This window comes from Brevibacterium sanguinis, assembly GCF_039528855.1.
Lineage (GTDB): Bacteria > Actinomycetota > Actinomycetes > Actinomycetales > Brevibacteriaceae > Brevibacterium > Brevibacterium sanguinis.
Genome location: NZ_BAAAMB010000014.1, coordinates 1 through 115,343, shown reverse-complemented (window position 1 = coordinate 115,343; position 115,343 = coordinate 1). Strand labels below are relative to the sequence as shown.

Here is a 115,343-nt window from a genome sequence, read left to right as displayed (position 1 = left end):
GACAGCGCGCTCCCACAGCTGAATCCGCGTCGGATCGGCCGCCGGATCGTGGTCGATGCGCACGACGACCGGAACGAGACGGGCTCCCGCGGGCGGATCGAAGCCGAGCGACCGCGCACGGACCCGCACCTCGTCCTCGTCGACGTGGCGCGCGTCGAGGATCTCCCGGACGAAACCGCTCTGCGCCTGCAGCACGAGGTCACGCTCATCGCGTTCGGCCATCCTGGTGAGCGTGAGAGCCTGAGCCGCGCGCTCGACGATCTGTTCGACATCCGGCACAGCGGCGCGCGTGATACCCGGCACGACGAGTCGGCCCCAACGGCGGGCGCGCAGGCCCACGGGCAGCGAATGCCATCGTCTGTCGACACCGAGGTGACCGGCGAGCACCGACGATCCCGCACCGAGGCGGCCTCCGGACTCCGCGCGGTCACCGGGCTCCGCGCGTCCGGCGCCCGTCTCGACGACGAGATCCCTCCACTGGGCGGCGAGGGCCTCCGACCCGTCCCCGGCATGCGCGAGCACCCGGTGGCCGACGTCCTCGAGGATGACGGGAGCACCGAGGAGGGCGGCCGTGCGCGCGACGATCACCCCGACCTCAGCCCGCTCGAGACTGAGCTGGGTGTACGTCTCGTGGATCTCCCGGGCGCGTTCGAGACGACCGAGCTGCTGGCCGAGCAGCGCCCGATGCGCGAGCTCGGTGATGCGGACGAACTTGACCCGACGGCGCAGGCAGATGACGGGCAGGCTCCGGTCCGCAGCGGCGGCGCGGAGCACCGTGGCGGCGGCGTCATCGGGCGTCGAGTCGTCGTTGACGAGCTCGACGATGACTCCGGCGGCGCCGGCGTGCTCGAGCTGATCGAGGAACTGCGCCATCGCCGGTGCCGACCGGCGGAACGTCTGCGCCGTGGTGAGCACGAGCTCCCCGCCTTCGAGGAACCGTTCGACCTCGGGCGCATCGGCGATGTGGATCCACCGGACCGGGCGGTCGAGACGCTCGCCGCCGGAGAAGATCTCGGGACTGCCGGAACGGATCTCCCCGAAGCCGAGCACATCGGCGACGACGAGGCCACCGGCACGCTCGGACTCAGCCGTCTCCGCAGAGTCCCTCGGGACCCGCTCGCCGTCATTGATCGTCATTGACACAGTGTAAATCTCCGCGCACCGAAGCTGACACTCTGACACTGACGTCGCACCGCCTCGGCGACGATGATGAGAGGACGCACCTCTGCCGTCGACGTCGAAGGAACCCCCTCATGCCCGCCATCTCCCATTGGATCAACGGCCGCCCCGAGAACCTCGGGGCGGACACCCGCCTCGGCGAGGTGACGAACCCGGCGACCGGACAGGTCACCGGTGAGGTCGCACTCGCCGACAAGGCCACCGCGGACGCCGCGATCGCTGCAGCCGCGGCCGCCTTCCCCGGCTGGCGCGACACCTCGCTGGCCAAGCGCACCGCGATCCTCTTCGCCTTCCGGGAACTGCTCAACTCCCGCAAGGCCGAACTCGCCGAGATCATCACCGCCGAACACGGGAAGGTGCTCTCCGACGCCATGGGCGAGATCGCCCGCGGCCAGGAGGTCGTCGAATTCGCGTGCGGCATCGCAGGCCTCCTCAAGGGCGGCTTCTCGGAGAACGTCTCCTCGACCGTCGACGTCCACTCGCTGCGTCAGCCGCTCGGCGTCGCCGCGATCATCTCGCCATTCAACTTCCCGGCCATGGTGCCGATGTGGTTCTTCCCCATCGCCATCGCCGCCGGCAACACCGTCGTCCTCAAGCCCAGCGAAAAGGACCCGAGCGCGGCGAACTGGCTCGCCGAGCTCTGGCAGGAAGCCGGTCTGCCCGACGGTGTGTTCAACGTCCTCCACGGCGACAAGGAAGCCGTGGACACGCTCCTGACCAGCCCGGACGTCGCCTCGGTGTCCTTCGTCGGGTCGACCCCGATCGCGCGCTACGTCTACGAGACGGGCACCGCGTCCGGCAAGCGGGTGCAGGCGCTCGGCGGTGCGAAGAACCACATGCTCGTCCTCCCCGACGCCGACCTCGACCTCGCCGCCGACGCCGCCGTCAACGCCGGGTACGGCGCTGCCGGGGAGCGGTGCATGGCGATCTCCGTCGTCGTCGCCGTCGACTCGATCGCCGATGAGCTCGTGGCGAAGATCGCCGAACGCACGCGCACCCTGCGCATCGGCGACGGTCGGGACGAGCCGGACATGGGCCCGCTCATCACCGCCGCCCACCGCGACAAGGTGTCCGGGTACATCGATGCCGGCGCCGAGGCGGGAGCCACCGTCGTCCTCGACGGGCGTGATGACGTGCCCGCGGACGGGTTCTTCCTCAATCCGACTCTCTTCGACAACGTCACCCCCGACATGTCGATCTACACCGACGAGATCTTCGGGCCGGTGCTCTCCGTCGTCCGGGTCCCCGGCTACGACGAGGGCCTCGACCTCATCAACGCCAACCCCTACGGCAACGGCACCGCGATCTTCACCAACGACGGCGGTGCCGCCCGCCGCTATGAACGGGAGGTCGAGGTCGGGATGGTCGGCGTCAACGTTCCGATCCCCGTCCCCGTCGGCTACTACTCGTTCGGCGGCTGGAAGAACTCCCTCTTCGGCGACACCCACGCCTACGGCGACGAGGGCGTCCACTTCTTCACCCGCGGCAAGGTCGTCACCTCCCGCTGGCTCGATCCCAGCCACGGCGGACTCAACCTCGGCTTCCCGACCCACGACTGACAAGGACACGACGATGACGACGACCGTCGACAGCGCAGACACCCCGACCACCTCCGCCGAGGCGGCCCCCACCTCGGCGGTCACCGCCGATCAGCTCGCCGCCGGACGCCGCGCGTACGAACTCGATCGCCGGCACGTCTTCCACTCGTGGCAGGCGCAGGGCGCCTTCGACCCGATGACCGTCGTCGCGGCGCAGGGCTCGTACGTCTGGGACGGGGAGGGGCGGAAGCTCCTCGACTTCTCCTCGCAGCTGGTCAACACGAACATCGGACACCAGCATCCGAAGGTCGTCGCCGCCGTCCAGGAGCAGGCGGCGCGGCTGTGCACGATCGCCCCGCAGCACGTCAACGACGCCCGCTCCGAGGCGGCGCGACTCATCGCCGAGCTCACCCCCGGCGACCTCGACCACGTGTTCTTCACCAACGGCGGGGCCGACGCGAACGAGCATGCGATCCGCATGGCCCGCCTGCACACCGGTCGGACGAAGGTGCTCTCGGCCTACCGCAGCTACCACGGCGGCACGCAACTGGCCGTCAACGTCACCGGCGACCCGCGGCGGTTCCCCAACGACTACTCGGCCGAGGGCGTCGTCCACTTCATGCCCGCCTACCAGTACCGTTCGTACTTCGGGGCGACGACCGAGGCGGAGGAGACGGAGCGGGCGCTGCGCCACCTCGAGGACCTCATCGTCCTCGAGGGACCGGCGAACATCGCCGCCCTCGTCCTCGAGACCGTGCCCGGCACCGCCGGCATCTACGGGCCGCCCGCCGGGTACCTCGAGGGAGTCCGCGAGCTCACCGCGAAGCACGGCATCGTCTACATCGCCGACGAGGTGATGGCCGGATTCGGCCGCACGGGCCGCTGGTTCGCCGTCGACCGCTGGGGTGTCACCCCTGACCTCATCACCTTCGCGAAGGGGGTCAACTCCGGGTATGTGCCGCTCGGCGGGGTCGCGATCTCCGCCGCGATCGCCGAGACCTTCCGCGACCGCGCCTACCCCGGCGGGCTGACGTACTCGGGGCATCCGCTCGCGTGCGCGGCGGCCGTCGCGACCATCGGAGCGATGCGGGAGGAGGGGATGGTGGAGAATGCCGACCGCCTCGGCGCCGAGGTGATCGGACCGACCCTGCAGGAACTCGCGTCCCGGCATCCCTCGGTCGGCGATGTCCGCGGCATGGGCTGCTTCTGGGCGGTCGAGCTCGTCCGCAACCGGGAGACGAAGGAGCCGCTGGCCGCGTACGGCGGCAGCTCGCCGGAGATGAACGAGGTCATTGCCGCGCTCAAGGCCGGCGGGGTCCTCCCGTTCGCGAACTTCAATCGCATCCACATCGTCCCGCCGCTCAACACCCCGGACGCCGAGGTGCGCGCGGGCCTCGCGGTGCTCGACGAGGCGCTCAGCATCGCCGACCGCTACGTCGGCTGAGTCGCCGCTGGAAGGCGGCCGACCGGACCACCGGTCGGTCGCCTCGGCGAGGTCCGGGCGACGACAACCTCGGCGATGTCCTGGCGACAACCTCCCTGGATGTGAAAGCTGATACAGTCGGACCGTTTGCCCCGCTGTTTGTCCAGTTGGGAGATGAACGCAGGGTGAACAGGGTGACCGGGCGCTGAAAAGTGGATGAAGTTCAGACTTCGGACGCTGTAGACTCGCACCTGGTTGAGGTCGCAGTCTGTCGCTCGGCCGTTCCCCGTCCTCATTGTGTCTACGTCCAAGGTCGCTGAGTGGAAATCTTCTTCGTTGTCGTGCTCGTCGTGGCACTGGCGCTCTTCTTCGACTTCACCAATGGCTTCCACGACACGGCCAATGCGATGGCGACGCCGATCGCCACCGGTGCGATCAAGCCGAAGGCCGCTGTCACCCTCGCCGCGATCCTCAACCTCATCGGCGCCTTCCTCTCCACCGAGGTGGCGAAGACGATCTCCGGCGGGATCATCAAGGAGGGCGATGGGGGAGTCCAGATCACTCCCGAGTTCATCCTCGCCGGCCTCATCGGCGCGATCATCTGGAACATGGCGACCTGGCGCTTCGGTCTGCCGTCCTCGTCGTCGCATGCGCTCTTCGGAGGTCTCATCGGTGCGGCCATCGTCGGCGCGGGCGTCAACTCCGTGGACTTCGGCGTCTTCCTCTCCAAGGTCGTCATCCCCGCGATCGCCGCGCCGCTCATCGCAGGCACCAGCGCCTACATGTGCACGCGCCTGGCCTACTACATCACGCGGCGCAACGGTGACGGCCAGACCGCGCACCGGGCGCCGTTCAAGTACGGGCAGATCTTCAGCTCCTCGCTCGTCGCACTCGCTCACGGCACGAACGACGCGCAGAAGACGATGGGCGTCATCACACTCGTCCTCATCTCCGCGAACCTTCAGGAGGGCGGCACCGGCCCGCAGTTCTGGGTCATCGTCACGTGTGCGTTCGCGATCGCGTTCGGCACGTACGTCGGCGGTTGGCGCATCATCGACACGCTCGGCACGAAGCTCACCACCGTCAAGCCGGCGCAGGGTCTGTCCGCCGAGACCTCGACGGCTGCGGCGATCCTCGCCTCCTCGCACCTCGGCTTCGCCCTGTCGACGACCCAGGTCGCCTCTGGGTCGGTGCTCGGGTCCGGGCTCGGCCGCAAGGGCGCCGACGTCCGCTGGTCGACGGCCGGGCGGATCGCCTCGGGCTGGCTGCTGACGATCCCGGCCGCCGGCATCGTCGGTGCCGCCGCTGCGGGCGTCGCGTACTTCGGTCTCTTCGGCGTCCTCGTCGACACGGCCGTCGCCGTCGCCGTCGTGCTGTGGATCTACCTCAGCTCCCGGCGGGCGAAGGAGACCGAGATCTCGAACTTCGACACCGTCGGCGAGGCGGTCAATGTCCGCGGTCGCAAGCGCAAGCTCCGCCAGGACCGCAACCGCAAGCGCGCCGCGGCCAAGCGTGAGGCCCGCACCGAGGCGATGGAGCAGAAGACCGCCGCGAAGCAGGCGCGCAAGGCGCAGGCACGCCGCGGGTCCGCGGGCAACGGTGGTGGCGCCGGATCTGGTGCTGGTGTCGGTCCGGGCGCTGGTGCTGACGGTGCCGCTGCTGACCGGGCCGGTGTCGGCGTGGCTGATGCCGGTGCGCGCGGCTCAGATCGAACCGACGGCGCTGACGCCGCCGATCTGACCGGGGCTGATGCAGTCGGCCCGGACGCTCCGAAGGACAAGGGAGACGCGAAATGATCGAATGGAGCTCCTTCGCCGTTGTCGCCATCGCGACGTGGGTGTCCTCGCTCGTCGTCATCGGGCTGTTCTCGACTGCCGTGCGCATGCGCGCCGTGCACATCGACCAGATCGCGGAGGGCCATCCCAATCCGCTGCTCAAGCTCGGCTACTGCGCGGTCTTCGGGGTCTGCGGCCTCCTCGTCCTCTACGGCGTCTACCTCATCGTCCCGGCACTCAACGGAGGCTGAGCGCACCGCCGCCGAAGCGCAGCTGCCGGACCGCCAGCGCCAGCGCCGGACAGTAGGCGGGCAGCGGGCGCCCGGACGCCAGCTGCGCTCAGTTCGCCTTCGCACGCCTCGCAACAGCACAAACAACGCGCAGCCCCACGCACAACCCGCGGCCGCACGCACACCCCGCAGCCACGCGCACTACCCGTGGCTCGCTACGTCATCGGTGGAGTGCTGAAACCTCCCCGTGCACGCGGTGTTTGTCGAGCTCCGGGTGCGGGATAGTTTCGGGCTGGAGGCATCCCGCACCCTCAGCCGCAACTCCACCGCGCAGTCCCAAGCACTACCCTGAGCCGCACGCACTACCCGTGGCTCGCCACGTCATCGGTGGAGCGCTGAATCCTCCCCGTGCAGGCGGTGTTTGTCGAGCTCCGGGTGCGGGACAGCTTCGAGCCGCAGACACCCCGCCCGAACCGCTCTGAACGGCAATACTCTGATCCGGCCTGCACTGCGCCACTGTGCGCGCCCGCTCCGGTCGCCGTCCCGGCCATTCGCCGCCGCCGCAGCGCACTTCGGGGTGAATGCGACGATCCCCCGACCACCTCGGCGGTGATCGGGGGATCGGTCGTCTCAGACGACGAGCTCGAAGCCCTCAGCCGACGGTGCGGCCGAAGCGCTCGGCCGACGTCGTCAGGCGCTCAGCCTCAGGCGAGGCCCAGGTGCGTGCGGAGCTTGTCGACCTCGGCGCGGAGTTCGGCGGGAACCGAATCGCCGAGTTCGGCGTACCATTCCTCGATCGAGGCGAGCTCGGTCTCCCACTCCTCGGGCTTGATCGCGAGCGCCTTGCGCAGCTGCTCCTCGGTGAAGTCGAGGCCCTCGGTGTCGAGGCCGTCTTCGGTCGGGGTGAAGCCGAGCGGGGACTCAGCGGCGTCGACGGTGCCGTTGACGCGTTCGAAGACCCACTTGAGCACGCGCGAGTTCTCCGAGAATCCGGGCCACAGGAACGAGTTGTCGTCGTCGCGACGGAACCAGTTGACGTAGAAGATCTTCGGCAGCTTCGCACCGTCGGTCTGGCCGATGTTGAGCCAGTGCTGGAGGTAGTCGCCGACGTTGTAGCCGATGAACGGCCGCATCGCCATGGGATCGCGGCGGACGACGCCGACAGCGCCGGTGGCGGCGGCGGTGGTCTCCGAGGAGAGCACCGAGCCCATGAACACACCGTGGTTCCAGTCGCGCGTCTCGGTGACGAGCGGCATCGTCGTCTTGCGGCGTCCGCCGAAGAGGATCGCCGAGATCGGCACTCCGTTGGGGTTCTGCCACTCGGGAGCGAGCGTGGGCACATTCGAGATCGGGGTGCAGAAGCGCGAGTTCGGGTGGGCGGCCGGGGTCTCCGAGTCCGGAGTCCAGTCGTTGCCGCGCCAGTCGGTGAGGTGCGCGGGCTTCTCGTCGGTCTTGCCCTCCCACCACACGTCGCCGTCATCGGTGAGCGCCACGTTCGTGAAGATGTTGCCACCGGCCTCGATCGCGTGCATCGCGGTCGGGTTCGTCGAGTAGCCGGTGCCCGGCGCCACGCCGAAGAGGCCGAACTCGGGGTTGACGGCGTAGAGCTGGCCGTCGTCGCCGAAGCGCATCCAGGCGATGTCGTCGCCGAGGGTCTCGGCCTTCCAGCCGGGAATCGTCGGCTCGATCATCGCGAGGTTCGTCTTGCCGCAGGCCGACGGGAACGCCGCGGCGATGTACTTGACCTGCCCTTGCGGGTTCGTCAGCTTGAGGATGAGCATGTGCTCGGCCAGCCAGCCCTCGTCATGGGCGATCGCCGAGGCGATGCGCAGCGCGTAGCACTTCTTGCCGAGCAGCGCGTTGCCGCCGTAGCCGGAGCCGAACGACCAGATCGAGCGCTCCTCCGGGAAGTGGGTGATGTACTTCGTCGAGTTGTTCGGCCAGGCGACGTCCTCTTCGCCTTCGGCGAGCGGGGCGCCGACGGAGTGGACGCACTCGACGAAGTCCGCGTTCTGCGCGTCGATCGCATCGAGGGCGTACTTGCCCGAGCGAGCCATGATGAGCATGGAGAGCACGACGTAGGGCGAGTCGGTGACCTCGATGCCGAACATCGGCTGGTCCGCCTCGGCGAGGCCCATGACGAACGGGATGACGTACATCGTGCGTCCGCGCATCGAGCCCTCGAAGAGACCGTTGAGGGTCTGCTTCATCTCAGCGGGGGCGACCCAGTTGTTGAGTGCGCCGGCATCCTTCTCATCGACCGAGCAGATGTAGGTGCGGTCCTCGACGCGGGCGACGTCCTCGGGGTCCGACGCTGCGTAGTAGGAGTCCTTCGTGCCGGTGAGGGCCACGAGCGTCCCGGCGTCGACGAGCTGCTGCGTGATGAGGGCCTTCTGGCCTTCGGAGCCGTCGATCCAGACGATGTCGTCGGGGGTCGTGAGGTGGGCGATCCGGCTGACGAACGAGAGCACCTTCTCGTTCTTCGTCGGTGCGTTCTTCAGCTGGTCAGCGACGACGTCATGGTCGAGGACTGTCATGAGTGGTCTCCTGGTCGATCGGGGTTTGACGACATTGGGGAGGATGTCGAGCGGTGGTTACACAACCACGGTAGGGTGGCGGCAGAGGCGGAGTTCACCGGTTTTCGGCAACCGAAGATGTGCATTGGGCCACAAAGACGAGGTCGCTGACGCAAATGCGTCATTTGAGTGACGTATTTTTTCACAGCAATGACGGATAGTTGCAGATCCTGACTTTCGTTGAAAATTGCATCACCGTTCACCTCGCCGAGGTTGTTCGCCCACCCGTTTGTCCGGCGTTTCCCGCCGGCCGGGTCACCCGAGGGTCACGATTGTCCGCAGGGGTGGTTCGCGGAGAACGACTGATGATCACGGGGCGTTCGACGCAGGCGTCGCGGATTGAGGGTTGCCGCGGCTGCGCATCCCGAGCCTCGCGAAAACTGTGGCGAAGGGCACTGCCGGGGATTTGAGGTCGGGTGAACATCCTGTGTATAGTTGTTCGAGTTGCAGGGCGGACGCCCGGTCGACATGCGCCATTAGCTCAACGGATAGAGCATCTGACTACGGATCAGAAGGTTGGGGGTTCGAATCCCTCATGGCGCACCACAGAAGGCCTCTCACCAGGTGAAACATCCGGTGAGGGGCCTTCGTCGATTGCATCGGCCGAAGCCCGATCAGTGGTGGTTCCGAGTCCCGATCGGCGGAAGCGCCGAAGCCCGCTCGGCGGTCATGGCGAGTCCTGAGAGGCGAAGATGGGACCTGACAGGCACGGGTCGGGAGGCACGTTTGATGTGTTCACGGGAGCCGCATGGATGACGCCGACAACCGCGAACCCATGCGGGACGTGCCGGTGACGCTTGCCTCGACGGTCCCCGCCGACTTCGCGCTGCCGACCGATATCCTCGAGTTCACCGGCCCGGACCCCGAACCGATCTGGCTCAATGAGGCCGGAGGAGTGACGGTGCGCTTCGACGGTGACGCGGCGGGAGACGGCACCCGTCTCCGGTACCTCAAGCGCAACCCGCTGCCGAGCAGTGAGGATCTCGCACTCGAAAAGGAGAAGCTCGAGTGGCTGACCCTCCGGCATCCCGTCCCGCGCGTCATCGACTATGTCCGCCGAGGCGACGCCGAATTCCTCATCACCGAAGCGATCCCCGGCGCCAACGCGGTCGCCGCCGAGAACAGAGCGCGAGCGAACACCGCCATCGCCGCCATCGGCGAAGGGCTGCGCCGCCTTCACGATCTTCCCGTCGACGACTGCCCGTGGACGTGGTCCGTCGCGGACCGACTGCGGGCCGCGACGAGCGAACAGGCGAGCACTCTCAGCCCGACTCCGGAGATCGACCGCCTCGTCGTCTGCCACGGCGACCCGTGTGCCCCGAACACCCTGCTCGATGCGGCCGGCCGCTTCGTCGGGCACGTCGACATGCAGCGCCTCGGTGTCGCCGACCGCTGGGCCGACCTCGCGGTGGCGACGATGTCGTTCGGCTGGAACTACGACTCCTTCGACGAGGCGGTCTTCTGGGACGCCTACGGCATCGCCCCTGACGAGAAGAGGATCCGGTACTACCGCGAGCTGTGGGACGCGGAGTAGGGGTGTCGTATCCCCGTCAGTTCTCCTCCCCGATCTTCACGGCGAGCACCGGCACCGGGGAGTCGAGCAGCAGACGCTGACTCACCGACCCCATGAGGGCCTTGCCGACGCGGGACCGGCGCTTCATGCCGATGACGAGGCGCGAGACATCCGAGCGGGCATCGAGTTCGTCGAGGACCGCCTCGGCGGGATCGCGGTCACCGCGCCCACGTCGGTCGACGAGTTCATACGGCACCTCGGAGGCGTCGAGCGTCGTCGTGTCGAACGTCGACTGGATGCCGAGCGGGATGACGATGAGGCCGGTGTCGAAATGCCGGGCTTCGCTGATCGCTGCCGTCAGCGCCGCCTCGGCGGTCTGGTTGTCGGGAACTGCCACCATGATGGCCATGGCTTCTCCTTCTGATCGGAGTGGGTCTGATCGGGGTAGGTGCGCCGGGTGGGGAGTGCCGGCAACGGAGGTCACCGTTCATTCTCGCCGATGGGGTGTGGAACAGCACCTGGTCAACCGTCCGCGCGGAGGATGCGAATACCTCTGTGGGCTTCGGCGGTCCGGCTCACTGCCCGTACTTCGTGCGGAACTCCTCCTCGAGATCCTCGAGTGTCTTGTCCCGGGTCTCCGGCAGCATCGCGATGAGGAAGATGAGTGCGAGCACGCCGCAGCCGGCCAGCAGGAAGAACGTCGCAGAGATGCCCAGCGATGCGACGACCGGTGGGAAGAACTGTGCGACGGCCGCGTTGGCCATCCACAGTGCGAAGACGCAGATGCCCATTGCGAACGACCGGATCTTCAGCGGGAAGATCTCCGAGAGCATGAGCCAGGTCAGCGGACCGATCGTGCCCTGCATCGAGAAGACGAAGAGAATGACGAAGACGAGAATCGCGTAGGCCTTGAACTGGCCTTCCGGGAGGAAAGCGGCGGAGAGACCGATGAGGATGTGGAAGAACGTGGTGAGCATGAATCCGCCGATGAGCATTCTCCGCCGCGGCAGTCGGTTGATGAGCATGATGCCCACAGTGATGCCGAGAACCGACGCGAGCCCATTGAGCGTGTTCGCCACGATCGCCGCGTCGGCGGAGAAGCCGGCATCGGTGAGCAGCTGGGTGCCGTAGTACATGACCGCGTTGATGCCGGAGAGCTGTGAGGCGATGCCGATGCCGATGCCGATGACGACTAGTCGCAGCACCCACTTCGAGGCGAGATCGGAGAGGCCACCGGTCTTCGACTTCTCCTCCTGTTCGGCGAGGAGTTCGACCTCCTTCATCTCCGCCTCGGCGCGTTCGGTCGACCGCACCTGCTTGAGGACGTCGAAGGCCTGATCGTCGCGGTGCTTCGAGATCAGCCAGCGCGGGCTCTCCGGGAGGAAGAGGATGCCGATGAGCAGGGCGATCGCCGGCAGCACGGCGACAGCGAGCATGTAGCGCCAGACTCCGTCGTGTTCACCCCAGAGATTGAAGATGATCGCGTTGATGACGAAGGCCGCGAACTGACCCGACACGATCATCACCTCATTGCGGGTGACGAGCGAACCGCGCTTCTCGAACGGCGAGAGCTCGGCGAGGTAGACGGGCACCGTCGTCGAGGCCGCCCCGACCGCGAGACCGAGGACGAAGCGGGCACCGGCGAGGAACTGCCAGTTCGGTGCGAGCGCGCACGCCAGCGTCCCGACGATGAAGAACAGCGAGAGTCCGAGGATGTTCGAGCGGCGTCCGTAGGCGTCCGAGAGCCTGCCGCCGATGACCGCGCCGAAGGCCGCGCCGATCGTGAGGAAGCTGACGACGAGTCCCTCGGTGCGCGGGGTCAGTCCGAAATCCTGGGTGAGCGGCTCGAGGGCGCCGTTGACGACGCCCGTGTCGTAGCCGAAGAGCAGGCCGCCGAACGTCGCGACGACGGCGATGATGCCCAGTCGCGAGGTGTGCGGCCCCTTCGTGTCCGGGGGCAGGTCCACCAGGGATTTCTGTTGTCCGCTCATGGCGATCACTCTCCTTCGAATGACGTGCGTCCCGGCGCCGGTGCGGCGCCGTGCCTGGATTCGAGCAATGGTTGGGGACGGAACCGCGGAAGCGGTCCCGCAGGGAACTGGGCTGATGGGGTCAGGTGGTGCGCGGTCGGATGGTCAGCGCCGAGGCTGCGGTAGGCGGCCCGAAGCGATCAGGTCGTGCGTGCAGTCGTCAGTCGGCATCGCCTCCGTGCCGGGCGACGAGGTCGTCGATCGTCGTCTTCTGGTACCGGCTGACCGCGTCGTTGTTCTCGTTCTCCCCGAAGACGTTGGAGACGATGAGCGCATCGGGTCGGTCGAGGAACCCCGCCTCGCCGAGGCGGCCGAAGAGGGCATCGAAATCGACGTCCCCGTCACCGACCTTGAGGTGCTGGTGCACCCGCGCCGAGGTGGTCGGCGGGTTCGCGATGTACCGCAGCCCGTGCGAGGCCCGGTGGTCGAAGGCGTCGGAGATGTAGACGGCCCGCAGGCGATCGCCGAGTTCGGGCACGAGGGTGTCGAGGCAGTCGCCGTAGTGGAAGGTGTGCGGGGCGACGTAGACGAAGCCGATCGCCTCCGAGTCGAGGCCGCGCAGCACCCGCCACGCCTCATGCCCGTCCTCGACGAAGTCGTCGGGATGCGGGTCGAAGTTGAGCCTGAGCCTCTCCCGCTCGATGACGGGCAGGATCTCATCCATCGACCGGTAGAACGACTCCTCGGACTCCTCGAAGGACTCGGGGCGACCGCTGAACTCGGTGTTGATCGTCTCCACTCCGAGGTCGACGGCGATCTCGATGACCCGGAGGAAGTTCCTCACCGCCGCTTCCCTCTTCGCCTCATCCGGCCAGGCGATCCGCTGCACCGGCAGCAGGGCGGGCACGGTGATGCCGGCGGCGTCGACGCTGCGGGCGAACCGGGCGATGAGGTCGCGGTCCATCTTCGGGTAGCGGAAGTGCGTCGCGAAGTCCGGATGCGGGGTCAGCTGCATGTGCTCGAAGCCGAGGTCGGCAGTTGCGGCCGCGAAGTCGAGCAGCCGGTGCGTGTGGTGCAGCGGGGTGGGGTCGTAGGCGAGCTTCATGATCGGCTCCTCACGCGTAGAACGCGGGCGTTTCCGGGACGTCGACGGTGTGGAGCTGGCCGTCGCGCATTGCGGCGACTCCCGCGCCGCAGGCCACGGCGACACGGTAGCCGTCCCAGGCGGAAGGCCCGGCGATCTCCCCGTTGCGAGCTGCATCGACCCAGGCTTGGACCTGGGCGTCGTAGGCGGTCGCGAAGCGAGTGGTGAAGTCAGCGTGCTCGGTGATCGACGACCGGCCTCTGTGCCAGTTCTGCAGACCCGTGGGATCGCCGATGCGCGCGATGCCTTCGGAGAAGACGGCTTCTGTCGTCACTTGGTAGCCGAACTGGATGCTCACATTGATCTCGACATCGACGAGGACACCGTTCTCGAGTCCGATGAGCACGAGCAGCGGTTCGCTCAGCCGATCGGGGGTGAGCGGATTCCGCCTGGTCTCCTTGACTTCGATCGACGTGATCGGTGAGCCCGCAAGCCACGGCACGATGTCGAACTCGTGGACCACGGACCCGTCGATGAGCGTGTTCTGATCGTAGTCGTCGGGCACGCTCGCATTCCGGTGTGCGCAGTGGAGCATGAGCAGCTCTCCGTCGTCGCCGGACTCGATGAGTTCGCGCAGCTGCCGGTACTCGGGATCGAAGCGGCGCATGAAACCGACCTGGATGAGCTTCCTTCCGCCCGCCTGCTCGGCTTCGAGGACGCGCCACGAGGATTCCGGGTCCGGCGTCAGCGGCTTCTCGCACAGGGTGGGCAGCCCCGCCTCGATCGCGGGCAGGAGGACGGCCTCGTGGAGGAACCCGGGGGTGGCGACGAGGAGTCCGTCGACGGCACCGGCGGCGATCGCATCCTCGACGCGGGAGAAGGCCTGCGCCCCGGGGGCGTTGGCGAGTGCGGCCTGCGCTCGCCCCTCATCGGGTTCGATGACGGCCGAGACCGTCGCTCCGCTGATCGACGAGGCGATGCGCTTGATGTGGTCGGCGCCCATCATTCCGGCGCCGACGACTCCGACGCGGAAGTCGGCAGTGGGGTTCAGCTGTGCCATGGTGGGGTTCTCCTTGAGTTCGGTCGGGTCGTCTGCGGCGGTGCAGAGTCGCCGAGGCGGTCGGGTCGGCTCAGCGGTCGGTGACTGCGGCCGGGGTGGAGGTGAGGATCGTCGAGAGCGTGCGCTCGGCGATCGGGAAGGGCGCGTCGACGCTGCAGCCGAACATGTCCTGTTCGACGATGGCGAAGGTGTCCGGGGCCAGCGCGGCGATCGCCTCGATGATCGGATCGAGCGGTGGGATGCCCTGGTTCGGTTCGACCATGATCCCGTCGGCGACAGCCTCGGCGAAGGGGGTGTCGGACTTGAGGACATCGAAGATCTTCACCGGGTCGACCTGTTTGAGGTGGAGGTAGCCGATCCGCGAGGGATGGTCGGCGATGAGCTTGAGGTTGTCCCCGCCGTAGTAGGAGAAGTGCCCGGTGTCGAGGCAGAGGTTCGTGTACGCCTCATCGGTGAGCTCGAGGAACCGCTCGACCTCCGAATGGGTGCCGACGTGGGAGTCCGCGTGGGAGTGGAACTGCTGGTGGAGGCCGAACTCCTCCTCGAGGGCCCGACCGAGACGGTCGTGGCCGGCCGCCAGGCGCGTCCAGCCCTCGGCGTCGAGGGTGCGCGGTTCGAGGACCTCGCTCGTGGCGTCGGAGCGCCACAGGTCGGGGATGACGACGATGTGCTCGCCGCCGAGCTCCTGCGTCAGCGCCGCGATCTTCTCGACCTGCGCCCACGCGCGACCCCACTGGTCATCGGTCTTGTGGAAGCCGGTGAAGACGGTGCCGCCGGAGAGCTTGAGGCCGCGGGAGTCGAGTTCCTCGCGCAGCTGGGCGGGGTCGGTGGGCAGATAGCCGTAGGGTCCGAGCTCGATCCACGTGTAGCCGGCAGCGGCGACCTCGTCGAGGAAGCGCTGCCACGGCACCTGTCCGGGATGGTCGGGGAACCACACGCCCCACGAGTCCGGGGCCGTGCCGATGCGCAGGGTCTGGGGGCGGGGCGCGGTGTCGGCCGGTGTCGGCGTCGTCGTGGTCATGTCAGTGATCCTTCGGGTGCGGTTCGGGTCGGTGGTCGGCGTGCTCATCGCCGCAGCAGCGGTGGTCGCGGTCACAGCAGCGGGCGCGGTCACAGCAGCGGCCTCTGCTTCTTCACGGCGATCTCGTACTCCTCGCGGGCGGCCTGCGTGTCCGACATCGTTGAGGTCTCGGCGACGGGGACGTCCCACCAGCCCTCGCCGTCGGGGGCGTAGACGAGCGGGTCGGAGTCGATGTGGATGAGCGTCGAGGTCGGTGCCTCACGGGCGGCGGCGACCGCCTCGGCGAGTCGGGTGCTCGCGTCCGGGCCCGGCGCGATCTCGACGACGTCGATCCCGTAGGAACGGGCGTTGGCGGCGAGATCGACGGGGAGGACCTCGTCGGTGCGGAAATCGGTCGCCTCGGCGTCGTACTTCCGGTACCACGTCCCGAACCGGGGCGCGCCCACGGTCTCGGAGAGGTGCCCGATCGACGCGTACCCGTGGTTCTGGACGAGGACGACGATGAGCTTGAGGCCCTCGGCGACGGCGGTGACGAGCTCGGTGTGGAGCATGAGGTAGGAGCCGTCGCCGACCATGACGATCGCGTTCCGATCCGCGGCCTCGACGGCGCTGCCGTCGGGTGGCACGGTCGAACCGTCGTCACCCTCTGCGGCGACGAGCGCATCGGCGGCGTCGATCGCGCGTCGCACGCCGAGCCCTCCGGCGATCTCGTAGCCCATGCATGAGAAGGCGTACTCGACGTGGTAGCCGAGGGGATCGCGGGTGCGCCAGAGTTTCTGCAGGTCACCGGGCAGGGAACCGGCGGCCTGGATGACGACGTCGCGAGGGCCGGCGGCGCGATTCACCGCGCCGATGATCTCCGCCTGGCCCGGCAGCGCGGCCGGCGTCGGCGCCACCGCGGCATCGACCGTCGCCGTCCACGCATCGCGTTCGGTCTCGACCCGACGCCGCAGCTCGGTGCTCACCCGATGATCGCCGAGGTGCTCGCGGAGACCGCGGATGCCCTCCCTGGCATCGGCGACGATGGGGAAGCGGCTGCCGTGCTTGAACGCGTCGAAGCCGGCGACGTTGAGGTTGACGAAGCGGACGTCCGGGTGGCCGAACACCGTGCGGCTGGCCGTCGTGAAGTCGCTGTAGCGGGTGCCGATGCCGATGACGACATCGGCGTCGGCGGCGATCCGATTGGCGGCCGTCGACCCCGTCGCCCCGATCCCGCCGAGGTTGAGGGGATGATTCCAGTCGAGCACCCCGCCGCCGGCCTGGGTCGTGGCGACGGGGATGCCCGTCGCCTCGGCGAAGGTGCGCAGCTCGTCCTCGGCACCGGAGTAGAGGACGCCGCCACCGGCGATGATGAGCGGGGTCTGCGCCTCCTCGATCGCCGCGACCGCGCGGGTGAGCGGCCCCCACTCCGGCAGCGGCCGGCGCAGATGCCAGTCGCGTTCGGCGAGGAACTCCTCGGGGACCTCGAGGGTCTCGGCCTGGACGTCCTCGGGCAGGGCGATCGTCACCGCACCGGTCTCGGCCGGGTCGGTGAGCACACGCATCGCGGCCAGGGCGATCGAGAAGAGCTGCTCGGGCCGGTCGACCCGGTCGAAGAACCGCGACAACGGCCGGAACGCGTCGGTGACCTGCAGTGATGTGTCGTGGGGGTGTTCGAGCTGCTGGAGCACGGGATCGGCCACCCGAGTGGCGAACGTGTCGGAGGGCAGGAGGAGGGCGGGCATCCGGTTCGCGGTCGCCAGAGCCGCGCCCGTGAGCATGTTCGCCGCCCCCGGTCCGACCGAGGCCGCCGAGGCGAACGTCGACCGGCGCCGATTCATCCGCGCGAAGCCGACGGACTCGTGGACCATCGCCTGTTCGTTGCGGGCCTGGTGGTAGGGCATCGCCCCCGGGTCGTCGTGCGCGAGCTGGCGCAGCGCCTGCCCGATGCCGGCGACATTGCCGTGGCCGAAGATCCCGAAGGTGCCCGCGATCGTCCGCTGCCGGATGTCCCCGTCGACGGTGTACTGGCGGGAGAGGAAGGTCATCAGCGCTTGGGCGACCGTCATCGTCGTGGTCATCTCAGTTCTCCTCCGTCGCATCTGCAGTCTCACGCCCGTAGGGCAGCCGGTCGTCGAACTCCTGGCCCTCCCACTGCTCCCGCACCCAGCCGTGCGCCGGATCATCGGAGATGAGCCACACGCGCTCGGGGTCGGGGCCGGCCATGACGTTGAGGTAGTAGTTGTCATAGCCCGGGGCGGCCGCGAGCGGCCCGTGATAGCCGAAGGGGACGAGGGCGACGTCGCCGGTGCGCACGATCGCCGAGGTCTCGATCTCCCCGGCCGGGGACGAATACGTCGTGAAGAGGGCGAACGGGTCGGCGGACGCGGGGGCGTCGACACCGCGGGAGACGGCCGTCTCGAAGTAGTAGATCTCCTCGAGGCGGGACTCCTCTCCGGCGATCGCCTCGTCGTGCTTGTGGGGCGGGAAGGACGACCAGTTCTCCGCGGGCGTGATGACCTCGCACGCGATGATCTTCACGCAGTCGAGTCCCGCGGGGGTCGCGAAGTTGTGGACCTGGCGGCTCGAGCGGCCCGCACCGCGGAGTTCGACGGGGACTTCGGCGGCGGTGAGGAACTGGACCGGGCGGGTCTCCGTCGTCGGGGCCTCGCAGACCGCAAGGCGACCGACCCCGCGCAGGCTCGCCGAGGCGCCCGTGGGCAGGTAGAGGCAGTCCGCGGGACCGTGGAAGACCGAGGGCCGGCCGGTCAGCGCCTGCGTTCCGGTCGTGCCGTCGGCCAGGGCGTAGTCGACGGTGAACGCCTCCCCGCTCAGCGGAACGATGACCCGTTCGACCGCCTCGGCGGGCAGATCGATGCTGCCGTCGCGGTCCCCGCTGCCGTCAGTCTCCGTGGGGACCGGACCGCCGAGGTCGGCGATCTTCAGCCCCGTGTGCGCCCAGCCCTCGAACGTCGCGTCGACGTTCGATTCGAAGCCGTCACGGGCGAGCGTTCCGCGGGGGTGGAACCATTCGTTGGTCATGCTGTGGCCCTCTCGGATCCGTGGACGAGCGCGGCGGCGCGGTCGACGGCCCCGGCGACGTCGCCGTCGGCGGGGTAGACGATCGAGCGGCCGATGACGAGACCGCGCACTCCCGGCAGTGCCAGCGCTGCCTCCCAGCTGCGGAACGTCGCCTCCGGGTCGTTCGAGCGCTCGCCGCCGAGGAGGAGGGTCGGCAGGGTCGTCGCGGCGAGGACGCGCTCCATGTCGTCGACGACGGGGATCTTCAGCCACGTGTGCGCCGAGGTGGTGCCGAGTCCCTGGGCGATGCCGATCGAGGTGATGACGGCCTCGGGGGTGAGGAGGTTGCGGACCTTCCCGTCGACCCATTCGCTGAGGAAGGGCTCGAGCATGACGGGGATGTCGTGCTCGGCGCACGCGTTGATGGCGTGGGCGTTGGCCTCGAGCGCCGAGGCGGTCGCCGGGTCGCCGAGGCTGATGCGCAGGAGGGTCTTCGCGAGGTCGATGCCGTCGCGGGCCATGCCGGCGGCGGTGTGGCCGGTGAAGCGGTCGTCGATCTCGAAACCGGAGCCGGCGAGCCCGCCGCGGTTCATCGAGCCGACGGCGAGCCGGTTCTCGAGGCAGCCGAGGAACGCGAGGTCGTCGAGGATGTCGGGGGTGGCGAGGACTCCGTCGACGCCGGGGCGGGCCAGTGCGGTCGCGAGCCGCTCGAGGAGGTCTGCGCGGTCGGCCATCGCGAGCGGGTCGTCGCCGACCTTGTTCGCGCCGCGGGCGGGATGGTCGGCGGCGACGATGAAGAGGCGGGAGTCGCTGCCGCCGATCGAACGCCGCGTCCGGGCCGACCAGGCGGCGGAGATCGCGCCCGGGTCGTCGAAGCGGGCATCGCGGAGGCGGGCGAGCGCGGCGGGGGAGAGGGTGGAGGTCGGCATCAGCGGTCCTTCGATGTCGCGGCGGCGGGGGTCGTGGTGTCATTCGCCGAGGCGGTCGGGGTGGTTCCGACGACGTCGGTGACCTCGGCGGTCGTGGGCATGGCGGTCGAGCATTCGCGGCGGGTCGCGACGATGGCGCCGGCGACGTTGGCGAAGCGCAGGAGGTAGTCGAGGTCCCAGCCGGCGAGCAGCCCGAAACACAGCGCACCGCCGAAGCCGTCGCCGGCGCCGAGGCCGTTGACGACGTCGACGGGGTAGGGCGGGACTTCGACGCGCTCGGTCGCGGTCTTCGCGAGCACCCCCTTGGGTCCCTGCTTGACGATCGCGAGTTCGATGCCGCGTTCCAGCAGGGCGTCGGCGGCACGGTCGGGGTCGGTCTCGCCGACGGCGATCTCGCACTCCTCGCGGTTGCCCACGGCCACGGTGACATGCTCGAGGGCACGGCCCACCTCGGCGGTGGCGGTGGCCGGATCGGACCAGAACATCGGGCGGTAGTCGAGGTCGAGGATCGTGTGCTCGGCGCGGCCCCGCGCCCGCCACGCGGCGTGGTGGGCCGTCCGGCTCGGTTCGCGGCTCAGCCCGGTGACGGTGGCCCAGAAGATCCGCGCCTGCGCGATCGCCGCGAGGTCGAGGTCGGCCTCAGTGATCGTGAGGTCGGGGGCGATCGGATCGCGGTAGAAGTAGAGCGGGAAGTCATCGGGCGGAAAGATCTCGCAGAACGTCACCGGCGTGTTGTGCTCGGAATCGGTGCCGACGAAGCGGTTGTCGACGCCGAGGCGGGTGAGCTCTGCCTTGAGGTAGCGCCCGAAGGGATCGTCGCCGGTCGCGGTGATGACGGCCGAGTCGAGCCCGTACCGTGCCGCGGCGACGGCGACGTTCGAGGCCGAACCGCCGAGGTATTTGCCGAAGGTCGCAACCTCGGCGAGGCCGACACCGTCCTGGAGCGGGTAGATGTCGACGCCGATCCGACCCATGCTGACGAGGTCGAAGGGCGCAGTCGAGCCGGTGGTGGTCTGCGGCTCCGAGGAGGGTGCCTGGGGCATGGGCGTTTCCGTTCCTTCCGTGCGGCGGCGTTGCCGTGAGTCCGTGGTCTGACGCAGTCCGAGCGGATGCTCAATCTTTGTCAGGACAAACTATTTGTCATGACAATATCACTCTTGGAGGCCTGCGTCACCCCCTTTTTTCGTCTCGGGGATCGTCTCGGCGATGCTGAGGATGGGGGCGCGTATCTGGCCGGCGCGCCGAGGGCCCGGCGGGGCAGATCGCTGCATGCCAGAACCCGGCGTGGCAGATCGCTGGGGCGACGACGGAGTCGGCGATCCGGCGCAGCTGCCCGCGGGGTCACCCCGCCGATCGCTGCGCCCGCGCGTCACCGGGCGACGAGGGTCGTCTCGAACGAGTAGAGATCGGGCCGGTAGCAGTGGTCTCCCCATTCGACGATCGCGCCGGAGTTGTCGAGTGCGGTCCGCTGCATCGTCAGCAGCGGTGCCTCGGCGGGGGTGTCGAGGAGATCGGCTTCGTCGGAGGCGGCAGCGCGTGCGCCGATGCGCTGGTGGGCGACGGAGAAGACGACCCCGCGCGCCCGCAGCGTCTCGTAGAGCCCGGTAGTGACGAGTTCGCCCGCCGTGATGTCGGTGAACGGCTCCGGCAGGATGTTGTGAAGGAGGGCGAGCGGAGTCGCCCCGATGAGCCGCAGTCGGCGCAGATGCAGCGTCGGTGCTCCCTCGGCGACGCCGAGGTGGTCGGCGGTGTCGCGGTCAGCGGCCATGACCTGGTGGGAGAGCACCGTCGTCGCCGGCTTGTTGCCCGACTTCTCGAGGTCCTCGTTGAGGCTCGTGAGATCGACGGCCCGGGCGACGGGTCGCTGGAGCACCTGCGTGCCGACGCCGCGGCGGCGCACGAGCATCCCCTTGTCGACGAGGTCCTGGATCGCCTGGCGGATCGTCGGCCGGGACAGGCCGAGGCGCTTGGCCATCGACACCTCGTTCTCCAGCCTCGTGCCGGCGGCGAGATCGCCCGCGGCGATCGCGGCTTCGAGCCGGCGGGCGATCTGGACGTAGAGAGGCGTCGCACCGCTCGCGCGGTCGAGGGGACCGAAGAACTCCTCGGTGAGCTCGATCTCGGGTGCACGCGCCATGTTCTCTCCTTGTTCTCTCCCCGAGCTTACCGGGCGCGGACGCCCGCCCGACCGCCTCGGCGCACTGGACCTTCCGACGTTCTCACGCCACGTGACCACGGGCGGTGAGGAGCACCTCGGCGGCGGTTTCGAGTCCTTCGATCCGGCCGAGATCCTCGTCCTCGTGTTCGATGTGGACGGCCATGTCCGGGTCGACGGCGTGGAGGGCCGCGACGAACCGGTCCCAGAACGCCTGGTCGTGGCCGCGGCCGAGGGCGACGAAATCCCACGCCGACTCCGCAGGCCACCGGCTGATCGCCGCATCCCCGCGGATCCGCGTGATCCGGTCGCCGGTGAAGCGGGTGTGGCGGTCATCGAGGACGCCGTGGATCGCGGCGGCCGGATTGATCCGCACGTCCTTGGCGGCGGCATGATAGACCCGCTCGCCGAGGTGGTCGATCGCGGCGATCGGATCGATCCCCTGCCAGAAGAGGTGGGAGGGGTCCATCTCCGCGCCGATGCTCTCCGCGTCCGCGGCATCGATGAGGCGTTCGAGGGTCGCGGGATTGAAGACGAGGTTGTGCGGGTGCATCTCGATGGCGATCCTCACCCCGTGGTCGGCGGCGAGTCGGTCGAGGTCGCGCCACACGGGGACCGCGCGGGCCCACTGGTCGTCGAGGATGTCGAGGAGGGAGGACTCCCAGGGATTGACGATCCAGGTGGGAACGGCCGCCTCGGCGCCGGCCCCGGGAAGACCGGACATCGTCACGACCCGGGTCTGGCCGAGTCGGTGCGCGACGCGGATCGCGCGGTCGATGTCGGCGAGAGTGGGCGGGCCGATGCGCGGATCCGGGTGGAGGGGATTGCCGTTGGCGTTGAGGCCCGCGAGTTCGACGCCCGCCTCGGCGAAGAGGCCGAGGTAGTCGTCGCGGGCGGTGTCGGAGGTCAGGATCTCATCGATCGTCGGCATGTGGACGGGTGGGAGGAAGCCGCCGACGTTGATCTCCGCCGCGTCGAGGCCGAGGTCGCGGATCACGGCGAGCGCCTCGGGCAGCGGGCGATCGTGGAGGATCGCCGTGTAGACGCCGAACTTCACGCCGTCACCTCCTCGCGGGCACCGGCGTGTGCCGCCGAGGCGATGACGGCGTCGCGCACCGCCAGGGCGTGAAGGCCCTCGCCGAAGGACGCGCAGCGGGGGAGGGAGTCGGCGGCGGGGCGACCGCCGACCTCCTGGAGGAAGGAGCGGGCCTGGAAGACGAAGCCGTCGTTCTGGCCGATGCCGATGCCGGGGGCCGCCATCGGCAGGCCATCGGCGATGTAGGGGTGGGCGGGGCCGAGCTGGACCGTCGTCAGCCCGTCGCGCAGCGGGTCGCCGCTCGTCGTGCCGAGGTCGATCGAGCCGGGCGAGCGCATGTCGAAGCGGGCCGAGCCGTTCTCGCAGAAGACCTCGACGGCCAGCGTGTTCGGGTGGCCGGCCGAGATGCGCGAGACCTGGATCGTGCCCGATCCGGTGGGGAATTCGACGCCGAAGCCGGCGTAGTCGTCGTTGGTCACCGGCTCGTACTCATCGCTGACCTCGACGTGGTCGTGGCCGATGACGTGACCGAGCGGCAGCGGGCGTTCGGTGATCGCGGTGTGGAACCGGCCGCCGGAGACCGCGAGGATCGGGCCGGCGATGAATTCGACGGTGTCGGTGAGGTGGCTGCCGAGGTCGGCAAGGGCCCCGGTGCCCATGTCGCCGGTGTAGCGCCAGCTCATCGGGGCCAGCGGTGAGCACGCGTAGTCGGTCCAATAGTGGGCGTCGATGTGGTGGACGGGGCCCAGGGTGCCGTCGGCGACGAGTTCGGCGATCGCGGCGATCCCGGGTGCGCGGCGGAAGGTGAAGCCGAGTCGCGCAATCGTCGGTGCGGCCTCGGCCGCGGCGACCATCGCCTCGGCGTCGGGGATGGTGTCGGTCAGCGGCTTCTCGCACAGGACGTTCTTGCCGGCGGCGAGCAGGGCCTCGACGAGCTCGCGGTGGAGGGAGTTCGCGACGACGACGCTGACGATGTCGATGTCCTCGGCGTCGACGATGGTGCGCCAATCGGTGTCGTAGCGCTCGTAGCCGAAGTGGGCGGCGGCCGCCTCGGCGACCTCGGGGACCATGTCGCACACGGGGACGAGCCGGACCGGGGGAGTGGATTCGCTGGGGGCTGCGCGCCAGGCGGCGGCGTGTGCGCGACCGGCCATGCCTGCGCCGATGACGGCGACGCCGAGAGTGTTGACCATGACTTCTCCTTCGAAGATCGAGGTGGGCACCTCCACCATAGCGAGATATTTGTCCGGTCAAAAGAGTTTCGGACGGTTAATTTGTCCAGACATTTAATCGAGGGTCGATTGAGACGCGATCGGGCCTCGGGTTCCCAGGAGACTCCCCGGTAACAGCATCAAGTCCCGTTGTATTCTCACAGTGGGCCGTCGGCCCGGCACGTCCCGTCAATGGTGGGAAGACGCTGATCAGCAGCGCCTATCCCGAACCGAGGAGTACACATGTCAGAGAAGCCTGCTGTCGTCCTGGTCCACGGATTCTGGGGAGGTGCCGCCCACTGGGCCGATGTCATCGTCGAGCTGAGCAAGATGGGCTACACCGACCTCCACGCGGTCGAGAACCCCCTCACCTCGCTCGGCGACGATGCCGAGCGCACGCGCAAGATGGTCGCCCAGATCGACGGCCCGGTCATCCTCGTCGGCCACTCCTACGGCGGTGCCGTCATCACCGAGATGGGCGACCAGCCGAACGTCCTCGGCCTCGTCTACATCGCGGCGTTCGCCCCCGACGCCGGGGAGAGCCCCGGCGGGATCACCCAGGAGATGCCGCCCGAGGGTGCCGCGAGCATCGCGCCTGATTCCGACGGCTACCTCTGGATCGCCCAGGACAAGTACCACGAGAACTTCTGCCAGGACCTCGGCGACGAGCAGGCCCTCGTCATGGCGGTGACGCAGAAGGCGCCGCTGGGCTCGACGTTCGAGGACATGATCACGGCTCCGGCGTGGAAGGCGAAGCCGACGTGGTACCAGGTCTCGACGCAGGACCGGATGATCGCCCCGGACAACGAGCGCCGGATGGCCGAGCGGATGCAGCCGCAGAAGACGATCGACCTCGACGCCAGTCACGCCTCGCTCGCCTCGCAGCCGAAGGCCGTCGCCGACCTCATCGACGAGGCCGCGACGACGATGATGGCGTGAGGCCGCTCCAGACACCGCTGGCGCCGGGTGATCGGCTGAGGTCGGCGGCCTGCATGCGGGGATCTGCCGCCTGACACGACGCCCCCGAGGGGAATCGAGCTCGAGAATCGTCATGATGTCGAGTCGGATCCGACTCGGGGGCGTCGCTGTGTCAGTGTGGGCGCCCTCGCCCGGTGACCTCAGTCCGTGGTGACCTCAGTCCGTGCCGGCGTCGAACGCGGCGGAGAGACCTGAACGGTCGGTCGCGGCATCGACGTCGACCGGGGAGCTTGCGATCTCCTCGGCGCCTCCGGCTTCGAGCGAGCCGACGAGCTCCGAGGTCGGGCCGGAGACGATGCCCATCGCCGCGTACTGCTCGAGGCGGGCACGGGAGTCGGCGATGTCGAGGTTGCGCATCGTCATCTGCCCGATCCGGTCCTCGGGGCCGAACGCGGCGTCGCCGACGCGCTCCATCGACAGCTTCTCCGGGTGGTAGGACAGGTTGGGGCCCTCGGTGTTGACGATCGTGTAGTCGTCACCGCGGCGCAGGCGCAGGGTGACCTCACCGGTGATCGCCGAGGCGACCCACCGCTGCATGGACTCGCGGAGCATGAGCGACTGCGGGTCGAGCCACCGGCCCTCGTACATCCGGCGGCCGAGACGGCGTCCCTCTTCGTGGTAGAGGGCGATGGTGTCCTCGTTGTGGATCGCGTTGAGCAGGCGCTCGTACGTGATGTGGAGCAGCGCCATGCCCGGGGCTTCGTAGATGCCGCGTGACTTCGCCTCGATGATCCGGTTCTCGATCTGATCGGAGACGCCGAGGCCGTGCCGGCCGCCGATCTCGTTGGCCTTGTAGACCAGGGCGACCGGGTCGTCGAAGACTTCGCCGTTGATCGCCACGGGCCGTCCGGCTTCGAAGCGGACGGAGACCTCTTCGGTCTCGACCTCGACGTCGTCGCGCCAGGCGGCGACGCCCATGATCGGTTCGACGATGTCGAGTCCGTTGTCGAGGAACTCGAGGCTCTTCGCCTCATGCGTCGCGCCCCAGATGTTCGCGTCCGTCGAATATGCCTTCTCCGCGGAGTCGCGGTACGGGTAGCCGTGGGCGACGAGCCATTCGCTCATCTCCTGCCGCCCGCCGAGCTCCTCGACGAACGTCGAGTCGAGCCACGGCTTGTAGATGCGCAGCTTCGGGTTGGCCATGAGGCCGTAGCGGTAGAACCGCTCGATGTCGTTGCCCTTGTAGGTCGAGCCGTCGCCCCAGATGTCGACACCGTCCTCCTTCATGGCGCGCACGAGCATCGTGCCGGTCACGGCCCGCCCCAGCGGCGTCGTGTTGAAGTAGGTCTTCCCGCCCGAGCGGACGTTGAACGCACCGCACTGGAGGGCGACGAAGCCCTCTTCGACGAGGAGGCGCTTGGCGTCGACGAAGCGTGCGATCTCCGCCCCGTACTCCTTCGCCCGCGCGGTCACGCCGTCGAGGTCGGGCTCGTCGTACTGGCCGATGTCCGCGGTGTACGTGCACGGGATCGCGCCCTTGTCGCGCATCCAGGCGACCGCGCACGAGGTGTCCAGGCCACCGGAGAAGGCGATGCCGACGTATTCGCCGACGGGCAGAGTTGAGAGAACTTTCGACATGGTCATCACTGTATCTCTCCGACGCCGTCCGTGTCGAATTGTTATGCAGAGCTATGTATTTTTATGTGCCAGCGCCGAGGCGGCCCGCCGTTCCGCTGCCCGTGGCCTGCCGTTTCGCCCCACAGGGCGGTCGGGGCGGGGCGCCGTGCAACCCGACGCCGTGCCGTGCGACACCCGTCCGATCGGTGCTGGTGGGCGCGACACACCCCTCGTGTCGGCCAAAAGTACTCTCGCCGGCGTCTAGTTGTGGGGCAATTTCACTTTTGGCCCGCGATGTCGCTGGTTGTTCGTCTTCTTGCCCGCGGAAGTACGTTTCGCACACACCCGTACTTTTCGCCGCCGCGACGGCTTGCGATGCCCCTCCGACTGGTGCACCGCGGGGCGACACGCCCTACGTGTCGGCGAAAAGTAGTTTCGCCGGCGACTAGTTGTGGGGCAATTCGACTTTTGGCCCGCACTGTCGCTGGCGGCTCAACTTCTTGCCCGCGGAAGTTCGTGTCGCCGGCCGTTTGACTTCTTGCCCGCAGGAGTGCGTTTCGCACACACCCGCACTTTTCGCCGCCGAGGTTCCGCGCGGCGCCCTTCCGGCCGGTGCAGCGCGGGCGACACACTCCTCGTGTCGGCGAAAAGTACTTTCGCCGGCGTCTAGGTGTGGGGCAATTTCACTTTTGGCCCACATTGACGCCGCCCGTTCGACTTCTCGCCCGCGGAAGTGCGTTTCGCAGGCCGCTCCACTTCGCGCCTGCAGGAGTGCGTTTCGCGCACGCTCGCACTTCTCGCCGCCGAGGCTCCGCGCGGCCGGGTCAGGGACGCTGGTGGGAGCGGATCGCCTCGGCGACGGCGATGGCATCGTCCTGCGGCGCATCGGACTTCCGGTCCGGACGCGCGATGAACAGGTAGAGGAAACCGGCGGCGAGGACGACGACGAGCCCGATGAGGACGATGTAGTCGGAGAAGAACGCGCCCGTATCGCCAGGCATCGCGAGGAGGATCATCGCGAAGATGCCGTACGCGAGGGCGGCGACGTTGACGACGGCGCCCCACGCCCCCAGCGACCACGGTCCGGCCGGCTTCCACCCCTTGGCTCGCTGCCGCAGGGAGGCGAGGACGACCATCTGGAACGCGAGGTAGATGCCGAGGATCGCGAACGAGGTGACGGCGACGAGGATGCCGTCGTTGAACCAGATGAGCACGCAGATCAGCGCCGGCGCGGTGCACGCGACGATGAGGGCGTTGCGGGGGACCTTCGTGCCCTCGGTGACCTTCGAGAGCCACCGGTGGCCGGGCATCATCCCGTCACGGGCGAAGCTGAAGATGAGGCGCGAGGCTGCGGCCTGGAGGCTGAGCACGCAGGAGATGAACGCGAGGATCGCGATGAGGAGGAAGAGCTTCGCGCCGACCGGTCCGAGGCTGCCCTCGAGGATCGAGGGGATCGGGTCGGCGACCTCGCCGGCGACGATCGCGTCGAGGTTCGGGGCGGCGAGGACATAGCCGCCGAAGGAGAAGAGCGCCGAGACCGCGCCGACGATGATCGTCATGATCATCGCCTTGGGGATCCGGCGGGCGGGGTCCGAGACCTCCTCGGCGACGTCGGCGCACGCCTCGAAGCCGTAGAAGAGGAAGAGGCCGGCGACGGCCGCACCCATGAAGGCGGCGAGATAGCTGCCCTCACCGGCGACTCCCATCGCGTCGAAGAACACGGAGAACGGGTGCTTGCGCTCGAAGATGAGGAGGAAGAGGCCGAGCCCGATGACGCCGATGAGCTCGGCGAAGAGGCCGATGCGGGCGATCCGGGCGAGCCATTTCGTGCCGCTGAAGTTGATGGCCAGGGCGAGGACGAGGAGCACGAGAGCGAGGATGAGGGTGACGTTGCGGGTGAGTTCGAGGCCGAAGAGGCTCGCGACGAAGCCCGCCCCGAACTCCGCCACCGAGGTGATCGTCACGATCATCGCGCAGATGTAGACCCATGCGGCCATCCATGCGTACCGCTTGCCCCAGAGCCGGCGAGTCCACGGGTAGATGCCGCCGGCGATGGGGAACTGGGAGACGACCTCGCCGAAGACGAGGGCGACGAGGAGCTGACCGGCGGCGACGATGACGATCCACCAGATCGAGGGCGGACCGCCGGCGGCCAGGGCGACGGCGAGCAGCGAGTAGACGCCGACGAGCGGCGAGAGGTACGTGAATCCGAGGGCGAAGTTCGCCCACAGGCTCATCGACCGGTCGAAGGAATCGCTGTAGCCGAGGACGGAGAGATGGTCGCCATCGGAGAGGTGTCGGCCGGGGCTCGCCGAGGCAGGGGTGCCGGGGCCGTCGGCAGGGCCGGGTTGGGCGGATTGCTGGGGACTATCGGACATGGGGTGCACCTTTGCACGAATCGACGGTGATTCAACCAGCTCATCGTAGCTGACCAGGGACGAAGCCGAACCGGTAGGGCTGACGTGTCGGCCGCGGATTGGAGAGGCAGTCGCCCCCGGGGTGGGGAGGCGGGTCGGTCCCGGGATCGGGAGGCGCGTCGGCCCCACGGCGGGGAGGCGGCTCGGCCGCGTGACGGAGGAGGAGATCATCCGCGCGCGGGAGGCCCGGCGGTCCGGGCGGTCGTACATTGGAGGGACGAACACGCAGAGTGCCGGCACGGCACGGAGAGCACCGGAGAGAACCGGAGCGATGAGCGCCGGCACCCAGAGCACCGGAGCGGAGGAGATCATGGGTCGAGCGATCGAGCATCACGAGTCATCGACGTCCGAGGCCACGACACCGGGCGAAAACGGGCCCACGGACGAGAACGGGCCCGCACACGACGATGGACACCCGTACGACCATGCACACCCGCATGACGATGGGCGCCGGCTCGACGAGAAGGGGCGTCCGCTCGACATCGTGCCGCAACGCGTCCCGTGGCCGGCCGTCGGAGTCTTCATCCTCGTCGCGGGCAGTCTGGCCTGGGTGGTCTGCCTGCCGCTGTGGGTCTCCGGCAAGGGGCTGAGCGATCCCGTCCTTGTGCAGCTGTGTGGGATGGCGATGATGTTCACGCCGCTGCTCGCCACTATCGCCGCGCTGATCGTCCAACGCCGAGATCGCCCCAAGGCCCGGGTTCGCCCCAAGACCGAACTCAAACCCAAGTCCGAACTCAATCCCAACGCCGAACTCCATCCCGCGCCCGGCGCACACCCCGAGGCACCCGCCGGAACGTACCCCGCCGGAACGGACCCCGAAGCCGCGGACCCCGACACCCCCGCACCCGGAGCCGGCCGCCTCGCGAGCGTCCCGCGCTGCCTCGGTCTCTGGCCGCTCTACCCGGTCGGTCGGGTGCTCGGCATGAGCGGTCTCGCCGTGCTCGGCATCTACGCGATCGTCATGGCCGGCTACCTCATCGCCGCGGCGTTCGGCTGGATGGACATCGACCTGTTCGGGCTCTCGGGCTACCGGCTGGCACAGCAGGAGATCCCGGGGATCAGCACGCTGCCGATCGCCGTGTCCGTGGCCGTCTACCTCCTCATCATCGTCGTCAAGACCGGCGAGACCGCACTCTTCGCCTTCGGGGAGGAGGTCGGCTGGCGCGGCTGGCTCATCACCAGCCTCCGCCCGCTCGGCACCTGGCCGGCGCTGATCATCATCGGCGTCGTGTGGGGGCTGTGGCACGCCCCGCTCATCCTCCTCGGCTACAACTTCGCCCGCCCCGACCTCCTCGGCCTCGGACTCATGGTCGTCGGGTGCGTCATGGTCGGCATCCTGCTCGGCTGGCTGCGACTGCGCACCGGATCCGTGTGGCCCGCGGTCGCCGCCCACGCCGCCCTCAATGCCTCGGCGGGGATGCTGCTGGGTCTCGTCATCGACGCGAACTCACCGACCCCCGACCCGGCGCTCGTCACGACCCTCGGGGTCGCCGGGTGGATCGTCATCGCCGTCATCATCATCGTCCTCCTCGCCACCGGGCAGTTCCGTGAGTCGCGGTTCCCCGGCATCAAGTCGCCTCGCCGGAATGATCCCGTGAAGCCCCAGGTCGCCGAGGTGGTCGACCCCTGACGCTCCCAGGTGCGGTCACCGTTGAGCGGGGGCCGGGGTTCCTATAGGCTCGGAATCCGATCACCGCTGACGAGAGGGAGAAGCCCATGGCACTTGGATCATCGCTGCTGCGCACCGTGGGACGCATGGCGACCGCACCGATCTTCATCATCGGCGGATACTCCGCGCTGACGAACCCGGGAGGTCGGGTCGAGATGGCGGCGCCGACGCTCGATAGGATCCGCGAGTACGTCCCCGCCCTGCCCGACGACAACGAACTCCTCGTGCGGATCAACGGCGGCATCCAGCTCGCCGCCGGCACGACGCTGCTGCTCGGCATCAAGCCGCGCCTGTCCGCGCTCGCCCTCGCCGGCTCCCTCATCCCCACGACGATCGCCGGTCACGCCTTCTGGGATGAGGACGAGCCCCAGGCGACCGCCCAGAAGATGCAGTTCGCGAAGAACCTCGCCGCCCTCGGCGGGCTCATGCTCATCGCCGGCGCCGACGATCCGCACAAGGCGATCGAGAAGGCCGCCGACAAGGCCGGTCGCAAGGGCGAGAAGCGCGGCTACCGCGAGGCCAAAGAGGTACTGAAGCAGAAATGACCGCGGAGCCGACCAGCTCTGATCCCACCTTCGTCCCACCCGCTGCGGTCGTCACCTTCAAAGACATCGACGACCCGCAGCTGTGGATGAAGCCGAGTCAGCGGACCGACATCGCTGTCGTCGACCACGACGAGACCTGGGCGGACGACTTCGAGCGTCTGGCGGCGATGATCCGGGAGGCCCTCGGGGAGACGGTGCTCGCGCTCCAGCACGTCGGGTCGACCTCGGTGCCGGGGCTCGCCGCCAAACCGGTCATCGACATCGACATCCTCGTCGCCGACCCGAGCGACGAGGACGCCTACCGCCCGGCGCTTTCCGCCGTCGGCTACGACCTCGTCGTCCGCGAGCCCGGATGGTACGAGCACCGGGCCTTCCGTCACCAGGACGCTGATGGCACACCGCGTCTGCCGCACTCGAACCTCCACGTCTTCGGGCCGCACTGCCCCGAGTTCGCCCGGCACCGGATCTTCCGCGACCACCTCACCTGCGATGCCGCCGACCGCAGCGCTATGCCGAGGCCAAACGCGGTGCCGCCGAACAGGCGAACGCGGCAGGGGAGACGATGATGGACTACAACGCCCGCAAGCAGGCGGTCATCCGCGACATCTACGCCCGAGCGTTCGCCGCCGCCGGCCTCACCTGAGCCTCGCACTCGCGGCACACCCCTGGCATTCTCACGCAGAGCGCCTATGCTCGAAACATGGCGAAGGCACTTCTCATCGTCGACGTGCAGAACGACTTCACCGAGGGCGGAGCGCTCGCGGTGACCGGCGGGGATGCCGTCGCGTCCGGAATCTCCGACTACCTCGGCGAGCACGCCGGCGACTACGACGCCGTCGTCGCCTCCCGGGACTGGCATGACGGCGCCGGCGACAACGGCGGCCACTTCGCCGCCGCCCCCGACTTCGTCGACTCGTGGCCCGTCCACTGCGTGGCTGGCACCGAGGGTGCCGAGTTCGATCCCCTCCTCGACACGAGCGCGGTCACGCACTCCATTCGCAAAGGCCAGGGTGTGCCCGCCTATTCCGCGTTCGAGGGGACGACGGAGACCGGGGACAGCCTCGGCGAGCTTCTCACCCGCCTCGCTGTCGCCGAGGTCGACGTCGTCGGCATCGCCACCGATCACTGCGTGCGGGCCACGGTCCTCGACGGACTCGCCGCGGGACTGCGCGTCCGCGTGCTCGACGACCTCATCGCCGGCGTCGGCGCCGAGTCGAGTGCGGCGGCACTCGCGGAGATGAGGGCCGCCGGGGCGACCATCGACTGAACCGCCGGTCCACGCTCCCCTCCCCATCGAAAGTTGCAGACGAAGTCTCAACTCTCTTCCGATGTGCCCGGCCGGGGAAATTGATGTGCTGGATGCATGAAGAATTCCCTTGCGAACATCGGCACGTCGCTCGTGTCGAAACGCGGCGCGTGGATCGTCCTCGGTGCCGTCCTCGTCCTGGTCACCCTCCTCTTCGGGCTCCTCTCCGGGGCCGGGGAGGACCGCCCCATGGAGTCGGCCCCGCCGGATTCGGAGTCGAGTCAGGTCGCCGACACCCTCGCGAAGTTCCCCGACGCCGATGAGCAGACCGTCATGGTCGTCGCCTCCCGCGCCGACGGGCAGGCCCTGAGCCCAGCCGACGAGTCGGGCCTGACGGACCTGGGCGGCAGCCTCAGCCAACCGGATGCCGAGGTCAGCGGTCCGGTGACGAGCGACGACGGGGAGGCGGCACTGCTCATGGTGCCGATCACCGTGGGGCTGACGAATTCGGAGACCGCCGACACCGTCGACGCACTGCGAGAGACGATCGCCGGCGACGCCGGGGCCCAGCAGCTCGAGGACGCCGGTGTCTCCCTCCTCGTCACCGGCGGCCCGGCGATCGGGGCGGACATCGCCTCGGCGTTCAACGGGGCCGACTTCACGCTGCTCATCGTCACGGTCGTCATCGTCGCCCTCCTCCTCATCATCACCTACCGCTCACCGATCCTCTGGCTGCTTCCGCTCGTCGTCATCGGCACCGCCGACGGGCTCGCCTCGACGGTGACCGCGGCACTCGGCGATGCCTTCGACCTCCAGTTCGATGCCGGCATCATCAGCGTCCTCGTCTTCGGCGCCGGCGCCAACTACGCCCTCCTCCTCATCTCCCGGTACCGCGAGGAGCTCGCCCTCGTGGCCGATCACCGGGTCGCGCTCGCCGCGGCCTGGCGGCACACCGTCGGCACGATCCTCGCCTCGAACCTCACCGTCGTCCTCTCCCTGGCATGCCTCGTCTTCGCCGTCATCCCCGGCACCCGCGGGCTCGGCATCACCGCAGCCGCCGGTCTCCTCATCGCGGCAGCCGCGGTGCTCATCGCCCTGCCCCCGGTGCTCGCGATCTGCGGCACACGCGTGTTCTGGCCGTTCGTGCCCACGGTCGACGGCAGTTCCACCCACCCCGCACCCACCGAGGCGACCGCCGCCACCGTGACCGCCCCCACCGAGGCGGCCGCTGCGGATTCCGCACCCGCCGAGGCCTCCGGCACGGACCCCGCACCCCACTCCGCACGGTCGACCGCCACCGCCCGGTCGACCGCCTCGGCGCGCCCGTCGCTCTGGCGCCGCATCGCCACGTGGGTGGTGCGCCGGCCAGGCCTCTACCTCGGCGTCGGCATCGCGGTGCTCGCGATCATGGCGACCGGACTGCTCGGCACAACGGTTGGTCTCGACCAGGAGGAGAAGTTCCGGGTCCAGTCGGAGTCGGCGCAGGGCCTCTCGGTGCTGGGGGAGCACTTCCCGCCCGGGGAGTCCCAGCCGATCTGGGTCGTCGCCGACGCCGACCGAGCCGCGGACGTCGTCGACTCCGTCAGTGCGATCGACGGAGTCGTGCGCGCCGTGCCCGTCGCGGAGACGACGATCGACGGCGAGCCGACGGCGAAGATCATGGTCACCGGCGAATACGCCCCCGACAGCCCCGCCGGACTCTACCTCGTCGAAACGATCCGCACCGATGTCCACGCGATCGCCGGAGCCGACGCCGAGGTGGGCGGTGCCGCCGCCACGGAACTCGACGCCCGCGCCGGCAACGCCGAGGACTTCCGCACGATCGTCCCGCTCATTCTTCTCATCAGCGCCGTCATCCTCCTCGGGGTGCTCCGGGCACCGCTCGTCGCCCTCACCCTCCTCGTCGTCAACATCGCCTCGGCCGCCGCGGCGATCGGTCTCGGCGCGGCCCTGAGCCGGGTGATCTTCGGGCAGGCGGCGATCGACGCACAGGTGCCGATCCTCGCGTTCCTCTTCCTCGTCGCCCTCGGCATCGACTACTCGATCTTCCTCTCCCACCGGGCGAAGAAGGAATCCGAGGTCCACGGTGCGCGCCAGGGCATCATCGACGCCGTCGCCCACACCGGCGGGGTCATCACGAGTGCGGGCATCGTCCTGGCCGGGGTCTTCGCGGCCCTCGGCATGCTGCCGCTCATGGTGCTCGGGCAGCTCGGGCTCATCGTCGGCGTCGGGGTCCTCGTCGACACCGTGCTCGTGCGCACGATCATCGTGCCCGCGATCTTCGGGCTGGCCGGCAGTCGGATCTGGTGGCCGAATCGGAGGATCGCCCGCGCCGAGGCGGTCGCGGACTCCGCGGCCCCCGCGCGGTCAGGCGCGGGTTCGGTCGCGGTCGAGGAGCCGCGGGTCGAGGTCGTCCATGGCCGGTGACGGCTATCCTGACGGGGAGAGGGAAGGGGGCGGTGTGAGCTCACACGGATGGACCGTGCGGACGATGGAGATCGGTCAGCACGCGATCGCCCTCGTCCTCACCGTGATCTCGGCCGTCCGCGCCGCCGTCGTCGGGGCACCGGCGGCCGCGGTCATCGCCGTCAGCCTCGTCTTCCTCGCGTGGTACGTCCTCGGGGCGGTCCGGGCGGCGCGCGCCGAGACGGTCGTGCTCGCGCGCTGGTGGCTGCTCGTCCTCGCCGCGATCTGGCTCGTCGCGCTCATCGTCTCCGCCGAGTTCATCTGGGTCGCCTTCCTCCTCTGGCTGCTCGCCGGGCACCTCCTCTCGCTGCGCCTCGCGGTGGTCTTCACCGCACTGACCTACCTCGCGACGATCGCCGCACCCCTGCTCCATCACGGCACGGTGGGCACCGCGAGCGTCATCGGCTCCCTCATCGGCGCGGTGTTCGCCCTCGGCCTGTCACGCGGGTACATCGAACTGCTGCGGGAGGGGCGGCGCCGGGAGGAGCTCATCCGCTCACTCGAGGCCGCCCACCGCAGCCTCGTCGACCTCCAGGACGAGCTCGCCCTCACCCAGCGTCACGCCGGTGAGCTGCGGGAGCGCACCCGGATCTCGCGCGACGTCCACGACACCGTGGCGCAGGAGATCTCCTCGATCCGGCTCATCGCCCACGCCGAGGCGGAGCGGACGACCGATCCGCACGCGCGGCAGGTGCTGCGGCAGGTCGAGGACCTCGCGGCGGAGGGATCGCGGGACATCCGGCGGATCATCGCCGAGCTCACACCGGCCGAACTCGAGGACGGTGCCCTGCCGGCGGCGCTGCGTCGCCTGCTCACCCGGCTCGAGGAGGAGACCGCGATGACCACCGGACTCGACGTCGACGAGACGATCACCGCGCTGCCCGCCGAGGTGGAGGTGGCGCTGCTGCGCACCGCCCAGTCTGCTCTCGCCAACGTCCGTCAGCACGCGCAGGCGTCGCGGGTCAATGTCAGCCTCGCCGACTCCGAGGGCACGATCCGCATGGACATCGTCGACGACGGGGTCGGGGTCGACGCCGGTGATTCGCGCACCCGAGGCTCGGAATCGGGGTTCGGGCTCGACTTCATCGCCGCACGGATGCGCGAACTCGGCGGGGACCTCGTCATCGAGACGAGTCCCGGTGCCGGGTTCGCGATCTCGGCGACCGTGCCGCTCAAAGGGGTGAGCCGATGACGATCCGCGTGATCCTCGTCGACGACCATCCGGTCGTGCGCGCCGGCCTGCGCGCGGTCATCGACGCACCAGAGCACATCGAGGTCGTCGGGGAGGCCGGTGACGGCGCCGAGGCGCTCGCCCTCGCCGCGAACACCGCCCCGGATGTCGTCGTCTGCGACCTGCGGTTGGGAGACGGCATGGACGGGATCGCCGTGACGACGCAGCTGCGGGCCCTGCCGCACCCGCCGGCCGTGCTCATCCTCACGACGTTCGACCACGACGCGGAGATCGTCGCTGCGCTGGGCGCCGGTGCCGCCGGGTACCTCCTCAAGGACATCGAACCGGCGCAGATCACCGTCGCGATCGAGCAGGCGGCCCGAGGGCAGACGTACCTGCCGCCGGAGATCAGTGCGAAGGCGATCGCACAGATGCGCAATCCCGGACCGCAGCTGACCCGGCGCGAACGCGAGGTCGTCAAGCTCCTCGCGACGGGGGCGTCGAACGCGCAGATCGCGCAGGAGCTCTTCGTCACCGAGGCGACCGTGAAGAGCCACCTCGTCAACGTCTTCGCGAAGCTCGGCGTCGACTCGCGGGCGCGGGCGATCCGCGTCGCCGAGGACACGGGACTCGTCTAGTGCGCTGCGCAGCCGATCCAGCGCCCTCCGGTGCCGTGGGCTGCCGCCCAGCGCTGCCGTGAGCTAGCGCCCGAGACCGTAGTGCTCGGCGAAGGGATCCCAGTCCGGGTCGGAGTGGACCTCGAGCTCGACGTACCGGGCGGCTTCGGCAGCCGCCTCGGCGCCGGAGAGCTGCGCGATGAGGGCGGCGGTCATGTCCATCCCCGCCGCCACCCCCGACGACGTCCAGCGGTCACGGTCCTCGACCCAGCGCGCGTGCGGCACCCAGGTGACGTCGTCGCCCTGCGATGACGCCCACGCGAAGGCCAGCTTGTTCGACGTCGCCCGATACCCGTCGAGGAGACCGGCGGCAGCGAGCACAGCCGACCCAGTGCACACCGAGGTGACCAGCGGTGAGGCGCGCGCCCACGTGGACAGGAGGGCAAGGAACCCGGGGTCGGTGACGAGCCGCCGGGTGCCGTTCCCGCCGGGGACGAGGACGATGTCGGGTGAGGGGGCCGTGGACAGCGACTGAGTGGCGACCACCTCGGCGCCCTGACTGCTGCGCACCGGCCCGACCTCAGGGGCGATGTACGTGATCCGGTACTCCTCGGGCAGCACACTGAGCAGTTCGACGGGACCGAAGACGTCGAGGAGTTCGAAGCCGTCGAAGAGGAGGATGCCCACGCTGCGCGATGTCGGTGCCTCGGTGCTCATGGGGCCATCGTAGCGGCGAGGGGTGACACGAACCACGAGACTACAGGTGACCTATGATCTGTCCATGACCTCACCGATGCGCCGCCCTGTCCTCGCCCTCGTCGCCGCGGCGCTGCTGCTCGCCGGCTGCACCCCGGGCCGGCCGAGCGCCGATCCCTCGCCGACGCCGACGACCACCCCCGAGCTCGCCGAGCCGATCGAGCTCGACTACCCGGCCGCGCTCGTCGTCGATGACGGAGTCGGTCGGGCACTCATCACCGACTGGAGCGCGCAGAAGCTGCGGGCCATCGATGCGCAGGGCACCGAGCTGTGGAGCATGGACGCCGTCATCGACGACGAACGCGGCGGCGCCGAGGCGTACTCGGCCGGCGACTCCGTCATCGTCCACGACTACACGGGGACGACGACGGCCTACGCGTGGGCCGACGGCAGCGAGCAGTGGTCGTATGCGATCCCCGGGGACGCCCGGTCCTGCCACCGTCCCGAGTCGTTCGGCTCCCAGACCACGGGAGTCAGCCCCCGCCTCGGCGAGGGTGACCTCCTGCTCCTCACCTACCTCGGCGTCGCTGACGAACCCGGGTGCACACCGACGAGCGAGGACGGCAGCGTCGCGGTCATCGCACTCGACCCAGCCACGGGAAAGGAGGCGTGGCCGGCACTGTCGACGGGACCGCAGGCCAGGATGTTCGGAGGCACCGAGGTCAACATCTCACCCGATCGCTCCGTCGGGTACCTCTCGTTCGCCGACGGGCGGGCATCGGCCAGCGCCGACGGGGAGGACTCGGTGCTCTCACGGATCGACCTGAGCACCGGAGCCAACGCCACGGTGTCCCTGAACGAGGTGCGGAAAGCCGACGACTCCGGCGCGGACCACTACGACGTCTATCCGACGGCCGACCCGCAGGCGCTCATCTACGTCTACGGCGCCGAGGACCCCGACGATCCCTTCAGCTCCATGATCACGCGCGCCGCCGATCTCACGGTGTCCACGGGGCTCGAGCCCACCGACGGCACCGTGCTCGAGGTCGGTGACGGCGCCGCTGAGGCGGCGATGACCGACACGGTCGATCCCGTCTGCGCGGCCGACGTGAAGTTCACCGCCGTCGGTCAGCCGACGTGCGTGGAGACCGAGCTCTTCGCCTCGGCGATCAAGTACCAGGGTTCGGATGGGGGACCGCAGGGGTGGTTCGCCGATGCGCCGGAGACCGCACTCGACGTCATCGGACTGCCCGGCGCACCGCAGTCGGTGCCCGTCGACGCCGGTGAGCGGGCGCTCGTCGTCGTGCCGGGACTCGATACGAGCGTCATGGCCCTCGACGCGGCGACCGGAGAGACTGCGTGGACAGCGGGTGCCCCGGCGACCCGTGCCCCCGTGTCCTCGACTGCGGAGACCGTCGACTCCGGCCCCACGTGGGGTGGTCAGGGAGTGCTTCCCGAGCTCGGTCTCGCCGTCGTCACGGATGCGCAGACGACGAGCTTCTACGACGCTGCCACCGGGAGGATGGTGTCCGAGCACCCGGCGCCCGAATTCGCGATGCTGACTTCCGGCTCGCGGTTCGCCCTGGTCAGCGGTGAGCGGTCGACGACGATGTGGGCTGTCATCGACCGGTAGGAATGCCGCCGAGGCGGTCGACCCGCTGGCGCTCAGCCGTCCCCGCGTTCGAGGAGGCGATCGACGGTCGCGCAGAGCGGCCAGAACTGCGACGACGGCAGGGGAGTGCCGGCCAGGGACGCCTCGAAGAAGGAGAGGTGCGCGATCCACCCGGTGCGGTAGGAGTCGATGAGATCGCCGAGTCCGGCATGGCGCAGCACGAGCACCGATGGTGCGTCCGCGGCGGGAGGAGCCTCGGCGGTGCGGGCCGCGGCATTCTGGGCCTCGGCAGCCTGCGGAGCGGGGCCGCGGTCGGTCGGCGGCGCTGCGGCCGTCACGGAGACCGCGACGCGGCTCGTCGGTTCGTCGGGAAACGACCACGTCAGCTCGGCGCTGTGACCGTCGACGGTGAGGACCTCGGAGCGGCAGAGGTAGCTGTCGTCGTGGTCGATGATGATCTCACCGCCGACGCGGCTGTCAAAGGTCAGTGGACGGCCGAGCCATTCGCTCATCGTCTCGACGTTCTGCAGGTGCGCCCACACCGTCTCCGGTGACGCGGGCAGCTCCCAGGCGATGGTGAGGGTGTCGGCTGAGCTGTCGGCGCTGAGTTCTCTGAGCGGCATTGGCGGTGAGCTCCTCACGTCGTCGTCGACTTCCTTCTGCCCATGAGACTAGCCGATGCGTGCGCCCGGTGCGGAGCCTCAGCGCCTGCGCTCCCGCTGCGGTTCCGTTCGCCGACTGCGCTCCCGCTGCGGTTCGACTCGCCGGTGTGATCGGCCCAGCCGGTCGGGACGTGAATGCGGACGACCGTGACCTGAATGGCAGTGACCTGAACGACCATGACTTGAACACCGGATGGCCGATGGTTGTAAGTTGAATAACTGCAGAGTAACCACAGGCTGAGTCCCGCCTGGTGACAGGGGTGACGGGGCCGAGGCGGGGTGCGGATGAGCGCGTCTGGACACCGGAAAGACTGTTGTCGTCCATGTGCGACAGGTAGGCTCAACCGTGCACAAGACGACTGACGGAGGCAGAGATGGCGGATATGAAGAAGGTGCTCCACAGCCTGACTCATAATCCCGCAACCCGACGCATCGGGGCTCTGTCCGGCAACACCAAGGGGATCGACACGGACAGGGACAGCGCTGCCGAGCGCGCCGACGGAACCGACTCCCCGACAGACTCGCAGCGGTCCCCGCGCACGGGCGACGACCGCCTCGGCGAGGGTCCGGCGGCACCAGGCGAGGGTCCGGCGGCACCCAGCGACGGCACCGGTACCGCATCTTCGGGTCACGGCACCGGCAGCTCCGGGGAAGACCGCGCACCGGACGACACCGGGGATGGCAGCTCCGGGGACGGCCGCACACCGGACGACTCCGGCGCGGACCACGGGGATGCGGGCCCGAATCGGCCGGCGCTGCCGCACGTCGGGGAGCTCACCTCGGCGAGCGAGGACGCGATCGTCGACCCCTCCGAGGCGATCCTCGAGAGCATCGACCTCGACTCCTGGAAGTGGCCGGAGTACTTTGCGTTCGCGCTCACCCGGATGGAGGAGATCTTCCCCAGCGCAGGGATCCCCCGCGGCATCGGACCGGTGCGCGAATACGTCACCCAGGAGCACGACTTCCGGTCGCTGGGCATCGACGCGAAGAAGTGGACGGCGGCCGACGACGAGGGCTGGTCGACCGTCGGCGACGTCCTCGAGGGCACGTACACGGACGCCTGGCTCGTCACCCGCGGCGGTGTCGCCATCGCCGAGGAGTACGCGTGGCCGATGAAGCCGGCCCGCCGCCACATGCTCTTCTCCGTCTCCAAGTCGATCGTCTCGATCGTCGTCGGCGCGCTCGCCGACGCGGGCCTGCTCAGCGTCGACGACCTCGTCACCACCCACATCCCCGCCCTGTCCGAGAGCGGCTACGCCGGTGCCACGGTCCGCGATCTCCTCGACATGCGCTCGGGCGTGAAGTTCTCCGAGGAGTACCTGACGAAGGGCTCGGAGATCCGTGCGCTGTTCGAGGCCGTCGATTTCGCGCCGCGGACGCCCTCCTCGGCGAACGGCATCAAGGCCTTCCTCACCGGACTGACGAAGGAGCGCGAACACGGCTCGTCCTTCGTCTACCGCAGCTGTGAGACCGACGTGCTCGCCTGGGTCTGCGAGAACGTCGTCGGCCGCCCCTTCGCCGTCGTGGCCAGCGAATTCGTATGGTCCCGGGTCGGTGCGGCCCACGCCGCCCAGGTCTGCCAGGACCGCTGGGGCGGGTCGATCGCCGACGGCGCGATCAGCACGACCCTGCGCGACCTCGCACGCTTCGGCGAGATGATCGCCCGCGGCGGGGTCACCGTCGACGGCACGCGCGTGGTCTCGCAGGCCTGGATCGACGACATCTTCTCAGGCGGCCCTGACTCGACTCAGGTCTTCGCGGACTCCGCCTCCGCCCAGTCCTACCCCGGCGGGATGTATCGCAGCCAGTTCTGGGTGCCCTCGGCCAGCCGCGACGTCGTCATCGGCATCGGCATCCACGGCCAGATGCTCTATATTGACCGGGCCACGCAGACCGTGGGCGTCAAGCTCGCCCATGACCCCGAACCGGTCAGCCTCGCCGCCCAGCACGGGACCTTGGCGATGTTCGAGGCGATCACCGAGGCGGTGCCCCTCGACGTCGTCCCGCCGACGCCGACCACGGTGACCGGCCAACCCGTCCACACCCGACCGCTGACCGATGGATTCGGTGCGGCGGTCGGTGGGGCCGCGGTCGGCGCACCGGCCGCGGAGGCGGTTCCCGCAACGACTCCGGCTGGTCCCGCCGGTGCGCCGGGCAGCGCGCCGACCGGCACACCGGCGACCTCGGTTCCGGGTGCCGATCCCGATGCGCCGGGTGGTGGGGCGGCACCGGCCGCCGAGGTCCACGCCGCCGAGGTTCCGCGCCCGGCTGTGCCCGGGACTGCTGAGCAGACTCCGAATCCCGGAACCAGCGGGCCGGCAGGTCCGGCGGCCTCGGGTGCGGGATCGCCTGCCGGCAACGGCGCCGCGGGAACGGCTGCGGGACTGCTCGTCGGCAACGGCAATGCCGTCGGCGGAGGCGTCGGCGTCGCCGCCGTGCCGGGCATCATTCCCGGCGGGTACGCATACTGACAGCCCTCACGGCACAGCGCCGTCCGGTCCCGAGCGAGACCGAACGAAGCCTCCTGCGTGCCTAGACTGGGTGACACGATGACTGCCGACGCCCTCTCTTCTCCTCAGCGCCGCCCCAGTGCGGCCGCGCCTCACCGGATCGCGATCCTCGCCCTCGACGGGGTCTCCGCGATGGACCTCGGCGTGCCCGTGCAGGTCTTCGGCGCCGAGTCGAATACCCCGTCCACGGCGACCGGATCGGCGTCGACGACGACAGGGGAGTGGCCGTACTCGGTGACCGTGTGCGGTGTCGACGACGGCACGGTCACCGGCGCCGATGGGCTGGCCTACGCGATCGATCGGGGACTCGACGCACTCACCGAGGCGGACACGATCCTCATCCCGGGCGCCGCCTCGGTGGTCGACGGGGAACCGTCCGCAGCCGTCGTCGGTGCACTCCTGTCGGCATTCGAACGCGGGGCACGCATCGCGGCGCTCTCGACGGGCACCTTCGTCCTCGCCCGCACCGGACTGCTCTCCGGACGGCGCGCGACGACGCACTGGTCGACGGCGCTGGCGCTCGCCCGCCGGTACCCGACGATCGACGTCGACGAGAACGTCCTCTTCATCGACGAAGGGCAGCTGCTCACCTCGGCGGGGGCCGCCTCGGCGATCGACCTCTGCCTCCACCTCATCCGCCGCGATCACGGAGTCGGGCTGTCCAACCAGGTGGCGAGGCGGCTCGTCGCGGCCGCGTATCGGAGCGCCGGCCAGGCGCAGTACGTGCCGCGCAGCGTTCCGGAACCGCTCGGCGACGTCTTCGCCGACACCCGGCAGTGGGCGCTCCAGCACATCGGAGAGGAGCTCACGCTCGCCCAGCTCGCGGCGAACGCCGGAGTGTCGGTGCGCACGTTCTCCAGGCGGTTCGTCGAGGACACCGGGTACACGCCGATGCAGTGGGTGCTCCGAGCCCGGGTCGACCTCGCCCGCGAGCTGCTGGAGAACAGCGACCTCGGCATCGAGCAGATCGCCGACCAGGTGGGGCTGGGCACCGGGGCGAACCTCCGGATGCACTTCCAGCGGATCCTCTCGATCTCCCCGAACGAATACCGGCACACCTTCTCCGGGTGAGGCGCCGGGTGAGGTGAGTGCCCCCGCGCCGACCGCGCCCGTGCATCGCCCCACGCCGCCTCCCGCGCCCCCGACTTCAGGACGATCTGGACAGAGAATCGGCAGAAAAATCTGTCCATTTCGTCCTGGAGTCGCTCGCGCCGACAGTCGAGCAGCTCCCGCCGTCCGTCGCGCCGGGACAGTTGGCCGTCGCGCCGCGACCACTGGCTGGATTCTTTCAGTATCTGGCAATAAGTCTGGCAAGAACCTTTCGCAGACTGTCGCTCTGGCCACTGTTGGCGCGCGCGAGAAGTCGCCATCATGGTGATGTAACGGTTATCAGACCCTCCCAAGGAGTGACATTGACTCGCATCGCCATCAACGGATTCGGTCGCATCGGTCGCGCCACGCTGCGCGCCCTCAGCGAGCGCAACAGCGAGATCGACGTCGTCGCGATCAACGATCTCGGTGACCTCGAAGAGCTGGCTCGCCTGCTCAAGTTCGACACGACGCTCGGCCGCTTCCCCGGCACCGTCGAGGTCTCCGGCGACAGCATCGTCGTCAACGGGCATTCGATCCGCGTCTTCGCGGAGAAGGATCCGGCCAAGCTGCCGTGGGGCGACCTCGACATCGACATCGTCCTCGAAGCCACCGGCCGGTTCACGAAGGCGGACAAGGCCCGTGCGCACCTCGATGCCGGAGCGAAGAAGGTCCTCGTCAGCGCCCCGTCGAAGGGTGCCGATGTGACGCTGGCCTACGGTGTGAACTCGGAGGCCTACTCGCCCGAGCACACGATCATCTCGAACGCCTCGTGCACGACGAACGCCCTGGCGCCGCTCGCGAAGGTCCTCGACGACCTCGCCGGCATCGAGCACGGCTTCATGACGACGGTCCACGCCTACACCGGTGATCAGGTGCTCCAGGACGGCCCGCACAAGGATCCGCGCCGGGCGCGGGCAGCTGCGGCGAACATCATCCCGACCTCGACGGGTGCGGCGAAGGCGATCGGCCTCGTCCTCCCGCAGCTCGACGGCAAGCTCAGCGGTGACGCGATGCGCGTGCCGGTGCCCGTCGGCTCGATCGTCGAGCTCAACGCCACGGTCTCGAAGGACGTCACGCGCGACGAGGTGCTCGCCGCCTACCGTGCCGCCGCCGACGGTCCGCTCAACGGCATCCTCGACTACGAAGAGGAGCCCGTCGTCTCGAGCGACATCGTCGGTCAGCCGGCGTCGTCGATCTTCGACGCCGAGCTCACCCGCGTCGACAACGGCCGCCACGTCAAGGTCGTCGCGTGGTACGACAACGAGTGGGGCTTCTCCAACCGCGTCGTCGACAACCTCGAGTTCATCGGCCGCAGCTGACTGAGGTCACCAGAGCAGAGTGGGGCGCTCCTCGGAATCGAGGAGCGCCCCACTCTGTCTGTCACTGCCGGTCTTTGCCTGCGAGCCAGCGGCGACCGGACTCGTCTCCGGGCTCAGACGTCGTCGGCGCCCGGAGTTCCGCCTTCGTTCTCCCAGCGTTCGACGGCGCGGACCTTGAGGCGGTTGAACTTCAGGCGCACACCGTAGCCGCCGTCGCTGTCATCGGGGATGAAGCGCGCACCGTAGTGCTCGAGGGCGAGGATGAGTCGCCGCTCCTGTTCCGCGGTGAGATCGTCGCGGCACTTCTCGTAGTCCTTGAGGTCGGCCTTCTCGATCTCGGCCTGATCGGCCACATCCTTCGCCGAGACCTGGCACAGGATGCGGGCGGCTCGGGCGAGGGGGCCGTCGATGATGATCTCTTCGCTGCTCATGCCCTAACCCTGCCAGACGGACGAGGAGACTGCCAAGGCGGCTGTCACCCCTGGTGAGACCGTCCGCGAGGCCGCGAAGCCGCAGAATATTCATGTGTCAGTGAATCCGTCATTCATTGACGTTCGAATCACGCTGGATCATGTCGTGTCAGTGCCGTCGCTTACCGTCGACGTCACCTTCCTGGCCGCAGGGGTCAGGACCGACGCACCGCACCCGCGGTGCCTGACGGAAGGTCAGACCAATGGAGATCACGACCGACAGCGTCCGCCGACTGGTCGAGCACTGCCGAGGGCTCGTCGATGGCGTGCCGGGGGAGAGGCCGCCGATCGGCTATCCCGCCAGCCTCGCACTCTGCCTCATCGATGCGATCTATGCGACCGGGTCCCATCCCACGGCGGTTGCGCACATCATCGCCCGGTACGTCGCCCGGCACGGGTTCGTCGACGGCGCGAAGTCCCTGCGCTACTCGGTCGCTGCCGCAGGCGGACCGCGAGCGTGGGCGGAGACCGTTGCCCACAATCTCAAACCCGCGAACACGCACCCCGGGGCACCGCTCAAGGCGGAGGTCGTCAACCAGGCGACCCGGCTCATGGCCGACCTCGACATCGAGACGGTCCCCGATCTGCTCTCCGCGGTCGCTGCGGATCCGGCCGACAACGCCGTCATCAGCGCGTGGCGGACCCTGCCGAGCCAGAGCTCGGCCGTGACGTACTTCCATCTGCTCGCCCTGGCCGGGTCCGATCATCTCCAACCGGACCGCGCCGTCCTCCGGTACCTCACCGAGGTTGTCGCCGACGATGCTGAACGCGATGCCGGCCATGCGGTGTCCTCCGGTGCCGAGAGTGGCGCTGACCCCGACGTCGGCGATCCGGTGGGAACCGGTGACGGCGCTTCCCCGGCGGACGCGGAATCTCCGAACTGCGGGACCCTGCAGCCCGACGAGGCGCGAGAACTCATCGCCGAGGCGGCCGGGCTCCTCGGTCTCGGCGCCGGCGAGGTCGGACGGCTCGTCTGGCAGGCGGCGCACCGGAGGATCCTGGCGGTGACTGAGCCGCACGCGGTGCTCGCCGAGGCGAAGGTGTGAGGGTCAGAGGGGAGAGCTGAGGCGATGCTGGGCCGCCAGGCGCACCGGCGCGTTCGGAGCTCCGAACCCTGAGTAATCGTCCGTTCGCTGCACCATCTCGAAGAAGACGGCACCGGTCGTCGACGTGTAGAAGTGGAGAAACTCACCGTGCGCGTCTTGATCGTAGAGGACGTGATGATCGCGCAGGCGCGCGAGCAGGTCCGCGGGCAGAGCGAATCGTGCGTCCAGATCGTCGTAGTAGTTGTCGGGGATGACGAGGAAGTCCAGGCCGCGTGCTCTCGCGGTCGAGGCGGCGTCGAAGATGTCGTCGCAGGAGATCGCGATGTGTTCGGGGTGGTGGGCGGCCACGGTCGGCGAGAGACCGCCGAGCTTCGATCCGGTGGCTGCCTGGGGTGCGACATTGAGCGGCATGCGCACGGAGTCGTCCGCGTTCGACATGACCTGGGAGCGAACCAGGCCAGTGGGGCTCGGCACCTCCTGAGCGGTCTGGGCGCGGAGGTCGAGGAGCGAGGTGTAGAAGAGGACTGCCTCGTCGAAGTGCTGTGCGGGCTGCGAGAGGTTGATGTGATCGATCGCGGACCGGCGGTCGTCGATTACGGTGCCGAACTCTGCAGTCCACCCGGGGGTGTCTCCGCAGTCGGTGTGGAAGAAGACCTCAGACCCGTCGGGTGCGAACACCCCGCGCAGGACCGCGTCATCGTGCGTCTGCCTCCTCGGCACTTCGGCGGCGAGCAGGAGAGAAGCGCGGTCCATGGCGGCTTCCGCATCACTGACGGAGAAGCCGATGCCGCGAAGGAACGTCAGCGCGTGGACGGTCGAGGCGCTGTCGATCTCGGAGACGATGATGCGTGCACTCCCGCGCTGCCACAGCTGGACGTGCGGTTTGCTTCGGTGATACCCGGTGAAGCGGAAGTCGAGCTGATGAAGCTGACGGGTGACCGCCCCGAGATCGGTCGTGGAGATCTCGGCGAAGTCCACGCCGTGCGGCTCGGCGACCTCGGGCAGCTGACGCAGGTCGATCCGTCCCCGGTCACGGGAGCCGTCGGCGCCACTGGGACGGGATTGCTCCCCGTCGGTCTCGTCTCCATCCGCCGGAGCGACGGCGGCGACGCGGAGGCCTGCGGTCGTCGCTTCGAGCCATCGCAGCGAGCGCAGGCCGTCGACGGCCGTGCGGTCGGAATCGGATTGCCTGAACGAATCATTGAACACCTCGAGCGACACCGGGCCGCGGTAGCCGCTGTCCACCACCCGGGCGAGGAAGTCCGGCAGGTCCCAGGCTCCTTCGCCGGGGAACACCCGGTGATGCCGTGACCAGTTGAGGACGTCCATGGTGAGCGCGGGAGCGTCGGCAAGCTGCAGGAAGAAGATCTTCTCGCCGGGAATCTCTGAGATAAGGTCGAGGTCCGTGTCACGGGAGAGGATGTGGAAGCTGTCGAGGCAGGTGCCGATGCGGGGATGGTCCGTTCGCTCCACGATCCGCCACGCGTGGTCGTACTCGGAGACGAATCGCCCCCACGCAAGCGCTTCGTAGGCGACGTCGATGTCGAACTGCGCGGCGAGGTCCCCGAGGCGGTGCAGTTGCCCCGCTGCGACGGCGTCGTCGGAGATCGTCGCCGTGCCGACGTTCGAGCACAGCAGCATGGTGCCGATCCCCAGGCGTCGCATGAGCGTGAACTTCGCGTGTGCCCGGTCGAGATTGGCCGCGAACTGCTCCTCGTCGACGCCTTCGAAGTCTCGGAAGGGCTGGTAGAGATCGAGGGTGATGCCGAGATCGCCGGCGAGTTCCCGGACCGCTTCCGGTGACAGGGGACTGACGATGAGATCCTGTTCGAAGATCTCGACGCCGTCGAATCCTGCGCGACTCGCAGCCCGGAGCTTCTCCTCGAGGGTTCCGGACAGGCAGACGGTGGCGATCGATGTCCTCACTTCTCCTCCTTCGTCCGGGCCGACGGTTCTGCTGAGACCCCGGCCCGCGCTTCGTGCCGTTCATCGATGTCGGTGAGCGAGAGGTTCTTGGTCTCGCCGGCAGTCAACGCGACCAGGGCGACGAGGAGGCACACTCCGGCTGTGACTGCGGCGACGGACACCCAGTTCTCTCCCGACGCACCGGCGACAGCCGAGGCCAGCGCCGGAGCTAGGCCGCCCGAGACGGCGAATCCGATCTGAGTGCCGAGGGCGAGGCCGGTGACGCGGACGGATGTCGGGAACATCTCTGCGTAGAACGACGGCCAGATGCCGTTGGCCATCGAGTAGAAGCCTCCGGCCATGAGCGCGCCGGTGACGAAGATGAGCGTCCAGTTGCCAGCCGAGACGGCCCCGAGATAGGGGAACATCATCAGCCCGGAGCACAGCGCACCGATGATGAAGACCGGCTTGCGGCCGACGCGATCTGCGAGGGCTGACGCGACGGGAATCGCCAGGAGCGCGACCGCGTTGGCCGTCACCGACACGAGGAGCATCGTCGAGCGCTCAAGTCCCACGATCGAGGTGGCGAACGACAGCGACCAGACAGTGAAGACCATATTCACGGTGTTGACCATCGCGCACGCCGCGACGCGCAGGACTGCGGCTTTGTGCCACGTGAACACCGCCCGCAGCGGTGGGCTGCTGGGCCGTGCCGCCTTGAACGCCGGCGGTTCCTCGAGGCCCCGGCGGATCAGCCAGGCGGTGAGGACGACGACGGCTGACAACCAGAACGGCACCCTCCATCCCCAGCTGAAGAGCTGGTCGTCGGGAAGGAGAGCGGTGAAGGGGATGAAGACCGCGGTTGCGAGGAGAGTGCCGAACTGCGTCCCATGCAGGGTCCATGCCGTGGTCCACGACCGTTTGGTCTCCGCCGCGTGTTCGAGGGAGACGGAGATGGCGCTCGCCTGCTCGCCCGACGCGGAGAGTCCCTGAACGATGCGGCAGAGGACGAGCAGGATGGGAGCGAGAAGGCCGACCTGGTCGTAGGTCGGCAGACAGCCGACGATGAACGTCGAGATGCCCATCATGAACAGCGTGAGCATGAGAACGAACTTGCGCCCGTAGCGGTCGCCGAGCGGACCCATGATGAGGGCGCCGAGCGGACGGACGACGTAGGCGACGCCGACGGTGGCCATGGCCAGGAGGATTCTGATTCCCGGCTCGGTCGACTCGGGGAAGAACAGGACATTGAGGACGAGGGCCGCCGCGGTCCCGTAGACCGCGAAGTCGTAGTACTCGAGCGCTGAACCCGTCCAACTGGACAGCGCCGCTCGCAATGGAGTCTTAGTCGGGCGAGCTTCGTCGATCGCGTGTGCCATGCTTCCTCGCATTGTTGTATTGCCACAATATGGCAGTTGCTGTTACATTATGGATTACAGTGTGACCGAGGCGACACCGACTGTCAATGGCGCAGTCGTCAGCGCAGCAGACGAGGAAGGGCACGCAGATGCCGGCCAAAGGATCGAACTCCGTGACGAAGACGTTCGAGATGCTCGAACTCCTCGGCGAATTCTCCGACGGGATCAGTGCCGCGCGGGCCGCTGAGATCACGGGCTACCCGTTCAGCACCGCCTATCGACTGCTCGGCGGCCTCGTCGAATCCGGATACGCATCATTCGATGCGCACTCGAAGCTCTACACGCTCGGCATCGAGGTCTTCAGGCTCAGTCAGAAGGTTGCGCACCGTCGTGGACTCGACGGTGCCACGAAGGACCTCCTCCGCGAGCTCACCGACTCGACGGGCGAATCGAGCATTCTGTCCGTGCGCCGGGGTGATGCGGCACTGACGGTGGTGGCCGTTGACGGCCCCCAATTCCGCACGACAACCGATCCCGGCGACTATTCGCCGTTGCACACCTCGTCCCTGGGGCAGATCATGCTCGCCTACGATTCCGACCGTGATGCGTCCATCGAGCGACTCGACCTCAGTGCACGGACCCCGCGATCGATCACCGACCCCGGTCAGCTGCGTCAGCGGCTCGACGAAGTGCGCTCACGCGGTTGGGCCGGACAATCGGAGGAGAATGACATCGGCATGAATGCGGTCGCCGTCCCCGTCCTCGATCTCGACGGACGGCTGCTCGCGGCACTGGCGCTGGCCGCCCCGGTCTTCCGGCGCTCACTCGAGGACCTCGTCGCTCTCACACCAGAACTCACGACCACTGCGGCTGCCATCGCCGCCCGACTCCCGAGGTGATCATGTCCCTGCCTGCGACAACCCCGGTCCGCTCCCTGCTGCTCGGCCTCATCGGCGACGGCATCACAGCGTCGCGGACACCGCGCATGCACGAGCTCGAAGGGGCTCGTCTTGGCGTTCCGACGATCTACCGGGCTGTCGACACAGCCCACCCCGCCGTCGCCTCGGCGTCTCTCGAGGATCTCCTCACTGCGGCGATCCGCCTCGGGTTCGACGGGCTCAACATCACCCACCCGTTCAAACAGGAGGTGATCAGCCTTCTCGATGAGGTGTCAGAGGAGGCGCGGAGGATCGGGTCGGTCAACACCGTCGTCATCGACCGCGACCGTCGCACCCGCGGCCACAACACCGACGTGACCGGTTTCGCCCGCGGATTCGACGCGGGCCTCGCGGGAGCCGACCGGAAGCGCGTCCTGCAGATCGGGGCCGGCGGTGCCGGGCGGGCGGTCGCCTTCGCGCTGGCAGCGGCGGGAGTCGGCGAACTCGTCATCGCCGACGTCAGCGAGGAGCGGGCGCGGGCGCTGGCCGCGGACGTCGGCGACGCTGTGCGGGTCGTCGCCCTCGGCGAGATCGGACCCGCTCTGTCGGTCGCCGACGGGCTGGTCAACGCCACCCCGGTGGGAATGCGCGCCCACCCGGGCAGTCCCGTCGATGCCGCGCTGCTCCGGCCGCAGCTGTGGGTCGCCGATGTCGTCTACCTCCCATTGGAGACTCAGCTCCTGCGGGACGCCCGCGCGATCGGCTGCCGCACCCTCGACGGGTCGGGCATGGCGGTGAATCAGGCTGTCGACGCCTTCGCACTGTTCAGCGGCATGACCGCAGACCCGCAGCGGATGCGGGAGACGTTCCTCAGCTTCGGGTCGTGAGCGAGCTCAGTCCTGCGACTTCGCCTTGCGGTTCTCCTTGATGACGGCGAAGACGAAGATGCCGGCGATGAGCGTCAAGGTCACCCACAGGGAGTACTTGTCGATGACGGTGAGCACGGAGACGGCCGCCTCGCCGAGCTGATAGCCGAGGATCGTCCAGATGAGCGTGAAGATCAGGCACCCGAGGAAGTCGGCGATGAGGAACAGCGACAACCGCATCCTCGTCCATCCGGCAACGATGTAGACGAGAGTGCCCGGCACTCCCGGGCAGCGGGCGATCATCGTCATGAGGAAGAGCGCCCAACTGGGAATCGAGCGCAGGCGCTCGATGCGGGCCAGCTGGCGATCGTTCTGGGCGAAGAGACGGAGCACGCCGTCAGCCCACCGGCGACCGGCGAGCCAGAACGCCCAGTTGAACTTCACCATCCCGACGAACCCGGCGACGATGACGAGCCACAGCGGGATCTCCCCGACGGCGGCATAGGCCCCGGCGGCGACGATCGCGGTCTTCGCGCCGTTGATGAACTCCTGGAGGACCGGTGCGTTGACGAGCATCCACGGCCGCAGCGGCAGCAGGGCGAGGTAGATGACGGGCAAGCCGATGATGATGAAGAGGAGGAACTTGTCGAGCGGCTTGGCTCTGCCCTGCCAGGGCGTGATCGCCGCCCACGGGTTCTCCTTGCGGGTGCCCTCAGCGGCCGCGGCCTGCGCCTCAGACGCCTGCGTCTCAGACGCCTGCGTCTCCGAACCCCGCGCCTCCGACTCCTGCGTCTCGGATTCGGGAGTCGCCGCTGCCTCGGACCCCGCGGCGGGGTCGGCAACCGGTCGGGCGAGTTCGTCGTCGGGACGGCGGTCTTCGCTGATGGGGGCTCCTCGGTGAGGCTCGAATCGGGGCGTTCTCAGTATCGCACGCCCTGCATCTGCGCGCCTAAGAGCTGCGCGGCCCAGACGATGAACTCCGGCTGACTAAGAAGACTCTCATTGCCGATCGCTCGACAAAGCGCGTGCGCCTTGGGCAGGGTTGATGGTGTGGGGAAGCAATCGAGTGTGCTCAGCGCGGTCGTCGCCGGACTCGTCGTCGTCCTGGCCGGTCTCGCGTTCATCATCGTGCGCAGCACCTCGCAGTCCGAGACCCCCGACCTCACCCCGATCCAGGTCTCGCCGAACTCTGCGGAGTCCGCTGCTCCCGATGGTGCGGCAGCGGCCGAAGGCGACCCGGACACCTCCGTCGATGACGGCACCGAATCCGGCGGCGGCACGGGATCCGGCGGCGGCACGGGATCCGGCGGCGGCAGGTCCGGAGGCGACGATGCCGGCCGCGCCGACGGCGGAGGCAGCAGCGGCGGCTCCGGCGGCGGCTCCGGACAGATCGAGCACTCGTACGAACCTGCTCCCAACCCGCCGCGCGAAGTCCCCGCCGACGGCGACGACGGCGATGACGATGCCGACGACGACGACGATGATGACGACGGCGACGATGATGATGACGACGATGACGGCGGTGACGATGACGACGACTGATCGTCGCATCCGACTCACCGTCGAGAACCGACTGACGATCGCCGTCTCCGTCCTCTCCGTCCTCGCCCTGACGATCGTCGGCGTGGTGCTCTACTCCGTCGAGTCGAACAACGTCTCGAATCGGATCTCCGGGTCGATGAATCAGGAAGTCGCTGAGATGCGGTCGTTCGCGAAGACCGGAGTCGACCCCGAGACCGGTCAGCCGTTCACCTCGGTGGACCAGATGCTCAGCCAGTTCCTCGCCCAGAACCAGCCGGACTCCTACGAATCGCTTTTCGCCTACCTCAGCGACGGCCGCGTCCTCTACCAGGGCGAACCGGACACCCTCCTCGGCGGCTCCCGCGCCCTCGAGGACGCGGTGTCGCGGGTCGCGACCGACGGCGGGGAGATCGAACTGCGGCTTAAGGGCAACGACTACGAAGGCTACGTCCTCCCCGTCTCAGCGGTCGCCTCGGCGAACGACACAGCAGGGGGAGCACCTCCGCCGGCGAGCGAACACGGCTCCTTCGTCGTCGTCCACAACGTCACCGCCAGCCGCGCCGACCTCATCCAGTTCATGCAGATCTACGTCATCGTCGCGCTGCTGGCCGCCCTCATCATCTCCGGGATCTCCTCCGTGCTCGCCCGACGCCTCCTCTCACCGGTCACCCAGCTGCGTCAGACCGCGCAGTCGATCTCCGGCGGCGACCTGAGCAACCGGCTCGAGACGCGCGGCAGCGACGACATCGCCGAACTCGGACGCACCTTCAACGCGATGCTCGATCGGCTCGAAGCGGCCTTCGAGACCCAGCGCCGCTTCCTCGACGACGTCGGCCACGAGCTGCGCACCCCGCTGACGATCCTCAGCGGGCACCTCGAGACGATGAACTCCGAGGACGTCGCCGATGTCGACGAGACCCGTGCACTCCTGCTCGACGAGACCGACAGGATGACACGGCTCGTCGAGGAGCTCCTCGTCCTCGCCCGGTCCCGCCGTCCCGACTTCGTCCGCCCCGAATCCGTCGACGTCTCAGCGCTCCTCCACGGGGTGCTCGCGAAGGCGACCGGGCTCGGTCCGCGGAACTGGCAGGTCGAGATCACCGACCTGCCTGTCCTCACCGCCGACCGCCAGCGCCTGACCCAGGCGCTCCTCCAACTCGCCGCGAACGCCGTCGATCACACCGAGGCCGGCCAGACGATCACGTTCGGCGCCTCCGAGGACGCCACCGACGTCCACCTCTGGGTCCGCGACGACGGAGAGGGCGTGCCCGCCGAGATCGCCGACGAGATCTTCGACCGCTTCAACCGCGGAACCGCCGACGGCGACGGGTTCGGGCTCGGCCTCTCCATCGTCGACGCGATCGCCCGCGCCCACGGCGGGACCGTCACCCTCGACCCCACCGAGGTGGGAGCCCAGTTCCGTCTCACCCTGCCGAAAGGACGCCAGTGAAGAGAATCCTCGTCGTCGAGGACGAAGCGCGCATCTCCTCGTTCATCGCCAAGGGGCTCGGCGCCGCGGGCTTCAGCACGGAGATCGCCGCCGACGGCCTCACCGGACGCGACCTCGCGATCACCGGGGACTTCGATCTCCTCGTCCTCGACATCGGCCTGCCCCGACTCGACGGCTTCAGCGTCCTCGAGCAGCTGCGCGACCAGCGCCCCACACTGCCCGTCCTCGTCCTCACCGCCCGCGACAACGCCGAGGACACGATCTACGCCCTCGAATCCGGGGCCGTGGACTACATGATCAAGCCCTTCCGCTTCGGTGAGCTGCTCGCCCGGATCCGGCTGCGCCTCAAGGAGACCGTGCAGGAGGCGCCGACGACCGAGCTCGTGCGCGGGGACGTGCGCATCGACCTGCTCAGCCGGCAGGTCTGGGTGCGCGAGCGCGTCGTCGACCTCTCCGCCCGCGAACTCTCACTGGCCGAGATCCTGCTGAAGAACCGCGGCAACGTCCTCTCCCGCGAACAGCTGCTGTCCCATGTGTGGGGCTTCGACTTCGACCCCGGCTCCAACGTCGTCGACGTCTACGTCGGCTACCTGCGCAAGAAGCTCGGCTCTGACTTCGTCACCACCGTCCGAGGCTTCGGCTACCGCGTCGACTGAGCGGCACCGCGAAACCTGTGGGCACCCACTGGAAACAAGGAGCCTGATCCCATTGTTGGGCCCCTTCAGCCCTCCCACCTCGAACAACGTTCCTAAGACGGTTCTCATCTGCGTCTCATCTCGGCCTTAATCTCGGCGACGAAGCTGGGAACCATGACAGAGAACCTGAGAATCGCGCTCTTCTCCCATGACTCACTGGGACTCGGGCACCTCCGCCGCAATCGGGCGCTCGCCTTCGCGCTCGCCGCGCAGCTGCCCGAGCGCACCGGACGTCCCGTCAGCGGGCTCCTCATCGCCGGCAGTCCCGAGGCCGCCCGCTTCGACCTGCCCACCGGCTGGGACTGGGTCATCCTCCCCGGCGTCACGCCTGCCCCCGGCGGCTATGCGCCGCGGGCGCTCGCGGCGACGATGGACGGGCTGCGCAGTCTGCGGTCGGCGGCGATCACCGCCGTCCTCGACCAGCAGCAGCCCGACCTCTTCATCGTCGACCGGCATCCCTTCGGCGTCGCCGGGGAGCTCGCCGAGGTGATCGACCACGTCCGCGCCCGCGGCACCCGCACCGTGCTCGGCCTCCGCGAGGTCCTCGACGCCCCCTCCGTCATCGCCGCCGAGTGGGAGCGAGTCGGCGGACCCGGCAGCGTCGCCGCGGCCTTCGACGAGGTCTGGGTCTACGGCGACGCCGCCGTCTACGATCCCCGCGCGACCGGGGAGGTTCCCGCTGAACTCGCCGAGATCGCGACGCTGACCGGCTACCTCGCGCTCGCCCGGCAGGAGGCCGCGACCCTCACCGGGCTGCCGGACGCCGATGAGCCCTTCGTCCTCACCTGCCTCGGCGGGGGCTCCGACGGGGTGGGCCTCGCCGAACGCGCGATCGCCGCGACCCCGCCGCCCGGGCACACCCACCTCGTCGTCGTCGGTCCGCAGATGGACCTGCCCGAGGTCGAGCGCCTGCGCGACCTCGCCCGCCCGAACACGCAGATCCTCCGGCACACCGCCGACATGCCCGGACTCATCGCCCGCGCTGCGGCACTCGTGTGCATGGGCGGCTACAACACGCTCTCGGAGGTCATGGCCACCCGCACCCCCGCGCTCGTCGTCCCCCGGGTCGGCCACCGCGAGGAGCAGCCCCGGCGGGCCACGGCGCTCGCCGCCGCCGGAGCCCTCGACACCTGCGACCTGAACGAGGCGACGCCGGAGTTCCTCACCGCGTGGTTCGCCCGCCGCGCCGGGACGCAGTCGTCCCGGGACCACATCGACCGCGACGGCCTGCGCACCGTGGCCGCCCTCGCCGCCGACCTCATCGACGCCGCCGTCGTGCCCGCCGTCTCCGCGCTCGCCCACTCCCGTCCGACGCTGACCGAGGAGGTCCGCTGTGCCGTCTGAGACCGCCCTGACCGTGGCGAACCCCCGCACGCGCGTGGGCTACGTCCTCAAGATGTACCCCCGATTCTCCGAGACATTCATCGTCTCCGAGATCCTCGCCCGGGAAGCCGCCGGAGAGGACATCGTCATCTTCTCGCTGCGCCCCTGCACCGATGCGCGCTTCCACCCGGAGCTCGCCCGCGTCAAGGCCCCCGTCGTCCACATCGGACGGTCCTCGAGCGCCCGCGGCTTCTGGGAGGTCTGGCAGGAGGCGACGGCCGATCCCGGCATCGCCGCCGCTGCCGCCGACCACCTCGGCGAGCTCCTCGCCCTCGACCACGACGACGCCGGTCAGGCGCTCACCGTCGCCCGGCTCGCTCGCGAGCACGGGGTCACCCACCTGCACGCCCACTTCGCCTCGGTGTCGACGACGGTGGCCCGCGCCGCCTCCCAGCTCACCGGCATCCCGTACTCGTTCACGACGCACGCGAAGGACATCTTCCACAACAGCGTCGAGGCCTCCGACCTCGCCCGCAAGACCGCGACCGCCGACCATGTCATCGCGATCAGCGACTTCAACCGGGACTACCTCGCCCGGACCCTCGGGCCCGAGCTCGCCGAGCGGATCACCGTCGTGCGCAACGGCCTCGAACTCGACCGCTTCCCGTACCGGCCGCACCGGGACCGGGCGGAGGTCCCCGCGCTGCTCGCCGTCGGCCGCCTCGTCGAGAAGAAGGGCTTCGGCCATCTCCTCTCCGCACTCGCCGTCCTCCGCGACACGGGGCTGCCGGTCCGGCTCGACCTCGTCGGCACCGGCCCGCTCGAGGCCGACCTCGCCGCTCAGGTGCGCGGACTCGGACTCGACAACGCCGTGACCCTGCACGGCGCCCTGACCCAGCAGGAGGTGCGGGAGATGTTCGACACTCACGACGTCCTCGTCGCCCCCTTCGTCGACGGCTCCGACGGCAATGTCGACGGACTGCCGACCGTCCTCCTCGAGGGCATGGCCGCCGGCATCCCCTGCGTGGCCGGCAACGTCACCGCGGTGCCCGAGATCGTCAGCGACGGTCAGACCGGGTGGCTCGTCGACGGGACCGATCCGACAGCGATCGCCGCCGCCGTCGCCGAGGTGGTCCGGCGGGCCGTCGCCGACCCCGCCTCGCTGACCTCCGTCACCGATGCCGCACGGGCGCGGGTGTGCGCCCTCCACGACTCCCGAGTCCAGGCCGCCGAGCTGGCCGCCCTCATCGGCAGGGGCGATGCCCTCGACGCTTGGGAGCGTGCCTCATGAGAATCGCCTACATCCTCCTCGACCCCGGCATCGGGATCTTCGGCACGAAGGGCGCGAGCGTCCACGCCCAAGAGGTCATCCGCGCCTTCCGCCGCCTCGGCCACGAGGTCACGGTGTTCTGCACCCGCACCGACGACGCGATGCCCCGCGACCTCGCCGACCTCGAGGTCGTCCGTCTCGACCTGCCGCCGGGCCTCGACCGGGGCTGCCGGGAGATCGCGCTGCTGCGGGTCTCCGATCTGCTCGCCGATCTCGTCGCGACCCGCGGGGGCTTCGACCTCGTCTACGAGCGGTACTCGCTCTTCTCGACCGCGGGCGCGGCGCTCAGCGACCGCCTCGGCGTGCCTCTCATCCTCGAGGTCAACGCGCCGCTCATCGAAGAGCAGCGCACCCACCGCGGACTCGTCCACACCGAGCATGCGCAGCGCTCGACCGCCGCGAGCTTCGGGCGGGCCGCGCGGATCGTGTGCGTGAGCGAGGCCGTGGCCGGCTGGGTGCGGCGCGACTATCCCGGACTCGCCGAGGTGGTCGTCGTCCCCAACGGGGTCAACACCGACCGCATCGCGCCCGGGTCCACCGACCGCAACGCGCCCGAGACCCCCGACCCGACCGTCCGCGACGCTTCTCCGACCGTCCACGGTACTGTCCCGTCGGCTCCGGCGCCCGTGCGCATCGGCTTCGTCGGCACCCTCAAACCGTGGCACGGCACCGACCGCCTCCTCGCTGCGTGCGCGGACCTCGAGGGGCCGTTCCACCTCGACATCGTCGGGCACGGACCTGAGGCCGAGGCGCTCGCCGCCCAGGCCGAGCGCCTCCGCTTGGGAGCCCGCATCACCTTCCACGGTGCCGTCGCCCCGGCTGACGTGCCCGCCTACCTGCAGCGCTTCGACATCGCCGTCGCCCCGTACCCGGCCGGCCCGAACTACTTCTCGCCGCTGAAGATCTACGAATACCTCGCCGCCGGGGTGCCCACCGTCGCATCGAGGGTCGGATCGATCCCCGAGCTGCTCGCCGGCACGGACGCCGGAATCCTCGTCGCCCCCGACGACACCGCCGAACTCACCGCGGCGCTGCAGACCCTCCTGAACGATCCCGCCCGGCGGACGCGGATGGGTCAGGCCGCCCGCGCCGAGGCGATCGCCCGCCATTCCTGGGAGAGCCGGTGCCGTGACATCCTCGCCCCCGTCCTCGTGGAGACCGCATGACGTCCCGAACCATTCCGAGCGCCAGCGCCCTCAAGCGGACGCTGACGATCATCCGCCCCCACCTCGGCCGGCACAGGTGGCTCATCCTCGCCGGCCTCGCCGCGCTGCTCGCCGACGTCGTCTTCCGCATCCTCGAGCCATGGCCGATCAAGATCGCCGTCGACGCCGTCACCGCCGCCCTCGGCGCTGACATCGCCCCGAGCCTCGGCATCGGCTCCGGGGTGGCGACGACGCTCGTGGCCGCAGCGATCGGTCTCGCCGTCATCGTCGCCGGCCGCGCGGTGACGAACTACGCCTCGACGATCTGCTTCGCCCTCGTCGGGGCGCGGGTCGCGACCCAGCTGCGCTCCCGGGTCTTCGACCACGTCCAGGCGCTGTCGCTGAAATACCACTCGAAGGCGTCGATCGGGGACACCTCGCAGCGCCTCGTCGGCGACATCGGCCGCCTCCAGGAGGTCGCCGTGACCGCGGGGCTGCCGCTCGTCGGCAACGTCATCACCCTCGCCGTCCTCCTCGTCGTCATGGTCGTCCTCGACCCGGTGCTCTCGGCCATCGTGCTTGCCACCGCCGTCGTCTACGGGCTGCTCTCCCGGGTCGCGACCCCGAAGATCACCACCGCCTCCCGGTCGACGCGCAAGGGCGAGGGCCACCTCGTCGGATCCGCCGCCGAGGCGCTCGGCGCCATCCGCGTGGTCCAGGCCTACGGGCTCGAGGGGACGGTGGCCACCGAATTCGCCAACGGCAACGAACGCGCGCTCAAGGCCGGGGTGCGCGCCCGCCGGCTGGCCGCGGGTCTCGAACGCTCCACGGACGTCCTCGTCGGCGTCTCGCAGGCCCTCGTCCTCGCGTTCGGCAGCTACCAGGTGCTGCGCGGGGCGATGACCCCGGGCGACCTCGTCCTCTTCCTCCTCTACCTCAAGATCGCGATGAAGCCGCTGCGCGACATGGCGAAGTACACGGGCCGCATCGCCCGGGCCACCGCCTCGGGGGAGCGCATCGCCGACCTCCTCGACGAACCCATCGAGATCGACGACCGCCCCGATGCGGTGACGATGGGACCCGTCGCCGGCGATGTCGTCTTCGACGGCGTGACCTCCCGCGACGGACACGGCCGTCGCCTCTTCGACGACCTCAGCCTGCTCATCCCCGCCGGGGAGAGGATCGGCATCCTCGGTGCCTCGGGAGCCGGCAAGTCGACGCTGACGAGCTACCTGCTCCGCCTCAGTCAGCCGGACGCCGGGCACATCTACCTCGACGGCTACGACACGCGCAACGTCACGCGGGCGTCCCTGCGCGGCAATGTCTCCGTCCTCCTCCAGGAGTCGGTGCTCTTCGCGGTCAGCGTGCGGGAGAACATCCGCTACGGTCGCCTCGACGCCACCGACGCCGAGGTGGAGGCGGCGGCCCGTGCGGCCCGTGCCGACGAGTTCATCCGGGAGCTGCCCGAGGGCTATGACACGGTGCTCGGCAACCGCGGGGACACGCTCTCCGGTGGGCAGCGGCAGCGCCTGGCGATCGCGCGCGCCCTCGTCCGGTCGGCCCCGGTCGTCGTCTTCGACGAGGCGAGCACGGGACTCGACCCGGCGACCCGGGCGCAGGTGACGGAGGCGCTGTGGGACCTCACCGAGGGGCGCACCGGCATCGTCATCACCCACGACGCGGCGATGGTCCGCGGCCTCGACCGCGTGGTCTGGCTCGAGGACGGCCGCATCGTCGAGGACGGCTCACCCGCTGAGCTCGCGGCCGATCCGTCGACGCGGGTGGCGGCATGGCTGCGCGATCAGGCGGAGGAAGCGACCCCGGAACGGAGCGCCGAGGCGGACGCCCCCGTCGCGTCGGGCACCGTGACCGGACCCTTGCCGACCGCTCACCCCGCACCGCCGGAGCACCGTCCGGTCGTGGGAACCGGAGCCCGCCGATGACCGCGGTCGACGCAGCCCTCGCTGCTGCCGGTGCCGCGACACCGACGGCACGGGCCGTTTCGGCGGCCGCGTCCGTCGATGGGGCCACGTCTGGCGATGCGTCCTCAGCCATAGGGATCCCGTTCCTCGATGACCTGCGCGAGGCGACGGCGCTCAGTCGACTCCTCGGGTTCGCCGCCCGGCCCGTGCGGCTGCGCGTCAAACTCGGTCGCAGCGCCATCGTCGCGTGGCGGCGGGACGGCGTGCCCGGTCTGGCCGGATGGGGCTGGACGACGGTGGTGAGCGACGCCGACAAGCTGGCCAACCTGCGGCGGCGGGCGGACCGCCGCGGTCAGCCCCTGCACGTCCACGCCATCGTCACGGACCGTGGCGCGTCGGCAGGTCATGACACTGCGTCGGCGGCTCACGACGCCGCGTCGGCCCAGGAGCGGCCCGCGGAGGCACGCGAGTTCACCCTTGTCAGCGGGGGAGTGCTCGCGGATCCGAAGCTCGGGGCATCGCTCGCGCGGGTGCGCGGTGACCTCGACCTCGAGGCGTGCACCGTCGTCGGCTACAACCCGGCCAGGCGCCTCCTCCTCGAACACGCCGGCGAATTCGTGCGGATCGGCACGGATCCCTATGACCGGCTCCTCGCCGCAGCCGAGCACTGGCAGCGGAATGGGCTGCCCACTCTGCCGGTCACCCGCCTCGGCGCGGATGCCACGGCAGTGCGCTCGCCGTGGTGGGGCAATGGCGACCTCGCCGGGCACCCGGATGCGCAGATCGCCGAGGCGGTCGGCCGCACCATCGCTGTCCTGCACGGCCGCACTATCGCCGACTCGGACGACCGCACCGTGGCCATGGTCGACCGGCGCACTGTCGCCGATGTCGACCGTGCCGGGGCGCCGAATGCGGATGCTCTCACCGTCGGCGATGCCTGTGCGATGCTCGATGACACCGTGGGCACGCTGAGTCAGCTGCTTCCGTTCGCCGAGGTCGAACGTGCGGGACGTCTCGCACGCACGATCGCCGCAGAGCTGAGCTCGACCGACCGGAGTCGGGCTCTGACTGAACTCTCAGACATCCATGGTGACCTCAGTCCGGACCAGATCCTCGTCGACGGCGGGGAATTCCGGATGATCGACCTCGATCGAGCCGGCGTCGGACCGATCGGCATGGACCTGGGCCGGTGGATCGCGGCGTGCCGTCTGCGCGGTGACACCGCCGGGCAGGGGCTGGAGACCGGATTCCTCCGCGGATACGGCACAGTCACGTCGTACCCCACCACTGGCGCCGTGTCGCACGCCGCCCCCGGCACCGAGTCGGACGCGGCCCGCGGCACCGGGACGGCGGAGTCGGAGGATGCGGCCGCGGCCTCGAGCGCGGCAACTTCCTTGACGGCGAATCCGCCACGGATCGCCGGAGCCGGGGTGTGGGCGGCCTGGGCGCTGCTCCTCACTGCGGTCGAGCCCTGGCGCACCTGCCGTCCCGCCTGGCGCGAGCACACCGAACGGCACCTCGACCTCGCCGAGGAGGCTCTGGAGGACCGACCTCGGCCTGCCCACAGAGCGCGGCGCAGCTTGTCGGCAAGTCCGGTTGCCCCCGGATACTCTCGGTCCACTCGCAGCGCTCGGGCCGGCTCCGCACCGATCCCCGCGACCATCCGCATCGACGGGACCGAGGTCGACATCCGCCGGGCGTGGCCGGCGAAGAAGGGCCGCATCGCGTTCGAAGCGACGACAGCCGACGGCATCCGAGCTGGGTTCCTCGACCCGACTCCCAGGGACACCCCGCGCGGCGACCCCCGGGAGCCAGCACACGCCGGCGACACCCGCGAACTCTCTCCCGTCGGCACCCGAACGACCGTGCCGCCCACCCCGGCAGTGACGCTGCTGCCGGCCGGCACTGATCCGGACCTCCCCGGCCTCGCGCGGCTCCTCGACGGCCCGACCGCGAGCGGCAACCGGCTCGTCTCCCACCGGCCCGGACGTCGAGCCGTCGTCGCCCTCGCCGACGGCACTTTCGCCAAATGCGTGCGCCACGGAAAGGCCGCTGCGATCCTCGCCGGGCAGGACAGGGCGCTCGCCTTCACCGCCGGGTTCACCCTGCCGCGGGTGCTCGATGCCGACGACGCGACCGTCCACCTCTCTCGGGTCCCCGGGGTCGAACTCCACGACCCGAGGGCACTCGGCGTCAACTGGGAGCGGGCTTGGACGGACTGCCTCGGTGCATGGGACCGCGCGGACGCGCGGGCGCTTCCGGACTCGACGCCCACTCACACGGCCGGCGACGAAGCCGGTGTCCTCGACGAGTGGCGGGACCGGTCCGACGGTCTGCTCGGCGGCCTCGCCTCGCGCCTCGATCCGCTCCTCGACGAGGTGACCGCGCGCTTGCGCGACTCCGCTGGGACGCTGCGGTGGGGGCCAGTGCACCGGGATCTCCACGACAAGCAGCTCATGTGGGATGCGGTTGAAGGACCCGGTCTCCTCGACGTCGACACGGCCTGCCGGGGTGAGCGCGAACTCGACCTCGGCAACCTGTCCGCCCATGCGACGTGGCGGCGCGCGCAGGGGATCTGGTCGCCCGCCGAGGCGGAAGCCGTCACCCGTGCGATCGCCGGGGTCACCTCGGCGGGAGGATACGACCGGTCACGACTTCGGCTCTATGAACGCGCGAGCCTCCTCCGGCTGGTCTGCGTCTACGCGTTCCGCCCGCGATGGGCCGCACGGACCGGAGCGCTGCTCGACGCGGCCGCTGAGTGAGGCCGGCGACCCGGCGCAGCGGCCGGGCACGGGAACGTCAGTCCTGCGTGCTGCGGCGGGCATCGCCCCAGATGTCGACGCCCGAGTCGATGGCGAAGGAGTCGATCGCGGCGAGCTCGTCTTCGGTGAAGGGATCTGCGCTCAGGGCGGCGACGTTGTTCTCGAGCTGGTCGACGCGGCTCGCGCCGATGACGAGCGAGGAGACCCTGGGATCGCGCAGCGCCCAGGCGAGCGCCATCTGGGCGAGCGACTGACCGCGGGCGGCGGCGATCTCACCGAGTCCGCGGATCCGGGCGAGGTTGTCCTCGGAGAGGAACCCGTCCTTGAACGACGGAGTGTCCTTGCCGGCCCGTGAGTCCTCGGGCACTCCGCCGAGGTATCTGTCGGTGAGCAGGCCCTGGGCGAGGGGAGAGAACGCGATGACGCCGAGCCCGTGCTCGGTGGTGGTGTCGAGGAGACCGTCGTCCTCGATCCAGCGGTTGAGCATCGAGTACGAGGGCTGGTGGATGAGCAGCGGGGTGCCGAGGTCGTCGGCGATCTGGGCGGCGCGGGCGGTGTCGGCCGCCGAATACGAGGAGATGCCGGCGTAGAGGGCGCGGCCCGAGCGCACGGCCGTGTCGAGGGCCCCGATGGTCTCCTCGAGCGGAGTCGAGGCGTCCGGGCGGTGGGAGTAGAAGATGTCGACGTAGTCGAGGCCGAGGCGAGCGAGCGACGCGTCGAGGCTCGAGAGCAGGTACTTCCGGCTGCCGCCGGGTCCGCCGTAGGGGCCGGGGTGCATGGCCCAGCCGGCCTTCGTCGAGATGATGAGCTCATCGCGGTAGGGGCCGAGGTCCTCGCGCAGCTGCCGGCCGAAGTTGATCTCGGCCGATCCGGCAGGCGGGCCGTAGTTGTTCGCGAGGTCGAAGTGGGTGATGCCGAGGTCGAAGGCGCGGCGGACCAAGTCGCGCTGGGTCTGGAAGGCGACATCGTCGCCGAAGTTGTGCCACATGCCCAGCGACAGTGCCGGCAGGACGAGACCGGATCGGCCCACCCTGCGGTAGGTCATCGAGTCGTAGCGGTTCTCGGCGGCGGCGTACACGGATCGTCTCCCGGAAGTTGGTGACAGGCGGTCGCGTTCAGCTTAGGTCACGAGGATTGTCCGTTGCGATCGGCGGAGATGTCCGCACCTGCGGCGATGTCGCTGAACGTGGCCGCCAGCGTGAGATCCCGCTCCGTCACCGCACCGGTGTCGTGGCTGGTGAGCACCACCTCGACGACGGGGTAGGTGAGAGTGATGTCGGGATGGTGGTTGGCCTCCTCAGCAGCGGCGCCGAGGCGGTTGACGAGGTCGAGTCCGGTCGCGAAGTCCCCGGTGAGGTACTTCGCGGTGATGCTGTCCGAGCCGCCCTTCCAATCGCTCAGCCCCGCCTCGGCGAGCTTGTCCTGCAGTTCCTGTCCTCTGTATTCAGCCATGGCACCATGCTAGAAAGACATCGCCGGGACGGGAACCCCTCAGGCGGAATTCCCGGCGCCCTTCGCACGGTGGCGGCGGACGGCATCGCGGTTGGCGCAGCGGACCGAGCAGTAGCGCTGGCGGCCGTTGCGGGTGATGTCGACGACGACGTTGTCGCACGGGTCGCCAGGTGTCAGGCCGGCCGCGCAGCGACCGAGGCGGTGCATGCCGCGGGTCGTCAGGTGCAGGGCCGTGCCCACGCAGATGACGGCGCGCAGGACATGGGCCAGCGACTGGTTCGAATCCCGGTAGTGGAGGTGCCAGCCCTCATCGTCGTGGTCGACGAGGCGCGGGTAGGCTGCGGCATTCGCCATGATCGCGTTGAGGATCTCCGCCCGGCGCTGAGGGTCGGCGGCGTCGACGACCGTCAGCCACTCATCGATGACGGCGCGCGTGTCGCCGAGGTCGGTCGGCGTCGGGTCGAAGCCCATCGTCATCCCGAACTCCCGGGTGCGGGCCTCGATCCCGTCGCGATCGCTCGGCCAGTCGTCGGCGAGCGACGCCGCGAGCAGCACCGCATATTCGCCGTAAGGGTTGAGTTGCATAAGACCATTACATCAGGGTGGACGGTATGGACACCAGAGCAGGACGTGAGACCCGCGCGACTCGTGACAACGGCACCGCCGTCGGGGGTTATGCCTCCCCCGTTGGGGGACAGGCCTCCGCCGGCGACTGTGAGCACGGCTGGCAGACCGAGTCGCAGCACCGCGTCTCGACCGGACTGATCGTCTACGTCCGCTGCGCGCGTTGCGGGGCTCGCCGCGTCGACCACCTCGGGGCCGGTGCGCTGATGCCCAGCGGGCTGAGCCGGGTCGTCGCGCCGAGGTGAGACGACCTCGCGGGACCGCTGCTGGAGTGACACGCACCGGGCTGCCCGCAGACAGTCGATTCGGCCACGACTAGTCACCGTGCAGAATGACTTTTCGCCGCCATTCGGTCTGCGTGTCGAACTTTTCGCAAGCATTCGTGCCTTTCGCCGGCAGTGCGTCAGCGGCGTCGCGCCCCGCCGCGCCCCCAAAGTAGACCAGTGGTCTTGATTTCGTGTGTGAGCTGTGACTCAATGGGGGAGTGACGAAATTCCACTCGATTCGGGATCAGCTCCTCGATCGCCTCGACGGCATGGCCGCCGGAGAGCAGTTCCCGCCCGAGCGCCAGCTCGCGCAGCAGCTCGGCATCTCCCGGATGACGCTGCGCCGGGCCCTCGACGACCTCGTCGCGAAGGGCGTCGTCCGCCGTCGGCATGGGGCCGGGGTCTTCGCGCTCGGTCCGAAGTTCGACCAGCCGCTGGCCGCGAGCTCCTTCACCGAGGACATGCTGGCCCGCGGACTGCATCCTGGCTCCCGGGTGCTCTCCTTCGACCGCGGGGAGGCCGGGGCGCACATCGGACGCAAGCTCCACCTCGGCGAGAGGGATGAGGTGCTGACGATCCTCCGCCTGCGCCTCGCCGACGATGAGCCGATCGCCCTCGAGGAGCTCCACATCCCCGCCGCGCGCGTGCCCGGGCTCGTCGCCGCCGACCTCGTCGACGCCTCGTTCTACGAACTCCTCCACACCCGCTTCGGCATCGACCTCGCCCACAGCGTGCAGACGATCGAACCGACGCTCCTCGACGAGGAGGAGGCGGACCACCTCGGCGCCCCGATCCAGGCCCCGGCCCTGCTCTTCGAACGCACCTCGCGCAGCGCCGACGAGGTGCCCTTCGAATTCGTCCGCTCGGTCTACCGCGGCGACCGCTACAAGGTCCGGACCGAACTCACCGTGCCCGTCCGCCCGGAGAGCAGCGTCGCCGAAAGGCCGCGCCCATGATCATCGCCGGCCTGATGACGGGCACCTCGGCCGACGGACTCGACGTCGTCGTCGCCGACTTCGCCCACGACCCCGCGGCTCCCGACGACCTGTCGGTGCGCCTCCTCGCCGCTGTCGAGGTCCCCTTCGACGCGGACCTCCACGCCGACATCCTCCGTCTCCTCGAACCCGGCGACATTCCGCTCGCCCTCGTCAGCGGGGTCGACGGCCGGCTCGGCAGGATGGCCGCCGAGGCACTCGCCGAGGTCTGCGCGAGAACCGGCGTGGTCCCCGACCTCGTCGTCTCCCACGGTCAGACCGTGCGCCACGACGTCGCCGACGGCGAGGTCACCTCGACCCTGCAGCTCGGCCAGCCCGCCTGGCTCGCCGAGCGCCTCGGCGTCCCCGTGCTCTCCGACGTCCGCTCCGCCGACATCGCCGCCGGCGGGCAGGGCGCCCCGCTCGTCGGGATCCTCGACACGATGCTCCTCGGCGCGGTGACGAGTCCGACTGCGCTGCTCAACCTCGGCGGAATCGCGAACCTCACCGTCATCGCTCCCGACCGTACGCCGCTCGCCTTCGACACGGGCCCGGCGAATGCGCTCATCGACGTCCTCGCCCGCCGCATCACCGACGGTGCGCAGTCCTGCGACGTCGACGGCGCCCTCGCCGCAAACGGTCGGGTCGATGAGGTCCTGCTCGCCGACCTCCTCGGCGACCCCTACTACCGGCGCCCCGCCCCGAAGTCGACGGGCAAGGAGCTCTTCCACGCCGCCTACCTCGACCGGCATCTGAAAGCCCACCCCCACCTCGGCGCGGTCGATGCCATCGCCACGGTCACGGAGCTCACGGCCCGCACCATCGCCGAGGCGGCCGGCAGCCACGGGGTCACCGCGGTCATCGCGTCCGGGGGCGGGACCCGGAATCCGACGCTCTTGGCCGCCCTCGACACCGCGCTCGGCTCCGGCGTGGTACTCGAGACGACCGATGCGGCACTCGGCCTGCCCGAGGGTGCGAAGGAGGGATTGCTCATGGCGCTCATCGGGTGGCTGAGCTGGCACGGCCTGCCGGCCACCGAACCGAGCCTGACCGGGGCGAGCCGACCGAGCATCGCCGGCCGGCTCACCCCGGGATGGAGACCGCTCGCGCTGCCCGCACCGCTGCACCGAAGACCCCGCCGGATGCGCATCGACGACCGGACCTGAGGCCGGCCCCGGCAGGCCCGGAAACGCCAGCCGCCCCGCCAACCACCCCAACCGCCAACCACCCCAACCGCCAACACCCCACCGCAACCCCCGATGCGGCGCTCACCGGCAAGGACGCCGGCAGCCGAGACCGCCGCACTGAGAAGGAGTCACGACCATGCAGATCATCGACCTCCTGGTGATCGTCGTCTACCTCGTCGCCACCGCGTGGCTGGGCCTGAAGCTGAGCGGACGACAGACCGGGCTCAAGGACTACTTCCTCGGCGGGCGGGAGCTGCCCTGGTGGGCGGTGTGCCTGTCGGTCGTCGCGACCGAGACGAGCGCGCTCACCGTCATCGGCATCCCGGTGATGAGCTACCTCGGCGACATCTCCTACCTGCAGCTGGCGCTCGGCTACATCGTCGGCCGCGTCCTCGTCGCGTTCTTCATGCTGCCGCGCTACTACGACGGGGAGATGATCACGGCGTACGCGTACCTCGGCAAGCGCTTCGGCCAGTCGACGCAGACGACCGCGGGCATCACGTTCCTCTTCACCCGCCTGCTCGCCGACGGCATCCGCGTGCTCGCCGCCGCGATCCCGCTCAAGGTCATCCTCGACGGGCTCGGCATCCACACGAACTACTTCGTCATCATCGTCGTCCTCTCCCTCGTGACGATCGTCTACACGTTCATCGGCGGCATCAAGGCCGTCGTCTGGGTCGACGTCGCCCAGATGTTCCTCTACGTCTTCGGCGGGATCCTCGCGATCGTCGTCATCACCGCCGGTGTCGGCGGGGGATGGTTCGCCGAGGCGGCCGCCGCCGGGAAGCTGCAGATGTTCGTCTTCGAGGGCAACCCGATCAATGCCGCGGGATCGTTCATCCCCTCGTTCGTCGGCGGTGCGGTCTTCGCGATGGCCTCCCACGGGGCGGATCAGATCATCGTCCAGCGGCTGCTCGCCTGCCGGACGAAGGTCGATGCGCAGAAGGCGCTCATCTGGTCGGGCATCGTCGTCTTCGTCCAGTTCGCGATCTTCCTCGCCGTCGGCCTCGCCCTGTGGGCGTACTACGACCAGGCGCTGCCGGCCGATCTCGGGCTCACCCGCGACGACGAGATCTTCCCGCTCTTCATCATCGAGGGCCTGCCGCCGGGCATCTCCGGGCTGCTGCTCGCCGGCATCCTCGCCGCGGCGATGTCGACGCTGTCCTCCTCGCTCTCGGCACTGTCCTCCTCGACGGTCAACGATGTCGTCGCCCGCTTCCGCAGGACCCCGCTCACCGACGCCGAGGGACTCAGGGTCGGACGCTGGGCGACGATCGCGTGGGGTGTGGCGTTCATCCTCCCGGCCACGGTCTTCGAATCCGACACCGGCAACATCGTCATCCTCGCCCTCGGCATCGCCGGCATCACCTACGGCGGGCTGCTCGGCGCCTTCGTCTTCGGCATGGTCAACAAGCGGGCGACCGCTGTCGATGCGAACATCGCCTTCACCCTCGCGATCGCCGTCAACGCGTTCTTCTTCGTCATGGAGAAGTACGTCACCGGTGAGGTCTGGGTGGCGTGGCAGTGGTATCCCCTCCTCGGCGTCATCGTCATGGTCTCCATCGGCGGGCTGCTGTCCCTGCGGCATCCGGCCCCACCCGTGGCCGCCGTCGCCGAGGCGGAGGGCAGCCTGCGATGACCGCGGCACAGTCCCAGCCCCCGAAGTCGGATCCCGGCGAGCGCCCCGCGGGTGCTCACCCGCAGTCCCCGCTGAGCCTTTCGCCGACCGAGCGGCGCAATCCGCGCAGCGCGGGTCTCGACGACCTCGACAGCCTCGGCGTGCTCACCCTGCTCAACGCCGAGGACCAGGCAGTGCTCGACGCGGTCGCCGCGGCCCTGCCGGACCTCGCCGCACTCGTCGACCTCGCGGCGGAGCGGATGCGCGCCGGCGGCACCGTCCACTACTTCGGGGCCGGCACCTCCGGTCGCCTCGGGGTCCTCGACGCCAGTGAGCTCATGCCGACGTTCAATCTCGAGCCCGGCCGCGTCGTCGGACACATCGCCGGCGGGGAGCCGGCACTCGTCAACGCCGTCGAGAACGCCGAGGACTCGCTGGCCGACGGGCGCCGCGACGGTGCCGGGCTGGGGGAGCGGGACGTCGCGATCGGGATCGCCGCGAGCGGGTCGACCCCCTACGTCCGCGGGGCGCTCGAGGCCGCCGGGGAGGCCGGCGCGCACACCGTGCTCATCTCGAACAACCCGCAGGCGCCCGTCGCCGCGGCGGCCGCGGCCCACATCGTCCTCGACACCGGGCCCGAGGTCGTCACCGGGTCGACCCGGCTCAAGGCCGGCACCGCGCAGAAGCTCGCCCTCAACGGGTTCTCCACCGCGCTCATGGTCGCCCTCGGGCGGACGTGGCAGAACCTCATGGTCTCCGTCGTCGCGACGAACGCGAAGCTGCGCGAGCGCACCGTCCGCATCCTCCGGGAGGCCGCGGACCTCGACGACGACGCTGCCCGTGAGCTCCTCGTCCGGTGCGACGGTGACCTCAAGACCGCGCTCGTCGTCTCCTTCGCCGAGGTGGCCCCCGCCGCTGCCGCCGAGCTGCTCGCCGGGCACGACGGCTCGGTGAGAGCGGCGATCGCCGCCGCGGCAACCACCGCCGACGGCCCCGCGGAGAGCAGCCCCGGTCCCGGGGCCGGCGCATGATGCCCGGCTCGGCCACCGGTGACCTCGTCCTCGGCATCGACGTCGGCGGCACCGGCAGCCGCGTCGCGCTCGCCGCGCCCGCTGCCGACAGTTTCGGCGACCAGGTCATCCTCGGCACGCTCACCGGCCCCCGCGTCGAGATCGGGGCCGAGGGCACCAGCGCACCCGTCGTCATCCGACGGCTCGTCGCCGCGGCCCGACAGGTCTGGCCGGAGCCCTTCTCCCGGGTGACCGGCATCGGGATCGGGGCCACCGGGATCGCGTCCCTGAGCCCCGATCCCACCGGGCTCGCGCAGGTCATCGCCGCCGAGGCGGACGCGCGGACCGCGGTGACGATCGACGCTGTCACCGCTCACCTCGGTGCGCTCGGCGGCGCCGGCGGGGCGATCGCCGTGCTCGGCACCGGGGCGATCGCGATCGCGCACCCGGGGGCCGACGACGACGGGATCCTCGGTGCGCAGTGGACGCGCGTCGACGGCTGGGGCCACCTCTTCGGCGACCGCGGGGGCGGCGCGTGGATCGGGCGGCTCGCCCTCGAGGCCGCGCTGCGCGCGCACGACAGGGTCGATCGGCGCGGGGCCGCGCTCCTCGCCGCAGCGACCGGGCGCTTCGGGGACCCGAGCACGTGGCCGGCGACGTTCTACACCCGCAGCGACCGGGCGGGCCTCCTCGCGGAGTTCGCCGTTGACGTCGCAGCACTCGCCCGCGTCGAGGATCCGGTGGCTGTGGCCCTCCTCGCCGAGGCGGGGCAGGAGGCCGCGCGCAGCGCAGTCGCGGCAGCGGCGGCCTCGGGTGCCTCCCGCATCGCCCTGACCGGGGGTCTGACCAGGGCGGGAGAAGCCCTCCTTGCGGAGTTCGGTGCGGAGGCGGCGCGGATCGACCCCGACATCACCGTCGTCGAACCCGGCGGCGATCCGCTCGCCGGGGCGCTCGTGCTCGCGAGCCTCATCGCCGCCGAGCGGATCCGTGCCCAGGAGGCCGTTCTCTGGGTGTGACGGTCGTCTGCAAGTCAGCTTGCCGACGACAACTGTTCACCTGACCGGCATCTGCGGATCAGCCCGTGGTCAGATGTCTTGCGCAGGATCGGGACTGTGAGAACCAGTCGCGAACCGTCGTCCGGATTCGACCGCCGTCCGAGGTCGGAGCACGTGTCCGTCCACCGCGGCCTTCCCGCACCCCAGGGGGCCGGTCTGCCAGTCATCGACGTCGTCGCGCCTCGGCGCCCTTCGCGTCGTGAGGTGCAGGGACTCGAACTGCCGACGGGGCGACGCACCCCGGTCTACCGCGTCTTCGAAGCGCTGCCGGCGGTCATCAGCTATAGCGCGATCGCGCTCGTCTTCATCCTGCCGTTCATCGATCCGATGGTCGGCGCGGTCTACGTCCTCACGATCGTCGGGCTGACGTTCGTGCGGGCGCTGCGCGGGGCCGTCGACGTCGCCCGCGGCTTCAACCGGTACCGGCGCAGCGCCCGCGTCGATTGGAGCGCCCGCCTCGTCGATCTCGAACGGGCCATCGCCGGACTGCCCGCCCTGCCGTCCCCGCAGTGCGGTTTCCGGGCCGCCGACCATGCGGCGACCGTGGCACGGGTGCGGGAGGACCCGCAGTCGGTCCTGCGCCCCTCCCAGCTGCTCCACGCCGTCGTCGTCGCCGCGTACAACGAGCCGTTCGACGTCATCGCCGGCACCATCCGCACCCTGTTGCACACCTCGACCTCGCCGCGGCAGATCGTCGTCTTCTTCGCGTTCGAGGAGCGGGGCGGGCCGGTGATGGCGGAGACGGCGCGCCGCCTCTCCGCCGAGTACGGGGACGGCTTCTTCGCCTTCGTCCCGGTCCCGCACCCGGCAGGTGTGCCCGGTGAGATCGCCGGGAAGGGGGCGAACATCACCCATGCCGGGCGGAAGCTGGCGAGCTGGGTGCGCGAGCGCGGGATCGACCCGGAGCGGGTCATCGTCACGAGCCTCGACTGCGACAACACCCCGCACGAGTCGTACTTCGACTATGTGGCCTATGAGTACGCGAAGGCACCCGACCGGGCGCGGCTGTCATTCCAGCCGATCAGCCTCTACATGACGAACATCTGGGATGCTCCGGCACCGTCGCGGGTCGTCGCGAGTGCGAACTGCTTCTGGAATCTCACGACCACGGTGCGGCGCTTCGCGCTGCGGAACTTCGCGTCGCACTCCCAGCCGCTGCCGGCACTCATCGACATGGGGTTCTGGTCGACGCGGACGATCGTCGAGGACGGTCACCAGTACTGGCGCAGCTGGTTCCACTTCGACGGCGACTACCGGGTCGTGCCCATCCACGTGCCGATCTATCAGGATGCCGTGCTCGCCGGGAGCTTCACGGAGACGATGGTCGCCCAGTTCAAGCAGCTCAGCCGCTGGTCGTACGGGGCCAGCGATGTCCCGTACGTCGGGGTGCGGGTCTTCGCCGGTGATGCGAAGTCGCCGTTCTGGCCCGGGGTCCTGCGCTTCCTGTCCCTCCTCGAAGGGCACGTCAGCCTCGCGTCGATCTCCGTCATCATCGCCGTGGGCGGGTGGATCCCGTTCGTCGTCGCCTCGCACACGGGGCAGGCGAGCGAGTTCATCGAGGCGATGCCGATGACCGTGGGGCTCATCCAGCAGATCGGCATGATCGCGCTCCTCGTCTCCGTGCTCGTCTTCCGTGCCCTCCTCCCGCCGCGGCCGGTGCACGTGCCGGTCTCCCGGAGTGTGACGATGTGGCTGCAGTGGCTGCTCTATCCGCTCACGCTCCTGATCTTCAACGCCGGCACCGCGCTGTACTCGCAGTGGTGCCTGCTCACAGGCCGCTACCGCGAGCGCTTCGACGTCACGGAGAAGGTGTCGGGAGCGTCCCTGCGACGCGCCGCCTGAAGGGCCCGGGGCGACCGGTGGGCACCCGAAGCCGACCCGTGGGCGCCCGGGTCGACCGGCGCATCGCCGAGGTGGTGCGAAGAATTTCCGCGCAACCTGTCCGATCTCGGCTCGACCCTGCTAATCTAACTGCATGCGCACGCAAATAGATGAGCTCGCCGGCCTCGGCGAGGCGTGGTCTCACGTGGCCGTCTTCGCCGCCGCGGTCGATGCGAACCTCGACAAGTGGCTGACGGAGACCTACCGGCTCGGGCTCACGGAGTATCGGGCCCTCGGCTTCCTCCGGGTCGCGTCCGACCGGGAGCTGCGGGTCAGCGAGCTCGCGCGCAGGGTCGGGCTCAACCCGAGTTCGGTGACGAGGCTCGTCAGTCGGCTCGAATCGAAGGGGCTGGCGGTGCGCGATGTCTGCGCCGATGACGGCCGCGGGGTCTATGCGGTGCTCAGCGACCGGGGCGAGCAGCTCGTCAGGGAGATCGACGAGCCCTACGGCGACCGTCTCCGTGATGTGCTCAGCCGACCCGGGGTGCATTTTCCGGACTTCGACGCCGAGGCGGTCCGATCGTCACTGGGCGAGGTTCGTCGGCTCGTCGGCGAGTGACGGACGAGGCCGTCGCGCTGAGTTCTTTTCTGTCGAAATACCTGCATGTACACACAAATAAAGCGAAAGGATGCACATGATGAGTTGGATCTATCTCGCGATCGCGGTGATCTTCGAGATCGCCGTCGGGATCGCTGCAGGCAAGGCCGCGGGATTCACGCGGCTGTGGTGGACGATCGCGACGCTGGTCGCCGGCGGCATCGCGACGTTCTTCCTCAGCTTGGCGCTGCTGACGTTCGACGTCGGAGTCGGGTACGCGCTGTGGACGTCGCTGGCCGGGGTGGGGATCGTCATCCTCGGCGCGCTCTTCCTGTCCCAGCGCCTGACATGGAAGAAGCTGCTCGGAATCGCCGTCGTCATCACCGGAGTCGTCGGCCTCAACTTGGCGGGATCGGCGTGATGGCCGCCCGCGGAACAGATCGTCAGTCGCCGCTCACCTCGAACCGGAAGGGACACCCGCTCATGAGCGAACCGAACCGCATCACCGACCCTGCGACCACCTCGGCGAAGACGGGAGCGTGGCTCGCGCTCCTGCTGGCCGGCGGCTTCGAAGTCGGCTACGCGCTCAGCGTCAACGGCAGCGCCGGATTCACGCAGCTCGGCTGGTCTCTGGTCGCCATCGTCTTCTTCCTCCTCACGCTCTTCTTCCTCAGCGTCGCGCTCAAGCGCATCGACGTCGGCATCGGCTATGCGGTGTGGGCCGGCATCGGCGCGGTGGGTGCGGCGGTGCTCGGGCCGGTGTTCTTCGACGAGTCGCTCACCGTGGCGAAGGGGTTCTGGCTCGCCGTCATCATCGGCGGCGTCGTGTGGCTCAAGCTCGCCGACAGTCCGACCCTCGAGGGGACGCCTCGGGATTCGGCGCGCGGTCGGACGACACCAGCCGAATGACCCGCAGGGGGCCGCAGGATTATGGGTTTCCTCAGTCGAGTCTCAGGTCATCACCCTGTGGGGCCGCACGCCGGCGGCGTAGTGTCTAAGACATGAACTCACTCTTCGATTCCATTCGCAAGATCGGCTATCGCCGCGGCCCCGAGCGGATCGTCGGCGGCATCGCAGGAGGCCTCGCCAAGGTCACCGGACTCAATGTCTGGATCGTCCGTCTCCTCGTGCTCGCCTCGTTCCTCCTGCCGGTCCTCGGCGTCGGCGCCTACCTCGTCGTCTGGGCGATCACCCCGTGGCAGGACGGGAGCATCCCGCTCCAGCGCGCCTTCGGCGGTGGCGGCCGACTCGAGCGCTGACCTCGTAGTCGACATCCTCAGGCTCGCGCGAGCGGTCCAGGCAGGACCGTGCGCGTGAAGAGGCCCTGTGATCCCCTGTCAGGGAGGGATCACAGGGCCTCTGTGCGTCTGAGCCGACGTCCGCTGACTCGCTGACGCTCGGCTCATCGTCGTCGCACCCGCGGAATCCGGGCCATCGGCGTGCCCGGCTCGCTCACGGGTCCAAATAAATGTTGTTTTCGCTGTGTTTATGTCTGTATGTGTGGCATCATGAAACTGTGTACGCTGCTGAACGCCAGAAGACGATCCTCACGGCCGCTCGCTCACAGGGCCGGGTCGAAGTCAGTTCGCTCGCCGATGAGCTGAACGTCACGGCCGAGACGATCCGTCGCGACCTCACCGTCCTCGAACGCCGCGGACTGCTCACGCGCATGCACGGCGGTGCCATCCCCGCGGATGCGCTGACTCCGGAGCCCGCGCTCGATGAGCGCATCGGACACCGAGCGGCGGAGAAGCAGCGAGTGGCGCTGCGGGCCCTCGAGGAGATTCCCGACGGGGGGAGCATCCTGCTCGACGCGGGAACGAGCACCCTCGCCATCGCCCATGCGATTCCCGACGAGCTGCCGCTGACGGTCGTCGCCAACAGCCCGATGATCTGCGCCGTCCTCGCCTCGAAGCCCGGCATCACACTCCTGCAGCTCGGCGGACGGGTCCGTGCGCGGACCGGTGCGGCGGTCGGACACTGGACCACCGAGGCGCTCGCCGACCTCACCATCGACGTCGGCTTCATCGGCACCAACGGCTTCGACGCCGTTCGCGGACTGACGACTCCCGACGAATCGGAGGCTGCGACGAAGCGGGCGATGGTCGATGCGTGCCGCACCACTGTGCTCGTCGCCGACTCGAGCAAGGCCTCCCAGGTCCATCTCCATCGCTTCGCCGACCTCGCCGACGTCGACCTCGTCATCACCGACACCGACCTCGACGAGTCCACTGCGGAGTCCCTCCGCGACGCCGGCCCGGACATCGTGACCGTATGATCGTCACGCTCACTCCGAACCCGAGTGTCGACCGTGCCGTTACGGTGGGTGCACTGCACCGCGGACACGTTCTCCGTGCCGCCTCATCCCGAGTCGACCCCGGAGGAAAGGGCGTCAACGTCGGGCGCGCCCTGACCGCCATGGGAGTCCGGCCGCTCGTCGTGGTGCCCTCGGGAGGTCCCGAAGGCACTCTGTTCGACACGCTGCTGAGAGCGGATGGAATCCGCGCGGAGGTCGTGCCCATCGCCGAGAGCATGCGGATGAACGTCAGCGTGCTCGAACCCGACGGCACGACGACGAAGCTCAACGAGGCGGGACCCGAACTCGCCCCCGGCGAGGTCGCATCGCTGGTGGAGGCCACGCTCGAGGTTGCGGCGCCGGGGGTCTGGATCGCTGCCTGCGGAAGCCTTCCCCCGGGGGTGCCGACCGATCTCTACGCAACGCTTGTGCGCGAGGCGCAGGCCCGCGGCGCGCGGGTGGCGATCGACTCCTCCGGCGTCCCGTTCGACGCCGCCGTCGCGGCCGGCCCCACCCTCATCAAGCCCAATCGCGTCGAACTCTCCGAACTCACCGGTCGGCCCCTCGACACGCTCGGGGCCGTCGTCGACACCGCACGGGAACTCGTCAGCACGGGCATCGACTGCGTCGCGGTGAGTCTCGGCCGCGACGGGGCGGTGCTCGTCACCGCGGACTCCGCAGTGCACGCGACAGCCGTCATCTCCGATCCGGTCTCCACGGTCGGGGCCGGCGACTGCATGCTCGCCGGACTCCTCCACGGCCTCGACAGCGGCGCCGACCTCCCGAGCGCTCTCGGCCAGGGAGTGCGCTGGGGGGCCGCCGCCGTCAGGCTTCAGGGCACTGCGGTGCCGACACCCGATCACCTCATCGACATTGCGGTGACGATCTCGGAGGACCCCGAGCTCGCCCTGCCACTGGACGACTGATCCGACGCCACACCGACGGGCGCGGATCACGAAAGGAATCGACATGCCACTGATCAATGACGAACAGGTTGTGCTCGGCCTCACCGGAGGCGACAAGCGCGAAGCAACACGCAGGCTCGCCGAATGCCTGGTGGCGACCGGCCGCTGCACCGATCTCGACCTCTTCGCCGCCGCCGTCGACGAACGCGAGGCGAAGACCGCGACCGGGCTGCCCGACGGGATCGCGATCCCTCACGCGCGCAGCGCGGCGATCACCGAACCCTCCCTCGTCTTCGGACGGTCCGCAGCGGGCATCGACTGGGGTGCGCAGGACGGTCCCGCCCGCCTCGTCTTCCTCATCGCGGCACCGGCAGACGGCGGCGACGCCCACATGAAGGTTCTGCCGCAGCTGGCGCGCGCGCTCATGCGGGAGGACTTCAGAGACGCCCTGCTCACCGCTCAGACGCCGGACGACGTCGTCGAGATCGTCGGCGACCACGTCCATCTCGACGAGGACGCCGAGACCGAGGGTCCTGCACCCGCGGGACCACCCGCACCCGGGACGCCGGCATCGTCCGTCTCCGAACCCGCGGCCCCGCCCGCTCGCGACGAACAGGCCGACACGGCACCGGAAGCGACTCCCGATGGACAGCCGGACGACCAGTCCGCGCGCCGACTGAGGTTCGTCGGCGTGACCTCATGCCCCACCGGCATCGCGCACACGTACATGGCTGCGGAGTCGCTGGAGAATGCCGCTGCCGCCGCGGGCCATGAGATCGTCGTCGAGACTCAGGGGTCGGCTGGTTCGACGCCGCTGACGCCGGCGCAGATCGCCGCGGCGGACGCCGTCATCTTCGCCCACGACGTCGAAGTGAAGGAGCGCGCTCGCTTCGCGGGCAAGCCGACGATCGATGTCGGGGTGAAGAAGGCGATCTCCGATGCGCCGCAGCTCATCGGCAGGGCCGCAGAACTCGCGGCATCGGGTGGCCCCGGCGACGCCGACAGTCCGGCCGCGACCACCGCCGGCACCGAGGTCGAGGACGGAGACGCGCAGATCGGGTTCGGCACCCGGCTGCGACAGTGGCTGATGACAGGCGTGTCCTACATGATCCCGTTCGTCGCCGCCGGCGGCATCCTCATCGCCGTCTCGTTCATGCTCGCGCAGATCGCTCTCGGTGAGAACGGGGCCATCGAGATCGTCAAGTACAGTCTCATCGGCGACGACCAGTACAACATCGCACAGAATTTCGATCTCACGAGCCTCACCTCGTGGGCCGCTCTCGCCTATGTCATCGGTGCCGCGTCGTTCGGATTCCTCGTGCCGATCCTCTCCGGATACATCGCCTTCGCGATCGCCGACCGGCCGGGCCTCGTTCCCGGCGTCGTCGGGGGGGTCCGTGGCGGTGACCATGGACGCGGGATTCCTCGGCGGCATCGTCACCGGCCTGCTCGCCGGTGCCGTCGCCAAATGGATCGCCGGCTGGAAGGTGCACAAGGGCGTCCGTGGCGTCATGCCGGTCGTCGTCATTCCGCTGCTCTCAGCACTCATCACCGCAGGGCTGTTCATCACAGTGCTCGGGCGACCCATCGTCGCCCTGATGAACGGTCTCAACGAAGGGCTCAGCGGACTGACCGGCGGGGGAGTACTGGTCCTCGGACTGATCCTCGGCGCAATGATGGGCTTCGACCTCGGCGGCCCGGTCAACAAGGTCGCCTACGGATTCGCCACCGCCGGCCTCTCCGCGGCCGGCGCGGCGATGGACGCACCGCAGCTGAAGATCATGGCCGCAGTCATGGCGGCAGGAATGGTCGCCCCGCTCGCCCTGGCGCTGGCGACGGCGATCGCCCCGAAGCTCTTCTCGGCACCGGAGCGCGAGAACGGAAAGGCGGCGTGGCTGCTCGGCGCGTCCTTCATCTCCGAAGGCGCGATTCCGTTCGCCGCGGCCGATCCGATCCGGATCATCATCGCCTCGACGATCGGCTCGGCGGCGACCGGCGGCCTCGTCATGCTCTTCGGCTCGACACTCCTCGCACCGCACGGCGGCATCTGGGTGCTGCCCCTCATCGGGCAGCCGCTGCTCTTCGTCCTCGCGCTGGCCGTCGGCGTGGTCATCACCGCGGCACTCGTCGTGCTCTTCAAGGCGATGGCCGCTCGGCGGCGGACTGCGAAGGCCGCGAACCGGGACCTCGACACCACGATGGTCGCCGCATGACCCGACGATTCAACCGCCCGCCAGACGGGCCCGTGCTCGCGATCGGGCACACCTCACGATGAACACAACCCAAGGAGAGATCATGGCAACTCGCACCGTCACCATCGCATCGGCCGTCGGACTCCACGCCCGACCCGCGTCCCTCTTCGTCGAAGCCGTCACCGAATCCGGGATCGACGTCGAGATCAGCCGGCCCGGCGAAGACGCCGTCGACGCCGGCAGCATCCTCGGCGTGATGGCGCTCGGCGCCAAGCACGGGGAGGAGGTCGAACTCTCAGCCGATGCCGAGGGAGCCGACGCCGTTCTCGACCGCCTCGTCGCTCTGCTCGCCACGGACATGGACGCGCAATGAGCACCCGCGGCACGGCAGCGGTGACCGAAGGCGGCACCGCCGTCCTCCACGGAATCGGTGTGAGCCCCGGAACCGCGTACGGTCCCATCGCGCAGGCGGCCGCACCGGTGATGCCCGCCGCCGACGAGCCCGCCGCAGAGGATCCCGCAGCAGCGGCCGAGACGGCCATCGCCAGCTTCATGGACGTCGCGGACGACCTCGATGCGAAGGCGCTGAGGGCCGATCCGACGGCCCGCGACATCCTCAAGGCCACGGCGATGATCGCCCGTGATCGCTCGCTGCACCGTGAGGTCACCAAGCGCCTGCACGCGGGCAGCGGCCCGACCCGAGCCATCGCCGAGGCGATCGATGAGTTCGCCGCACGGTTCGAAGCGCTCGGAGGATACTTCGCCGAACGTGTCACCGACCTCCGTGATGTGGGGGCGCGCACCATCGCCGCGGTGCTCGGCGAACCGGCACCCGGACTCCCCGACCTCACCGAGCCGAGCATCGTCGCGGCCGACGACCTCGCTCCCGCGGAGACGGCCACGCTCGACCGGTCTCTGGTGCTGGGAATCATCACCCGGGCAGGGGGTCTGACGAGTCACACGGCGATTCTCGCGGCGCAGATGGGCATCCCCGCAGTGGTGCAGCTGCCCGACGCAACGACGATCCCCGACGGCACTCTCGTCTCGATCGACGGCGGCAGCGGTGACGTCGTCCTGCGACCGGACCCGGCAGCGGTCGACGCTCAGCGCCGACGTCGTCAGCAGCTCTCTGCCGCGCTCGCCGGCGTATCCGGTCCCGGAGAGACCTCCGACGGCCACCGTGTCGCCCTGCTCGCCAACATCGGAGGCGTAGAGGACGCTGAGCTCGCCGGTGCCGAGGATCTCGAAGGAGTCGGTCTCTTCCGCACCGAGTTCGTCTTCCTCTCCGCCGCTGTGGCCCCGACGGTCGAGGAGCAGACGGACATCTACCGCCGGGTGTTCGCCCCCTTCTCCGGCCGTCGGGTCGTCGTGCGCACCCTCGACGCCGGTGCGGACAAGCCGCTGGCATTCGCCGACCTCGGTCCGGAGGAGAACCCGGCTCTCGGCCGCAGGGGTCTGAGGCTGTCACAGGCTCGCCCGGAGGTGCTCGACGCGCAGCTCCGAGCACTCGCGGCAGCCGCAGCGGCCACAGGAGCCGACGTCAAGGTCATGGCGCCCATGGTCTCGACGGCTTCCGAGGCTCGCTGGTTCGCCCAACAGATGCGAGCCCACGGCCTGTCCTCACCCGGGGTGATGATCGAGGTCCCTGCCGCGGCCCTGCGCGCCAGAAGCGTGCTCGAGGCCGTCGACTTCGGCAGCCTCGGCACCAACGACCTGGCGCAGTACACGATGGCGGCCGATCGCATGGAGGGTGAGCTCTCCGAGCTGCTCGACCCGTGGCAGCCCGCTGTGCTCGCCATGATCGCGACGGCGGCCGCCGGGGCCGAGGAGGCCGGCAAGCCGCTCGGAGTCTGTGGTGAGTCGGCCGGCGATCCGCTCCTGGCACTGGTCCTCGCAGGCCTCGGCATCACGAGTCTGTCGATGGCACCGAGCAGGATCGGCGCAGTGCGACTGGCACTGCGACGTCATTCGCTGGAGGACTGCCGGGCTCTCGCCGCAGCAGCGCTCGCAGCGGAGACGCCGGCCTCGGCCCGGGAAGCGGTGCGCGCCTCCCTCGCTCCGGACCTCATCGAACTGCTCTGAGCGGCAGGGGCGGGCGAGCATCTCCCCGCTCACCACCGAGGCGACCGGCCGTCATTCGGCCTCGTCGCCGGCCCCCGCCTCGGCGAAGGCGGCCTCGACGACGTCGAGGAACACCTCGAGGGTGGGTCCCGGATCGAAGAGGGCCGAGCGCACCATGACGCCGTAGAGCGGGGGCAGCTCGCGCGGCACCGGGACCGTGTTGACCGCTCCCCACACGACCCCGACGCCGTCGAGGGGCATGAGCGCCACGGCCAGATCGGCGGCGACGAGCGGCAGGGCCGTCTGCAGCGTCGAGACCTGCTGCACGCTGCCTGGGGCGATGCCGAGCAGATCCCACAGCTGCTGGGAGATCTCCACGAGCCCGGGAAACCCGGGGATCTGCGACGGGATGACCCAGTGCGCCGCCTCCAGCTCCGCCCGGCCCATGTTCGCTCGGCCGGGCGGCACCGCGATCGCCAGCGGCATCGTCGCGACCCCGCGCATCGTCAGCGCCGGGAAGTTCGCGGCCAGCGCGTCGACATCGGAGGTGGCGACGAAGCCGATGTCGACCCGCCCCTCCGAGACGAGGTCGAGCACTCGGGCGGGGAACGGATCCGAGAGGTCGACGGCGACCCCGGGCGCGGTCTCCCGGAACGTCCGCAGCAGCGGCGGCAGCCGCGACCACGAGAACGTCGGCACCGACGCCACCCGCAGCACTCCGGCCGTCCCGGACCCGAGTGCCCGGGTGCGCTCGGCGATCTCATCGCACCACTGCACGAGCCGCGCCCCGTCCCTGGCGAGCTGACGGCCCGCCGGTGTCGGCGCCACCCCGCGGGGCAGCCGGTCGAGCAGCTTGACCCCGAGCTCCGCCTCGAACGCGAGGATCGCCTGGCTCAGCGGCGGCTGCGTCATGTGCAGCTTCTGTGCCGCGGCCGAGATCGATCCCTCGTCGACGACGGCGAGGAAGTACTTGAGGCGCGTGAGGTTCATAGTCGCTCATTGTATGGGGTTAGCAGAATAAAGATATTTGTCATCTACCAGTGCAGGGCTGAAGCTGGTGGGGAGCCGATCGACGTCGATCACGGCTCGACCCCGTCCAGGAGGATCGATGACGATCACCACCCGGCCCACTCCCACCCTGCTGACCACTGTCCAGCGCACCACCGCCCACCGCCTCGGCGCCGCAGTCCTCGCCGTGCTCCTCACCCTCGCCGTCTCCGGCTGCGGAGTCGGAATGGGCAGCGCCAAGACCATCGGCGACGGCGATACGATCACCGTCGGCGTCATCCCCGTCGCCGACTACGCCTCGATCTACATCGCTGTCGAAGAAGGCTACTTCGCCGAGGAGGGACTCAACGTCGAGACCAAGGTGATGCAGTCGGCCTCTGCCATCGCCCCGTCGGTCATCAACGGCCAACTCCAGTTCGGCACCACCGCGACTCCGCCCCTTACCATCGCCTACGAGAAGGGCCTGCCGCTGCAGATCGTCGCCAACGCCGCGTCGAATGCCCCGACGGCCGACACCGACCCGACGGCGATCGTCGTCGGATCCGACAGCGCGATCCAACGCCCCCGTGATCTCGAGGGGAAGACGGTGGCGATCAACGCGCTCGGCGCGATCACGCAGATCGGCACCGCCGCCGCGGTGAGCGCCGACGGCGGTGATCCGACCAAGGTCGAATACGTCGTCATGTCACTGCCCGACGGCATCGCCGCCGTCGAGAGCGGCCGGGTCGATGCCGCCTCGACCGCCGAACCGTTCCAGGGGCAGGTGGTGGCCGCCGGCGGCCGAATCATCTCCCATCCGCTCTTCGAGACCTTCCCGCCCGACGCCACGTTCGCCGTCGCCTTCACCGCGAAGCCCTTCGCCGAGGCCAATCCCGACGTCGTCGACGCCTTCGTCCGCGCCGTCGACAAGGCGAACGAGAAGGCCGCCGAGGACCCTGAAGCGGTGCGGAAGGTCCTCACAAAGTACGGCAAACTGGCCCCGTCCGTCGCTGAGAGCATGCTCCTGCCGCAGTATTCGACTCAGGTCGACCCCGAAGCGGTGCAGACGACCGCGAACCTCATGACCGACCTCGGCTTCCTCCCCGCGCCGGTCGACACGAAGGGGCTGATGCGGCCATGAGCGCGACCATCTCCCGCACCACGCCGACCGGCCGGCGGGCGACCGATCGGCTGACGCGCAGGATCAATCTCGCCGCCGAGACCCCGGCGGGCCGCTTCCTCTTCGGCCTCGGCGCAGTCCTCGCAGTGTTCGTCGTCTGGCAGCTCCTCTCCGTCACCGGCGTTCTGCCCGCGGCGTCCCTCCCCTCGGCGCTGGAGATGCTCGGAGCGTTCTTCACCCTGCTCGGCTCGGCGGTCTTCTGGTCGGCCCTGTGGTCGACGATCTCCGTGGTCCTCCTCGGCCTCGTCCTCATCATCGTCATCGCCACCCCGCTGGCGATCCTCCTGGGCCTCGTCCGCTTCGCCGAGGAATCGGCCTGGTTCGTCATCGAATTCCTCAAACCGATCCCACCGGTCGCCCTCATCCCGCTCGGTCTCCTCCTCTGGGGGCCGAGCCCGGGAATGAAGCTCTTCCTCATCATCCTCGGCGCGATCTGGCCCCTGCTCACCCAGCTCGTCTACGGCGTCCGCGAGGTGGGCGGCACGAGCGCGGACATGGCCCGCAGCTATCGGCTCGGCTGGTGGCTGACGACGAGCCGCCTCGTCGTGCCCTCGATGCTGCCGTTCGCGATGACCGGTCTGCGCATCTCGGCGGCGATCGCGGTGATCGTCGCCGTGGTCACGGAGATGATCGGCGGGGCCGCCGGCCTCGGCCAGGAGATCGTCGTCGCCCAGACCGCGGGAGCGCTGCCTCAGATGTATGCGCTCATCTTCGCCACCGGGCTGCTCGGACTGGCCATCAACGGCCTCTTCAGGATCGCTGAGGTGCCGCTGCTCTTCTGGCATCCCTCCCACCGAGAGGAGGCGGCATGAGCGCCCCGAACCACCTCACCCTGTTCCTCACCCGAGCCTGGCTGCCCGTCGGCATCGTGGCCGTCTGGTGGGTCGCCTCGGCGAACAGCACCTCGCTCTACTTCCCGCCGCTGCAGACGATCCTGTCCACACTGTGGTCGGGCCTCCTCGTCGACGGACTGGTCACCGATGTCCTGCCGAGTGTGGCGAAGTTCCTCCTCGGCTTCGCCATCGCCGCCGTCCTCGGCATCGTCCTCGGCATCTGCATCGGCATGTCCTCGGCGCTGCGGGCGGCCACGGAGCCGATCGTCCAGTTCCTCCGGTCCCTGCCGCCCCCGGTCCTCCTGCCGATCGGACTGCTCCTCTTCGGGATCGGGCCGTCGATGAGCGTGGCGATCATCGTCATCGGCGCGATCTGGCCGACCCTGCTCAACACCGTCGACGGGGTGCGCTCCCTCGACCCGCTCGTCAAGGACATGTCACGGTCCTACCGGCTGACGATGCCGCAGTACATCCGGTTCGTCCTGCTCCCGAACGCCGGACCGCAGATCTTCGCGGGCCTGCGCACGACCCTGCAGATCTCCATCATCCTCATCGTCGTCTCCGAGATGGTGGCGTCGACGAGCGGCATCGGCTTCTATCTCCTCAACTCGCAGCAGACCTTCGCGGTGGCCGAGACGTGGGCCGGCACCCTCCTGCTCGGCATCCTCGGCTACCTCGCCAATCTCGCCTTCCTCCGACTCGAACGCTTCGTCCTGCGCTGGCAGTACGGCATGCGTGCGCTGACCAGCAAAGGATGATCATGACACTTCAACCCGAACCGACCGCAGCCGCCATCGACGGCGAGGTCCTCCTCGAACTGCGGGGACTGCGCAAGTCCTACGGGGACGTCGAGATCCTCGCCGGCATCGACGTCGCCATCCGCCGCGGCGAGTTCGTCTGCATCGTCGGCCCCTCGGGGTCGGGGAAGACGACCCTGCTGCGCTGCATGGCCGGGCTGCTGGCACCCTCCGGCGGGCAGACCGTCTTCGAAGGGGAGCCGGTGACCGGGCCCCCGGCCGAACTCGCCGTCGTCTTCCAGGACTACTCGCGGTCGCTGCTGCCGTGGCTGAGCACCGCCGACAACGTCGCCCTTCCTCTGCTCAAGACGGTCCCCGCAGCACAACGGAAGGAACGGATCACCTCGGTGCTCGATGCCGTCGGGCTCACCGGCAAGGGCGACCTCTACCCCTGGCAGATGTCGGGCGGCATGCAGCAGCGAGCCGCGATCGCCCGCGGTCTCGCCTTCCAGCCCGATGTCCTCCTCATGGACGAGCCGTTCGCCGCCGTCGATGCGCAGACGCGCATCGAGCTCGAGGACCTCGTCCTCCAGGTGCGCACCGATTTCGACACGACGATCGTCTTCGTCACCCATGACATCGACGAGGCGGTCTACCTCGGCGACACCGTCACCGTCCTCTCCGGGGCCCCGACCACCGTGACCCGGACGATCGATGTCGCTCTGCCGCAGCCGCGGAACCAGGTCGAGACGAAGAGCCTGCCCACCTACGCGGAGTACCGCACCGAAGTCTTCGAACTCATCCAAGCCGCACAGTCACACGCGAGCATCGGGTGAGTCAGGAGCCCACGAATCCCCCGCGTCCGCCTCGGCGGGCCCGCACAGAAAGCAGGAACCATGCCCACTCATCGTCCACTCACCGCTGACGAAGCCTCCGCCTACCGCACCAAGGTCACTCTTCTCGGGACCGCGGGCGGCCCGCCGTGGTGGGATGACTCGGATCGGAACGGGATCTCGACGGCGATCACGGTCGGTGACGCCGTCTACCTCATCGACTGCGGTGAGGGGTGGGGGCCGCAGTTCCGGAAGGCGGGCCTGGGCCCGACGGGATTCCAGAAGGGCATCGACAATCTCCGCAGCGTCTTCATCACCCACCACCACTCCGACCACATGGTCGACTACCCGAACCTCCTCATCCTCGCGTGGCACAACGGATCCGACGGGCTCAAGCAGCCGGTGCAGATCTTCGGGCCCGGCGACCGCGGGACCCTGCCGCCGATCTTCGACGAGGACAACAGGGACCCCATCCCCGAGGTGTTCAACCCGGAATCGCCGACGCCGGGTCTCGTCGAGTCCTCCCAGCGGCTGCTGCAGGGGTACGCGCTCGACATCAACGACCGGATGCGCGACAACGCGAAGCAGGATCTGCGGGAGATCTTCGAGTTCCACGACATCGAGCTGCCGGGCACGACCGGCTCCGATCCCAACGGGGATCCGACGCCGGCGATGGAGCCGTTCGAGGTCTACGCGGACGAGAACGTGCGGGTCACCGCGATCCTCGTCGACCACCGGCCGATCTTCCCCGCCTTCGCCTTCCGGTTCGACACCCCGGACGGGTCGATCGTCATCTCCGGGGACACCGGAGTCTGCGACAACCTCGTGACGATCGCCAAGGGCGCCGACATCCTCATCCACGAGGTCATCGACATGGAGTGGATCGACGGACTCATCGGCGAGGCCTCGCCGCATCCCGACCACAACCTCATGCAGCACATGCTCGCCGCGCACACGTCGATCGAGCAGGTCGGGCCGCAGGCCGAAGCCGCCGGGGTCGACACCGTGGTGCTCACCCACATCGTCCCCGCCGACGGCCCGGTCGAGAAGTTCCAGCGGGCGCAGGAGGGATTCTCCGGCAACCTCGTCGTCGGCGAGGACCTCATGAACTTCGGGCTCGGCACCCCGCGCACCGACTGAGACCGCACGACACAGCGGGCCCCGAGACCAGCAAAGGTATCGGGGCCCGCGGTGTGAGGGCTGTCGCCTGGCCGGTCGTGACTGACTTGGCACGCTGCATCGGCCAGGCCGGCGGTGACCGCGCCCGGCCGGCCGCGACCGCCTAGTCGGCCACGACCGCCTCGGCGCGCTGTGTCGGCCTGCGGTTGGCTTCGATGTCGGCACCGCGCAGGCCCAGCTGCGCGACCACGGCGAGGAGCAGGATGACGCCGACGAGGATGTAGATCGCCTGCGGACTCCATCCGCCGTCGAGCAGCGCTCCGGTCACGGTGGGTGCGAGAATCGCGCCGAACCGTCCCATTCCGGTGCCCCACCCGGCGCCGGTCGAGCGCAGACTCGAGGCGTACGACTGCGGGGTGAGGACGTAGAGGCCGGCGATGCAGCCGTTGATCGCCATGCCGACGAGCAGACCGACGACGATGACGAGGGCGACCCACTGGGCGGTGAAGATGAAGACCGCCATGAGCACGGCGGCGATGACGATGAACGTCATGAGCACCTCGCGCGTCGACCACCGGGACGTGAAGAGACCGAAGGCCACCGACCCGATCGCCCCGCCCAGGGTGAGGGCCACGGTGACGATGAGTGACAGGGTGGGACTGAGGCCGGTCTCGTTCATCAGTCGCGGCGTCCACGAGTTCACGAAGTAGAAGCCGAACATGATGATGAAGAACGACGCCCACACGACGATGGTGACCCGGCGGTTGCGGGCGTTGAACAGTGCGGGAATGCCGCGATCGGTGCGTGCCAGGGCGGGCACCGGCATGAGCTCGACCGGGCCCGTCTGCCCGAGGCGGCGGGCGATCGTGTCGAGCCGGCGCTGCGCGTTCGCCGGCTGTCGGTTGTAGAGGAACGACGGGGATTCGGGAATGAGGACGATGACGAGGATGAGCGCGACGATCGTCAGCGCGCCGCCGAAGACGAACACCGAGCGCCAGCCGAAGCTGCTGATGAGCGAGACCATGATGGTCCCGCCCACGGCCGCGCCGACACCGTAGCCGGCGGTGTAGATGCTGATGGCGAGTCCGCGTCGCTTCCGCGAGGCGTACTCGGCGCAGATGACGTTGGTGCCGGTGAGGATGCCTCCGATGCCGAGCCCGGTGACGACCCGCCAGATGCCGAGCTCCGTCGCCGAGGTGGCTGTGGCCGAGAGGAACAGCCCGGCGCAGTTGACGATGAGGGCGATGATCGTCATCCGCCGGCGGCCGATGCGGTCGGCCACCGGGCCGAGGATGAGTGCGCCGACGGCCATGCCGAGCAGGGCCGCGCTCATCACCAGGCCCAGTGCTGTGCCCGAGAGGGAGAACTCCTCGGTCACCTGATTCGACGAGAAGGAGATCGCCAGGACGTCGTAGCCGTCGAGGGCATTGAGGAAGGTGCAGATGCCGACGATGAGCCATTGGTAGGGCGACATCCGTGAGGTGTCGATGCGTTCGCGTAGATCCACGTTGGTCTCCGATTCTGCAAGCAGTCCATCCCGCGACGGTGCGAGATGGCTATAAGCATAGGGAAAAACGACGTGATCCGCATTACCGTCTCAGAACTTATTCAGCAAAACAGAGGCGAAATGCAAATCTTCTGGATACCTATGGACATAGGTAAATGATTGTGCCTATAGTGCGAGGGAACCCACGGCAGTGTTCACGAAAGGAACTGACCCCATGATTGAGTCAACGGCGGTTCGACTTCTGGAGGACTTCTCACTCGAGATGACCGGCAAGGATGTCGACGCACTGCGGGAGGCCGCTGCGGTCATCCCCACCGGGACGAGGATCAACGTCACCTACCTCGGCAATGAGGATCTTCCGATGCGCGTGGCCGCCGCCGAGGCGGTGCGCGAGCTCGGGTTCGTCCCCGTTCCCCACATCTCGGCCCGCCGCATCGCCTCCGAGCCGAGCCTGCGGGAGTTCCTCGCCGCACTCCAGGACGTCGGAGCCAGCGAACACGTCTTCGTCGTCGGCGGAGACCCGGCCGTCCCCGAAGGCCCCTACCCCGATTCGCTGACGATCATCCGCTCGGGCATCCTCCAGGACTACGGGGTTCGCGAGGTGAGCATCGCCGGCTACCCCGAAGGGCATCCCGACATCGACTCGGCCACCCTCGCCGAGCACCTGGCGGCGAAATCCGCATCGCTGGCCGACCAGGGACTCGGGCAGGTCGTGCTCAGCCAGTTCGCCTTCGACGCCGACCGGGTGACGGCGTGGATCGAGGAGGTGCGGGCCGCCGGCATCGACGCCGAGATCCGCGTCGGCGTGCCCGGACCGGCCGGGGTCAAGCGGCTCATGGGCTACGCTCGGCGCTTCGGGGTCGGAGCGAGCGCGGGAATCGTGCGGAAGTACGGATTCTCCCTGACCAACCTCGTCGGCACGGCCGGACCCGATCGCTTCGTCAGCGAGCTCGCGACCGACCTCGCAGGCGCGGGGGACGCTGGGACGGTGAAGGCGCACTTCTACACCTTCGGCGGCCTCGCGGCGACGGCCGAATGGGTCCGCGACTTCGTCAGGGAGGCGTAGACCGTGAACCAGCTCGCTGCGAGCCGACGCGATTTCGCGACGCTCATCGTCACCTGCCCCGACCAGCCGGGACTCGTCTCCCTCATCACCGCCCTCATCGCGCGCAACAAGGGCAACATCATCTCCCTCGACCAGTACACGACCGATCCGCGCGGCGGCGACTTCTTCCAGCGCGTCGTCTTCCACCGCGAGGGTCTCAGTGCGGCGCTGCCGGAGATCGAAGCCGACCTCGCCGCGACCCTCGGGCCCCACGAGATCGACTACCGCCTCGTCGAGGGCAGCGCGCTCAAGCGCATGGCGGTGCTCGCGTCGAAGAGCGACCACTGCCTCCTCGACCTCCTCTGGCGGCACCAGCGCGGAGAGCTGCCGGTGACGATCCCCCTCGTCATCTCCAACCATTCCGACCTCGCCGAGGAGGTGCGCCGATTCGGGATTCCGTTCTTCCACGTCCCCTCCCAGGGGGAGGACAAGTCGGAGGCCGAAGCGCGGATCCTCGAACTCCTCGACGGCAACGTCGACTTCGTCGTCCTCGCCCGGTACATGCAGATCCTCTCGGAGTCGTTCATCGACGAGGCCGAGGTGCCGATCATCAACATCCACCACTCGTTCCTCCCCGCGTTCATCGGCGCAGCGCCCTACCGCAAGGCCAAGGAGAGAGGAGTCAAACTCATCGGCGCGACCGCCCACTACGTGACGAAGGACCTCGACGAGGGGCCGATCATCGAACAGGACGTCACCCGCGTCAACCACACGATGACGGCTGCCGACATGCAGACGCGCGGCGCCAACGTTGAACGCGCCGTGCTCTCCCGGGCCGTGCGCCTCCATGCCGAGGACCGCGTCATCCGCCACGGCAACCAGACGATCGTCTTCACCTGACCCGTCCTCCCGGCACCCCCTCCCCACTGACCCACCCCACCCCAGAGAACTCCCACGCAAGAGAGACAAGAACAGAGAGGTTTGACCACCATGTCCGACAACCTGCAGCAGATCCTCGATTCGACCAATCCCGTCGACCTTCTGCGCAACTCCCAGATCGGCTCCTACATCTACCCCGTGGTCCCCGCGGACTTCACGAACTGGATCAAGGAGCAGAAGGCATGGCGTGACACCGCTGTGCTCTACGACCAGTCCCACCACATGGACAACGTGTTCCTCAAGGGCTCCGACGCGATCAAGCTCATCTCCGACACCGCGATCAACTCGGTGGCGAACTTCGCGGTGAACAAGGCCAAGCAGTACGTGCCGACGACGGCATCCGGTCACGTCATCGGCGACGGCATCCTCTTCCGCGAAGCCGACGAGGAGTACGTCTACGTCGGCCGGGCACCCGCCTCGAACTGGCTGCTCTTCCACGCCGAGACCGGTGACTACCCCAACCTCGACATCGAGGTCGACCGCCGCTCGCCGTCGCGTCCCTACGGACACGCGGTCTCGCGGCAGTACTACCGGTTCCAGATCCAGGGACCCAACGCCTGGTCGGTCATCGAGAAGCTCAACGGCGGCCCGCTGGAGAAGCTCGGCTTCTTCAACATGTCGACGATGACGATCGCGGGCAAGGAGGTGCGCACACTGCGCCACGGCATGGCCGGCGCCCCCGGCCTCGAGATCTGGGGACCGTACGAGGACCACGACGTCATCCGCGACGCCATCGTCGAGGCGGGGGCCGAGTTCGGTCTGCTGCCCGTCGGATCGCGCGCCTACCCGTCGAACACCCTGGAATCCGGGTGGATCCCCTCGCCGCTGCCGGCGATCTACACCGGGGAGGCCGAGCGGCCGTTCCGCGAATGGCTCGGCGCCGACAGCTACGAGGCCACCGGCACCCTGGCCGGGTCGTTCGTCTCCGATAACATCGAGGACTACTACCTCACCCCGTGGGAACTCGGCTACGGCTCGTTCGTGAAGTTCGACCACGACTTCATCGGTCGCGACGCGCTCGAGAAGATGGACCCCGCCGCTCAGCGGCGGAAGGTCACGCTCGCATGGGACGCCGAGGACCTCGGCAAGGTGTGGACCTCGCTGCTCGATGTCGACGGACCGAACTACAAGTTCTTCGACCTGCCGCTGGCGAACTACGGGTCGGCGAACTACGACTCGGTCGTCGATGCCGACGGCAACGTCGTCGGGTTCTCGATGTTCACCGGCTACTCGGCGAACGAGCGTCGCGGTCTCTCCCTGGCCACCGTCAACCCCGATGTCCCTGAGGGCGCGGAGCTCTCGGTCGTCTGGGGCGAGCCGGACGGCGGCACGAACAAGGCCTCGGTCGAACCGCACGAGCAGACCCAGGTCAAGGCCGTCGTCAGCCCGGTGCCGTACTCGACCGTGGCCCGCCAGACCTACCGCGGGGGATGGCGCACGGGTCAGAACTCCTGACGGCTATAGTCTGGAAGGGCTCGGGCACACAGCCCGGGCCCTTTCGTCGTTGTCGAGTGGTCAGAGTCGAAACCAAGGAGCATGCCATGAGTCTGCGGAACGCGATCCTCGCGCTCCTCCGCATCGGACCGATGTCGGGCTACGACCTGCAGAAGCAGTTCTCCCAGTCCGTCGGGCACGTCTGGCATGCTCCGGATTCCCAGATCTACCCGGAGCTGCGCAAAATGGCCGACCAGGGTCTCCTCACCGCCGAAGAGCAGGCCCGGGGAGCGTCGGGGATGCGGAAGGTCTACCACGTCACCGAGGCGGGGGAGCGGGAGTTCCTCGAGTGGATGAATGCCCCGCTGAAGTACCAGCGCACGCGCGATGCCGCGCATCTGCGGGCCGCGTACCTCGAGGCCGCCGACCCCGAGGCGATCGAGGAGTTCCTCAACGGTCATATCCGCCATTGGCAGGTCGAGCTCGAGACCGTCGAGGAGGAGATCTGCAAGATCGACACCCTCACCTCGCCGATGCTCAACCGTCGTCTCGAGGTCACTGAGGACGAGGACCGGGAGGCGACCATCGCCTTCAAGCGCTACTCGTACGAGGGTCTGGCTGCGCGTGCTCGCGGCGAGATCCGGTGGGCCCGGGAAGGACTGGCGCTCATCCGCCAGCTCGGCATCGCCGACGGGGTCGAGGACGCCGACCCCCAATGAGCACCGCCGCTCAGTGAGCCCGGCCGTGAGCTTGCTCCCCGACGATCCCGACCCTCAGTGAGCCCGCGGGACGCTCAGAGTCCGAGCACGCGCACGGCATTGTCCTTCATGATGAGCGGCACGGCCTCGGGCCGGATGCCGAGGTCCTCGAAGTCCCTGATCCAGCGCTCAGGGGTGATGAGGGGAAAGTCGGACCCGAAGAGCGCCTTGTCCTTGAGGATCGAACCGATGGCCCGAACCAGCTGCGGTGGGAAGTACTTCGGGGACCAGCCGGAGAGGTCGAGGTAGACGTTCGCCTTGTGGGTGGCGATCGAGATCGACGAATCGGCCCACGGGACGGAAGGGTGGGCGAGGATCATCGTGAGGTCGGGGAAGTCGGCGGCGACATCGTCGAGGAGCATCGGATCCGAGTAGCGCAGCTTGATGCCGCGACCGCCGGGCAGTCCCGCCCCGATCCCCGTCTGCCCGGTGTGGAAGAGCGCGACCAACCCGAGCTCGGCGCACGCCTCGTAGAGCCCGTAGTACTCCCGCTCACTGGGGTCGAAGCCCTGCAGGCTGGGGTGGAACTTCATCCCGCGCACCCCGTAGTCCGTCGCGAGCTCCCGAATCCGGGCGACCGCCTCGGCGGGCCGGCGGGGATCGACGGAGCCGAACGGGATGAGGGTGTCGTTGTGCTCGGCGGCCTGCTCGGCGATCATCTCGCTCGACACCGGGGGGTGGCCGCCGAGGGCCGTCGTCGCATCGACGGTGAAGATCACCGCGGCCATGCTGCGCTCACGGTAGTAGGCGGCGAGGTCGGCGACCGTGGGTGTGCGCGGCACCGCGGCCCGGAAGTAGTCCGCCGAGGCGGCGAGGAGCTCGTCGTCGAGCGAGGTGTGGTCGTGGTCGTCGGATTCGACGTGGGTGTGCACGTCGAGCGCGGTGATCGTCGCGGTGTCGATCGCGGGTTCGTATCTCATCGGGAGCAGTCCTCCTGCGGGTCGGCGGGGGCGCGGCGGGCGCCGCGGCCTGACGGGTTCACGGCAGCGTCGGGTAGCGCTCTTTGAGGGCGATGAGCTCGGCGAGCATGGCATCGCGGTCACGGATCAGCGCTGCAGTGCTGCGCCCGTCGAGTTCCTCCTCGACGCCGGCGACGAGCTTCTCGGTGAGCTCCTCGCCGAGGTGGACCTGACGCAGATCGTGCATCCACACCTCCTGCGGCGGCCCGAGGTGCTCCAGGAGATGGCGCATCCCACCGGGGCCGCCGGAGAGGTGCTGGATGGCGAGGGGACCGAGCACCGCCCACCGCAGTCCCGGGCCGTAGGAGATCGCCGTGTCGATGTCCTCGACGGAGACGACTCCGCGATCGACCAGGGAGTACGCCTCCTGCCAGAGGGCGGCCTGGAGTCGGTTGACGACGTGGCCGGGGAGTTCGGCCCGCACACGGATCGGCTTCTTCCCGATCGCGCGGTAGACCTCGACGGCCCGCTCGCCGATCTCCTCCGGTGCTTCGGGTGCGGTGACGACCTCGACGAGCGGGATGAGATGGGCCGGATTGAACGGATGCCCGACGACGATCCGCTGCGGGGCGACCTCGGCGCTCGCCGCGATCGCCGAGGGACCGAAGCCCGAGGTCGACGAGGCGATGATCGCCGAGGTGGGCGCGGCCGCATCGATGTCGGCGAGGATGGCCTGTTTGACCTCGAGCCGTTCGGGACCGTTCTCCTGGACGAAGTCGGCCTCACCGACCGCCTCGGCGAGGGAGCCGGAGAAACGCAGCTGCGCGAGGCGGCCGAGCGCATCGGGATGGGAGGTCTCGAGTGCGGAGCGGACGTCGTCACGCAGGCGGTCCGCGGCCCCAGGGGCGGGGTCGAACGCCGTGACCTCGTGGCCGGCGGCGAGGAACCCCGCCGCCCACGCCGCGCCGATGACGCCCGTGCCGATGATCGCTGTCCTCATGCCGATGCCTCCTCGCGTGAGAACCGGGCCGCGTAGGCGATGTACTCCTCGAGGGAGCGCGGGTCCTGCAGGGACCCGGGGCTGACGACGGAGTCGGCCGCGGCACCCTGGATGATGCGCTTGACCGGGACTTCGAGCTTCTTGCCGGTGCGTCCGAGGGGGATCCGGGACACTCCGACGATGTCGTCGGGGATGTGCCGCGGGGACAGCCGGGTCTTCAGCGCCGCGCGGAGACTCGCCGCCGTCTCCGGCGACACGGGACCCCCGTCGTCGAACTGGACGAAGAGGACGAGTTCACCCATCCCGCCGGCGGGATCCTCGAGGTGGATGACGAGGGAGTCGCGGACCCCGGGCAGGGTGTCGAGGACGGAGTAGAAGTCGGCGGTCCCGAGTCGCACCCCGCCCCGGTTGAGGGTGGCATCGGAGCGGCCGGTGACGACGACGCCGCCGTCGCTGAAGAACTCCACCCAGTCGCCGTGCCGCCACACGCCCGGGTAGGTGTCGAAGTACGCGGCGCGGTAGCGGGCGTCGCCGTCCTCGCCCCAGAACGTCACGGGCATCGAGGGCACGGGGGCGGTGATGACGAGTTCTCCGAGCTCATCGCGGACCTCGTTGCCGTCCGCGTCGAAGGCGGTGGCCGCGAAGCCGAGGGAGGTGCCGGACATCCGCCCGGCATAGACGGGGGTGAGGGGTGAGGCCTGGAGGATTCCCGAGCAGACGTCGGTGCCCCCGGATCCGACGTTGAGGAGGACCCCGACGCCGAACTGATCCTGGATCCACTCGTAGCCCTCAGCGGGCAGCGGAGCCCCGGCGACGCCGAACTGCTCGACGGCGGAGAGGTCGAACTCCGTCGTCGGCGCCAGGCCCTCACGGCGGGCGGCCATGATCGCGCCCGGGGCCATGCCCATGAGCGTGGCCCGGGTGCGCGCCGCGAGGCGCCACAGCTCCTTGGTATCGGGATGGTTGGGGTTGCCGTCGATCATGACGATCGCGGACCCGACGACGAGCCCGCCCACGAGCGCATTCCACATCATCCACGCCGTCGTCGAGAACCAGCAGAACGTGCTGCCGGGACCGAGGTCGAAGTGGAGCCCGTGGTTCTTCAGCGTCTCGAGGAGGATCCCGCCGTGGGAGTGGACGATCGCCTTCGGCTTCCCCGTCGTCCCGGAGGAGAAGAGGATGACGAGCGGGTGGTCGAAGGGGACCGGAGTGAACTCGAGGTCCGCCGAGGCGGCGCCGAGGCTCTCGTAGTCCGTGACCTCGACAGCCGAGTCCGCTTCACGGGCGTCGGCGATGAGGGCGCGGGCGGCGTCGTCGACGGCGAAGTCGCCGTAGTCGACGGTGATGAGATGGGTGAGGCTCGGCAGGGCGGCGACGATCTCGGCCACCTCGGCGCTCCGGTCGATCGGCTTCTCACCGAACCGGTAGCCCGGGATCGCGACGAGCACGGTCGGTTCGATCTGGGCAAAGCGATCGATGACCGACTGGGTGCCGAACTCCGGGGCGCAGCTGGCCCAGATCGCCCCGATGCTCGCTGCGGCGAGGAAGACGACGAGCGCCTCGGGCTGATTCGGCAGGTACCCGGCGACCCGGTCGCCCGGACCGACCCCCATGGCGAGCAGGCCTGAGCGGACCCGGGCCACCTCGGCGCGCAGCTGGGCGAAGGTCAGGGTGCGCTCCTCCCGGGTCTGGGACACCGCGGTCACGGCGATGTCATCGGCCTGGTCGGGGAAGCCGAGAGAGTGCTCGGCGTAGTTGAGCCGCGCCCCGGGGAACCACTTGGCGTGCGGCATGATCCGCTGCTCGAGCACCGTCTCGTACGGGGCGTGGCTGATGACGCCGAAGTAGTCCCAGATCGCCTCCCAGAACTCCTCGATCTCGGTGGTCGACCAGCGGTGGAGATCGTCCCAGCCGGCGAAGGCGGTGCCGCGGCGCTCGCCTGCCCAGCGGAGGAAGTCACCGAGGCGGCTGGTGTCCCGGGCATCGGCGGGGACCTCGCGGATGATCGTCGTCATGGCTTCCTCACCTTCGGTCCGGTGCCGTCGAGGAAGTCGCGCATGAGGGCCTTCGCTTCGGTGCTCGACTGAGCGACGGCGGCCATGAGGGCCTCCATCATGTAGCCCTCGTCGCGGCCGGATTCGACGATCCGCGGCAGCGCCTGGGTGATCGCGTAGTTCGTCACCTCGGAGTTCGACGCGATCGCGCGCGCCAAGTCGATGGCCTTCTCAGTGCCCTGACCAGCGGGAACGCGGTAGTTGACGAGTCCGATGGTCTCCGCCTCGACGGCGTCGAACGAGCGGCCGGTGAGCATCATGTCCTGGACGCGGTTGAGGCCGATGAGCCGGGGCACCCGCACCGAGGCGCCGCCGCCGACGAAGAGCCCGCGCTTGCCCTCGGGGAGGGCGAAGTAGGCGGAGTCCTCGGCGACGCGGAGGTGGGCGGCGCTGGCGAGTTCGAGTCCGCCGCCGATGACGCCACCCTGGAGGACGGCGACGACGGGGATCGCCGACTCGGTGATCGCGTTCATCGTCGCATGCCACCGGCGGGAGTGGAGGAGACCGGAGACGGCGTCGCGCTCGGTCATCTCGGACAGGTCGAGTCCCGCACAGAAGTGGTCGCCGGCGGCGGTGAGCACGATCGCGCGGATGCCTGCGGGAGGTTCGGTGAAGAACGCGCCGAGGCGGCCGATCGTCGCATCGTCAAGGGCGTTGCGCTTGGCGCGGCGGTCGAGGGTGAGGACGCCGATGGACCCGTCGCGGACGAAGCTCAGTGTCGGGCCGAGGTCGGTCGGGCTGGAATCGACCGATTCGGATGTGGCAGGGGACGCCGGTCGCGAGGGCCCAGCGCTCGCCTCGGCGGATCGGGCTGCCTCGGTGGGTCGGGCTGCCTCGGTGGGGCCGGTCGCCTCGGTGGGAAGGGGGGTGTGGGAGGTCATGGTGCTTCCTTGGTCGGTGCGGTGCTGGTCGGTGCTGTGATCGTCGGTTCGGGGTTGGTCGAGTCGGCGGTGGTCGGTGCTGATGTGGTCGGGCCAGCGGTGGTCGGCTCATGGCCGGTCCCGTGGGCGCCGAGGGGTCCGGTGCGGCGCAGGGTTCCCTTGTGGACCTTGCCCGAGCCGGTACGCGGGAGGGAGTCGACGATGTCGAAGTGCTTCGGGACCTTGTACTTCGCAAGGCGGGTGAGGAGGAACTCGCGCAGCTCCTCGGGGGCCGGGGTGTGGGCGTCGGCGGCGACGACGAAGGCGTGGCCGACTTCGCCCCAGCGGTCGTCGGCGGCGGCGACGATCGCGGCCTCGGCGACGGCGGGATGTTCGAAGAGGACGGATTCCACCTCGGCGGGGTAGACGTTCTCACCTCCGGAGATGAACATGTCCTTGAGGCGGTCGACGATGAAGAGGAAGCCGTCCTCGTCGAGGTAGCCGATGTCCCCGGTGTGGAACCACCCGCCGGGGGAGAATGCGGACTCCGTGGCCGCGTCGTTCCTCCAGTACCCGTTCGTGACGTTGGGGCCGCGCACGACGACCTCGCCGGGCTGGCCGGCCGCGCAGGGGTTCCCCGAGGGGTCGCGGATGTCGATCTCGGAGAACGGCAGCGCTCGACCGGCCGATCCGGGTTTGTCCAGGGCATGCGACGCCGGCAGGATCGTCGCCCCGGGCGAGGTCTCCGTGAGCCCGTACCCCTGGCAGAAGGCGATGTCCCGGGCCTGGAAAGCGTTGATGAGGGAGACCGGGATCGGGGCGCCTCCGGAATTGATGAACCGCAGCGAGGTGAGATCGGCGGTGGACCACCTCGGCGACTGGAGCATATCGGCGAACATCGTCGTCACCCCGGCCATCCACGTCAGGCCCTCGTGTTCGATGGCGTCGAAGGCGCGGTCGACGTCCCAGGTCGCCTCCATGAGGATGCGGCCGCCGCGCAGGTAGCTCGTGAGCACCTGCTGGTTGAGACCGATGACGTGGAAGAGCGGTGCGGCGACGAGGGTCGTGTCCGCGGCGGTGAGGTCGGTGCTGAGGAGGAAGTTGAAGGCGTTCCACAGGACGTTGGCGTGGGAGAGCACGGCGCCCTTCGGCCGTCCGGTGGTGCCGGAGGTGAAGAGGAGGAGCGCGGGTTCGTCGCCGTCGAGGTCCGCGGCGGGGATCATCGGTCCCTGCGCCGAGGCGGGGGCGGGGTCCCAGCGGACCGGTTCGACCGGCACCGTCGAGCGAAGGCGATCGGCGGTGCTCGTGAACTCGGGAGCGACGAGGAGGCGGGAGACTCCGGCGTTGTCGAGCTGGAAGTCGAGCTCCGCGGGGGCCAGGCGCCAGTTGAGCGGGAGGAAGATCGCGCCGAGGCGCAGGCACGCGAGCACGGTGACGACCGCGGCCGGATGGTTGGGTCCGAGGTAGGCGACCCGGTCACCGCGGCGGATGCCCGCCGAGTGCAGGGCAGTGGCCGCGATGAGGGTGCGCTCATGGAGATCGGCGTACGAGTGATCGATGCCGGCGAAGCGGATCGCGGTCGACCCGCCGTGATCGGTGGCCTGGCGCTCGGAGAGTGTCGCGAGGCTGGGGTGGACGAAGGTCAACGGCTCTGTCCTTCCGGTGCGGGGTCGTCGGCGGTCAAGGGTCCGGACGCCGGGGACGCAGCAGAGCCATCGGCTGGGATAGCGGTGTCGGGGGCGACTCGATCGGAGAGGCTGCGCGTCTTCGTCTCGCCGAGGCGGAGGATGCAGAGGATGCTGACGATCGAGACGGCGACGATGACGAGGGAGAGCGGGATGGTCGAGGAGCCGCCGTTGGCCGTCATGATCGCGGCGAAGAGGACGGGGGAGATGCCGGCGCCGAGGCCCGCGAACTGATAGCCGAGCGAGGCGCCGGTGTAGCGGTGCTCGGTGTCGAAGAGTTCCGTGTAGAACCCGGCGAGCGGGCCGTAGATCATCGGATGGATGATGCCTTGGCCGATGATCATGCCGATGGTGATGAGGACGCCGTTCTTCGTCTCGATGAGGGGGAAGAGGGCGAAGCTCCACGCAGCGATGAGGATGGCGCCGGTGATGACGAGGGGTCGGCGCCCGATCGCATCGGAGAGGCGCGACCAGAGGATGATGCCGAAGATCGCGAAGAACGAGGAGAAGGTCAGGGCGTTGAGGATCGTCTGCTGGTCGACCCCGATCTGGACGCCGAAGGCCACCGAGTACGTGGTGAGCAGGCCCTGGAACATGAAGGCGGAGAGCCCGACGCCGATCGAGAGCAGGAGGGTGACCGGCTGCTTGCGCAGGGTCGCCAGGATGGGGATCGACTTCGCCCGCGGGCGCTCCTTCGCGCGGAGGAACTCGGGGGACTCGTCGACGGCGGCGCGGACGACGACGCCGACGACGAGGAGGATGATCGAGGCGAGGAACGGCAGCCGCCAGCCCCATGCGACGAACTCCTCGACGCCCATGACCGCCAGGGTGCCGGCGACAACGGCGGCGGAGACAACCTGGCCGCTGGGGGCGCCGGCACTCGTGAAGCTCGCCCAGAAACCGCGGTTCGTCGTCGAGTGCTCGGCCGACATCAGGGTCGCGCCTCCCCATTCGCCGCCGATCGCGATGCCCTGGATGACGCGGATGAGGACGAGGAGGAGCGGGGCGATGGCGCCGGCTTGGTCGTAGGTGGGGAGGACGCCGATGAGAGTCGAGGCGATGCCGATGGTGAACATGCTGATGACGAGCATGCGCTTGCGTCCGAGCTTGTCGCCGAAGTGACCGAAGATGATGCCGTCCAGCGGACGGGCCAGGTAGCCGGCGGCGAAGGTCGCGAGACTCGCGAGGGTGCCGACGAGCGGCGGAAGGTTGGAGAAGAACACCTGTTGGAAGACGAGGGCGGCGCAGACGGAGTAGAGGAAGAAGTCGTAGTACTCGATGACGCTGCCGAGGTAGGCGGACGCGGCGGCCCGTTTGAGCATGGTCGGAGATTTCGTGGAAGCCATGGGATCCTCGCTGACTCTGTGGCTTGAAAGGGCGGCGTCGAGCTGACGTGACCGAACCCATTTGAATACTATGCAAATAGATGACGGTACGACAAGAGTTCGCAGAATAAATTTGACAGGGAAAGTGACGCGCTAATGTGATGCCATGCCCGTTCATCCCCAATCGCTGTTCCTCGCGCTCGCCGGGCTGCACATGACGGGCGAGCCGACACCGCTGAGCGGTGCGTCGATCGTCGGCGTCATGGGGAAGCTCGGCGTCGGCGAGGCCGCCGCGCGCTCGGTGCTCCAGCGCAATGCCGCGAAGGGGTTCGTCATCCGGGCCAAGGACGGGCGCAAGACGTTCTACACCGTGAGCGACCGGGCCCGGGAGATCCTCCTCGAGGGAGGCCGGAAGATGTTCATCGGCGATCGGGCGCGGCCCTGGGATGGGAAGTGGACGGTCGTGCGCATCCAGGTTCCCGAGTCGAAGCGGGCGCTGCGGCACAAGGTGTCGTCGCGACTGTCGTGGGCGGGATTCGGCCGTCTCGATGGCGGTACGTGGGCGGCCCCGGCAGCCGTCGACGTCGAGCAGATCCTCGGTGAGGAGGCCTGCGATGTCGCTCCCGTCGTCGTGTACGGGGAGATCCAACCGCCGACGACCGACGCGATGCTCGTCGATGCCTTCGATCTCGCCGAGGTGGCGGCGCAGTACGAGGCGTTCGGGGACAAGTGGGGGCAGTGCGCAGTCTCCGAGCTGACGGCCGCCGAGGCGCTCGTGCGGCGCGTGGAGCTTCATTTCGATTGGCTGACGCTGACCCGCAGCGACCCGCAGCTGCCGGCGGAGCTGCTGCCCGGCGACTGGCCGGGATTCGTCCAGTGGCGCCTGTTCGCGGACCTCGATGAGCAGTTCAGAGCGGCCGAGGAGCCGGTCGTCGCCGACTTCTTCGCCGGCGAGCTGGAGTGAGGGCGACCCCGGTGGTCGGGGCTGCATCGACGGTCGGCTAACATTCCTGAGGCGGTGCTCGCTCTACATGTGAAGTGGATCCGCGCCCGCCACTCAATGAGTCGTCCACCAGCGTGAGGCGGCAGAGCACACCCGACCTCGATTGGACAACACACATGCCCGAAAAGCTGTCGACCGGAGCGAAGGTCGGTCTCGGATGCGGCGGAGGCGGATGCCTCACGGTCGTCGTCATCGTCATCGCGGCGATCATCTCGGTCGTCGTCGGCGGTGGACCGGCGGAGACGGCAGGCGAAGCCGCGGGTGAGACTGCGTCCGCATCTGCGACGGCCGAGCCGGTGCCGACGACTGAGACCCCGGTGCCGACGGACACGGCCGATCCGGGCACCGCGCTCGCGATGCTGGCCGACATCGACACCAAGGGCAGGGCCCCGAAGACCGGATACGATGCCGATCTCTTCCACTGGCGCTCGGATGTCGATCACAACGGCTGTGACACGAGGAACGATGTGCTTCGCCGCGATCTCAGCGACATCACCCTCAAGCGCGGCTCGAACGGCTGTGTCGTGGTCGGGGGAACACTCGATGACCCGTACCTCGGTGAGTCCTACGAGTTTGATCGCGACCCGAACAATATCGACATCGACCACGTCGTTGCACGGTCCAATGCGTGGCAGACGGGAGCGCAGGACTTCGACGAGGCTGAGCTCGAGGAGTTCGGCAACGACCCGCTCAACCTTCTCGCTGTCAGCTCGACGCTCAATCGCCAGAAGGGAGACGGTGACGCGGCGACGTGGCTGCCGCCGCAGAAGAGCTTCCGCTGCGAATACGTCTCGCGGCAGATCGCCGTCAAGCACAAGTACGGGCTGTGGGTGGTCAAGGCCGAACGGGATGCGATGACCCGGGTGCTCGAGTCGTGCGAGGATGAGCCGGCGTTTGCCGGCGACGTGTCGTGGCCTGCGGCAGGCGACGGCGACAACGTCACGGTCGAGCCGGAGCCGACGAAGACGAAGCGGCCCGTCGAGACGTCGGCTCCCGATCCTGAGCCGAAGCGGCGTGAATCCGAGCCGCAACCGAAGCGCGAATCGTCGGGCGGGTCGGTGTACTACAAGAACTGCACGGCCGCGCGAGCCGCCGGAGCGGCGCCCGTGCGCGTCGGCGATCCCGGCTATGGCCGCCATCTCGACCGTGACGGCGACGGCGTCGGCTGCGAGTAGCCAGTCGACGAAGCCCCGCACACATCCGGGTTCGGGAGAGCTGCGGGGCTTGGCGACACGGTGGACCTCCGTAGGGAGTTTGAGAACCCTTGCTCGGCCTTGAAAACGGTGGCTTCGCGCCGGTCGCGCGGGGTCTACAAGCGTGATCGGCGTCCGCTGGAGCCGACGGTAGTGGACTCGCGGGGTCGGATGGTGAGTGCAGTTGGGATGACTCAAACCTTTCTGAGCCCGGCACGAGTGGACGAGCTGGCGGCCTTGTACCAGGCGGGTGCGACCCTCGTGGAGCTGGGCGAGCGGTTCAGTGTTCACCGCCGCACCGTGGCGGCGCATCTTGTCCGCCGGTCAGTCCCTATCCGCAGGCGCGGCCTCGATGAGGCCCGTCTCGCTGAGGCGGTCGAGCTGTACGCAGGTGGGTTGACATTGATGGAGGTTGGTCTGCGGTTCGGGGTGAGCCAGCAGGCGGTCAGGCGGGCACTCGCCGCGGAAGGCGTCACGATCCGGCCGGGCGGACGGCGCGCGCGGGCCAGCGCCTGAGGCGAGAGGAGGCTCGAATCGCGACGGCCAGGGTGTCGGCAAACGTGGTGACACCGGCAAGTTGGCGCGTTTCGTGGTTCGCGGCGTAGACGTTCACGCCGGCGTCATGAAGTCCGCCATGATCTGCGGCGCGGCGGGGAGGGTGCGGCCGAGCCGGTCCAGGCTGGCGACGAACACGACGGAGACCCGACCTGCCGAGGCGTCGGATAGCAGCTGTGCCAGCTCCGGTCGAGCGCCGGCTTCGTCACTGTAGGTGCGGGCGATGTCGAGGTGGGGGTCGCCGTAGTACTCGGGAAAAATCAGGCGGATATCGCTGACCGGCGATGATCCGGTCGGCCAGCGGCACCGATCAGGTAGTCGCCTCATGCGCGGCGAAGTCGGTGTGGGCCTGTTCGATGGCTTCGGGGTGCGCCTGCCGCTTGGCGTGTTCGCCCAGTGCGCGGTAGATGCTGGCCGGGCTGGGGTTTTTCCCTTTGCGCTTGCCGGCGGGAATGATCAGGTCCGGACGGATGTCCTCGACGGATTCGCCGTTCGCGCGGCGGCGGAGCACGGTGTGCAGCATGTCGTTGGTGATCACCGGGGGGCGTCCGCCGTGGTGCCCCTGGCGGGCAGCGGCGTTGAGCCCTTCGAGGGTGGCTTCGCGGATGTTCTCGCGTTCGGTTTCGGCCATCGCAGCGAAGAACGCGAACAAGATGCGGCCGGTTCCGGTCGGGTCGTAGATGCCGGGCAGTGGCCCGGCTAGCATCTCCAGGGCGATGCCGTGCGCGGTGAGATGGTCGGCCAGTGCGGTCAGCTCGGCGGAGTCGCGGCCCAGGCGCTTCATCTCGTAGACGGTGAGGATGACCCGGCAGTGTGGGGCGTGGGCCTTGATCTGGCGGCAGGCTTCCAAGCGGCCTCGAATTTCGGCCGGACCCGTACGCGGGTGGAGACTTTCTCGGCGAAAATCTTCTCGCGACCGATGCCGTGCGCTTCCAGGGCGTCGAGCTGGGACTGGAGTTCCTGGGTGAGGTGCGAGCAGCGGGCGTAGCCCACCCTGATGTCGGTGGCCGGCGTGTCCGTGGGGATCGGCGCCGGCGGCGGGGTGCCCGGCCGCCATAGCCGGCCCGTCCCCCGGTCGGCCGGGGTCGGCACCCGCAGCCGCTTCGCCAGGCGGGGCACTTTGATGAACCGGCCGGTGTGGTAGGTGCCAGCGACCGTGCCGGAGCGCGACCGGCACGGCGAGCCCGCCTCGACCGCACCGGGGGCAGGGTTGCCGTTCGACCTCGTCGGCGTCGGTGGGGGTGGAGTCCGGTGCGCTGCTCACCTGGGCATCTTCTCACAAACCTCTCCCACAATTTGCCCGGGCCCAGTTCGTATGAGAACGGGTTTTGAGAGTGAATCCGGGTCTCGCGGCGGTCCTCCGGGCGGCGTGGCGGGTTTGCTCAGAATGGACCGTTTTCGAGATTTAGAAGGCTGCGAGAATTTCCCGTCACCCGCTCGTGCCTGCGGCGTCCAGACCGCAGGCAGGGAGGGGAAGTCAGAGGTCCAGTTTTTCCAGTGCCGCGTGGTAGGCCTCGTGATAGGTGGGGAATTGTGCGACCTGGTCCAGGAGGATGTCGACGGGTATCTGCGCCCGGATGGCCAGGGAGGCCTGATGGATCCATTCACCCGCCATCGGCCCGACTGCCCAGGCACCGATGAGGATTTTCCGGTCGGCGTCGGCCAGCAGACCCAGGTGGCCGCGCGGATCTTTCTCGTAAGTCCAGGGCCGGGCGATGGCCTTGGCAAGATCCAGTTCGGCCGAGGCAACCCGAAGTCCGCGCTGCTGTGCCTGGCGGGCGGTCAGCCCGGCGGCGGCGATTTCGGGGTCGGCGAACACCACGCGCGGGATGCCGTCATAGGTGGCCGTGCGGAGCCGGCCGAGAATGGCGTCGGCGGCGATCCTTCCCTGGTATTTGGCCACGTGGGTGAACGGCATGATGCCTGTGACGTCCCCGATGGCCCAAGTGTTCTCCGCGGCGCCGCAGTGCTCGTCGACCAGCACTTCACCGCGGTCGCCCAGCTTGACCCCGGATTGTTCAAAGCCCAGCCCTTTGGTGCGGGGCTTCCGGCCGGTGCCGAAAATTACGACGTCGGCCGCGACTTCCCCGCCGTCTTCGCCGCCTGCTTTCCGGAGTTCGATGATGCTGTCGGCGCCCTCGCGCCGGGCGCGGGCAGCGGTTGCGCCCAAGCGGACGTCGACGCCGGTTTCCTGAAGGTATGTGTGGGCCAGTTCCCCGACGCGGGGATCTTCCCGGTCCATCAGCCGCTGTCCGCGGTGGACCAGGGTGACTTTGACGCCGAAGCGTGCCAGGAACGTGGCGGTTTCAACCCCGACCGCGCTGCCGCCGACGATCACCGCCCGTCCGGGCAGGGTCGAGGCCGTGTAGGTCTCCCGGTTGGTCCATGCCGTGATCTGTTCAATGCCTTCCAGGGGCGGTATGACCGGGTCCGACCCGGTGGCGATGATGAGGTGTTCGGCCGTGATGTCGCGGCCTCCGGCGCGGATCTGGCCCGGCCCGGTGAGCCGGGCCTCCTCCTTGAACACCTCGGCCCCCTGCTTCGCGTAACCGTTCACCTGGGCTTTATCGTCCAGGTTCCGGATCATGTAGTCCCGGTATTTGGCCGTTTCTTCCCAGTCCAGTTCGGCGCCGCTGACACCCGCTGCTTTTTGTACCTCCATGCGGGCCTCCGGCGGCCGCAGGACCGATTTGGACGGGATGCAGGCCCAGTAGGCGCATTCCCCGCCGATCAGTTCCCGCTCGAAGATGACTACTTTCTTCCCTGCTTTCAGCAGGCGGTCCGCGGCGACCTCCCCGCCGGGCCCCATGCCAAGCACGGCCACATCGAAATGTTCGTTCACGTTGATCTCCTTCAGATTGGCTTGATCTTTCGGGTTCTTCTCGTCAAACGTCTTTCGGCACGCACTGTGGTGCCCGGGGGCGCCTTGTCAGCAACTGCAGCTGCGCACGTTGCTCCCCGGTTTTCCGCCGATCTGGGCTTCGCTCCCGGCGAGCATTTTTCCGGCCATGTCCGAAGCGAGCCGGTAGGCCTCCTCCACGGGGATCACGGTGCCCTCGGGGTGGTCCTTGAGCCAGGGTGCGGCTTCTTCCGGTGAGGCAAAGAAGTGGACCTGGTTGCAAAAGGATGAGCGGACCGAGCTCATGCCCTCCCGGTCAACAAGAGACACCACGGCGGTGGCCGGCTCGACGCTGGTGACGCCCGTTGCATCGACACCCACCCGAACCGGCGTCCCGGTGGCCTTGTAGGCGGAGTCGATCCGCGCGGAGCCACCCAGGAGGGTGGGGAAGATCAGGGTGTCCAGTGCGCACCAGGTGTAGAGCTGTTCCCCGTCGATCTCGAAGCGGTGCGGGGTCGCCCGCTGGGTCAGTCCCTGTCCGATGATCCGCCCCGATCCGTCGTACTCGGTGTCGCCCACAGCTGCGAGTGCCGCGCGGACTTCCTCGACTGGTCGGCCGGTCGTCGCGGCGAGGTCGTCGATGTCGACCGGATCGCCCTGCGCGAGCAGTCTCATCAGCGGCAGCCACAGCCAGGGCTGCATTCCGGTTTCGGATGAGGCCAGGCGCTCGGTGATCTGGGTGGCGTTGTCGGTCATGGTGGGTCCTTTCGTTGGGGTGAATCGTTTGGTGGATGAAGTGGTCACGCGGCGCAGCAGGAGAGTTTGGAGACGTCGGTGGTGAAGGACTGTGCGGCGATTTTGATCCCTTCGGCCATGGTCAGGTAGGGGGACCAGAGATTGGCGACCTGGTCAACGGTCATTCCTGCCTCGAGGATGTACACCCCGGCGGCGGCCAGGTCGCCGGCCTCCTTGCCCACCGCGGTGATCCCGACGATGCGGCCGGTGTTGTTGTCAGCCACGATTTTGATGAAACCGCGGGTGTCCCGGTTCACCAGTGCCCGGGGAACGTATTCCAGGGGCAGGACCCGGCATTCACACCGGATGCCCGCCTCGTTGGCTTCCTTATCGGTCATGCCGACCGCTGCCAGTGCCGGGCTGGTGAACGTCACCCGGGGCAGGTGCCGGTAGTCGACCTCGCGCCCGGCGTTGTTGAAGGCGTTCTCCACCATCAGGGTCCCGTGGGCGGACGCGACGTAGACGAATTCGCGGTGCCCGGTCACATCCCCTGCGGCCCAGATTCTGGGGTTGGAGCTGGCCAGGGTGTTCTCGACCAGGATCTGGCCGGTGTCGCCGGTTTTGACGCCGACGGCGTCCAGGTTCAGTCCGTCCGTGACGGCGCGTCGGCCGGTGGCCACCAGCAGCTTCGCGGCGCGGAATTCCTCCTGGCCCCCGGCCACCGTGGCGGTGACAACGACCTCTGCGCCGGCGGGATCCGTGCGGACCGATGTCACGGCTGCGCGGCAGACCACGCGGATGCCCTCGTCGGCGAAGACGCTCATCAGGGCACGGGAGGCTTCGGGTTCCTCCTGGGAGGCAAGCCGGGAGCGGACCAGCAGAGTCACTTTCGATCCGAGGCGGGCAAAGAGCTGCGCCTGTTCCAGGGCCACGTACCCGCCGCCGAAGACGATCAAGGACTCGGGCACCTCGTCCAGTTCCATCGCGGTGGTTGAAGTCAGGTAGTCAACCTCATCCAGTCCCGGCACCGGGGGTGCCCACGGGGTTGAACCGGTCGCGACCAGGTAATGGGAGGCGGTCAGGGAGTCGCGGGCGCCGTCGGGCCCGGTGATCTCCAGGGCCGGTTCCTCCGGGGTGCCGGCGAACACCGCGCTACCCTGACGCAGGTCCCACCCGTAGTCGGCGGCCAGATCCACGTATTTATCCGAGCGCATGCCCTCGACCAGGGACCGTTTCCCGTCAATGAGTGCCCCCATGTCCACCGGGGCGGCTGTGGTGCTGATGCCGGGGAACCTTCCGGTCCCGTCTAAAGCGACATGCCTCGCTTCGGCGGCGGCCAGCAGGGCCTTGGAGGGAATACACCCGGTGTTCACACAGGTCCCGCCCACCGTGGAGCGTTCGATCATCACCACCCGCTTGCCCAGGTTGGTGGCCCGGATGGCGGCGGCGAAGGCACCACCTCCGGAACCGATCACGGCCAAATCAAAATCCGGTGCTGCCTCAGGCATTAATCCTCCATGGAGTCTCTGATGAACACCCCGGGGGCATTCTTCTCGTGCGTGCTGTCCCCAGTCTTGACCTTCCCTTGGACGGGAAGGTCAAGAGCCGGAGCGAATAGATGGGTGGTTTCCGCTGCTACGGAAGTGCTGTGTCTAGAAATGCCTTCAATGCATCGGCCTTCATGGGGCGGGAGTCAGCCCGGCCCAGGACTTCACCGTCGGGTGCGACGACGACGGTGCTGTCCAGGGACGTGACCGCGTACTTTTGGGTGAGCTGGCCGGTCCGGTCGACAACAAAGGGGTATCCGGGATTGCCGGCCAGTTCACGGAACTGGTCCACCTCGGTTTTTGTGTTCTCCGGCGTCACGTCCACGGCGACGAAGTCTGCCTTATCGGCATATTCCTGTTCCATTTCCTCCATCGCTTCTGCCTGCGGAACGCAGGTATAGCACCAGCTCGCCATGAAATACAGCACTGTCGGGCGGGTGGAGGGAACGGTGAGGGCCTTACCCTCCACGGACGTGATCTCGATCCTGTCCACATTGTTTCCACCGGCGGACCCGGCGGCTGGATTAGTTTCGCTCCCGCGGTTCAGCGCCGTGAGGGCCAGGATCAGGACGAGCGCCGCGGCGGCTATGACGGCAGTGATGGTGAAGATCCGCCGGTGGTTTCTGGTCGTTGTCATGGGTTTCCTTGCTGGCTGGTGCGCCCAGGCGCGGTCTCGGGGTGGTGGGGTGCGGGGCTGCAGCACGATTCGGTGCTCTCGCTGCTCTCAGCCCCCTCCGCGGGCCTGCCGTTGTCCCCTGCCTTGCTTTTGGTGCGGCGCCGCAGGGACAGGGCCACGGCGGCGAGGACGGCGGCCACCGCGGTGAAGGTGATGATCGGCCAGTTGCCCGAGATAAAACCGGACAGCGCTGCGCTGGCTTCGGTGACTGCCCCGCTCATGATCCCCCCGGCCTGCCCGCCGGACAGGGCCGGCACCCAGTAGAGCAGCAGGTAGATGCCCGCAAGGATGAGCGCGGCTCCACCGAGGCGGTTAATGAAGGGCAGCAGCTTTCGGACGTAGCGCGCCACGGCGTCCCGCGCCACCGCTGCGCCCAGGGACAGAAGGACCAGCATCACCGAGGAGCCCAGGGCGTAGGCGGCGAAGACCGCCAGCAGCCCGGCCAGGCTTCCGGTGGACACGGCCTGGGCGACGACAGCCAACAGCAGGGCCAGGCTGCAGGAGAGCGCAGCGACCGCATACGCCACCCCGTAACCAAAGACCGCCCTTAACCCCGAACCGGTCCCGTCCGTCTTCAGAATCCGGGGCAGGTTCAACCTTGTCCCGGGCAGCTGCCATCCGAACACCATGCCAAGGCCGGCGGCCACAATGACGGCTCCGATCAGCGCCGCGGCCCAGGGCAGCGCCGACGCCACCGAACGCAGACCCACAGCGGCGAGCAGGCCGGCCGTAACAAAGACGGCGGCGAAGCCGGCGCTGAGGGCAACCCCGGCCCGAAGACCTGCAAGCAGCGGCCGCTTCCGTCCCGCGCCGGGTCCGGAACCGATAAAGTACGCCAGATAGGCTGGCAGCATCGCAAAACCGCACGGATTCACCGTGGCAAGCATCCCGGTCAGAAAGGCCAGACTCAAAACACCCGTCATGCCGGTGACCCCGCATCCCTAACGGCAGGAGCACCGGGCCGGGACTGCCGGGACCGGGCGCAACAACCCGTCCCTTTCTCCGCGCTGCTCCGGCACTGCGCCTGCATAAGCAGGACCGCCGCGGCAAGGGCGCCGGCGACAATGATCCAGAGGTTGCCGGCCATCGGCGCGGCTGCAGCGAAAACACCGGCTGCACCTGCAAGAACCGGCAGCCCGCAGCACACCAGCGCAACCATCACAACACCAAGGGAGGACAGCAGGGCCCCCGCCGCAAGCACCAGGCCCGGGCGCTCCCGGCCCTTCGCCTTTATTGACATGATCATCCTTCCTCTGTCCGGCTTCCTGCCCGGCCCTCGCGGGATAGCTGACAAGAACCCGGACGGCCGGTACTCCGTCTCAACCCATCATCGACCTTCCACCATGGGGGAAGGTCAAGCTGGCGACGGGTGTTGGTTAGCGGGTGCCGATGCGGAACCTTCCAGTACAATGGAAGGGTTATATGCGTTTTCGGAACGAGATGAGGACCCGACATGCGAATCGGTGAAGCTGCTGTCGCTGTGGGCATGACAACGAAGACGATCAGGTTCTACGAGGACCGGGGCCTGCTCCCGCCGGCTGAACGCTCCGCCAACGGCTATCGTGACTACGCCCACGACACACTCAGCCGCCTCGAATTCATCCGCCGCAGCCAGGTCGCCGGGCTGACCCTGGCGCAGATCCAGGACATTCTGCGGATCCACGATAGCGGATTGACGCCGTGCACCCACGTACGGGACGTTCTGGGGAAACAACTGAAGGACCTGGACCGGAAAATCGCAGAGCTCACCGCTCTGCGGGCAACCGTGGCCGAACAATATGTAACCGCTGAGGCGGCCGACCCGGAGTGCTGCGACTCGGAACAGATCTGCAGTTACATCTGAGCCGATCTCCAGGTAAACGGTTCGCTTAGTCGGCTCCCGCGGCAGCCAGTGCCGCCTACAGTTCCGCCGCGCCTGGCTTCACGCCGCGGAAGACCTCGATGCCGGCAGCGTCCAGGACCACAGCGGTGCTTACCTGGTTGATCTGGTAGGCGGTGACGAGCCGTATATCGGAGTCAGAGGCAAAGGCCAGGGATGAGGCGTTGTTCCCGGCCAGGAATTCTTTGATTTCCTCGGCCGTTTCGTACGGTGCAATGTCCACGGCGACATAGTTCGCGGCAGCAGGTGAGATGTTCTGGACCTCGGCGAGTACCCGGATTCCCGGGCCGCAGGCGCCGCACCCGATGGAGAAGAAAAAGAGCACGCTCGGTTTCGATCCGCCCGGCACCGGCACCTTTTCCCCCTGGCTTGTCACGGCGGTAAACCTGGCTGCTGCCGCCGGCGCCGGGCCCTCCCCGGCCTGGTCCGCCCGCGGCGCGGAGGAGAACATGAACGATACGAACAGGGTTCCTGCTGCAGCACTGGCAAGCAGCAGCGCCAGAACCGTCTGCCATGAAGGCCACCCCCCCGCGGCGCCTGATCCCCGGCCCTCCGGCCAGGGTGACCGTCGATCACCGGCTGCCGGTGGGCTGCGAGGTCCTGTCTGCGTTGCGATCCTCGCCGGAGGCGGCAGCGGAAGCACAGCAGTCCTCCATCTCACCCGATACGCCCGGCCGGCGGCGCCGGAGCGCCATGAGCAGTCCAGCCCCAGCCAGGGCCACAGCGGCAAGGATGACCCACGGATTACCCAGGAATGAGCCGGCCGCACCCAGCGCTCCGGCCGCGATCAGCAGCGGCAGTCCGCAGCACAGCACATGCAGCAGGACAAAACCGCCGACGGCCAGCCCTGTCCGGCTGCTCTGGGCCTTGGAAGAAGTTGACAAGGTCGTTCCTTTCAACGCTCCGCCGCAAGGGGGCCGGAGCAGGCGATAGGTGGTCAGGCTCGTACACCCAGTATTGACCTTCCCCCATAGTGGAAGGTCAATACTGGTCAGGAAATACCCTCAAATGGTGCTTCCCGCGCGCCGCGCCGAACTCTGCCAGCTGGCCGGTCCATTCAAGATCACCGGGCAGAGGTGGGGAACCCATCAGCGACGGCCCTCCGGCCGTCTGTTACCGGTCGCGCTATTTGACGGTGGGGCCGTCACGGTCCGTGACGACGGGCGGGCATGAAACGCCCCGCCGGTTGGTGACCGGCGGGGGGCTGATCGCCGCGCTGACGCGGCGGTGGTCATCGGTGACGGGGTGTTTTACTCGCTGTTCTCCGTGATCGCGGACTGGGCCGCGGAGAGGTCCACGATGGCCTTGCCCGCCGCGTAGGTCGCGGTCAGTGCGGACACGGCGAGGTTGTTCACCGCCCGGGGGCCAGCACCGCGCTGGTCTGATCCTGCTCCTCGCCTGCGCGCTCTCAGCAATCCTCATCACCGTCGCCGGCAAGCGCCAGCAGCAGTCCACGTCGGACGCCTGACCGGCGACCGAAGGGGAGCCCGAGCGTGTGACGGCTCCTGTAGCAAGACTTCAGAGCTGGTGCAGACGGGTTCGGACATACCGTGCAGACGACTTCGGAAAACGACACTTCGGCACTCGCCAGATGCTCCTGATGGAAGCGGAGCATCGTCAGGGCCCGTCGGCGGAGGGGGCGAGGGCGACCTGGCCGTGGGTGACGCGGATGTGGTCTGCCGGGCGGTAGCCGCGCACCTCGCCGCCGCTCAACACCGCTGTCCGGGGTCAGAACAGGGTGTCCTGCACCCGCAGGGGCCGGTATCCGGTGGGGCCGAGCTGGGCCAACTCGCCTTCGATGTCGACGTCGATGGAGCCGAAGTTGATCTTCTCGCTGTGGGCCGGGGAGATGTGGGCCAAGACCTCGTCGTCGATGCGCCGCCCGGACCAGCGCATCGACTCCACCGCCAGGCCGTAGTACTCCGTCGTCCGGGTCACCACGGCGTTCGTCACGAGCGTCAGGCACCAGGCCTGCTCGGCCTGTTGTTCGAGGTGGCGGGCCCGGATGGTGCCCGCGTGGGCGTAGAGCAGGTCCCGTTTCAGGGCATGGAGCGACTCGCCCTTGTTTAGTTGCCGCGAGATCTTGAGGCGATATGCCGGGTCCGCCAAGTACCGGGCGGCGTAGATCGTCCTCCGCAGCGCCCCGTACTCCTTGAGCGCCGCGGCCAGCGCGTTCTGCCGACCGGATGTGGAGAGCTTGCCGACCAGCAGCGACGCGGTGGCATGCCCGAACTTCAGCGGCCCGGCCAGCCGGAGCAGATCTTCCCAGTGCCCGGCGATCAGATCCAGGTTGCACCGCCGGGTCAACAACGGCCCGGCCAGCGGGAACGCCGACTCGATCTCGGACTTCTGCGCGGTCCGGTAGAGGGTGAGCTTGCCCAGGTCCCGGATGCGCGGGGACAGTTGCAACCCCAGCAGGTCGAACAGGCCGAAGTTGACCAGCGTCACCCCGTGCGTATCGGTCGCGTGTTCGGTGACGGGAATGTCGGTCGCGTTGCCCAGGATTTCATCGAGGACGTAGTGCGCCTCGCGTTTCGTGGCGACGATGATCTTCGTGCCGTAGGTGGTGTGCTGGTCGGTCACGTGCGTGTAGGTGCTCAGCCCTTCATGGGCGAAATACCTACTCAAAGCCCTGGCCGTGACGGACTTTCCGCGGGTGGGGAACCGCTGACCGTCCGATGAGGACAAGGTACCGGAGCCGAAAACCGGGGTCAGCGGCAGCTTCTGGTGGTAGCCGATGAGCGCCAGGTTCGCCGCCCTCAGCGTCTCCTCCCGCACGTACCACTCGGCGGTCCAGGCCAGGATGTCGTAGGAGATGCCGCAGGCGTCGGCCATCCGTGTCAGGCCGAGGTTGGTGGAGTGGCTGATCAGGACCGCGATCAGGTTCCGCTTCAGCTCCGGGCTGCGCGCCTGCTTGCCGCCGGCGTGGGTGAAGCAGTCCAGGTAGCCGGTGCGTTGGTCCAGCTCGATCAGCAACGACACGATCGGCGCGAACGGCAGCATCTCGGTCAGCTCCGCCTTCAACGCCGTCGCCTCGGCCGGGACGTCCTCGGCGGTCAACGGCGAGATCACCAGGTCATCGGCCTCATCCAGGCGGACCCGCCCGTCGCCCTCGCCGAGGGTCTGTTCCAGCTCACCCAGCGCCGTGTGCAGCTCCTGCTCGACCTCGGCCAGCCCCGTGGCGGCGTCAGCGGGCTTGCCGACCAGCCGGCAGAACTCCACCCGCTGATCGGCCCACTTGTCCGGGGTGAGGACGTAGGCGGCCGGGTCGGAGTAGCGGCGCGAGCCGGGCACGAACACATCCCCGGTGCGCAGCCCGTCCCGCAACGCCAGCAGCGTACACAACTCCCAGTAATGCCGGTACGCGGTGACGCTGCCCGTCTTCGCCGCGGTCTCCAGGTAGCCGTACCAGCGGTCCGGGACGAACCCCGTCGGCGCGTCCTCAGGGACCTTGCGGGCACCGGTCACGTTGAATTCCCGCAGGATCTCCACCGCCTTCACCAGCTCGGCCGCGGCGGTACCGCCGGAGAACCGCACCGCTTCCAGCACCTGCGGGGTGAACTGCCGCAGATACCCATACGAGCCCTCCAGCACGGCCAGATGCCCATGATCGCGCGGCAACGGGGGCAGAGCGGCCGACTGCGCCGAACGCAGCCGTTCCCACCCGATCCGCTCCCCGCGGATCAGGCCGCCGACCTCCTCGTCCGGCACCGCCGGGCCGGCGACGATGGCCAGGATCGCGTCCAGCAGCGCCTGCCGGCCCTGCCCCGCTCAGCCAGCACGTCCCGCATCCTGTGCGCAGCCTTGCTCTCCCGGGCGGAAACCGCCTGGTCGAACAACTGCACCACCTCGTCCAACACCTCGGTCGCCGACTGCGCCAACAGCGTCAGCAGGATCGGGTACCGGCGCTCCGGCTCACGCCGGGTCAACGCCTGCGCCGTCAGCCGGCGGCCCACCGTGGCCAGGAACCGGCGCCGTTCCGCCGGCAACACCGACAAATCCAAGGTGTGCGCGTCCATCCCGCGCAGGAACTCCAACTTCGCGATCTCTGCCTTCACCGCCGCGGGTGAGGCATCCACCGGACCCGTGCCCAGCCACCGCAGCCGGGTCATCCCGATCCCCGCGTCCACCACCAACAACCCGTCCAGGCCGACGCGACGCTCGCCGGTGAACTCGTGCGCCAGCCGGTCGAACGTCTCCCGCCGCGCGACCTCCCGGGCGTGGGCGACCCGCTTCACCACCATCACCGGCCCCGGCCGGATCACCCGCGCCGAGATCAAATACTCGCACGCCAGCCGGACCAGCAACGTCGGCGAGTCATGCTCCATCGCCCGCGCCAGCAGGAACTCGTCCAGTTCCTTCAACTCCAGGACCGTCGGCGCGCGCCACCCCAGATACCGCGCCGCCAGCCGAAAATGATCGGTCCGGGTCTTCGCCCGACGCCCGTACGACCGGATCGCATCCGGATCCACCCCAAGCTGCCCGGCCAGCCGCACCACCGCCGCCCACGGCGCCGACGCCACCTCGTCCGGCACAAACCCCAACCACGGCAACGTGCACACGGCGACAGCAAGCCCCAACCGGTCCGATTGGCCCCGACCCCGGCAAGGATCGATGAACGCGACATCAGCCGGAGTCAAGGTGAAGAACCGGAACAGCTCCTCCCGACCGATGGGTCCGCTGAAGGTTTGGTTGACCTCCGGGTTTATGCCGCCAGTGTAGCGGCTGGGTTCA

At 69.0% G+C, this 115,343-nt stretch carries 101 protein-coding genes, 1 tRNA gene and 3 pseudogenes (1 of these 105 running past the window's edge); 59 read left to right on the top strand and 46 right to left on the bottom strand.

Annotated features, from left to right (window positions below):
* A protein-coding gene (locus tag ABD154_RS15315) for a PucR family transcriptional regulator (RefSeq protein WP_344251593.1) crosses the window boundary here: on the bottom strand, positions 1-1,137 show its 5' portion. It extends 591 nt beyond the left edge of the window; the window shows 1,137 of its 1,728 coding nt (coding positions 1-1,137); it begins with the start codon at positions 1,135-1,137; its stop codon lies beyond the left edge, outside the window.
* A gap of 116 nt (positions 1,138-1,253) precedes the next feature.
* On the opposite strand from ABD154_RS15315, the gene ABD154_RS15310 reads away from it, so the two are divergent.
* From ABD154_RS15310 to ABD154_RS15295, 4 genes are all read left to right on the top strand, one after another.
* Positions 1,254-2,738: a CoA-acylating methylmalonate-semialdehyde dehydrogenase gene (locus tag ABD154_RS15310; RefSeq protein ID WP_344251592.1), complete on the top strand. Its 1,485-nt coding sequence runs from the start codon at positions 1,254-1,256 to the stop codon at positions 2,736-2,738.
* Between the two features lie 13 nt (positions 2,739-2,751).
* Entirely contained in the window at positions 2,752-4,161 is a 1,410-nt protein-coding gene (locus ABD154_RS15305; protein WP_344251591.1) for an aspartate aminotransferase family protein, read from the top strand.
* A 299-nt stretch (positions 4,162-4,460) separates the two neighbouring features.
* Positions 4,461-5,936 (top strand): inorganic phosphate transporter, encoded by a 1,476-nt coding sequence (locus ABD154_RS15300; RefSeq protein ID WP_198499731.1) that lies wholly within the window; start codon positions 4,461-4,463, stop codon positions 5,934-5,936.
* Positions 5,933-6,166, top strand: coding sequence for a hypothetical protein (locus ABD154_RS15295; protein WP_198499730.1), 234 nt, complete (start codon positions 5,933-5,935; stop codon positions 6,164-6,166). The genes ABD154_RS15300 and ABD154_RS15295 overlap by 4 nt, the downstream gene beginning before the upstream one ends.
* A gap of 683 nt (positions 6,167-6,849) precedes the next feature.
* Here ABD154_RS15295 and ABD154_RS15290 read toward each other — a convergent pair.
* A complete protein-coding gene (locus ABD154_RS15290) occupies positions 6,850-8,682 on the bottom strand; it encodes a phosphoenolpyruvate carboxykinase (GTP) (protein ID WP_198499729.1) in 1,833 nt (610 codons plus the stop codon).
* Positions 8,683-9,191: 509 nt separating this feature from the next.
* Between ABD154_RS15290 and ABD154_RS15285 the strand changes: the two genes are divergently transcribed.
* Positions 9,192-9,267 (top strand) — tRNA-Arg (locus tag ABD154_RS15285).
* A gap of 202 nt (positions 9,268-9,469) precedes the next feature.
* The gene (locus ABD154_RS15280; protein ID WP_198499728.1) at positions 9,470-10,255 is read left to right on the top strand and encodes an aminoglycoside 3'-phosphotransferase; all 786 of its coding nucleotides are present in this window, start codon (positions 9,470-9,472) and stop codon (positions 10,253-10,255) included.
* A 16-nt stretch (positions 10,256-10,271) separates the two neighbouring features.
* Here ABD154_RS15280 and ABD154_RS15275 read toward each other — a convergent pair whose 3' ends face one another.
* The 12 genes from ABD154_RS15275 to ABD154_RS15220 form a co-directional block, all read right to left on the bottom strand.
* Positions 10,272-10,643: a universal stress protein gene (locus tag ABD154_RS15275; protein WP_198499727.1), complete on the bottom strand. Its 372-nt coding sequence runs from the start codon at positions 10,641-10,643 to the stop codon at positions 10,272-10,274.
* Between the two features lie 166 nt (positions 10,644-10,809).
* Positions 10,810-12,225, bottom strand: a complete 1,416-nt coding sequence (locus tag ABD154_RS15270; RefSeq protein WP_198499726.1) for a sugar porter family MFS transporter — start codon at positions 12,223-12,225, stop codon at positions 10,810-10,812.
* Between the two features lie 199 nt (positions 12,226-12,424).
* Positions 12,425-13,309, bottom strand: a complete 885-nt coding sequence (locus ABD154_RS15265; RefSeq protein ID WP_198499725.1) for a sugar phosphate isomerase/epimerase family protein — start codon at positions 13,307-13,309, stop codon at positions 12,425-12,427.
* Between the two features lie 10 nt (positions 13,310-13,319).
* A complete protein-coding gene (locus ABD154_RS15260) occupies positions 13,320-14,348 on the bottom strand; it encodes a Gfo/Idh/MocA family protein (RefSeq protein ID WP_198499724.1) in 1,029 nt (342 codons plus the stop codon).
* 70 nt (positions 14,349-14,418) lie between these two features.
* Positions 14,419-15,369 carry a sugar phosphate isomerase/epimerase family protein gene (locus tag ABD154_RS15255; protein WP_211978717.1) on the bottom strand — a complete coding sequence of 317 codons (951 nt, stop codon included), beginning with the start codon at positions 15,367-15,369 and terminating at the stop codon, positions 14,419-14,421.
* An 89-nt stretch (positions 15,370-15,458) separates the two neighbouring features.
* On the bottom strand, positions 15,459-17,429 hold the full coding sequence (locus tag ABD154_RS15250; RefSeq protein ID WP_249120998.1) for a 3D-(3,5/4)-trihydroxycyclohexane-1,2-dione acylhydrolase (decyclizing): 1,971 nt from the start codon (positions 17,427-17,429) through the stop codon (positions 15,459-15,461).
* Position 17,430: 1 nt separating this feature from the next.
* The gene (iolB, locus tag ABD154_RS15245; protein WP_211978718.1) at positions 17,431-18,390 is read right to left on the bottom strand and encodes a 5-deoxy-glucuronate isomerase; all 960 of its coding nucleotides are present in this window, start codon (positions 18,388-18,390) and stop codon (positions 17,431-17,433) included.
* Positions 18,387-19,298, bottom strand: a complete 912-nt coding sequence (locus ABD154_RS15240; protein WP_211978719.1) for a class I fructose-bisphosphate aldolase — start codon at positions 19,296-19,298, stop codon at positions 18,387-18,389. The genes iolB and ABD154_RS15240 overlap by 4 nt, the downstream gene beginning before the upstream one ends.
* Complete coding sequence (iolC, locus tag ABD154_RS15235) at positions 19,298-20,341, bottom strand: 5-dehydro-2-deoxygluconokinase (protein WP_249120999.1); 1,044 nt, start codon at positions 20,339-20,341, stop codon at positions 19,298-19,300. The genes ABD154_RS15240 and iolC overlap by 1 nt, the downstream gene beginning before the upstream one ends.
* A 326-nt stretch (positions 20,342-20,667) precedes the next feature.
* On the bottom strand, positions 20,668-21,435 hold the full coding sequence (locus ABD154_RS15230; protein ID WP_198499720.1) for a GntR family transcriptional regulator: 768 nt from the start codon (positions 21,433-21,435) through the stop codon (positions 20,668-20,670).
* 82 nt (positions 21,436-21,517) lie between these two features.
* Positions 21,518-22,510, bottom strand: coding sequence for a sugar phosphate isomerase/epimerase family protein (locus tag ABD154_RS15225; RefSeq protein ID WP_211978720.1), 993 nt, complete (start codon positions 22,508-22,510; stop codon positions 21,518-21,520).
* Complete coding sequence (locus tag ABD154_RS15220; RefSeq protein ID WP_344251590.1) at positions 22,507-23,682, bottom strand: Gfo/Idh/MocA family protein; 1,176 nt, start codon at positions 23,680-23,682, stop codon at positions 22,507-22,509. The genes ABD154_RS15225 and ABD154_RS15220 overlap by 4 nt, the downstream gene beginning before the upstream one ends.
* A gap of 261 nt (positions 23,683-23,943) precedes the next feature.
* Between ABD154_RS15220 and ABD154_RS15215 the strand changes: the two genes are divergently transcribed.
* Positions 23,944-24,639 (top strand): alpha/beta hydrolase, encoded by a 696-nt coding sequence (locus ABD154_RS15215; protein ID WP_198499717.1) that lies wholly within the window; start codon positions 23,944-23,946, stop codon positions 24,637-24,639.
* Positions 24,640-24,834: 195 nt separating this feature from the next.
* Here the strand turns inward: ABD154_RS15215 and argG are convergent, their stop codons facing one another.
* Positions 24,835-26,256: an argininosuccinate synthase gene (gene argG / locus ABD154_RS15210; RefSeq protein WP_198499716.1), complete on the bottom strand. Its 1,422-nt coding sequence runs from the start codon at positions 26,254-26,256 to the stop codon at positions 24,835-24,837.
* A gap of 803 nt (positions 26,257-27,059) precedes the next feature.
* The gene (locus ABD154_RS15205; RefSeq protein WP_344251589.1) at positions 27,060-28,613 is read right to left on the bottom strand and encodes an APC family permease; all 1,554 of its coding nucleotides are present in this window, start codon (positions 28,611-28,613) and stop codon (positions 27,060-27,062) included.
* A 310-nt stretch (positions 28,614-28,923) separates the two neighbouring features.
* Here ABD154_RS15205 and ABD154_RS15200 point away from each other — a divergent pair, with 310 nt between their 5' ends.
* The 7 genes from ABD154_RS15200 (at position 28,924) to ABD154_RS15170 (ending at position 36,387) form a co-directional block, all read left to right on the top strand.
* The gene (locus tag ABD154_RS15200) at positions 28,924-30,282 is read left to right on the top strand and encodes a CPBP family intramembrane glutamic endopeptidase (RefSeq protein WP_344251588.1); all 1,359 of its coding nucleotides are present in this window, start codon (positions 28,924-28,926) and stop codon (positions 30,280-30,282) included.
* Between the two features lie 86 nt (positions 30,283-30,368).
* The gene (locus ABD154_RS15195) at positions 30,369-30,866 is read left to right on the top strand and encodes a DoxX family protein (RefSeq protein WP_344251587.1); all 498 of its coding nucleotides are present in this window, start codon (positions 30,369-30,371) and stop codon (positions 30,864-30,866) included.
* Positions 30,863-31,432: a GrpB family protein gene (locus tag ABD154_RS15190; protein ID WP_344251586.1), complete on the top strand. Its 570-nt coding sequence runs from the start codon at positions 30,863-30,865 to the stop codon at positions 31,430-31,432. The genes ABD154_RS15195 and ABD154_RS15190 overlap by 4 nt, the downstream gene beginning before the upstream one ends.
* 134 nt (positions 31,433-31,566) lie before the next feature.
* Positions 31,567-32,133, top strand: coding sequence for an isochorismatase family protein (locus tag ABD154_RS15185; RefSeq protein ID WP_344251585.1), 567 nt, complete (start codon positions 31,567-31,569; stop codon positions 32,131-32,133).
* A 96-nt stretch (positions 32,134-32,229) separates the two neighbouring features.
* Entirely contained in the window at positions 32,230-34,539 is a 2,310-nt protein-coding gene (locus tag ABD154_RS15180; protein WP_344251584.1) for an MMPL family transporter, read from the top strand.
* A gap of 34 nt (positions 34,540-34,573) precedes the next feature.
* Entirely contained in the window at positions 34,574-35,770 is a 1,197-nt protein-coding gene (locus ABD154_RS15175; RefSeq protein WP_344251583.1) for a sensor histidine kinase, read from the top strand.
* On the top strand, positions 35,767-36,387 hold the full coding sequence (locus ABD154_RS15170; RefSeq protein WP_344251582.1) for a response regulator: 621 nt from the start codon (positions 35,767-35,769) through the stop codon (positions 36,385-36,387). The genes ABD154_RS15175 and ABD154_RS15170 overlap by 4 nt, the downstream gene beginning before the upstream one ends.
* Before the next feature lie 63 nt (positions 36,388-36,450).
* Here the strand turns inward: ABD154_RS15170 and ABD154_RS15165 are convergent, their stop codons facing one another.
* On the bottom strand, positions 36,451-37,083 hold the full coding sequence (locus ABD154_RS15165; RefSeq protein WP_344251581.1) for a DJ-1/PfpI family protein: 633 nt from the start codon (positions 37,081-37,083) through the stop codon (positions 36,451-36,453).
* Between the two features lie 64 nt (positions 37,084-37,147).
* Between ABD154_RS15165 and ABD154_RS15160 the strand changes: the two genes are divergently transcribed.
* On the top strand, positions 37,148-38,695 hold the full coding sequence (locus ABD154_RS15160; RefSeq protein ID WP_344251580.1) for an outer membrane protein assembly factor BamB family protein: 1,548 nt from the start codon (positions 37,148-37,150) through the stop codon (positions 38,693-38,695).
* A gap of 32 nt (positions 38,696-38,727) precedes the next feature.
* Here ABD154_RS15160 and ABD154_RS15155 read toward each other — a convergent pair whose 3' ends face one another.
* Entirely contained in the window at positions 38,728-39,297 is a 570-nt protein-coding gene (locus ABD154_RS15155; RefSeq protein WP_344251579.1) for an SRPBCC family protein, read from the bottom strand.
* Positions 39,298-39,710: 413 nt separating this feature from the next.
* Here ABD154_RS15155 and ABD154_RS15150 point away from each other — a divergent pair, with 413 nt between their 5' ends.
* The 3 genes from ABD154_RS15150 to gap all read left to right on the top strand — a co-directional run bounded on the left by ABD154_RS15150 (position 39,711) and on the right by gap (position 44,257).
* Positions 39,711-41,807: a serine hydrolase domain-containing protein gene (locus tag ABD154_RS15150; RefSeq protein WP_198499709.1), complete on the top strand. Its 2,097-nt coding sequence runs from the start codon at positions 39,711-39,713 to the stop codon at positions 41,805-41,807.
* A gap of 78 nt (positions 41,808-41,885) precedes the next feature.
* Entirely contained in the window at positions 41,886-42,917 is a 1,032-nt protein-coding gene (locus ABD154_RS15145) for a GlxA family transcriptional regulator (protein WP_198499708.1), read from the top strand.
* A gap of 341 nt (positions 42,918-43,258) precedes the next feature.
* Positions 43,259-44,257, top strand: a complete 999-nt coding sequence (gap, locus tag ABD154_RS15140; protein ID WP_198499707.1) for a type I glyceraldehyde-3-phosphate dehydrogenase — start codon at positions 43,259-43,261, stop codon at positions 44,255-44,257.
* A gap of 113 nt (positions 44,258-44,370) precedes the next feature.
* On the opposite strand, the gene ABD154_RS15135 is transcribed toward gap, so the two are convergent.
* The gene (locus ABD154_RS15135) at positions 44,371-44,688 is read right to left on the bottom strand and encodes an XRE family transcriptional regulator (protein ID WP_198499706.1); all 318 of its coding nucleotides are present in this window, start codon (positions 44,686-44,688) and stop codon (positions 44,371-44,373) included.
* Between the two features lie 242 nt (positions 44,689-44,930).
* On the opposite strand from ABD154_RS15135, the gene ABD154_RS15130 reads away from it, so the two are divergent.
* A complete protein-coding gene (locus ABD154_RS15130; RefSeq protein WP_344251578.1) occupies positions 44,931-45,773 on the top strand; it encodes a hypothetical protein in 843 nt (280 codons plus the stop codon).
* A gap of 3 nt (positions 45,774-45,776) precedes the next feature.
* Here ABD154_RS15130 and ABD154_RS15125 read toward each other — a convergent pair whose 3' ends face one another.
* Both ABD154_RS15125 and ABD154_RS15120 read right to left on the bottom strand, forming a co-directional pair.
* Positions 45,777-47,699 carry a bifunctional sugar phosphate isomerase/epimerase/4-hydroxyphenylpyruvate dioxygenase family protein gene (locus ABD154_RS15125; protein WP_344251577.1) on the bottom strand — a complete coding sequence of 641 codons (1,923 nt, stop codon included), beginning with the start codon at positions 47,697-47,699 and terminating at the stop codon, positions 45,777-45,779.
* On the bottom strand, positions 47,696-49,057 hold the full coding sequence (locus ABD154_RS15120; RefSeq protein ID WP_344251576.1) for an MFS transporter: 1,362 nt from the start codon (positions 49,055-49,057) through the stop codon (positions 47,696-47,698). Before ABD154_RS15120 ends, ABD154_RS15125 begins: the two co-directional genes overlap by 4 nt.
* Positions 49,058-49,143: 86 nt before the next feature.
* Here ABD154_RS15120 and ABD154_RS15115 point away from each other — a divergent pair, with 86 nt between their 5' ends.
* The gene (locus ABD154_RS15115) at positions 49,144-49,935 is read left to right on the top strand and encodes an IclR family transcriptional regulator (protein ID WP_344251575.1); all 792 of its coding nucleotides are present in this window, start codon (positions 49,144-49,146) and stop codon (positions 49,933-49,935) included.
* A 2-nt stretch (positions 49,936-49,937) separates the two neighbouring features.
* On the top strand, positions 49,938-50,801 hold the full coding sequence (locus ABD154_RS15110) for a shikimate dehydrogenase (protein WP_344251574.1): 864 nt from the start codon (positions 49,938-49,940) through the stop codon (positions 50,799-50,801).
* Between the two features lie 6 nt (positions 50,802-50,807).
* On the opposite strand, the gene ABD154_RS15105 is transcribed toward ABD154_RS15110, so the two are convergent.
* Positions 50,808-51,398: a DedA family protein gene (locus ABD154_RS15105; protein ID WP_344251573.1), complete on the bottom strand. Its 591-nt coding sequence runs from the start codon at positions 51,396-51,398 to the stop codon at positions 50,808-50,810.
* 432 nt (positions 51,399-51,830) lie between these two features.
* Between ABD154_RS15105 and ABD154_RS15100 the strand changes: the two genes are divergently transcribed.
* From ABD154_RS15100 to ABD154_RS15065, 9 genes and pseudogenes are all read left to right on the top strand, one after another.
* Positions 51,831-52,322 (top strand): hypothetical protein, encoded by a 492-nt coding sequence (locus ABD154_RS15100; RefSeq protein ID WP_344251572.1) that lies wholly within the window; start codon positions 51,831-51,833, stop codon positions 52,320-52,322.
* Positions 52,237-53,751, top strand: a complete 1,515-nt coding sequence (locus ABD154_RS15095; protein ID WP_344251571.1) for a sensor histidine kinase — start codon at positions 52,237-52,239, stop codon at positions 53,749-53,751. The genes ABD154_RS15100 and ABD154_RS15095 overlap by 86 nt, the downstream gene beginning before the upstream one ends.
* Positions 53,748-54,407 (top strand): response regulator transcription factor, encoded by a 660-nt coding sequence (locus ABD154_RS15090; protein WP_137825808.1) that lies wholly within the window; start codon positions 53,748-53,750, stop codon positions 54,405-54,407. Before ABD154_RS15095 ends, ABD154_RS15090 begins: the two co-directional genes overlap by 4 nt.
* Before the next feature lie 153 nt (positions 54,408-54,560).
* Entirely contained in the window at positions 54,561-55,790 is a 1,230-nt protein-coding gene (locus ABD154_RS15085; RefSeq protein ID WP_344251570.1) for a glycosyltransferase family protein, read from the top strand.
* Between the two features lie 52 nt (positions 55,791-55,842).
* Positions 55,843-57,060 (top strand): glycosyltransferase family 4 protein, encoded by a 1,218-nt coding sequence (locus tag ABD154_RS15080; RefSeq protein WP_425546737.1) that lies wholly within the window; start codon positions 55,843-55,845, stop codon positions 57,058-57,060.
* Positions 57,057-58,265 carry a glycosyltransferase family 4 protein gene (locus tag ABD154_RS15075; RefSeq protein WP_344251568.1) on the top strand — a complete coding sequence of 403 codons (1,209 nt, stop codon included), beginning with the start codon at positions 57,057-57,059 and terminating at the stop codon, positions 58,263-58,265. The genes ABD154_RS15080 and ABD154_RS15075 overlap by 4 nt, the downstream gene beginning before the upstream one ends.
* Positions 58,262-59,188: pseudogene (locus ABD154_RS17995) on the top strand (ABC transporter transmembrane domain-containing protein); the annotation flags it as partial. The gene ABD154_RS15075 and the pseudogene ABD154_RS17995, both read left to right, overlap by 4 nt.
* 213 nt (positions 59,189-59,401) lie before the next feature.
* On the top strand, positions 59,402-60,187 hold the full coding sequence (locus ABD154_RS17990; protein WP_420093929.1) for an ATP-binding cassette domain-containing protein: 786 nt from the start codon (positions 59,402-59,404) through the stop codon (positions 60,185-60,187).
* The gene (locus tag ABD154_RS15065) at positions 60,184-62,928 is read left to right on the top strand and encodes an aminoglycoside phosphotransferase family protein (protein ID WP_198499696.1); all 2,745 of its coding nucleotides are present in this window, start codon (positions 60,184-60,186) and stop codon (positions 62,926-62,928) included. The genes ABD154_RS17990 and ABD154_RS15065 overlap by 4 nt, the downstream gene beginning before the upstream one ends.
* Before the next feature lie 37 nt (positions 62,929-62,965).
* Here the strand turns inward: ABD154_RS15065 and mgrA are convergent, their stop codons facing one another.
* Genes mgrA through ABD154_RS15050 form a run of 3 tightly spaced genes read right to left on the bottom strand, consistent with a single transcriptional unit; the run spans position 62,966 to position 64,965 of the window.
* Positions 62,966-64,006 (bottom strand): L-glyceraldehyde 3-phosphate reductase, encoded by a 1,041-nt coding sequence (gene mgrA / locus ABD154_RS15060; protein WP_344251566.1) that lies wholly within the window; start codon positions 64,004-64,006, stop codon positions 62,966-62,968.
* Positions 64,007-64,053: 47 nt separating this feature from the next.
* Positions 64,054-64,380 carry a 4a-hydroxytetrahydrobiopterin dehydratase gene (locus ABD154_RS15055; RefSeq protein WP_198499694.1) on the bottom strand — a complete coding sequence of 109 codons (327 nt, stop codon included), beginning with the start codon at positions 64,378-64,380 and terminating at the stop codon, positions 64,054-64,056.
* Between the two features lie 39 nt (positions 64,381-64,419).
* Positions 64,420-64,965 (bottom strand): CGNR zinc finger domain-containing protein, encoded by a 546-nt coding sequence (locus ABD154_RS15050; protein WP_198499693.1) that lies wholly within the window; start codon positions 64,963-64,965, stop codon positions 64,420-64,422.
* Between the two features lie 26 nt (positions 64,966-64,991).
* Here ABD154_RS15050 and ABD154_RS15045 point away from each other — a divergent pair, with 26 nt between their 5' ends.
* The 16 genes and pseudogenes from ABD154_RS15045 to ptsP all read left to right on the top strand — a co-directional run bounded on the left by ABD154_RS15045 (position 64,992) and on the right by ptsP (position 81,008).
* Positions 64,992-65,249, top strand: a complete 258-nt coding sequence (locus tag ABD154_RS15045; RefSeq protein WP_344251565.1) for a hypothetical protein — start codon at positions 64,992-64,994, stop codon at positions 65,247-65,249.
* Positions 65,250-65,488: 239 nt separating this feature from the next.
* Positions 65,489-66,226, top strand: coding sequence for a GntR family transcriptional regulator (locus tag ABD154_RS15040; protein ID WP_344251564.1), 738 nt, complete (start codon positions 65,489-65,491; stop codon positions 66,224-66,226).
* Positions 66,223-67,410 carry an anhydro-N-acetylmuramic acid kinase gene (locus tag ABD154_RS15035; protein ID WP_344251563.1) on the top strand — a complete coding sequence of 396 codons (1,188 nt, stop codon included), beginning with the start codon at positions 66,223-66,225 and terminating at the stop codon, positions 67,408-67,410. Before ABD154_RS15040 ends, ABD154_RS15035 begins: the two co-directional genes overlap by 4 nt.
* A 157-nt stretch (positions 67,411-67,567) precedes the next feature.
* Entirely contained in the window at positions 67,568-69,070 is a 1,503-nt protein-coding gene (locus ABD154_RS15030) for a sodium:solute symporter (protein ID WP_344251562.1), read from the top strand.
* On the top strand, positions 69,067-70,080 hold the full coding sequence (gene murQ / locus ABD154_RS15025) for an N-acetylmuramic acid 6-phosphate etherase (protein WP_344251561.1): 1,014 nt from the start codon (positions 69,067-69,069) through the stop codon (positions 70,078-70,080). Before ABD154_RS15030 ends, murQ begins: the two co-directional genes overlap by 4 nt.
* Positions 70,077-71,075: a BadF/BadG/BcrA/BcrD ATPase family protein gene (locus ABD154_RS15020; RefSeq protein ID WP_344251560.1), complete on the top strand. Its 999-nt coding sequence runs from the start codon at positions 70,077-70,079 to the stop codon at positions 71,073-71,075. Before murQ ends, ABD154_RS15020 begins: the two co-directional genes overlap by 4 nt.
* A gap of 153 nt (positions 71,076-71,228) precedes the next feature.
* On the top strand, positions 71,229-72,956 hold the full coding sequence (locus tag ABD154_RS15015; RefSeq protein WP_344251559.1) for a glycosyltransferase family protein: 1,728 nt from the start codon (positions 71,229-71,231) through the stop codon (positions 72,954-72,956).
* Between the two features lie 133 nt (positions 72,957-73,089).
* Positions 73,090-73,554, top strand: coding sequence for a MarR family winged helix-turn-helix transcriptional regulator (locus ABD154_RS15010; protein WP_344251558.1), 465 nt, complete (start codon positions 73,090-73,092; stop codon positions 73,552-73,554).
* Between the two features lie 79 nt (positions 73,555-73,633).
* Complete coding sequence (locus ABD154_RS15005) at positions 73,634-73,954, top strand: DMT family transporter (protein ID WP_137825794.1); 321 nt, start codon at positions 73,634-73,636, stop codon at positions 73,952-73,954.
* Between the two features lie 62 nt (positions 73,955-74,016).
* The gene (locus tag ABD154_RS15000; RefSeq protein WP_344251557.1) at positions 74,017-74,442 is read left to right on the top strand and encodes a DMT family transporter; all 426 of its coding nucleotides are present in this window, start codon (positions 74,017-74,019) and stop codon (positions 74,440-74,442) included.
* Between the two features lie 92 nt (positions 74,443-74,534).
* Positions 74,535-74,792, top strand: coding sequence for a PspC domain-containing protein (locus ABD154_RS14995; protein WP_137825792.1), 258 nt, complete (start codon positions 74,535-74,537; stop codon positions 74,790-74,792).
* A 257-nt stretch (positions 74,793-75,049) separates the two neighbouring features.
* Entirely contained in the window at positions 75,050-75,811 is a 762-nt protein-coding gene (locus ABD154_RS14990; protein WP_344251556.1) for a DeoR/GlpR family DNA-binding transcription regulator, read from the top strand.
* Positions 75,808-76,755: a 1-phosphofructokinase gene (gene pfkB, locus ABD154_RS14985; RefSeq protein ID WP_344251555.1), complete on the top strand. Its 948-nt coding sequence runs from the start codon at positions 75,808-75,810 to the stop codon at positions 76,753-76,755. Before ABD154_RS14990 ends, pfkB begins: the two co-directional genes overlap by 4 nt.
* A gap of 43 nt (positions 76,756-76,798) precedes the next feature.
* Positions 76,799-78,947, top strand: a pseudogene (locus ABD154_RS17985) (PTS fructose transporter subunit IIABC).
* Between the two features lie 82 nt (positions 78,948-79,029).
* Positions 79,030-79,299, top strand: coding sequence for an HPr family phosphocarrier protein (locus ABD154_RS14970; RefSeq protein ID WP_198499683.1), 270 nt, complete (start codon positions 79,030-79,032; stop codon positions 79,297-79,299).
* Positions 79,296-81,008, top strand: a complete 1,713-nt coding sequence (gene ptsP / locus ABD154_RS14965; RefSeq protein WP_344251553.1) for a phosphoenolpyruvate--protein phosphotransferase — start codon at positions 79,296-79,298, stop codon at positions 81,006-81,008. The genes ABD154_RS14970 and ptsP overlap by 4 nt, the downstream gene beginning before the upstream one ends.
* Positions 81,009-81,059: 51 nt before the next feature.
* Here ptsP and ABD154_RS14960 read toward each other — a convergent pair whose 3' ends face one another.
* On the bottom strand, positions 81,060-81,977 hold the full coding sequence (locus tag ABD154_RS14960) for a LysR family transcriptional regulator (protein WP_344251552.1): 918 nt from the start codon (positions 81,975-81,977) through the stop codon (positions 81,060-81,062).
* A 118-nt stretch (positions 81,978-82,095) separates the two neighbouring features.
* Here ABD154_RS14960 and ABD154_RS14955 point away from each other — a divergent pair, with 118 nt between their 5' ends.
* The 5 genes from ABD154_RS14955 to ABD154_RS14935 are packed head-to-tail and all read left to right on the top strand — an operon-like array spanning position 82,096 to position 86,697.
* Complete coding sequence (locus tag ABD154_RS14955; RefSeq protein ID WP_344251551.1) at positions 82,096-83,115, top strand: ABC transporter substrate-binding protein; 1,020 nt, start codon at positions 82,096-82,098, stop codon at positions 83,113-83,115.
* Positions 83,112-83,966 carry an ABC transporter permease gene (locus ABD154_RS14950; RefSeq protein WP_344251550.1) on the top strand — a complete coding sequence of 285 codons (855 nt, stop codon included), beginning with the start codon at positions 83,112-83,114 and terminating at the stop codon, positions 83,964-83,966. The genes ABD154_RS14955 and ABD154_RS14950 overlap by 4 nt, the downstream gene beginning before the upstream one ends.
* Positions 83,963-84,745 (top strand): ABC transporter permease, encoded by a 783-nt coding sequence (locus ABD154_RS14945; protein ID WP_344251549.1) that lies wholly within the window; start codon positions 83,963-83,965, stop codon positions 84,743-84,745. Before ABD154_RS14950 ends, ABD154_RS14945 begins: the two co-directional genes overlap by 4 nt.
* 2 nt (positions 84,746-84,747) lie before the next feature.
* Positions 84,748-85,560 carry an ABC transporter ATP-binding protein gene (locus ABD154_RS14940; RefSeq protein ID WP_344251548.1) on the top strand — a complete coding sequence of 271 codons (813 nt, stop codon included), beginning with the start codon at positions 84,748-84,750 and terminating at the stop codon, positions 85,558-85,560.
* A gap of 60 nt (positions 85,561-85,620) precedes the next feature.
* A complete protein-coding gene (locus ABD154_RS14935; protein WP_344251547.1) occupies positions 85,621-86,697 on the top strand; it encodes an MBL fold metallo-hydrolase in 1,077 nt (358 codons plus the stop codon).
* A gap of 142 nt (positions 86,698-86,839) precedes the next feature.
* Here the strand turns inward: ABD154_RS14935 and ABD154_RS14930 are convergent, their stop codons facing one another.
* The gene (locus ABD154_RS14930; protein ID WP_211978731.1) at positions 86,840-88,183 is read right to left on the bottom strand and encodes an MFS transporter; all 1,344 of its coding nucleotides are present in this window, start codon (positions 88,181-88,183) and stop codon (positions 86,840-86,842) included.
* Between the two features lie 214 nt (positions 88,184-88,397).
* On the opposite strand from ABD154_RS14930, the gene ABD154_RS14925 reads away from it, so the two are divergent.
* The 4 genes from ABD154_RS14925 to ABD154_RS14910 all read left to right on the top strand — a co-directional run bounded on the left by ABD154_RS14925 (position 88,398) and on the right by ABD154_RS14910 (position 92,320).
* Positions 88,398-89,249, top strand: coding sequence for a methylenetetrahydrofolate reductase (locus tag ABD154_RS14925; RefSeq protein WP_344251546.1), 852 nt, complete (start codon positions 88,398-88,400; stop codon positions 89,247-89,249).
* A 3-nt stretch (positions 89,250-89,252) separates the two neighbouring features.
* On the top strand, positions 89,253-90,128 hold the full coding sequence (gene purU, locus ABD154_RS14920) for a formyltetrahydrofolate deformylase (RefSeq protein WP_198499673.1): 876 nt from the start codon (positions 89,253-89,255) through the stop codon (positions 90,126-90,128).
* A gap of 90 nt (positions 90,129-90,218) precedes the next feature.
* The gene (ligM, locus tag ABD154_RS14915; protein ID WP_344251545.1) at positions 90,219-91,622 is read left to right on the top strand and encodes a vanillate/3-O-methylgallate O-demethylase; all 1,404 of its coding nucleotides are present in this window, start codon (positions 90,219-90,221) and stop codon (positions 91,620-91,622) included.
* A gap of 86 nt (positions 91,623-91,708) precedes the next feature.
* The gene (locus ABD154_RS14910; protein ID WP_198499671.1) at positions 91,709-92,320 is read left to right on the top strand and encodes a PadR family transcriptional regulator; all 612 of its coding nucleotides are present in this window, start codon (positions 91,709-91,711) and stop codon (positions 92,318-92,320) included.
* A 74-nt stretch (positions 92,321-92,394) separates the two neighbouring features.
* On the opposite strand, the gene ABD154_RS14905 is transcribed toward ABD154_RS14910, so the two are convergent.
* From ABD154_RS14905 to ABD154_RS14880, 6 genes are read right to left on the bottom strand one after another with little or no spacing between them, the layout of a single operon-like run.
* Positions 92,395-93,279, bottom strand: coding sequence for an amidohydrolase family protein (locus tag ABD154_RS14905; RefSeq protein WP_344251544.1), 885 nt, complete (start codon positions 93,277-93,279; stop codon positions 92,395-92,397).
* Between the two features lie 58 nt (positions 93,280-93,337).
* Positions 93,338-94,258 carry a 3-hydroxyacyl-CoA dehydrogenase NAD-binding domain-containing protein gene (locus tag ABD154_RS14900; protein WP_344251543.1) on the bottom strand — a complete coding sequence of 307 codons (921 nt, stop codon included), beginning with the start codon at positions 94,256-94,258 and terminating at the stop codon, positions 93,338-93,340.
* Positions 94,255-96,273 (bottom strand): acetoacetate--CoA ligase, encoded by a 2,019-nt coding sequence (locus ABD154_RS14895; protein ID WP_344251542.1) that lies wholly within the window; start codon positions 96,271-96,273, stop codon positions 94,255-94,257. The genes ABD154_RS14900 and ABD154_RS14895 overlap by 4 nt, the downstream gene beginning before the upstream one ends.
* On the bottom strand, positions 96,270-97,193 hold the full coding sequence (locus ABD154_RS14890) for a crotonase/enoyl-CoA hydratase family protein (RefSeq protein ID WP_344251540.1): 924 nt from the start codon (positions 97,191-97,193) through the stop codon (positions 96,270-96,272). The genes ABD154_RS14895 and ABD154_RS14890 overlap by 4 nt, the downstream gene beginning before the upstream one ends.
* Positions 97,190-98,818, bottom strand: coding sequence for an o-succinylbenzoate--CoA ligase (menE, locus tag ABD154_RS14885; protein ID WP_344251539.1), 1,629 nt, complete (start codon positions 98,816-98,818; stop codon positions 97,190-97,192). The genes ABD154_RS14890 and menE overlap by 4 nt, the downstream gene beginning before the upstream one ends.
* Positions 98,815-100,203: an MFS transporter gene (locus ABD154_RS14880; RefSeq protein ID WP_198499666.1), complete on the bottom strand. Its 1,389-nt coding sequence runs from the start codon at positions 100,201-100,203 to the stop codon at positions 98,815-98,817. The genes menE and ABD154_RS14880 overlap by 4 nt, the downstream gene beginning before the upstream one ends.
* 145 nt (positions 100,204-100,348) lie before the next feature.
* On the opposite strand from ABD154_RS14880, the gene ABD154_RS14875 reads away from it, so the two are divergent.
* From ABD154_RS14875 to ABD154_RS14865, 3 genes are all read left to right on the top strand, one after another.
* A complete protein-coding gene (locus ABD154_RS14875; protein ID WP_344251538.1) occupies positions 100,349-101,146 on the top strand; it encodes a PaaX family transcriptional regulator in 798 nt (265 codons plus the stop codon).
* A 155-nt stretch (positions 101,147-101,301) separates the two neighbouring features.
* A complete protein-coding gene (locus ABD154_RS14870; RefSeq protein WP_198499664.1) occupies positions 101,302-102,360 on the top strand; it encodes a GmrSD restriction endonuclease domain-containing protein in 1,059 nt (352 codons plus the stop codon).
* Between the two features lie 237 nt (positions 102,361-102,597).
* On the top strand, positions 102,598-102,894 hold the full coding sequence (locus ABD154_RS14865) for a hypothetical protein (RefSeq protein ID WP_344251537.1): 297 nt from the start codon (positions 102,598-102,600) through the stop codon (positions 102,892-102,894).
* Between the two features lie 93 nt (positions 102,895-102,987).
* Here ABD154_RS14865 and ABD154_RS14860 read toward each other — a convergent pair whose 3' ends face one another.
* From ABD154_RS14860 to ABD154_RS14830, 9 genes and pseudogenes are all read right to left on the bottom strand, one after another.
* The gene (locus ABD154_RS14860) at positions 102,988-103,260 is read right to left on the bottom strand and encodes a recombinase family protein (RefSeq protein ID WP_344251536.1); all 273 of its coding nucleotides are present in this window, start codon (positions 103,258-103,260) and stop codon (positions 102,988-102,990) included.
* Positions 103,244-103,783, bottom strand: coding sequence for a recombinase family protein (locus ABD154_RS14855; protein WP_425546735.1), 540 nt, complete (start codon positions 103,781-103,783; stop codon positions 103,244-103,246). The genes ABD154_RS14860 and ABD154_RS14855 overlap by 17 nt, the downstream gene beginning before the upstream one ends.
* Positions 103,714-104,025 (bottom strand): recombinase family protein, encoded by a 312-nt coding sequence (locus tag ABD154_RS17980; protein WP_425546736.1) that lies wholly within the window; start codon positions 104,023-104,025, stop codon positions 103,714-103,716. Before ABD154_RS17980 ends, ABD154_RS14855 begins: the two co-directional genes overlap by 70 nt.
* A pseudogene (locus tag ABD154_RS17975) lies at positions 104,026-104,112 on the bottom strand (hypothetical protein); the annotation flags it as partial.
* A gap of 298 nt (positions 104,113-104,410) precedes the next feature.
* Positions 104,411-105,775, bottom strand: coding sequence for a dihydrolipoyl dehydrogenase family protein (locus tag ABD154_RS14850; protein ID WP_344251534.1), 1,365 nt, complete (start codon positions 105,773-105,775; stop codon positions 104,411-104,413).
* Positions 105,776-105,862: 87 nt separating this feature from the next.
* On the bottom strand, positions 105,863-106,528 hold the full coding sequence (gene merB / locus ABD154_RS14845) for an organomercurial lyase MerB (RefSeq protein WP_344251533.1): 666 nt from the start codon (positions 106,526-106,528) through the stop codon (positions 105,863-105,865).
* Positions 106,529-106,572: 44 nt separating this feature from the next.
* Positions 106,573-108,015: a mercury(II) reductase gene (merA, locus tag ABD154_RS14840; RefSeq protein ID WP_344251532.1), complete on the bottom strand. Its 1,443-nt coding sequence runs from the start codon at positions 108,013-108,015 to the stop codon at positions 106,573-106,575.
* A 127-nt stretch (positions 108,016-108,142) separates the two neighbouring features.
* Positions 108,143-108,691 (bottom strand): TlpA family protein disulfide reductase, encoded by a 549-nt coding sequence (locus ABD154_RS14835; protein ID WP_344251531.1) that lies wholly within the window; start codon positions 108,689-108,691, stop codon positions 108,143-108,145.
* A complete protein-coding gene (locus ABD154_RS14830; RefSeq protein WP_344251530.1) occupies positions 108,688-109,653 on the bottom strand; it encodes a cytochrome c biogenesis CcdA family protein in 966 nt (321 codons plus the stop codon). The genes ABD154_RS14835 and ABD154_RS14830 overlap by 4 nt, the downstream gene beginning before the upstream one ends.
* A gap of 530 nt (positions 109,654-110,183) precedes the next feature.
* Here ABD154_RS14830 and ABD154_RS14825 point away from each other — a divergent pair.
* Positions 110,184-110,573, top strand: a complete 390-nt coding sequence (locus ABD154_RS14825) for a heavy metal-responsive transcriptional regulator (protein WP_344251529.1) — start codon at positions 110,184-110,186, stop codon at positions 110,571-110,573.
* A gap of 55 nt (positions 110,574-110,628) precedes the next feature.
* Here ABD154_RS14825 and ABD154_RS14820 read toward each other — a convergent pair whose 3' ends face one another.
* The 4 genes from ABD154_RS14820 to ABD154_RS14805 all read right to left on the bottom strand — a co-directional run.
* Positions 110,629-111,060 (bottom strand): thioredoxin-like domain-containing protein, encoded by a 432-nt coding sequence (locus tag ABD154_RS14820; protein ID WP_344251528.1) that lies wholly within the window; start codon positions 111,058-111,060, stop codon positions 110,629-110,631.
* Between the two features lie 121 nt (positions 111,061-111,181).
* Entirely contained in the window at positions 111,182-111,493 is a 312-nt protein-coding gene (locus ABD154_RS14815) for a hypothetical protein (protein ID WP_344251527.1), read from the bottom strand.
* An 844-nt stretch (positions 111,494-112,337) separates the two neighbouring features.
* Positions 112,338-114,320 (bottom strand): Tn3 family transposase, encoded by a 1,983-nt coding sequence (locus tag ABD154_RS14810; RefSeq protein WP_344251526.1) that lies wholly within the window; start codon positions 114,318-114,320, stop codon positions 112,338-112,340.
* Positions 114,293-115,343, bottom strand: a 1,051-nt coding sequence (locus ABD154_RS14805; RefSeq protein ID WP_344251525.1) for a DUF4158 domain-containing protein, incomplete at its 5' end; no start/stop codon positions are given. The genes ABD154_RS14810 and ABD154_RS14805, both read right to left, overlap by 28 nt.

Coding starts and splice junctions, on each gene's coding strand:
- ABD154_RS15310 (WP_344251592.1), top strand. CDS start 1,254: ATGCCCGCCATCTCCCATTGGATCAACGGCCGCCCCGAGAACCTCGGG.
- ABD154_RS15305 (WP_344251591.1), top strand. CDS start 2,752: ATGACGACGACCGTCGACAGCGCAGACACCCCGACCACCTCCGCCGAG.
- ABD154_RS15295 (WP_198499730.1), top strand. CDS start 5,933: ATGATCGAATGGAGCTCCTTCGCCGTTGTCGCCATCGCGACGTGGGTG.
- ABD154_RS15290 (WP_198499729.1), bottom strand. CDS start 8,682: ATGACAGTCCTCGACCATGACGTCGTCGCTGACCAGCTGAAGAACGCA.
- ABD154_RS15280 (WP_198499728.1), top strand. CDS start 9,470: ATGGATGACGCCGACAACCGCGAACCCATGCGGGACGTGCCGGTGACG.
- ABD154_RS15275 (WP_198499727.1), bottom strand. CDS start 10,643: ATGGCCATCATGGTGGCAGTTCCCGACAACCAGACCGCCGAGGCGGCG.
- ABD154_RS15270 (WP_198499726.1), bottom strand. CDS start 12,225: ATGAGCGGACAACAGAAATCCCTGGTGGACCTGCCCCCGGACACGAAG.
- ABD154_RS15265 (WP_198499725.1), bottom strand. CDS start 13,309: ATGAAGCTCGCCTACGACCCCACCCCGCTGCACCACACGCACCGGCTG.
- ABD154_RS15260 (WP_198499724.1), bottom strand. CDS start 14,348: ATGGCACAGCTGAACCCCACTGCCGACTTCCGCGTCGGAGTCGTCGGC.
- ABD154_RS15255 (WP_211978717.1), bottom strand. CDS start 15,369: ATGACCACGACGACGCCGACACCGGCCGACACCGCGCCCCGCCCCCAG.
- ABD154_RS15250 (WP_249120998.1), bottom strand. CDS start 17,429: ATGACCACGACGATGACGGTCGCCCAAGCGCTGATGACCTTCCTCTCC.
- iolB (WP_211978718.1), bottom strand. CDS start 18,390: ATGACCAACGAATGGTTCCACCCCCGCGGAACGCTCGCCCGTGACGGC.
- ABD154_RS15240 (WP_211978719.1), bottom strand. CDS start 19,298: ATGCCGACCTCCACCCTCTCCCCCGCCGCGCTCGCCCGCCTCCGCGAT.
- iolC (WP_249120999.1), bottom strand. CDS start 20,341: ATGCCCCAGGCACCCTCCTCGGAGCCGCAGACCACCACCGGCTCGACT.
- ABD154_RS15230 (WP_198499720.1), bottom strand. CDS start 21,435: ATGGCGCGTGCACCCGAGATCGAGCTCACCGAGGAGTTCTTCGGTCCC.
- ABD154_RS15220 (WP_344251590.1), bottom strand. CDS start 23,682: ATGGTCAACACTCTCGGCGTCGCCGTCATCGGCGCAGGCATGGCCGGT.
- ABD154_RS15215 (WP_198499717.1), top strand. CDS start 23,944: ATGTCAGAGAAGCCTGCTGTCGTCCTGGTCCACGGATTCTGGGGAGGT.
- argG (WP_198499716.1), bottom strand. CDS start 26,256: ATGTCGAAAGTTCTCTCAACTCTGCCCGTCGGCGAATACGTCGGCATC.
- ABD154_RS15205 (WP_344251589.1), bottom strand. CDS start 28,613: ATGTCCGATAGTCCCCAGCAATCCGCCCAACCCGGCCCTGCCGACGGC.
- ABD154_RS15200 (WP_344251588.1), top strand. CDS start 28,924: ATGAGCGCCGGCACCCAGAGCACCGGAGCGGAGGAGATCATGGGTCGA.
- ABD154_RS15195 (WP_344251587.1), top strand. CDS start 30,369: ATGGCACTTGGATCATCGCTGCTGCGCACCGTGGGACGCATGGCGACC.
- ABD154_RS15190 (WP_344251586.1), top strand. CDS start 30,863: ATGACCGCGGAGCCGACCAGCTCTGATCCCACCTTCGTCCCACCCGCT.
- ABD154_RS15185 (WP_344251585.1), top strand. CDS start 31,567: ATGGCGAAGGCACTTCTCATCGTCGACGTGCAGAACGACTTCACCGAG.
- ABD154_RS15180 (WP_344251584.1), top strand. CDS start 32,230: ATGAAGAATTCCCTTGCGAACATCGGCACGTCGCTCGTGTCGAAACGC.
- ABD154_RS15170 (WP_344251582.1), top strand. CDS start 35,767: ATGACGATCCGCGTGATCCTCGTCGACGACCATCCGGTCGTGCGCGCC.
- ABD154_RS15165 (WP_344251581.1), bottom strand. CDS start 37,083: ATGAGCACCGAGGCACCGACATCGCGCAGCGTGGGCATCCTCCTCTTC.
- ABD154_RS15160 (WP_344251580.1), top strand. CDS start 37,148: ATGACCTCACCGATGCGCCGCCCTGTCCTCGCCCTCGTCGCCGCGGCG.
- ABD154_RS15155 (WP_344251579.1), bottom strand. CDS start 39,297: ATGCCGCTCAGAGAACTCAGCGCCGACAGCTCAGCCGACACCCTCACC.
- ABD154_RS15150 (WP_198499709.1), top strand. CDS start 39,711: ATGGCGGATATGAAGAAGGTGCTCCACAGCCTGACTCATAATCCCGCA.
- ABD154_RS15145 (WP_198499708.1), top strand. CDS start 41,886: ATGACTGCCGACGCCCTCTCTTCTCCTCAGCGCCGCCCCAGTGCGGCC.
- ABD154_RS15135 (WP_198499706.1), bottom strand. CDS start 44,688: ATGAGCAGCGAAGAGATCATCATCGACGGCCCCCTCGCCCGAGCCGCC.
- ABD154_RS15130 (WP_344251578.1), top strand. CDS start 44,931: ATGGAGATCACGACCGACAGCGTCCGCCGACTGGTCGAGCACTGCCGA.
- ABD154_RS15120 (WP_344251576.1), bottom strand. CDS start 49,057: ATGGCACACGCGATCGACGAAGCTCGCCCGACTAAGACTCCATTGCGA.
- ABD154_RS15115 (WP_344251575.1), top strand. CDS start 49,144: ATGGCGCAGTCGTCAGCGCAGCAGACGAGGAAGGGCACGCAGATGCCG.
- ABD154_RS15110 (WP_344251574.1), top strand. CDS start 49,938: ATGTCCCTGCCTGCGACAACCCCGGTCCGCTCCCTGCTGCTCGGCCTC.
- ABD154_RS15095 (WP_344251571.1), top strand. CDS start 52,237: ATGACGATGCCGACGACGACGACGATGATGACGACGGCGACGATGATG.
- ABD154_RS15085 (WP_344251570.1), top strand. CDS start 54,561: ATGACAGAGAACCTGAGAATCGCGCTCTTCTCCCATGACTCACTGGGA.
- ABD154_RS15080 (WP_425546737.1), top strand. CDS start 55,843: ATGTACCCCCGATTCTCCGAGACATTCATCGTCTCCGAGATCCTCGCC.
- ABD154_RS15075 (WP_344251568.1), top strand. CDS start 57,057: ATGAGAATCGCCTACATCCTCCTCGACCCCGGCATCGGGATCTTCGGC.
- ABD154_RS15065 (WP_198499696.1), top strand. CDS start 60,184: ATGACCGCGGTCGACGCAGCCCTCGCTGCTGCCGGTGCCGCGACACCG.
- ABD154_RS15055 (WP_198499694.1), bottom strand. CDS start 64,380: ATGGCTGAATACAGAGGACAGGAACTGCAGGACAAGCTCGCCGAGGCG.
- ABD154_RS15050 (WP_198499693.1), bottom strand. CDS start 64,965: ATGCAACTCAACCCTTACGGCGAATATGCGGTGCTGCTCGCGGCGTCG.
- ABD154_RS15045 (WP_344251565.1), top strand. CDS start 64,992: ATGGACACCAGAGCAGGACGTGAGACCCGCGCGACTCGTGACAACGGC.
- ABD154_RS15035 (WP_344251563.1), top strand. CDS start 66,223: ATGATCATCGCCGGCCTGATGACGGGCACCTCGGCCGACGGACTCGAC.
- ABD154_RS15030 (WP_344251562.1), top strand. CDS start 67,568: ATGCAGATCATCGACCTCCTGGTGATCGTCGTCTACCTCGTCGCCACC.
- murQ (WP_344251561.1), top strand. CDS start 69,067: ATGACCGCGGCACAGTCCCAGCCCCCGAAGTCGGATCCCGGCGAGCGC.
- ABD154_RS15020 (WP_344251560.1), top strand. CDS start 70,077: ATGATGCCCGGCTCGGCCACCGGTGACCTCGTCCTCGGCATCGACGTC.
- ABD154_RS15010 (WP_344251558.1), top strand. CDS start 73,090: ATGCGCACGCAAATAGATGAGCTCGCCGGCCTCGGCGAGGCGTGGTCT.
- ABD154_RS15005 (WP_137825794.1), top strand. CDS start 73,634: ATGAGTTGGATCTATCTCGCGATCGCGGTGATCTTCGAGATCGCCGTC.
- ABD154_RS15000 (WP_344251557.1), top strand. CDS start 74,017: ATGAGCGAACCGAACCGCATCACCGACCCTGCGACCACCTCGGCGAAG.
- ABD154_RS14995 (WP_137825792.1), top strand. CDS start 74,535: ATGAACTCACTCTTCGATTCCATTCGCAAGATCGGCTATCGCCGCGGC.
- pfkB (WP_344251555.1), top strand. CDS start 75,808: ATGATCGTCACGCTCACTCCGAACCCGAGTGTCGACCGTGCCGTTACG.
- ABD154_RS14970 (WP_198499683.1), top strand. CDS start 79,030: ATGGCAACTCGCACCGTCACCATCGCATCGGCCGTCGGACTCCACGCC.
- ptsP (WP_344251553.1), top strand. CDS start 79,296: ATGAGCACCCGCGGCACGGCAGCGGTGACCGAAGGCGGCACCGCCGTC.
- ABD154_RS14960 (WP_344251552.1), bottom strand. CDS start 81,977: ATGAACCTCACGCGCCTCAAGTACTTCCTCGCCGTCGTCGACGAGGGA.
- ABD154_RS14955 (WP_344251551.1), top strand. CDS start 82,096: ATGACGATCACCACCCGGCCCACTCCCACCCTGCTGACCACTGTCCAG.
- ABD154_RS14950 (WP_344251550.1), top strand. CDS start 83,112: ATGAGCGCGACCATCTCCCGCACCACGCCGACCGGCCGGCGGGCGACC.
- ABD154_RS14945 (WP_344251549.1), top strand. CDS start 83,963: ATGAGCGCCCCGAACCACCTCACCCTGTTCCTCACCCGAGCCTGGCTG.
- ABD154_RS14940 (WP_344251548.1), top strand. CDS start 84,748: ATGACACTTCAACCCGAACCGACCGCAGCCGCCATCGACGGCGAGGTC.
- ABD154_RS14935 (WP_344251547.1), top strand. CDS start 85,621: ATGCCCACTCATCGTCCACTCACCGCTGACGAAGCCTCCGCCTACCGC.
- ABD154_RS14925 (WP_344251546.1), top strand. CDS start 88,398: ATGATTGAGTCAACGGCGGTTCGACTTCTGGAGGACTTCTCACTCGAG.
- ligM (WP_344251545.1), top strand. CDS start 90,219: ATGTCCGACAACCTGCAGCAGATCCTCGATTCGACCAATCCCGTCGAC.
- ABD154_RS14910 (WP_198499671.1), top strand. CDS start 91,709: ATGAGTCTGCGGAACGCGATCCTCGCGCTCCTCCGCATCGGACCGATG.
- ABD154_RS14905 (WP_344251544.1), bottom strand. CDS start 93,279: ATGAGATACGAACCCGCGATCGACACCGCGACGATCACCGCGCTCGAC.
- ABD154_RS14900 (WP_344251543.1), bottom strand. CDS start 94,258: ATGAGGACAGCGATCATCGGCACGGGCGTCATCGGCGCGGCGTGGGCG.
- ABD154_RS14895 (WP_344251542.1), bottom strand. CDS start 96,273: ATGACGACGATCATCCGCGAGGTCCCCGCCGATGCCCGGGACACCAGC.
- ABD154_RS14890 (WP_344251540.1), bottom strand. CDS start 97,193: ATGACCTCCCACACCCCCCTTCCCACCGAGGCGACCGGCCCCACCGAG.
- ABD154_RS14880 (WP_198499666.1), bottom strand. CDS start 100,203: ATGGCTTCCACGAAATCTCCGACCATGCTCAAACGGGCCGCCGCGTCC.
- ABD154_RS14875 (WP_344251538.1), top strand. CDS start 100,349: ATGCCCGTTCATCCCCAATCGCTGTTCCTCGCGCTCGCCGGGCTGCAC.
- ABD154_RS14870 (WP_198499664.1), top strand. CDS start 101,302: ATGCCCGAAAAGCTGTCGACCGGAGCGAAGGTCGGTCTCGGATGCGGC.
- ABD154_RS14860 (WP_344251536.1), bottom strand. CDS start 103,260: ATGAGGCGACTACCTGATCGGTGCCGCTGGCCGACCGGATCATCGCCG.
- merB (WP_344251533.1), bottom strand. CDS start 106,528: ATGACCGACAACGCCACCCAGATCACCGAGCGCCTGGCCTCATCCGAA.
- merA (WP_344251532.1), bottom strand. CDS start 108,015: ATGCCTGAGGCAGCACCGGATTTTGATTTGGCCGTGATCGGTTCCGGA.
- ABD154_RS14835 (WP_344251531.1), bottom strand. CDS start 108,691: ATGACAACGACCAGAAACCACCGGCGGATCTTCACCATCACTGCCGTC.
- ABD154_RS14830 (WP_344251530.1), bottom strand. CDS start 109,653: ATGACGGGTGTTTTGAGTCTGGCCTTTCTGACCGGGATGCTTGCCACG.
- ABD154_RS14825 (WP_344251529.1), top strand. CDS start 110,184: ATGCGAATCGGTGAAGCTGCTGTCGCTGTGGGCATGACAACGAAGACG.
- ABD154_RS14820 (WP_344251528.1), bottom strand. CDS start 111,060: ATGTTCTCCTCCGCGCCGCGGGCGGACCAGGCCGGGGAGGGCCCGGCG.